General features: G+C 69.0%; 109 protein-coding genes (1 of these 109 only partly in view). 76 read left to right on the forward strand and 33 right to left on the reverse strand.

From position 1 onward, the window contains the following. Together ACZYYX_RS26375 and ACZYYX_RS26380 are read right to left on the reverse strand one after the other, a co-directional pair. Positions 1-623, reverse strand: a 623-nt coding sequence (locus ACZYYX_RS26375) for a DUF222 domain-containing protein (protein ID WP_463817784.1), incomplete at its 3' end; no start/stop codon positions are given. Positions 624-660: 37 nt separating this feature from the next. Further along, positions 661-1866 carry a serine hydrolase domain-containing protein gene (locus ACZYYX_RS26380; RefSeq protein ID WP_463817785.1) on the reverse strand — a complete coding sequence of 402 codons (1206 nt, stop codon included), beginning with the start codon at positions 1864-1866 and terminating at the stop codon, positions 661-663. Between the two features lie 113 nt (positions 1867-1979). On the opposite strand from ACZYYX_RS26380, the gene pyrR reads away from it, so the two are divergent. From pyrR to metK, 12 genes are all read left to right on the forward strand, one after another. Beyond that, the gene (gene pyrR / locus ACZYYX_RS26385) at positions 1980-2549 is read left to right on the forward strand and encodes a bifunctional pyr operon transcriptional regulator/uracil phosphoribosyltransferase PyrR (protein ID WP_463817786.1); all 570 of its coding nucleotides are present in this window, start codon (positions 1980-1982) and stop codon (positions 2547-2549) included. Further along, positions 2546-3493, forward strand: a complete 948-nt coding sequence (locus ACZYYX_RS26390; protein WP_463817787.1) for an aspartate carbamoyltransferase catalytic subunit — start codon at positions 2546-2548, stop codon at positions 3491-3493. The genes pyrR and ACZYYX_RS26390 overlap by 4 nt, the downstream gene beginning before the upstream one ends. Next, a complete protein-coding gene (locus ACZYYX_RS26395; protein WP_463817788.1) occupies positions 3490-4773 on the forward strand; it encodes a dihydroorotase in 1284 nt (427 codons plus the stop codon). The genes ACZYYX_RS26390 and ACZYYX_RS26395 overlap by 4 nt, the downstream gene beginning before the upstream one ends. Beyond that, entirely contained in the window at positions 4770-5273 is a 504-nt protein-coding gene (locus tag ACZYYX_RS26400; protein ID WP_463817789.1) for a PH-like domain-containing protein, read from the forward strand. Before ACZYYX_RS26395 ends, ACZYYX_RS26400 begins: the two co-directional genes overlap by 4 nt. Beyond that, positions 5270-6424: a glutamine-hydrolyzing carbamoyl-phosphate synthase small subunit gene (gene carA, locus ACZYYX_RS26405; protein ID WP_463817790.1), complete on the forward strand. Its 1155-nt coding sequence runs from the start codon at positions 5270-5272 to the stop codon at positions 6422-6424. The genes ACZYYX_RS26400 and carA overlap by 4 nt, the downstream gene beginning before the upstream one ends. After that, on the forward strand, positions 6425-9763 hold the full coding sequence (gene carB, locus ACZYYX_RS26410) for a carbamoyl-phosphate synthase large subunit (RefSeq protein WP_463817791.1): 3339 nt from the start codon (positions 6425-6427) through the stop codon (positions 9761-9763). It begins immediately after the preceding gene. A gap of 3 nt (positions 9764-9766) precedes the next feature. Further along, on the forward strand, positions 9767-10582 hold the full coding sequence (gene pyrF, locus ACZYYX_RS26415) for an orotidine-5'-phosphate decarboxylase (RefSeq protein ID WP_463817792.1): 816 nt from the start codon (positions 9767-9769) through the stop codon (positions 10580-10582). 367 nt (positions 10583-10949) lie between these two features. Then, a complete protein-coding gene (gene mihF / locus ACZYYX_RS26420; RefSeq protein ID WP_003932123.1) occupies positions 10950-11267 on the forward strand; it encodes an integration host factor, actinobacterial type in 318 nt (105 codons plus the stop codon). A 9-nt stretch (positions 11268-11276) separates the two neighbouring features. Further along, a complete protein-coding gene (gene gmk / locus ACZYYX_RS26425) occupies positions 11277-11888 on the forward strand; it encodes a guanylate kinase (RefSeq protein ID WP_463817793.1) in 612 nt (203 codons plus the stop codon). Between the two features lie 44 nt (positions 11889-11932). Further along, the gene (rpoZ, locus tag ACZYYX_RS26430; RefSeq protein WP_463817794.1) at positions 11933-12247 is read left to right on the forward strand and encodes a DNA-directed RNA polymerase subunit omega; all 315 of its coding nucleotides are present in this window, start codon (positions 11933-11935) and stop codon (positions 12245-12247) included. A gap of 18 nt (positions 12248-12265) precedes the next feature. Then, positions 12266-13510, forward strand: a complete 1245-nt coding sequence (gene coaBC / locus ACZYYX_RS26435; RefSeq protein WP_463817795.1) for a bifunctional phosphopantothenoylcysteine decarboxylase/phosphopantothenate--cysteine ligase CoaBC — start codon at positions 12266-12268, stop codon at positions 13508-13510. A 133-nt stretch (positions 13511-13643) separates the two neighbouring features. Further along, positions 13644-14852, forward strand: a complete 1209-nt coding sequence (gene metK, locus ACZYYX_RS26440) for a methionine adenosyltransferase (protein WP_463817796.1) — start codon at positions 13644-13646, stop codon at positions 14850-14852. Positions 14853-14856: 4 nt separating this feature from the next. Here metK and ACZYYX_RS26445 read toward each other — a convergent pair whose 3' ends face one another. Both ACZYYX_RS26445 and ACZYYX_RS26450 read right to left on the reverse strand, forming a co-directional pair. Then, a complete protein-coding gene (locus ACZYYX_RS26445; protein ID WP_463817797.1) occupies positions 14857-15300 on the reverse strand; it encodes a hypothetical protein in 444 nt (147 codons plus the stop codon). Between the two features lie 91 nt (positions 15301-15391). Continuing rightward, positions 15392-16309, reverse strand: coding sequence for an alpha/beta hydrolase (locus ACZYYX_RS26450; protein ID WP_463817798.1), 918 nt, complete (start codon positions 16307-16309; stop codon positions 15392-15394). A gap of 62 nt (positions 16310-16371) precedes the next feature. Between ACZYYX_RS26450 and ACZYYX_RS26455 the strand changes: the two genes are divergently transcribed. The 9 genes from ACZYYX_RS26455 (at position 16372) to ACZYYX_RS26495 (ending at position 25850) form a co-directional block, all read left to right on the forward strand. Beyond that, positions 16372-17064, forward strand: a complete 693-nt coding sequence (locus tag ACZYYX_RS26455; protein WP_463818038.1) for a lysoplasmalogenase — start codon at positions 16372-16374, stop codon at positions 17062-17064. A gap of 50 nt (positions 17065-17114) precedes the next feature. Further along, positions 17115-19061, forward strand: coding sequence for a primosomal protein N' (locus tag ACZYYX_RS26460; RefSeq protein WP_463818039.1), 1947 nt, complete (start codon positions 17115-17117; stop codon positions 19059-19061). 5 nt (positions 19062-19066) lie between these two features. Continuing rightward, positions 19067-20893, forward strand: coding sequence for a DUF2207 domain-containing protein (locus ACZYYX_RS26465; protein WP_463817800.1), 1827 nt, complete (start codon positions 19067-19069; stop codon positions 20891-20893). Next, positions 20887-21423 (forward strand): LemA family protein, encoded by a 537-nt coding sequence (locus ACZYYX_RS26470; RefSeq protein ID WP_463817801.1) that lies wholly within the window; start codon positions 20887-20889, stop codon positions 21421-21423. The genes ACZYYX_RS26465 and ACZYYX_RS26470 overlap by 7 nt, the downstream gene beginning before the upstream one ends. A 20-nt stretch (positions 21424-21443) precedes the next feature. Then, positions 21444-22370, forward strand: coding sequence for a methionyl-tRNA formyltransferase (gene fmt / locus ACZYYX_RS26475; protein WP_463817802.1), 927 nt, complete (start codon positions 21444-21446; stop codon positions 22368-22370). Further along, a complete protein-coding gene (locus tag ACZYYX_RS26480; RefSeq protein WP_463817803.1) occupies positions 22367-23788 on the forward strand; it encodes an RsmB/NOP family class I SAM-dependent RNA methyltransferase in 1422 nt (473 codons plus the stop codon). The genes fmt and ACZYYX_RS26480 overlap by 4 nt, the downstream gene beginning before the upstream one ends. 5 nt (positions 23789-23793) lie before the next feature. Beyond that, a complete protein-coding gene (rpe, locus tag ACZYYX_RS26485) occupies positions 23794-24489 on the forward strand; it encodes a ribulose-phosphate 3-epimerase (protein WP_463817804.1) in 696 nt (231 codons plus the stop codon). After that, the gene (gene ribD / locus ACZYYX_RS26490) at positions 24486-25487 is read left to right on the forward strand and encodes a bifunctional diaminohydroxyphosphoribosylaminopyrimidine deaminase/5-amino-6-(5-phosphoribosylamino)uracil reductase RibD (RefSeq protein WP_463817805.1); all 1002 of its coding nucleotides are present in this window, start codon (positions 24486-24488) and stop codon (positions 25485-25487) included. The genes rpe and ribD overlap by 4 nt, the downstream gene beginning before the upstream one ends. A 177-nt stretch (positions 25488-25664) precedes the next feature. Beyond that, the gene (locus tag ACZYYX_RS26495) at positions 25665-25850 is read left to right on the forward strand and encodes a hypothetical protein (protein ID WP_463817806.1); all 186 of its coding nucleotides are present in this window, start codon (positions 25665-25667) and stop codon (positions 25848-25850) included. Here ACZYYX_RS26495 and ACZYYX_RS26500 read toward each other — a convergent pair. Together ACZYYX_RS26500 and ACZYYX_RS26505 are read right to left on the reverse strand one after the other, a co-directional pair. Beyond that, positions 25817-27400, reverse strand: coding sequence for an MFS transporter (locus ACZYYX_RS26500; RefSeq protein ID WP_463817807.1), 1584 nt, complete (start codon positions 27398-27400; stop codon positions 25817-25819). The genes ACZYYX_RS26495 and ACZYYX_RS26500 overlap by 34 nt on opposite strands. Continuing rightward, entirely contained in the window at positions 27400-28104 is a 705-nt protein-coding gene (locus tag ACZYYX_RS26505; protein WP_463817808.1) for an LppX_LprAFG lipoprotein, read from the reverse strand. Before ACZYYX_RS26505 ends, ACZYYX_RS26500 begins: the two co-directional genes overlap by 1 nt. A gap of 61 nt (positions 28105-28165) precedes the next feature. Between ACZYYX_RS26505 and ACZYYX_RS26510 the strand changes: the two genes are divergently transcribed. Next, the gene (locus tag ACZYYX_RS26510) at positions 28166-28777 is read left to right on the forward strand and encodes a riboflavin synthase (protein WP_463817809.1); all 612 of its coding nucleotides are present in this window, start codon (positions 28166-28168) and stop codon (positions 28775-28777) included. Here the strand turns inward: ACZYYX_RS26510 and ACZYYX_RS26515 are convergent, their stop codons facing one another. Further along, positions 28778-29470 (reverse strand): DJ-1/PfpI family protein, encoded by a 693-nt coding sequence (locus ACZYYX_RS26515; protein WP_463817810.1) that lies wholly within the window; start codon positions 29468-29470, stop codon positions 28778-28780. A 111-nt stretch (positions 29471-29581) separates the two neighbouring features. On the opposite strand from ACZYYX_RS26515, the gene ACZYYX_RS26520 reads away from it, so the two are divergent. Genes ACZYYX_RS26520 through ACZYYX_RS26530 form a run of 3 tightly spaced genes read left to right on the forward strand, consistent with a single transcriptional unit; the run spans position 29582 to position 31814 of the window. Continuing rightward, complete coding sequence (locus ACZYYX_RS26520; RefSeq protein ID WP_463817811.1) at positions 29582-30853, forward strand: bifunctional 3,4-dihydroxy-2-butanone-4-phosphate synthase/GTP cyclohydrolase II; 1272 nt, start codon at positions 29582-29584, stop codon at positions 30851-30853. Then, a complete protein-coding gene (gene ribH / locus ACZYYX_RS26525) occupies positions 30850-31332 on the forward strand; it encodes a 6,7-dimethyl-8-ribityllumazine synthase (protein WP_463817812.1) in 483 nt (160 codons plus the stop codon). Before ACZYYX_RS26520 ends, ribH begins: the two co-directional genes overlap by 4 nt. Then, positions 31329-31814: a PH domain-containing protein gene (locus ACZYYX_RS26530; protein ID WP_463817813.1), complete on the forward strand. Its 486-nt coding sequence runs from the start codon at positions 31329-31331 to the stop codon at positions 31812-31814. The genes ribH and ACZYYX_RS26530 overlap by 4 nt, the downstream gene beginning before the upstream one ends. Here ACZYYX_RS26530 and ACZYYX_RS26535 read toward each other — a convergent pair. Then, the gene (locus ACZYYX_RS26535; protein ID WP_463817814.1) at positions 31795-33708 is read right to left on the reverse strand and encodes a gamma-glutamyltransferase family protein; all 1914 of its coding nucleotides are present in this window, start codon (positions 33706-33708) and stop codon (positions 31795-31797) included. The genes ACZYYX_RS26530 and ACZYYX_RS26535 overlap by 20 nt on opposite strands. A gap of 58 nt (positions 33709-33766) precedes the next feature. Between ACZYYX_RS26535 and uvrC the strand changes: the two genes are divergently transcribed. From uvrC to whiA, 4 genes are read left to right on the forward strand one after another with little or no spacing between them, the layout of a single operon-like run. Continuing rightward, positions 33767-35887 carry an excinuclease ABC subunit UvrC gene (gene uvrC / locus ACZYYX_RS26540; RefSeq protein ID WP_463817815.1) on the forward strand — a complete coding sequence of 707 codons (2121 nt, stop codon included), beginning with the start codon at positions 33767-33769 and terminating at the stop codon, positions 35885-35887. Continuing rightward, a complete protein-coding gene (gene rapZ / locus ACZYYX_RS26545; protein ID WP_463817816.1) occupies positions 35884-36774 on the forward strand; it encodes an RNase adapter RapZ in 891 nt (296 codons plus the stop codon). Before uvrC ends, rapZ begins: the two co-directional genes overlap by 4 nt. After that, entirely contained in the window at positions 36771-37802 is a 1032-nt protein-coding gene (yvcK, locus tag ACZYYX_RS26550) for a uridine diphosphate-N-acetylglucosamine-binding protein YvcK (protein WP_463817817.1), read from the forward strand. Before rapZ ends, yvcK begins: the two co-directional genes overlap by 4 nt. Then, a complete protein-coding gene (gene whiA / locus ACZYYX_RS26555) occupies positions 37799-38776 on the forward strand; it encodes a DNA-binding protein WhiA (protein ID WP_463818040.1) in 978 nt (325 codons plus the stop codon). Before yvcK ends, whiA begins: the two co-directional genes overlap by 4 nt. Positions 38777-38778: 2 nt before the next feature. Here whiA and ACZYYX_RS26560 read toward each other — a convergent pair whose 3' ends face one another. Further along, positions 38779-39423 (reverse strand): hypothetical protein, encoded by a 645-nt coding sequence (locus ACZYYX_RS26560; RefSeq protein ID WP_463817818.1) that lies wholly within the window; start codon positions 39421-39423, stop codon positions 38779-38781. Beyond that, positions 39420-40664 (reverse strand): threonine/serine exporter family protein, encoded by a 1245-nt coding sequence (locus ACZYYX_RS26565; RefSeq protein WP_463817819.1) that lies wholly within the window; start codon positions 40662-40664, stop codon positions 39420-39422. Before ACZYYX_RS26565 ends, ACZYYX_RS26560 begins: the two co-directional genes overlap by 4 nt. 32 nt (positions 40665-40696) lie before the next feature. Between ACZYYX_RS26565 and ACZYYX_RS26570 the strand changes: the two genes are divergently transcribed. The 5 genes from ACZYYX_RS26570 (at position 40697) to secG (ending at position 44822) form a co-directional block, all read left to right on the forward strand. Continuing rightward, the gene (locus ACZYYX_RS26570; protein ID WP_463817820.1) at positions 40697-41320 is read left to right on the forward strand and encodes an ABC transporter substrate-binding protein; all 624 of its coding nucleotides are present in this window, start codon (positions 40697-40699) and stop codon (positions 41318-41320) included. A 118-nt stretch (positions 41321-41438) separates the two neighbouring features. After that, positions 41439-42461 carry a type I glyceraldehyde-3-phosphate dehydrogenase gene (gene gap, locus ACZYYX_RS26575; protein ID WP_463817821.1) on the forward strand — a complete coding sequence of 341 codons (1023 nt, stop codon included), beginning with the start codon at positions 41439-41441 and terminating at the stop codon, positions 42459-42461. Positions 42462-42465: 4 nt separating this feature from the next. Then, complete coding sequence (locus ACZYYX_RS26580; RefSeq protein ID WP_463817822.1) at positions 42466-43677, forward strand: phosphoglycerate kinase; 1212 nt, start codon at positions 42466-42468, stop codon at positions 43675-43677. Position 43678: 1 nt separating this feature from the next. Then, the gene (gene tpiA, locus ACZYYX_RS26585) at positions 43679-44464 is read left to right on the forward strand and encodes a triose-phosphate isomerase (RefSeq protein ID WP_463817823.1); all 786 of its coding nucleotides are present in this window, start codon (positions 43679-43681) and stop codon (positions 44462-44464) included. Between the two features lie 124 nt (positions 44465-44588). Further along, positions 44589-44822: a preprotein translocase subunit SecG gene (secG, locus tag ACZYYX_RS26590; protein WP_046361928.1), complete on the forward strand. Its 234-nt coding sequence runs from the start codon at positions 44589-44591 to the stop codon at positions 44820-44822. Here the strand turns inward: secG and ACZYYX_RS26595 are convergent. Continuing rightward, positions 44819-46084: a flavin monoamine oxidase family protein gene (locus ACZYYX_RS26595; RefSeq protein WP_463817824.1), complete on the reverse strand. Its 1266-nt coding sequence runs from the start codon at positions 46082-46084 to the stop codon at positions 44819-44821. The two genes, secG and ACZYYX_RS26595, sit on opposite strands and share 4 nt — an antisense overlap. 60 nt (positions 46085-46144) lie before the next feature. Between ACZYYX_RS26595 and ppc the strand changes: the two genes are divergently transcribed. After that, on the forward strand, positions 46145-48949 hold the full coding sequence (ppc, locus tag ACZYYX_RS26600) for a phosphoenolpyruvate carboxylase (RefSeq protein ID WP_463817825.1): 2805 nt from the start codon (positions 46145-46147) through the stop codon (positions 48947-48949). Positions 48950-49023: 74 nt separating this feature from the next. On the opposite strand, the gene ACZYYX_RS26605 is transcribed toward ppc, so the two are convergent. Together ACZYYX_RS26605 and ACZYYX_RS26610 are read right to left on the reverse strand one after the other, a co-directional pair. Further along, positions 49024-50331, reverse strand: coding sequence for a DUF2252 domain-containing protein (locus ACZYYX_RS26605; RefSeq protein WP_463817826.1), 1308 nt, complete (start codon positions 50329-50331; stop codon positions 49024-49026). Beyond that, positions 50331-50705, reverse strand: coding sequence for an ATPase (locus tag ACZYYX_RS26610; protein WP_463817827.1), 375 nt, complete (start codon positions 50703-50705; stop codon positions 50331-50333). Before ACZYYX_RS26610 ends, ACZYYX_RS26605 begins: the two co-directional genes overlap by 1 nt. Positions 50706-50754: 49 nt before the next feature. Here ACZYYX_RS26610 and ACZYYX_RS26615 point away from each other — a divergent pair, with 49 nt between their 5' ends. Genes ACZYYX_RS26615 through ACZYYX_RS26625 form a run of 3 tightly spaced genes read left to right on the forward strand, consistent with a single transcriptional unit; the run spans position 50755 to position 53565 of the window. After that, complete coding sequence (locus tag ACZYYX_RS26615; RefSeq protein ID WP_463817828.1) at positions 50755-51501, forward strand: (Fe-S)-binding protein; 747 nt, start codon at positions 50755-50757, stop codon at positions 51499-51501. After that, on the forward strand, positions 51498-52952 hold the full coding sequence (locus ACZYYX_RS26620; RefSeq protein ID WP_463817829.1) for a lactate utilization protein B: 1455 nt from the start codon (positions 51498-51500) through the stop codon (positions 52950-52952). The genes ACZYYX_RS26615 and ACZYYX_RS26620 overlap by 4 nt, the downstream gene beginning before the upstream one ends. Beyond that, entirely contained in the window at positions 52942-53565 is a 624-nt protein-coding gene (locus ACZYYX_RS26625) for a LutC/YkgG family protein (RefSeq protein WP_463817830.1), read from the forward strand. The genes ACZYYX_RS26620 and ACZYYX_RS26625 overlap by 11 nt, the downstream gene beginning before the upstream one ends. Before the next feature lie 10 nt (positions 53566-53575). Here the strand turns inward: ACZYYX_RS26625 and pgl are convergent, their stop codons facing one another. Genes pgl through tkt form a run of 5 tightly spaced genes read right to left on the reverse strand, consistent with a single transcriptional unit; the run spans position 53576 to position 59980 of the window. Continuing rightward, the gene (gene pgl / locus ACZYYX_RS26630; RefSeq protein ID WP_463817831.1) at positions 53576-54307 is read right to left on the reverse strand and encodes a 6-phosphogluconolactonase; all 732 of its coding nucleotides are present in this window, start codon (positions 54305-54307) and stop codon (positions 53576-53578) included. Continuing rightward, complete coding sequence (gene opcA, locus ACZYYX_RS26635; protein ID WP_463817832.1) at positions 54304-55215, reverse strand: glucose-6-phosphate dehydrogenase assembly protein OpcA; 912 nt, start codon at positions 55213-55215, stop codon at positions 54304-54306. The genes pgl and opcA overlap by 4 nt, the downstream gene beginning before the upstream one ends. Continuing rightward, a complete protein-coding gene (zwf, locus tag ACZYYX_RS26640) occupies positions 55212-56693 on the reverse strand; it encodes a glucose-6-phosphate dehydrogenase (RefSeq protein WP_463818041.1) in 1482 nt (493 codons plus the stop codon). Before zwf ends, opcA begins: the two co-directional genes overlap by 4 nt. Before the next feature lie 53 nt (positions 56694-56746). Next, positions 56747-57862: a transaldolase gene (gene tal, locus ACZYYX_RS26645; protein ID WP_463817833.1), complete on the reverse strand. Its 1116-nt coding sequence runs from the start codon at positions 57860-57862 to the stop codon at positions 56747-56749. Between the two features lie 24 nt (positions 57863-57886). After that, complete coding sequence (gene tkt, locus ACZYYX_RS26650) at positions 57887-59980, reverse strand: transketolase (protein ID WP_463817834.1); 2094 nt, start codon at positions 59978-59980, stop codon at positions 57887-57889. A gap of 195 nt (positions 59981-60175) precedes the next feature. Here tkt and ACZYYX_RS26655 point away from each other — a divergent pair, with 195 nt between their 5' ends. Then, positions 60176-61114, forward strand: coding sequence for a heme o synthase (locus tag ACZYYX_RS26655; protein WP_463818042.1), 939 nt, complete (start codon positions 60176-60178; stop codon positions 61112-61114). On the opposite strand, the gene ACZYYX_RS26660 is transcribed toward ACZYYX_RS26655, so the two are convergent. Next, a complete protein-coding gene (locus ACZYYX_RS26660; protein ID WP_463817835.1) occupies positions 61111-62097 on the reverse strand; it encodes a quinone oxidoreductase family protein in 987 nt (328 codons plus the stop codon). The two genes, ACZYYX_RS26655 and ACZYYX_RS26660, sit on opposite strands and share 4 nt — an antisense overlap. Positions 62098-62116: 19 nt before the next feature. Here ACZYYX_RS26660 and ACZYYX_RS26665 point away from each other — a divergent pair, with 19 nt between their 5' ends. Further along, positions 62117-63070, forward strand: coding sequence for an ATP-grasp domain-containing protein (locus ACZYYX_RS26665; RefSeq protein WP_463818043.1), 954 nt, complete (start codon positions 62117-62119; stop codon positions 63068-63070). On the opposite strand, the gene ACZYYX_RS26670 is transcribed toward ACZYYX_RS26665, so the two are convergent. Continuing rightward, complete coding sequence (locus ACZYYX_RS26670) at positions 63005-63976, reverse strand: COX15/CtaA family protein (RefSeq protein ID WP_463817836.1); 972 nt, start codon at positions 63974-63976, stop codon at positions 63005-63007. The genes ACZYYX_RS26665 and ACZYYX_RS26670 overlap by 66 nt on opposite strands. Positions 63977-63997: 21 nt before the next feature. Further along, entirely contained in the window at positions 63998-64585 is a 588-nt protein-coding gene (locus ACZYYX_RS26675) for a TetR/AcrR family transcriptional regulator (RefSeq protein WP_463817837.1), read from the reverse strand. A 95-nt stretch (positions 64586-64680) separates the two neighbouring features. On the opposite strand from ACZYYX_RS26675, the gene ACZYYX_RS26680 reads away from it, so the two are divergent. Next, entirely contained in the window at positions 64681-65376 is a 696-nt protein-coding gene (locus tag ACZYYX_RS26680) for a hypothetical protein (RefSeq protein WP_463817838.1), read from the forward strand. Here ACZYYX_RS26680 and ACZYYX_RS26685 read toward each other — a convergent pair. Genes ACZYYX_RS26685 through mptB form a run of 3 tightly spaced genes read right to left on the reverse strand, consistent with a single transcriptional unit; the run spans position 65290 to position 68689 of the window. Further along, positions 65290-66084: an ABC transporter permease gene (locus ACZYYX_RS26685; protein ID WP_463818044.1), complete on the reverse strand. Its 795-nt coding sequence runs from the start codon at positions 66082-66084 to the stop codon at positions 65290-65292. The two genes, ACZYYX_RS26680 and ACZYYX_RS26685, sit on opposite strands and share 87 nt — an antisense overlap. A 5-nt stretch (positions 66085-66089) precedes the next feature. Beyond that, positions 66090-67025 carry an ABC transporter ATP-binding protein gene (locus ACZYYX_RS26690; protein ID WP_463817839.1) on the reverse strand — a complete coding sequence of 312 codons (936 nt, stop codon included), beginning with the start codon at positions 67023-67025 and terminating at the stop codon, positions 66090-66092. Next, positions 67022-68689 (reverse strand): polyprenol phosphomannose-dependent alpha 1,6 mannosyltransferase MptB, encoded by a 1668-nt coding sequence (gene mptB / locus ACZYYX_RS26695; RefSeq protein WP_463817840.1) that lies wholly within the window; start codon positions 68687-68689, stop codon positions 67022-67024. The genes ACZYYX_RS26690 and mptB overlap by 4 nt, the downstream gene beginning before the upstream one ends. A 48-nt stretch (positions 68690-68737) precedes the next feature. Here mptB and ACZYYX_RS26700 point away from each other — a divergent pair, with 48 nt between their 5' ends. From ACZYYX_RS26700 to ACZYYX_RS26730, 7 genes are read left to right on the forward strand one after another with little or no spacing between them, the layout of a single operon-like run. Continuing rightward, positions 68738-69574: a helix-turn-helix transcriptional regulator gene (locus ACZYYX_RS26700; protein WP_463817841.1), complete on the forward strand. Its 837-nt coding sequence runs from the start codon at positions 68738-68740 to the stop codon at positions 69572-69574. Next, complete coding sequence (gene sufB, locus ACZYYX_RS26705) at positions 69571-71010, forward strand: Fe-S cluster assembly protein SufB (protein ID WP_463817842.1); 1440 nt, start codon at positions 69571-69573, stop codon at positions 71008-71010. The genes ACZYYX_RS26700 and sufB overlap by 4 nt, the downstream gene beginning before the upstream one ends. After that, on the forward strand, positions 71010-72179 hold the full coding sequence (gene sufD / locus ACZYYX_RS26710) for a Fe-S cluster assembly protein SufD (protein WP_463817843.1): 1170 nt from the start codon (positions 71010-71012) through the stop codon (positions 72177-72179). Before sufB ends, sufD begins: the two co-directional genes overlap by 1 nt. A gap of 2 nt (positions 72180-72181) precedes the next feature. Next, entirely contained in the window at positions 72182-72976 is a 795-nt protein-coding gene (sufC, locus tag ACZYYX_RS26715) for a Fe-S cluster assembly ATPase SufC (RefSeq protein WP_463817844.1), read from the forward strand. 2 nt (positions 72977-72978) lie between these two features. Then, on the forward strand, positions 72979-74232 hold the full coding sequence (locus tag ACZYYX_RS26720) for a cysteine desulfurase (RefSeq protein ID WP_463817845.1): 1254 nt from the start codon (positions 72979-72981) through the stop codon (positions 74230-74232). After that, on the forward strand, positions 74229-74696 hold the full coding sequence (gene sufU, locus ACZYYX_RS26725) for a Fe-S cluster assembly sulfur transfer protein SufU (RefSeq protein WP_463817846.1): 468 nt from the start codon (positions 74229-74231) through the stop codon (positions 74694-74696). The genes ACZYYX_RS26720 and sufU overlap by 4 nt, the downstream gene beginning before the upstream one ends. Next, a complete protein-coding gene (locus ACZYYX_RS26730) occupies positions 74696-75043 on the forward strand; it encodes a metal-sulfur cluster assembly factor (protein WP_463817847.1) in 348 nt (115 codons plus the stop codon). The genes sufU and ACZYYX_RS26730 overlap by 1 nt, the downstream gene beginning before the upstream one ends. Here ACZYYX_RS26730 and ACZYYX_RS26735 read toward each other — a convergent pair whose 3' ends face one another. Next, positions 75044-75718 carry a haloacid dehalogenase type II gene (locus tag ACZYYX_RS26735; protein ID WP_463817848.1) on the reverse strand — a complete coding sequence of 225 codons (675 nt, stop codon included), beginning with the start codon at positions 75716-75718 and terminating at the stop codon, positions 75044-75046. 629 nt (positions 75719-76347) lie between these two features. Between ACZYYX_RS26735 and ACZYYX_RS26740 the strand changes: the two genes are divergently transcribed. The 5 genes from ACZYYX_RS26740 to ACZYYX_RS26760 all read left to right on the forward strand — a co-directional run bounded on the left by ACZYYX_RS26740 (position 76348) and on the right by ACZYYX_RS26760 (position 81087). Further along, positions 76348-77868, forward strand: coding sequence for a glycoside hydrolase family 16 protein (locus tag ACZYYX_RS26740; protein ID WP_463817849.1), 1521 nt, complete (start codon positions 76348-76350; stop codon positions 77866-77868). A gap of 40 nt (positions 77869-77908) precedes the next feature. Next, positions 77909-78271, forward strand: coding sequence for a thioredoxin (trxA, locus tag ACZYYX_RS26745; protein WP_463817850.1), 363 nt, complete (start codon positions 77909-77911; stop codon positions 78269-78271). A 32-nt stretch (positions 78272-78303) separates the two neighbouring features. Further along, positions 78304-79116, forward strand: coding sequence for an enoyl-CoA hydratase (locus ACZYYX_RS26750; protein ID WP_463817851.1), 813 nt, complete (start codon positions 78304-78306; stop codon positions 79114-79116). A gap of 91 nt (positions 79117-79207) precedes the next feature. Continuing rightward, a complete protein-coding gene (locus ACZYYX_RS26755; protein WP_463817852.1) occupies positions 79208-80836 on the forward strand; it encodes an ABC-F family ATP-binding cassette domain-containing protein in 1629 nt (542 codons plus the stop codon). A 62-nt stretch (positions 80837-80898) separates the two neighbouring features. After that, on the forward strand, positions 80899-81087 hold the full coding sequence (locus ACZYYX_RS26760) for a helix-turn-helix domain-containing protein (protein ID WP_463817853.1): 189 nt from the start codon (positions 80899-80901) through the stop codon (positions 81085-81087). Position 81088: 1 nt separating this feature from the next. Here ACZYYX_RS26760 and ACZYYX_RS26765 read toward each other — a convergent pair whose 3' ends face one another. Both ACZYYX_RS26765 and ACZYYX_RS26770 read right to left on the reverse strand, forming a co-directional pair. Further along, the gene (locus ACZYYX_RS26765) at positions 81089-81664 is read right to left on the reverse strand and encodes a TetR/AcrR family transcriptional regulator (protein WP_463817854.1); all 576 of its coding nucleotides are present in this window, start codon (positions 81662-81664) and stop codon (positions 81089-81091) included. Positions 81665-81681: 17 nt separating this feature from the next. After that, positions 81682-84495: an aconitate hydratase gene (locus tag ACZYYX_RS26770; protein WP_463817855.1), complete on the reverse strand. Its 2814-nt coding sequence runs from the start codon at positions 84493-84495 to the stop codon at positions 81682-81684. 167 nt (positions 84496-84662) lie between these two features. Here ACZYYX_RS26770 and ACZYYX_RS26775 point away from each other — a divergent pair, with 167 nt between their 5' ends. From ACZYYX_RS26775 to ACZYYX_RS26820, 10 genes are all read left to right on the forward strand, one after another. Then, entirely contained in the window at positions 84663-85202 is a 540-nt protein-coding gene (locus tag ACZYYX_RS26775; RefSeq protein ID WP_463817856.1) for an Rv1476 family membrane protein, read from the forward strand. Between the two features lie 184 nt (positions 85203-85386). After that, on the forward strand, positions 85387-86796 hold the full coding sequence (gene ripA, locus ACZYYX_RS26780; RefSeq protein WP_463817857.1) for an NlpC/P60 family peptidoglycan endopeptidase RipA: 1410 nt from the start codon (positions 85387-85389) through the stop codon (positions 86794-86796). Continuing rightward, complete coding sequence (gene ripB, locus ACZYYX_RS26785) at positions 86796-87482, forward strand: NlpC/P60 family peptidoglycan endopeptidase RipB (protein WP_463818045.1); 687 nt, start codon at positions 86796-86798, stop codon at positions 87480-87482. The genes ripA and ripB overlap by 1 nt, the downstream gene beginning before the upstream one ends. Positions 87483-87625: 143 nt before the next feature. After that, on the forward strand, positions 87626-88783 hold the full coding sequence (gene moxR1, locus ACZYYX_RS26790) for a chaperone MoxR1 (protein ID WP_463817858.1): 1158 nt from the start codon (positions 87626-87628) through the stop codon (positions 88781-88783). Between the two features lie 4 nt (positions 88784-88787). Further along, the gene (locus tag ACZYYX_RS26795) at positions 88788-89762 is read left to right on the forward strand and encodes a DUF58 domain-containing protein (RefSeq protein WP_463817859.1); all 975 of its coding nucleotides are present in this window, start codon (positions 88788-88790) and stop codon (positions 89760-89762) included. A gap of 34 nt (positions 89763-89796) precedes the next feature. After that, entirely contained in the window at positions 89797-90804 is a 1008-nt protein-coding gene (locus tag ACZYYX_RS26800) for a VWA domain-containing protein (protein WP_463817860.1), read from the forward strand. Further along, on the forward strand, positions 90801-91811 hold the full coding sequence (locus tag ACZYYX_RS26805; protein WP_463817861.1) for a VWA domain-containing protein: 1011 nt from the start codon (positions 90801-90803) through the stop codon (positions 91809-91811). Before ACZYYX_RS26800 ends, ACZYYX_RS26805 begins: the two co-directional genes overlap by 4 nt. A 76-nt stretch (positions 91812-91887) precedes the next feature. Then, the gene (fabG1, locus tag ACZYYX_RS26810; RefSeq protein ID WP_463817862.1) at positions 91888-92667 is read left to right on the forward strand and encodes a 3-oxoacyl-ACP reductase FabG1; all 780 of its coding nucleotides are present in this window, start codon (positions 91888-91890) and stop codon (positions 92665-92667) included. Positions 92668-92708: 41 nt separating this feature from the next. Beyond that, positions 92709-93518, forward strand: coding sequence for an NADH-dependent enoyl-ACP reductase InhA (gene inhA, locus ACZYYX_RS26815; protein WP_463817863.1), 810 nt, complete (start codon positions 92709-92711; stop codon positions 93516-93518). A gap of 97 nt (positions 93519-93615) precedes the next feature. Beyond that, entirely contained in the window at positions 93616-94578 is a 963-nt protein-coding gene (locus ACZYYX_RS26820; RefSeq protein ID WP_463818046.1) for a ferrochelatase, read from the forward strand. Here ACZYYX_RS26820 and ACZYYX_RS26825 read toward each other — a convergent pair. Continuing rightward, positions 94575-95432 carry a hypothetical protein gene (locus tag ACZYYX_RS26825; protein WP_463817864.1) on the reverse strand — a complete coding sequence of 286 codons (858 nt, stop codon included), beginning with the start codon at positions 95430-95432 and terminating at the stop codon, positions 94575-94577. The genes ACZYYX_RS26820 and ACZYYX_RS26825 overlap by 4 nt on opposite strands. A 59-nt stretch (positions 95433-95491) precedes the next feature. Here ACZYYX_RS26825 and ACZYYX_RS26830 point away from each other — a divergent pair, with 59 nt between their 5' ends. Genes ACZYYX_RS26830 through ACZYYX_RS26840 form a run of 3 tightly spaced genes read left to right on the forward strand, consistent with a single transcriptional unit; the run spans position 95492 to position 97541 of the window. Further along, positions 95492-95926, forward strand: a complete 435-nt coding sequence (locus tag ACZYYX_RS26830; RefSeq protein ID WP_463817865.1) for an NfeD family protein — start codon at positions 95492-95494, stop codon at positions 95924-95926. Positions 95927-95940: 14 nt separating this feature from the next. Further along, positions 95941-97158, forward strand: coding sequence for an SPFH domain-containing protein (locus tag ACZYYX_RS26835; RefSeq protein ID WP_463817866.1), 1218 nt, complete (start codon positions 95941-95943; stop codon positions 97156-97158). A gap of 50 nt (positions 97159-97208) precedes the next feature. Continuing rightward, positions 97209-97541 carry a DoxX family protein gene (locus tag ACZYYX_RS26840; protein ID WP_463818047.1) on the forward strand — a complete coding sequence of 111 codons (333 nt, stop codon included), beginning with the start codon at positions 97209-97211 and terminating at the stop codon, positions 97539-97541. Here ACZYYX_RS26840 and ACZYYX_RS26845 read toward each other — a convergent pair. Then, on the reverse strand, positions 97426-98199 hold the full coding sequence (locus tag ACZYYX_RS26845; RefSeq protein ID WP_463817867.1) for a TVP38/TMEM64 family protein: 774 nt from the start codon (positions 98197-98199) through the stop codon (positions 97426-97428). The genes ACZYYX_RS26840 and ACZYYX_RS26845 overlap by 116 nt on opposite strands. Positions 98200-98268: 69 nt before the next feature. On the opposite strand from ACZYYX_RS26845, the gene mutA reads away from it, so the two are divergent. From mutA to lipL, 4 genes are read left to right on the forward strand one after another with little or no spacing between them, the layout of a single operon-like run. After that, positions 98269-100125 carry a methylmalonyl-CoA mutase small subunit gene (gene mutA, locus ACZYYX_RS26850; RefSeq protein ID WP_463817868.1) on the forward strand — a complete coding sequence of 619 codons (1857 nt, stop codon included), beginning with the start codon at positions 98269-98271 and terminating at the stop codon, positions 100123-100125. Position 100126: 1 nt separating this feature from the next. Beyond that, on the forward strand, positions 100127-102385 hold the full coding sequence (scpA, locus tag ACZYYX_RS26855) for a methylmalonyl-CoA mutase (RefSeq protein WP_463817870.1): 2259 nt from the start codon (positions 100127-100129) through the stop codon (positions 102383-102385). Further along, positions 102386-103372, forward strand: coding sequence for a methylmalonyl Co-A mutase-associated GTPase MeaB (gene meaB / locus ACZYYX_RS26860; RefSeq protein ID WP_463817871.1), 987 nt, complete (start codon positions 102386-102388; stop codon positions 103370-103372). A gap of 59 nt (positions 103373-103431) precedes the next feature. Next, the gene (gene lipL, locus ACZYYX_RS26865; RefSeq protein WP_463817872.1) at positions 103432-104700 is read left to right on the forward strand and encodes an esterase/beta-lactamase LipL; all 1269 of its coding nucleotides are present in this window, start codon (positions 103432-103434) and stop codon (positions 104698-104700) included. A 216-nt stretch (positions 104701-104916) separates the two neighbouring features. On the opposite strand, the gene ACZYYX_RS26870 is transcribed toward lipL, so the two are convergent. Continuing rightward, positions 104917-105651 (reverse strand): hypothetical protein, encoded by a 735-nt coding sequence (locus ACZYYX_RS26870; protein ID WP_463817873.1) that lies wholly within the window; start codon positions 105649-105651, stop codon positions 104917-104919. Between the two features lie 12 nt (positions 105652-105663). Then, positions 105664-106044, reverse strand: a complete 381-nt coding sequence (locus ACZYYX_RS26875) for an XRE family transcriptional regulator (RefSeq protein ID WP_463817874.1) — start codon at positions 106042-106044, stop codon at positions 105664-105666. A gap of 136 nt (positions 106045-106180) precedes the next feature. Here ACZYYX_RS26875 and ACZYYX_RS26880 point away from each other — a divergent pair, with 136 nt between their 5' ends. Together ACZYYX_RS26880 and ileS are read left to right on the forward strand one after the other, a co-directional pair. Next, positions 106181-106777: a hypothetical protein gene (locus ACZYYX_RS26880; RefSeq protein ID WP_463817875.1), complete on the forward strand. Its 597-nt coding sequence runs from the start codon at positions 106181-106183 to the stop codon at positions 106775-106777. Between the two features lie 219 nt (positions 106778-106996). Then, positions 106997-110122, forward strand: a complete 3126-nt coding sequence (gene ileS, locus ACZYYX_RS26885; protein WP_463817876.1) for an isoleucine--tRNA ligase — start codon at positions 106997-106999, stop codon at positions 110120-110122. Between the two features lie 4 nt (positions 110123-110126). Here the strand turns inward: ileS and ACZYYX_RS26890 are convergent, their stop codons facing one another. Then, positions 110127-110333, reverse strand: a complete 207-nt coding sequence (locus ACZYYX_RS26890) for an RNA-binding S4 domain-containing protein (RefSeq protein WP_463817877.1) — start codon at positions 110331-110333, stop codon at positions 110127-110129. Positions 110334-110365: 32 nt separating this feature from the next. Between ACZYYX_RS26890 and ACZYYX_RS26895 the strand changes: the two genes are divergently transcribed. After that, the gene (locus ACZYYX_RS26895) at positions 110366-111751 is read left to right on the forward strand and encodes a DNA polymerase IV (protein ID WP_463817878.1); all 1386 of its coding nucleotides are present in this window, start codon (positions 110366-110368) and stop codon (positions 111749-111751) included. On the opposite strand, the gene ACZYYX_RS26900 is transcribed toward ACZYYX_RS26895, so the two are convergent. Then, complete coding sequence (locus ACZYYX_RS26900; protein WP_463817879.1) at positions 111716-112609, reverse strand: asparaginase; 894 nt, start codon at positions 112607-112609, stop codon at positions 111716-111718. The two genes, ACZYYX_RS26895 and ACZYYX_RS26900, sit on opposite strands and share 36 nt — an antisense overlap. A gap of 42 nt (positions 112610-112651) precedes the next feature. Here ACZYYX_RS26900 and lspA point away from each other — a divergent pair, with 42 nt between their 5' ends. The 3 genes in view from lspA to rarD are tightly spaced (at most 20 nt apart) and all read left to right on the forward strand, a layout consistent with a single transcriptional unit that may run on beyond the window. Further along, a complete protein-coding gene (gene lspA, locus ACZYYX_RS26905; RefSeq protein WP_463817881.1) occupies positions 112652-113233 on the forward strand; it encodes a signal peptidase II in 582 nt (193 codons plus the stop codon). A gap of 20 nt (positions 113234-113253) precedes the next feature. Then, a complete protein-coding gene (locus ACZYYX_RS26910) occupies positions 113254-114168 on the forward strand; it encodes an RluA family pseudouridine synthase (protein ID WP_463817882.1) in 915 nt (304 codons plus the stop codon). Then, positions 114165-114651 carry the 5' portion of an EamA family transporter RarD gene (gene rarD, locus ACZYYX_RS26915; RefSeq protein ID WP_463817883.1) on the forward strand. It continues 404 nt past the right edge of the window, so only the first 487 of its 891 coding nucleotides appear in the window; it begins with the start codon at positions 114165-114167; its stop codon lies beyond the right edge, outside the window. The genes ACZYYX_RS26910 and rarD overlap by 4 nt, the downstream gene beginning before the upstream one ends.

Raw genomic sequence — 114651 nt, forward strand, 5'->3', positions numbered from 1 at the left:
GCCTCGCGTCGCAACGCTGCGTACACCCCGATGCCTTGGGACAGCGGCAGCACCGCGGTCAGATACACCATCCCGTTCGGGGCCGGCCGGGTCGACACCGAGGCGCTCTGGGCGGCGCGTTCTTTGCGTTGCACCACCGCAGCAGCATCCAGGCGGGCGGCGATCGCGGCCGCGGCGGCCTCGATCCGGGCATTGCCCAACCCGACCAAGCTCTGCTGGTCGGCGCACAGTTCGGCATCCAAGGCACGCCGGTCCTCGACGGTCAGGCAGGCCGACTGCTTCACGATCAGGGTGGCCCGCCACTCGGTCAACACCCCGGCCTCCAGCGCGGCCAGGGTGTGGGGCATCTCCTCGACCAACGCCCGAGCGAACCCGAGATGTTGACCACCGCGGGCCGGGGAATCCAAGCGCGCCAACGCAACCTCCGAGGCCAATCCGCGCCCGCGCTTCCGCACCGGCATCCCGGACGCGGTCTCAGCGGCGCGCCGCTTGGACGCCCATAACGCGGTGGCGCGGGCCTGCACCGCGGCAGCCTCGGCTTTGAGTCGTTCGCAGTGGGCGACAACCTCGCGCAGCTCAACCTCCGAGGCCGACCCGTCGATATCGAACACCTGTGCGAACATGACGTCGACGCTACAACGCGCCACCGACAACCCGCACCTACAGGTCGAACGCCTCGTAGGTCCGTCGCACGAACTTCGGTTGGGCGCTCGCGAGTTTGGCCAGCGAGGTGTTGCCCGCGACGGCGGCGGCAGCGTCGGTCGTCAGGCTCGGCAGGTTCTGGATCAGATAGATCAGGATCGCGTCGGCCGTCGGGTCGGCCTGCCACCACGTGCCGTACGCGCCGGGCCACGAGAACGTGCCTACCCCGCCCGGCCCGAAGAGCTGCCGCGACTTCGCCGGATCGGTCACCACCGACAGGTTCAGGCCGAATCCGCGCCCGATCCAGAACGGTGCGCCGAGGAAATCATGGCGCTTCTGTTCCTCGGTCAGGCGATCGGTGCGCATCAATCGCACCGATTCCTCGGACAGCACGCGCACGCCGTCCATGGTCCCGCCCGCCAGAAGCATCCGCGCGAACGCCAGGTAGTCGTCGACCGTCGACCACAACCCCGCGCCGCCCTGGCAGAACGGCGGATCCATGATCGGCGCGGGCCCCATCACGTCGTGGCGCAGCGTGTTGTCAGGATTCAACTGATACATCGTCGCCGCCCGCCGTCGTCCCGCCGGCCCCACGTGAAACGCGGTGTCCGACATGCCCAGTGGCTCGAGGATGCGTTCGGTGAGCACCTGGGGTAGCGGTTTGCCCACCAGGCGGGACAGTGCGATCCCGAGGACGTCGGTGGCGTGGCTGTAGGTCAGGCGCTCGCCCGGTTGGTGCACCAGCGGCAGCGCCGCCAGCTCGGCCAACCATCGGTCCTGATCCTGCCGGGCGGGCAGCTTGCGGTAGGCGTCCGCCAGCGGACCCCGGATCGAGAACATGTACGCCAGCCCACTGCGGTGCGTCATCAGGTCCTCGATCGTGATCGGCCGCTGGGCCGGCACGGTCCGATCGAGTGGACCGCTGGGATCGGCGAGCACACGCATGTCGGCCATCTCGGGCAGCCACGTCGCCACCCGATCGGTCAAGGAGAGCACACCCTCCTCGATCAGCGTCATCGCCGCGGCCACCGTCACCGGTTTTGTCATCGACGCGATACGGAAGAGGGTGTCGCGCTGCATCGGCAGCTTGGCATCGACGTCGCGGTAGCCCAGTTCGTTGACCTGCAGGACCTGGCCTGCCCGCCACACGAGGGTGACAGCTCCGGCCAGCAGCCCTGCGTCGATCGCCTCGACGATGGAGGTCTGATTGCGGTCGAGGTTCATCGCGCCAGAGTAGGTCAGCGGTGCCGATGGCAGCGCACAGTGATAGCCTTGCCGCGATTTGACCGTCCTTTAACGACCGTCCCGTGAGGCGGAGAAGGAGGTCCGGGTTACACGTGGCTGCCACCAGTGACCGGGAGCTGATGTCCGCGGCGGACGTGAGTAGAACGATCGCCCGCATCGCCCACCAGATCATCGAGAAGACCGCGCTGGACGCGCCTGACGCGCCGCGGGTCATCCTTCTCGGGATCCCCACCCGCGGCGTGACGCTCGCCACGCGATTGGCCTCCAACATCGCCGAATTCAGCGATACCGAGGTCGCGCACGGCGCTCTCGACACCACGCTCTACCGCGACGACCTCATGTCGAAGCCGCCCCGGCCGCTGGCTCCGACGTCGATCCCGCAGGGCGGCATCGACGGCGCGCTGGTGATCCTGGTCGACGACGTGCTCTACACCGGCCGGTCCGTGCGCTCAGCCCTCGACGCGCTGCGCGACCTCGGTCGGCCCCGCGCCGTGCAGCTCGCCGTGCTGGTCGACCGCGGGCATCGCGAACTACCGATCCGCGCCGACTACGTCGGCAAGAACGTCCCGACGTCGCGCAGCGAGAACGTCAAGGTGCGGCTCACCGAAAACGACGGAGCCGACGGGGTTTCCATCGCACCGCAGGGAGGTCCGCAACGGTGAAACACCTTCTGACGGCGGCAGACCTGAGCCGTGACGAGGCCACCGCGATCCTCGATGACGCCGACCGGTTCCGCGAGGCGCTGCTCGGGCGCGAGGTCAAGAAATTGCCGACGCTGCGCGGCCGCACGATCATCACGATGTTCTACGAGAACTCCACCCGCACGCGGGTGTCGTTCGAGGTCGCCGGCAAGTGGATGAGTGCCGACGTGATCAATGTCAGCGCATCGGGATCGTCGGTGGCCAAGGGGGAGTCGCTGCGCGACACCGCCCTGACGTTGCGTGCGGCCGGAGCGGATGCCCTGATCGTGCGCCATCCCGCGTCCGGTGCCGCCCAACAACTCGCCGCGTGGACGCTCGACGAGACCGGCGGACCCAGCGTCATCAACGCCGGTGACGGCACCCACGAGCACCCCACGCAGGCGCTGCTCGACGCGCTGACCATTCGGCAGCGACTCGGGTCCGTCGACGGCAAGCGTGTCGTGATCGTCGGCGACGTCCTGCACAGCCGGGTCGCCCGCTCCAACGTCGCGCTGCTGCACACCCTCGGTGCCGAGGTCGTGCTCGTCGCACCGCCGACGCTGCTGCCCGTGGGTGTCGCCGACTGGCCCGTCACCGTCTCGCACGAGCTCGACGCCGAGCTCCCACTCGCCGACGCGGTGCTGATGCTGCGGGTGCAGGCCGAGCGGATGAACGGCGGCTTCTTCCCGTCGTCGCGGGAGTACTCGGTGCGCTACGGACTGTCGGAGAAGCGGCAGGCGCAACTCGCCGAGCACGCCGTCGTCCTGCATCCCGGCCCGATGCTGCGCGGCATGGAGATCGCGCATTCGGTTGCCGACTCGTCGCAATCGGCTGTGCTGCAACAGGTGTCCAACGGTGTGCATGTGCGGATGGCGGTGCTGTTCCACCTGCTCGTCGGTACCGAAGTGGAGGCGATCAGCGCATGAAGGTCCTGATCAAAGGCGTGCTCCTCTACGGCGAGGGTGATCCGGTCGACGTGCTCGTCGACGACGGTCAGATCGCGGAGATCGGGACCGGCCTCACTGCCGATGACGTCATCGACGCTCCGGGGCAGATTCTGCTGCCCGGCTTCGTCGATCTGCACACCCATCTGCGCGAACCCGGCCGCGAGTACGCCGAGGACATCGAAACCGGTTCGGCTGCAGCAGCATTGGGTGGCTACACCGCGGTGTTCGCGATGGCCAACACCGATCCGGTGGCCGACTCCGCAGTCGTCACCGACCACGTGTGGCACCGCGGTCAGCAGGTCGGTCTGGTCGACGTGCACCCCGTCGGTGCGATCACGGTCGGGCTGAAAGGCAAGCAGCTCACCGAGATGGGGCTGATGGCCGCCGGGGTCGGCCGGGTCAGGATGTTCTCCGACGACGGCAGCTGCGTCGACGATCCGTTGGTGATGCGCCGGGCGCTCGAGTACGCCTCCGGGCTGGGCGTGTTGATCGCCCAGCATGCCGAGGAGCCGCGGCTGACGGTCGGTGCGGTCGCCCACGAAGGCCCCACCGCCGCGCTGCTCGGCCTGGCCGGATGGCCGCGCGCAGCCGAGGAATCCATCGTGGCCCGCGACGCGCTGCTCGCCCGCGACGCCGGCGCCCGCGTGCACATCTGCCACGCCTCCACGGCCGGCACCGTGGAGCTCATCCGCTGGGCCAAGGAGCAGGGCATCGCGATCACCGCGGAGGTCACCCCGCACCACCTCCTGCTCGACGATTCGCGGCTGTCCTCCTACGACGGCCGTAACCGGGTCAACCCGCCGCTGCGTGAGGCAGCCGATGCTGTCGCGTTGCGCCAGGCACTCGCCGACGGTGTGATCGACTGTGTCGCAACCGATCACGCGCCCCACGCCGAGCACGAGAAGATGTGCGAGTTCGCGCACGCCCGGCCCGGCATGCTGGGGCTGCAGACCGCGTTGTCGGTCGTCGTCGAGACGATGGTGCGGCCCGGCCTACTGACCTGGCGCGACGTCGCCCGGGTGATGAGCGAGGCGCCCGCACGCATCGTCGGCCTGCCCGATCAGGGCCGTCCGCTGGAGGTGGGGGAGCCTGCGAACCTCACCATCGTCGATCCGGACGCGCAGTGGACGGTCACCGGCGCCGCATTGGCCAGCCGTTCGGACAACACCCCGTACGAGTCCATGGAGCTGCCCGCCGTCGTCACGGCCACACTGCTGCGCGGCACCGTCACCGCCCGCGACGGGAAGGCGGGCGCATGAACACCGAAACGCTCGTGGCCTCGCTGATCATGGCCGCGATCCTGGCCCTGCTGATCGCTGTTCTGATCGGCGCGATGTTGCGCGGATGGCGCCGCCGCGCCGAGCGGCAGGCCGAACTCCTCGGCACGCTGCCGCAGCTCCCCGACAGCGTCGGAGCGGCGACCGTCTCACCCACCAAGGGGCTCTACATCGGTTCCACACTGGTCCCGAACTGGAACGACCGGGTGGCCGCCGCCGACCTCGGCTTCCGCGCCAAGGCCGTGCTGACCCGCTATCCCGAGGGAATCATGATGCAGCGCACCGGCGCTGGACCGATCTGGATTCCCGACGAGATGATCACCGACATCCGCGCCGAGAAGAGTCTGGCCGGCAAAGCGCTGACCCACGACGGCATCCTGGCGATCCGCTGGCGACTGCCCACCGGGGTGGAGATCGACACCGGTTTCCGCGCCGACAACCGGCGCGACTACTCGAAATGGCTTCCCGAGGAGGTGGCATGACGGCGAACGTGGCCGTGCTCGTGCTCGAAGACGGCCGGGTCTTCACCGGCACACCATTCGGCGCGGAGGGCGAGACCCTGGGCGAGGCGGTGTTCTCCACCGGCATGTCCGGATACCAGGAGACGCTGACCGACCCCAGCTATCACCGCCAGATCGTGGTCGCCACGGCGCCGCAGATCGGCAACACCGGCTGGAACGACGAGGACAGCGAGAGCCGCGGCGACAAGATCTGGGTCGCGGGATACGCGGTGCGTGACCCGTCGCCGCGCGCCTCGAACTGGCGAGCCACCGGCACGCTCGACGATGAACTGCGTCGCCAGAACGTGGTCGGCATCGCGGGCATCGACACCCGCGCCGTGGTACGTCACCTGCGCAGCCGCGGCTCGATGAAAGCCGGGGTGTTCTCCGGAGCCGCGCTGGCGGCGACATCGGGCTCCGGGAGCGCTCTCGCCGACACCGAGGAGCTGCTCGCCCGGGTGCGCGGCCAGGCGTCGATGCTCGGCGCCGATCTGGCCGGCGAGGTCAGCACCGGTGACCGCTATGTCGTGGAACCGGTTGGCACGCAACGATTCACGGTGGTGGCACTCGATCTGGGCATCAAGACGAACACCCCCCGCAACTTCTCCGAACGCGGCATCCGCACCCATGTGCTGCCGTCGTCGGCCGATTTCGCCCAGATCGCCGACCTGCGCCCCGACGGGGTGTTCCTGTCCAACGGCCCGGGCGACCCGGCCACCGCGGACCACGTCGTGGAAGTCACCAAGCAGGTGATCGACGCCGGCACACCGCTGTTCGGGATCTGCTTCGGCAACCAGATCCTGGGCCGGGCGCTGGGCCGGGGCACCTACAAGATGACCTTCGGGCATCGAGGCATCAACATCCCGGTGATGGACCACGCCACCGGCCGTGTGTCGATCACCGCGCAGAACCACGGCTTCGCCCTCGAGGGGGAGGCCGGCGAAGAATTCGACACGCCGTTCGGCACCGCGGTGGTCACGCACACCTGCGCCAACGACGGTGTGGTCGAAGGGGTGGCGCTCGCCAACGGGCGGGCGTTCTCCGTGCAGTACCACCCGGAGGCCGCCGCAGGCCCCCGCGATGCGAACTACCTGTTCGACCAGTTCATCGACTTGATGGCGGGAGAGAAATAGATGCCGCGCCGTACCGACCTCCAGCACATCCTGGTCATCGGGTCCGGACCGATCCTCATCGGGCAGGCCGCCGAGTTCGACTACTCGGGCACGCAGGCGTGCCGCGTGCTGCGCTCCGAGGGGCTGCAGGTCACGCTGATCAACTCCAACCCGGCGACGATCATGACCGACCCGGAGTACGCCGACCACACCTACATCGAGCCCATCACCGCCGAGTTCGTCGAGAAGGTGATCGCCCAGCAGGCCGAGCGCGGCAACAAGATCGACGCGTTGCTCGCCACCCTCGGTGGCCAGACCGCGCTGAACACCGCGGTGAAGCTGTACGAGAGCGGGACCCTCGAGCGCTACGACGTGGAGATGATCGGTGCCGACTTCGACGCCATCCAGCGCGGCGAGGATCGGCAGAAGTTCAAGGACATCGTGGCCAAGGTCGGTGGTGAATCCGCCCGCAGCCGTGTCTGTTTCACGATGGATGAGGTGCGCGAGACCGTAGCGGACCTCGGATTGCCCGTGGTGGTGCGGCCCAGCTTCACGATGGGCGGTCTGGGCTCGGGCATGGCGTACTCGGCCGAGGACGTCGAGCGGATGGCCGGTGACGGCCTGGCCGCGTCGCCGTCGGCGAACGTGCTGATCGAGGAATCGATCTACGGCTGGAAGGAATACGAGCTCGAGCTGATGCGCGACCACCACGACAACGTCGTGGTGGTGTGCTCGATCGAGAACTTCGACCCGATGGGCGTACACACCGGGGACTCGGTGACTGTCGCGCCGGCGATGACGCTGACCGACCGCGAGTACCAGACCATGCGCACCCTGGGCATCGAGATCCTGCGCGAGGTCGGCGTCGACACCGGCGGCTGCAACATCCAGTTCGCGGTCAACCCCAGAGACGGCAGGCTCATCGTCATCGAGATGAACCCGCGGGTGTCCCGGTCGAGTGCGCTGGCGTCGAAGGCCACCGGGTTCCCGATCGCCAAGATCGCCGCCAAGCTCGCCATCGGCTACACCCTCGACGAGATCGTCAACGACATCACCAAGGAGACGCCGGCCTGCTTCGAGCCGACGCTCGACTACGTCGTCGTCAAGGCGCCCCGCTTCGCGTTCGAGAAGTTCCCCGGCGCCGACGGCACGCTGACCACCACGATGAAATCGGTGGGCGAGGCGATGTCGTTGGGCCGCAACTTCGTCGAGGCCCTCGGCAAGGTGATGCGGTCGCTGGAGACCACCAAGCTCGGCTTCTGGACCGGCCCCGACGATGACGGCGACGTCGACGAGGTGCTGGAGCGCCTGCGGACTCCCACCGACGGGCGGCTCTACGACATCGAATACGCGCTGCGGCTGGGCGCCAGCGTCGAGCAGGTCGCCGAAGCCTCCGGGGTCGACCCCTGGTTCGTCGACCAGATCAGCGGATTGGTGGAGCTGCGCGCCGAGATCATCGACGCGCCGGTGCTCGGCGAGGAACTGCTGCGGCGCAGCAAGCACAACGGTCTCTCCGACCGCCAGATCGCCGCGCTGCGACCGGAATTGGCGGGCGAGGTGGGGGTGCGCGCGCTGCGCCGCCGCCTCGGCATCCATCCGGTCTACAAGACCGTCGACACCTGCGCCGCGGAGTTCGAGGCCAAGACGCCGTACCACTACAGCAGTTACGAACTCGATCCCGCCGCGGAAAGTGAGGTCGCGCCGCAGGCCGAGAAGCCCAAGGTGCTGATCCTCGGCTCGGGCCCCAACCGCATCGGGCAGGGCATCGAGTTCGACTACAGCTGCGTGCACGCCGCGACCACGTTGAGCGAGGCCGGGTTCGAGACGGTCATGATCAACTGCAATCCCGAGACCGTCTCCACCGACTACGACACGGCCGACCGGCTCTACTTCGAGCCGCTCACGTTCGAGGACGTCCTCGAGGTCTACTTCGCCGAGCAGTACTCAGGGCGCGGCGGTCCCGGAGTCGTCGGCGTCATCGTGCAACTCGGAGGGCAGACCCCGCTGGGATTGGCGGAGCGCCTCGAGAAGGCCGGGGTGCCGATCGTGGGCACCCTGCCCGAGGCCATCGATCTGGCCGAGGACCGCGGCCGCTTCGGCGAGGTCCTCACCAACGCCGGCCTGCCCGCACCGCGCTTCGGCATGGCGACCAGCTTCGAGCAGGCGCGCCGCATCGCCGCCGAGATCGGCTACCCGGTGCTGGTTCGGCCGTCCTACGTGCTCGGCGGCCGCGGCATGGAGATCGTCTACGACGAGGACACGCTCGAGGGGTACATCACCCGGGCCACCCAGCTCTCACCCGAGCACCCGGTGCTGGTGGACCGCTTCCTCGAAGACGCCATCGAGATCGACGTCGACGCATTGTGCGACGGCACCGAGGTCTACATCGGCGGCATCATGGAGCACATCGAAGAGGCCGGCATCCACTCGGGCGACTCCGCCTGTGCGCTGCCGCCGGTGACCTTGGGCCGCAGCGACATCGACGCCGTCCGGCGCGCCACCGAGGCGATCGCCTTCGGCGTCGGGGTGGTCGGCCTGCTCAACGTGCAGTACGCCCTCAAAGACGACGTGCTCTACGTGCTGGAGGCCAACCCGCGCGCCAGCCGGACCGTGCCGTTCGTCTCCAAGGCCACCGCAGTGCCGCTCGCCAAGGCCTGCGCGCGAATCATGCTGGGCGCCACGATCGCCGGGTTGCGCGAGGAGGGCCTGCTCGTTGCCGAGGGCGACGGCGGCACAGTGCCGCGCAACGCCCCGGTCGCGGTGAAGGAAGCCGTCCTACCTTTCCATCGGTTCCGCAAGCACGACGGCAGCCAGATCGACTCGCTCCTCGGCCCGGAGATGAAGTCCACCGGCGAGGTGATGGGCATCGCGCACGACTTCGGCAGTTCGTTCGCCAAGAGCCAGACCGCGGCCTACGGTTCGCTACCCGCGAGTGGCACCGTGTTCGTGTCCGTGGCCAACCGCGACAAGCGGTCCCTGGTGTTCCCGGTGAAGCGTCTCGCTGATCTCGGCTTTCACATCCTGGCCACCGAGGGCACGGCGGAGATGTTGCGGCGCAACGGGATTCCGTGTGACGAGGTGCGCAAGCACTTCGAGGAGCCGAGCCCGGACCGACCCGCGGTGTCCGCCGTGGAGGCGATCAAGGCGGGCGACGTACAGATGGTGATCAACACCCCGTACGGCAACTCCGGTCCGCGCATCGACGGATACGAGATCCGCTCGGCTGCCGTGGCGATGAACATCCCCTGCGTGACAACGGTGCAGGGCGCGTCGGCGGCCGTGCAGGGCATCGAGGCCAGTCTCCGCGGCGGTATCGGCGTGATGTCGCTGCAGGAACTGCACAGCGCGCTGGGGTCCTGACCGGTGAGCGGGTTCGGTGACCGGCTGTCCGACGCGATGGCCAGCCGCGGCCCGCTGTGTCCTGGCATCGACCCGCACCCCGAACTGCTTCGGGCGTGGGGCCTGAGCACCGACGCCGACGGCTTGGCCCGGTTCAGCGACATCTGCGTGGCAGCGTTCGCCGGCTTCGCGGTGGTCAAGCCGCAGGTGGCGTTCTTCGAGGCCTACGGGTCGGCCGGTTTCGCTGTGCTCGAGCGCACGATCACCGCGCTGCGCGCAGAGGGTGTGCTGGTGCTGGCTGACGCGAAACGGGGTGACATCGGGTCGACGATGGCGGCCTACGCCGCCGCCTGGGCCGGGGATTCGCCGCTCGCCGCCGACGCCGTGACGGCCTCGCCCTACCTGGGATTCGGATCGCTGCAGCCGCTGCTCGACACTGCCCTTGCTCACGGCCGGGGTGTGTTCGTGCTCGCGGCCACCTCCAACCCCGAGGGGGCGTCGGTGCAGCGCGCGGACGCCGGGGGACGCACGGTCGCGCAGTCGATCGTCGACGCTGCCGCCGCGGTGAACGCCGGCGCGGGGGCAGGGTCTGTCGGTGTGGTCGTCGGCGCGACGCTGGCCGAGCCGCCGGATGTGAGCGCCCTGGGCGGACCCGTGCTGGTGCCCGGCGTCGGCGCCCAGGGCGGCCGCCCCGAGGCGCTGGCGGGCCTGGGAGGGGCTCGGCCGGGGCAGCTGCTGCCCGCGGTCTCCCGCGAGGTGCTGCGGGCCGGTCCGGACCCGTCGGCGGTGCGCGCCGCGGCGGAACGCATGCGCGACGCGGTCGCTCACCTGCAGGGCTGAGCGGGGCTGCTGCGACACGCCCGACAGCGACTGACCAGGGAAAATTTCTCGGCACACCCTCCTGTGGCGGGTGTGACAACCGAGCTCCGGACGGGCAGCGACGGCCGACATCGCGGAGTACGAGGAAAACAGCCGATACGCAGGGGTTTCCGCTCAGGTGGGCGATTCCGGCAAGCGCGCGCCGAGCCGCCACGCCGATCCCGCCGCGCAGCCCGTTGCGCCCTACACGCTGGGCTTTTGGTCCCAGAACTCGGGGGTGGGGTTAGCTTTCGTCAGCCCGCGTGGGTACGGTCGTCCACGCTGGCTGGTTCGCGATCCACCACGACCAGTCGAGAGAAAAACAGATGGTGACGATACGGAGGAACCCGTGGCCCTTCCCCAGTTGACCGACGAACAGCGCGCGGCAGCGTTGGAGAAGGCTGCTGCCGCACGTCGAGCGCGTGCCGAACTCAAGGATCGGCTCAAGCGCGGCGGCACCAACCTCAAGCAGGTCCTTAAGGACGCCGAGACCGACGAGGTCTTGGGCAAGATGAAGGTCTCCGCTCTGCTGGAGGCCCTGCCCAAGGTCGGCAAGGTCAAGGCGCAGGAGATCATGACCGAGCTCGAGATCGCCCCGACCCGCAGGCTGCGTGGCCTGGGCGATCGCCAGCGCAAGGCCCTGCTGGAAAAGTTCGACTTCTCGTAAGGGAGGTCGGTGAGCGAAGGCGGGGGGCCGGATACGCACCCACGGGCTCCGGTCCTGGTGCTGTCCGGCCCGTCTGCCGTCGGCAAGTCCACCGTGGTGCGATGCCTGCGGGACCGCGTCGCTGACCTGTACTTCAGCGTCTCGGTGACCACCCGGGCGCCGCGGCCGGGTGAGATTGACGGCATCGACTACTCGTTCGTCTCGCCCGAACAGTTCCAACGTCTCATCGACGACGGTGAGCTGCTGGAATGGGCGGAGATCCATGGCGGCCTGCACCGCTCCGGCACGCCGGCCGCGCCGGTCCGCGCCGCCACCGCCGAGGGGCGGCCCGTGCTCATCGAGGTCGATCTCGCCGGGGCGCGGGCGGTCAAGGCCGCCATGCCGGAGGCGCTCAGCGTGTTTCTCGCCCCACCCAGCTGGGAGGCGCTGGAGCACAGATTGACCGGCCGCGGCACCGAGAGCGCCGAGGTGATGGCCCGCCGACTGGCGACGGCCCGCACCGAATTGGCGGCTCAGGGGGACTTCGACGAGGTCGTCGTCAACACGGAAGTGGAATCCGCGTGCGCTGCGTTGGTATCCTTGCTGGTGGCCCGCACACCGGTGCGGCCCGATAAGTCTTGACCAGACTCCAATTTCTCTATTCGAATCGCCAGGAGACTTTTTTCGTGAGCACCCCGCACGCCGACACGCGGCTGGCACCCGTGGACCTCGATCCGTCCGCCGCCACCGCCTACGACACGCCGTTGGGCATCACCAACCCGCCCATCGACGAGTTGCTGGATCGCGCGTCGAGCAAGTACGCGCTGGTGATCTACGCCGCCAAACGTGCACGTCAGATCAACGATTACTACAACCAGCTGGGTGACGGGATCCTCGAGTACGTCGGTCCGCTCGTCGAGCCCGGTCTTCAGGAGAAGCCTCTCTCGATCGCGATGCGCGAGATCCACGAGGACCTGCTCGAGCACACCGAGGGCGAGTAGAAGCGGCTGCGGCCAGCCATGGCCGATCGCAAGCGGATCATTGTCGGCGTCGCCGGCGGCATCGCCGCCTACAAGGCGGCGACCGTGGTCCGTCAGCTCACCGAGGCCGGCCACTCCGTGCGGGTGGTACCCACCGAATCGGCGCTCAAGTTCGTCGGCGCGGCCACGTTCGAGGCGTTGTCGGGTAACCCCGTCCACACAGGCGTCTTCGACGATGTCCACGAGGTCCCGCACGTCCGCATCGGCCAGGGCGCCGACCTCGTCGTCGTCGCACCGGCCACGGCTGACCTTCTCGCCAGAGCCACCGTCGGACGCGCGGACGACCTGCTCACCGCCACTCTGCTGACCGCGCGATGTCCGGTGCTCTACGCACCCGCGATGCACACCGAGATGTGGTTCCACCCGGCGACGGTCGAGAACGTCGCGACCCTGCGGCGCCGCGGTTCAGTGGTGATGGAACCCGCGTCGGGCCGGCTCACCGGCGCCGACACCGGTCCGGGCCGCTTACCCGAGGCCGAAGAGATCAGCACCCTGGCTCAGCTGCTGCTGGTGCGCTCCGACGCGCTGCCCTACGACATGGCCGGGGTGAAGGTGCTGGTCACCGCCGGCGGCACCCGCGAACCCATCGATCCCGTCCGGTTCATCGGCAACCGCAGCTCCGGAAAGCAGGGCTATGCGCTGGCCCGGGTGATGGCGCAACGCGGCGCCGACGTGACGTTGATCGCCGGTCACACCGCCGGGCTGATCGATCCGGCCGGCGTGCACGTCGAGCACGTCGGGTCGGCCACCCAGCTCCGCGACGCCGTGTCCAAGCACGCCGCGGCCGCGAACGTGTTGGTGATGGCTGCCGCGGTCGCCGATTTCCGGCCCGCCAACCCAGTGCTCACCAAGATCAAGAAGGGCCCGGCCGGCGAGGGCGAGCCGACCATCGAGCTGGTCCGTAACGACGACGTGCTCGCCGCCGCGGTGCGTTCGCGGGCCGACGGCCAGCTGCCGAACATGCGGGCCATCGTCGGATTTGCCGCGGAAACGGGCGACGCCAACGGCGACGTGCTGTTCCACGCGCGCGCCAAGCTCGCCCGCAAAGGGTGCGATCTGCTCGTCGTCAATGCCGTGGGGGAGAACCGGGCATTCGAGGTCGACAACAACGACGGTTGGCTGCTGTCCTCCGACGGCACGGAGGCCGCACTGGAGCACGGTTCGAAGACCGTGATGGCGAGCCGTATTGTGGACGCGATCGCCGGCTTCCTGCAGAACGGGTGAGCGGCGAACGACAGACTGTGAATGACACGACAAAGGCGTGCGCGTAAAGGTTGCGCGCCGCAGGGGGACACGCTTGGGTGCTAGAGGCGCCGCCGTGTGCCGACACAGACAGTGGAAGTGAAAGGGATCGCACGTGAGTGATGCTCGGCTGTTTACCAGTGAGTCGGTGACCGAGGGGCACCCGGACAAGATCTGCGACGCGATCAGCGATTCGGTGCTCGACGCACTGCTGGCCGGCGATCCGAAGTCCCGTGTCGCAGTCGAGACCCTGGTCACGACCGGTCAGGTGCACGTGGTGGGCGAGGTGACGACCACGGCCAAGGAGGCGTTCGCCGACATCACCAACACCGTGCGCGCCCGCATCCTCGACATCGGCTACGACCATTCCGACAAGGGCTTCGACGGGCTGACCTGTGGCGTGAACATCGGGATCGGCGCGCAGTCGCCCGACATCGCGCAGGGTGTGGACACCGCTCACGAGACCCGCGTCGAAGGTGCTGCCGACCCGCTGGACTCCCAGGGCGCCGGTGACCAGGGCCTGATGTTCGGCTACGCGATCGCCGACACGCCGGAGCTGATGCCGCTGCCGATCGCGCTGGCGCACCGCCTCTCGCGCAAGCTCACCGAGGTCCGCAAGAACGGCACGCTGGACTACCTGCGTCCCGACGGCAAGACCCAGGTCACGGTGCAGTACGACGGCACCACCCCGGTGCGCCTGGACACGGTGGTGCTGTCGACTCAGCACGCCGACGGCATCGATCTGGACAGCCAACTGGCCCCGGAGATCAAGCAGCACGTCATCGACGCGGTGCTGACCGAACTCGGCCACGAGACGCTGGACACATCGAATCCGCGCATCCTGGTCAACCCGACCGGCAAGTTCGTCCTCGGCGGTCCCATGGGCGACGCCGGCCTGACCGGCCGCAAGATCATCGTCGACACCTACGGCGGCTGGGCCCGCCACGGTGGCGGCGCCTTCTCCGGCAAGGACCCGTCCAAGGTGGACCGCTCGGCCGCCTACGCGATGCGCTGGGTCGCCAAGAACGTCGTCGCCGCCGGCCTGGCCGAGCGTGTCGAGGTGCAGATCGCCTATGCGATCGGCAAGGCCGCCCCGGTGGGCCTGTTCGTCGAGACCTTCGGCTCCGAGACCGTTGACCCGGTGAAGATCGAGAAGGCCATCGGTGAGGTGTTCGACCTGCGTCCCGGCGCGATCGTCCGCGACCTCGACCTGCTGCGGCCGATCTACGCGCCGACGGCGGCCTACGGCCACTTCGGCCGCACCGACATCGATCTGCCGTGGGAGCAGCTGAACAAGGTCGACGACCTGAAGGCTGCTGTCTAGGCGGCTAGTGCTGCACTGATCCCGGCGGCAGGTCGACCCCGATCTCGTCGCAGATCGGCGGGATGATGATCAGCGACCCGCGTGGGCTGCAGAACGGCGTGCCGGGAGGTAGCGGAGGCGGGGGCGGCGGCGGAGCCACCGGCGGTGGCGGCGCGATCTGCTGCGGCGGCCCTGACCACGGGTACAGCACGCTGGGCACGTCGACGATGCCGTACGAGTTCCAGTACCAGTCGTGGCAGACGTTCCAATCCCAGCTGAGCACCTGGCCGCCCGGGATCGCAGGATCGCCGGGGCACCAGTGGGTGCACGTCTGGCCCTGGGGGCAGTTGCCGCCCTGGTAGCTGGGTCCCTGGGCGGACGACGTGCCGGCGCCCAGCGTCGTCGCCGCGGTGAGTGCGAGAGCGGCGCCGGCCAGCGCCGATCCGGTGATGCGTGTGAATCGCTTCATCAGGCGATCTCTCCGTTCCGTGCACCACCTGCTGTGGTGTCCATTGCGGAGAAATTAGCGATCGAGCGCGGCTACCGATCCCAACAACGAGCTAGTGCAGCGCGGCCCGTAGCGCGTCGAGCGCCCTGTCGGTGGCCTCGGTCGCCGCAGGCACGACGCCGTAGTAGCCGAGGAATCCGTGGACCAGCGTGTCGGCGTGGTCCAACTGGGCGTCCACCCCGGCGGCGGTGAGCAGCTCGGCGTAGCGAGCGCCGTCGTCACGCAACGGATCGTGGCCGGCGATGACGATGTGGGCGGGCGCCACACCGGTGAGGTATCCGACGGCCGGGACCAGCGTCGCGGGTGGTTGCGTCAGGTCGGTGTCGCCCACGTACCAGCGGGTGAACGCCTTGCACTCGGCCAAGCCGAGGATGGGCGCCTCGGCGTTCTCGGTGAACGACGGCAACGACGTGTCGAACGTCGTCGACGGGTACCACAGCAGCTGCAGGCGCAGCGTGATGCCGGCGTCGCGGGCCTGCTGGGCGGCGACGGCGGCCAGGTTGCCGCCGGCCGAATCACCGGCGACGGCGAGGCGGGTGGCGTCGCCGCCGATCTCGTCGGCGTGCGCGGCCACCCACTGCGTCGTCGCCCACACGTCCTCCACGGCCGCCGGATACGGGTGCTCGGGCGCCAGCCGGTAGTCGACCGACACCACGAGCGCCTCGGCGCGCACGGCGTGCAGCCGTGCCGCTGCGTCGTAGGTGTCGAGGTCGCCCACCGACCATCCGCCGCCGTGGATGAAGATCACCACAGGCGGCATCGCGGCCTCGGTCGGTGGCCGGTAGATGCGGACGGGGACCGGACCGGCCGGGCCTGTGACGGTGTGCTCGGTCGCCGTCACCTCAGGGAACACCGGCACCCGCGGCAGCTCGGCGAAACGCTGCCGCGCGAGCTCCGGCCCGCCGTCGGTGGTCAGTCGGAACGGCACCGCGTCGAGCACCTTCGTCAGTACGGGATCGAGGTCAGCCATGGCCCACACGCTAGCGTCCGCCGTTTTAGTAGGTTCTGCCTGTGACGACGAGTCGGCGCCGGATGGCCATCTGGGGAGCCGCTGCCGTGGTGGCCGTGGCCTACGGGGTGTTCCTGATCGTCACCGCGACGCAGGTACCCGGGGGCGCCGAGCTCACCGGGCGGTTCACTGCCCAGCCCGCGGTCAAAGCCCTCGCTGCGGTCCTGCTCGCCGGCGCCGCGCTCACGCACCCGATCGCGCGGGAGCGACGCTGGCTGGTGGGTGCGCTGCTGTTCTCGGCCGCCGGTGACTTCCTGCTCGCGATGCCGTGGTGGCAGCCGTCATTCGTGCTGGGGTTGGGCGCGTTCCTGGTGGCGCATGTGTGTTTTCTGGTCACGTTGTGGCCGCTGATGCGGGCCACGCCGGTCCGGCTGGTGGCGGCGGGGCTGACCGTGGTCGCGTGCGTGGGGCTGCTGGTGTGGTTCTGGCCGCGGCTGGTGGCCGACGGGATGGCCGTCCCTGTGACCGCCTACATCGCGGTGCTGGGCGCGATGGTGTGCACGGCGCTGCTCGCCGACCTGCCGACGCCCTGGACGGCACTCGGAGCGGTCTGCTTCGCGGTGTCCGACGCGATGATCGGCATCGGCCGGTTCGTCCTGGACGACGAGACGCTGGCGGTGCCGGTCTGGTGGGTCTACGCCGCCTCGCTGCTGCTGATCAGCGCGGGCGTGCTGTTCGGTCGGTCGTCCGAGCCCTCTGCTAGACCTGCGGGGTGACCGTAGGACGGCAGGCAGCCGAGCACGAACCCATCGCGCGGGTGCTGCCGATGCTCACGGTGCCGCACCTGGACCGCGACTTCGACTACCTGGTCGCCGCCGAGATGTCCGACGACGCCCAACCCGGGGTTCGCGTCAAGGTCCGTTTCAACGGCCGACTGGTCGACGCGTTCGTGCTGGAACGCCGGTCGGAGACCGACCACGCCGGCCGGCTCGGCTGGCTGGAGAAGGTGGTGTCCTCGCAACCGGTGCTCACGCACGACGTGCGCCGGCTCGTCGACGCCGTCGCCGCCCGGTACGCAGGCACCCGCGCCGACGTGCTGCGGCTGGCGATCCCGCCGCGGCACGCCACGGTCGAGAAGAAGCCGCCGGTGCCGCTCGGCCCGTTCGTAGCCGCGGACATCGACGCCGCGGCATGGTCGGCCTACAGCGGGGGAGCACAGTTCATCGCCGCGCTGCGGGACGGCCGCGCCGCCCGCGCGGTCTGGCAGGCGCTGCCGGGCGACGCCTGGCCGGCACGGCTGGCAGAGGCCGCGGCGGTGACCGTGCACGCGGGCCGGTCGGTACTCGCTGTGGTTCCCGACCAGCGCGATGTCGACCGGCTCTCGGCGGCGTGCACCGAGCTCGTGGAGCCCTCCCGGGTGGTCGCGCTGTCGGCAGGGCTGGGGCCCTCCGAGCGATATCGCAGGTGGCTCGCGGTCCTGCGCGGTGACGCCCGGGTCGTCATCGGCACCCGCAGCGCGGTGTTCGCCCCGGTCGCCGACCTCGGTCTGGTGCTGATGTGGGACGACGGCGACGACTCGCTCGCCGAACCCCGCGCCCCGTATCCGCACGCCCGCGAGGTCGCGATGCTGCGTGCCCACCAGCTGCGCTGCGCCGCGGTGATCGGTGGTCATGCCCGCACCGCCGAGGCGCAGGCGCTGGTCCGCAGCGGCTGGGCCCACGACCTGACAGCACCGCGGCAGACGGTCCGCGCGTGCGCGCCCCGGGTGATCGCGCTGGAGGACAGCGCCTACGCCCAAGAACGCGACGCCGCCGCACGGACCGCGCGGCTGCCGTCGGTGGCGCTCGACGCCGCGCGCAAAGCGATCACGGCGGGCGCCCCGGTACTCGTGCAGGTGCCTCGGCGCGGGTACGTGCCCGCGCTGTCGTGCGCGCGCTGTCGCACCGTCGCCCGCTGCAGGCACTGCACCGGACCGCTGTCGCTGGCCAGCCGCGAGGCGGCAGGCGTGGTCTGTCGGTGGTGCGGCCGCGAGGAACTGGCGCTGCGCTGCGCCCGGTGCGGCTCGGACGCCGTCCGCGCGGTGGTCGTCGGCGCCCGGCGCACCGCGGAGGAGCTCGGCCGGGCGTTCCCTGGCGTTGCCGTCGTCACTTCCGGCGGGGAGGCGGTGGTCGAGTCCGTGCCGCAGCGCGCGGCGCTGGTGGTCGCCACGCCGGGGGTGGAACCCGTCGCAGACGGCGGGTACGGGGCGGCGCTGCTGCTCGACAGCTGGGCGCTGCTCGGCCGTCAGGACCTGCGTGCCGCCGAGGACACGCTACGGCGCTGGATGTCGGCCTCGGCTCTGGTTCGCCGCCGTGAGGACGGGGGAACGGTGGTGGTCGTCGCCGAATCGGCGATCCCGACCGTGCAGGCGCTCATCCGCTGGGATCCCGTCGGCCACGCCGACGACGAACTCGAGGCGCGCGCCGAGGTCGGGCTTCCGCCCTCGGTGCACATGGCCGCCGTCGACGGCACCGCCGACGCCGTGCACGCGCTGCTCGACGATACGGCCCTGCCGGAAGGCACCGATCTGCTCGGGCCGGTCGACCTGCCAGTGGGCGTGCGCCGCCCGCCCGGCGTCGCGCCCGAGCACCCGGTGATCCGCATGCTGGCGCGAGCGGCGCGGGCCGACGGCCTCGCCCTGGCCGCGGCCTTGCGCAAAGCCACCGCCGTGCACAGCGCCCGCCACGACCATGAGCCGGTGCGTATCCAGATCGACCCGTTGCACATAGGGTGATGCCCATGTCCGTCAGGCGGCTGGCCAAGGCGTCGATCCCGCTGCTGCTCATCGCATTCGGACTGTTGTGGCCGTTGCTGTTCACCGGCGGAGGCTCCGACGGGCCGCCGCCCGAGGACCCCGTGGTGATCAGCGACTTCCGGATGTCCGCCACCGTGGACGCGGCCGGGGACATGACCGCGGTCGAGACCATCACCGCGCAGGTCTACACCACCGACCGTCACGGCATTTTCCGCTACTGGGATGTGGCCAACCGCAACGATTCTCACGTCCGTCAGCCACCGGAGATCACCTCGATCCAGTTGGACGGCGCGCCGGTGCCCTACCAGATGATGTGGGAGGACGGGAGACGCTTCCGGGTCGCCAAGATCGGTGATCCGGACCGCACACTGTCCGACGGTGGTCACGTCTTCGAGATCGCCTACCGCATCCGCGGCGTCCTGGATCCCGGCTCCGCCGGCGCCGACCGCGTGTTCGCCCAGACCGCGGGCGCGCCTGCCGACTCATCGTCGGTGTTCTTCTGGAACGTCATCGCCCCGTCGTGGAACAACCGCATCGACCGCGCGCAGATCTCCGTGACGCTGCCGGGCGCAGTCGGGGCGGTGCAGTGCTCGGTCGGCTCCGGCGTCGGACGGGCGTGCGACGACCTGCGCGCGGCAGGGGACACCGTGGTCGCCTCGGCGTCGGATCTGCCGCCCCGCACGCCGGTCACCCTGCGCGCGGGGGTGGACGTGCCGACGCCGGCCCGCACCACCTTGCCGTGGCCGTACACGTGGGACCGCATCCTCGGGCAGTCGGTGACCGTCGTGCTGTGGCTGCTCGGTGTCACCGTCGCCTTCGGCGCGGGGGCAGCTCTGTGGCTGCGCAGTGTGATCGAGCCGCCGCCGGGCTTCCCGCTGCAGTACGCGCCGCCGCCGGGCCTGGGACCGGTGCAGGTCGAGTACATCCGCACCGAGACGGTACCCAAGAACGGGCTGACCGCGACGCTGTTCTACCTCGCCGAGCGCAAACTCATCACGATGGAACAGCTCGGCGACAAGGAATGGAAGCTGCGCAGCATCGCCCGGCCGGGCCAGTGGTCGGGCCTGGATCCGGTCAGCCTGGCGGTCGCCTCCCGGCTCAAGCTGATGAACGCGGGCAGCGAGTTCTCGGCCAAGAAGACCGCGACGTCGGGTCAGAAGCTGAGCAAAGCCAAGGAGGACATGACCAAGGCCGTGCAGGCGTGGGCGCGCGACGGCGGGCTGCTGGTGCCACGCAGGAAGGAACTGTGGCTGCGCGCGGCCAACGCGCTCGCGTTCCTGCTGATGATCTGCGGGTTCTTCCGCTGGGGGTTCCCGATCACGCTGTGGGCGTTGCCCTTCGCGGTGTTCTTCCTGCTGACCGCGGTGTCGTGGCGGGACGGGGTCGGGTCGCGGCGGACCGCGGCGGGGCGCGAACTGTGGTCCCGGGCCGGCGGATTCCACCGCGTGCTCGCGACGGACTCGGCGGAGACCCGCTTCGACTTCTCAGCCCGGCGTGATCTCTACACCGCCTACGTTCCGTTCGCGGTGGCCGGCGGGGTCGCCGCGGCTTGGGCTGCGAAGTATCAGACATCGATGAACACCGCAGCGCCACAACCAGATTGGTATGTCACGACGAGCCCGTCGACCTCCTGGGCGGCGGCGAGCAGTTCCGGCGGTGCGAACTTCGACAGTTTCGAATCGGCGCTGTCCTCGTCGATCGGCGCGTACACGGCCTCGCAGTCGTCGTCCTCGTCGTCGTCGTCGAGCGGCGGTGGCTTCAGCGGCGGGGGTGGCGGTGGGGGCGGCGGCGGAGGAGGAGGGTCATGGTGAGCGTCGTGCTGGCCATCGTGTTGGTGCTGGTCCTGCTGATCGGCGCTGGCTATGTGGCCGGCTACAACAAGATCCGGTCGGCCGACGTGCGTGTCGCGGAGGCACTCGCAGGCATCGACGTCGAACTGACCCGGCGGGCGGCGTTGATTCCCAGCCTCGTGCACACCGTGGCGACCTTCGCCGCGCACGAGAAGGACGTCCTGGATCGCGTCACCGATGCGCGCGAGGCGCTCACCTCGGCAACGGCAGGTCGCTCGGTGGCACAACGCAGCGCCGCCGAGCGGCAACTCGACGCGGCGTTGACGCCGCTGATGACCCTCGGGCAGAGCTCACCGCAACTGAGTTCGTCCGCCAACTTCCTCGACCTGCAACGCAACCTCGCCGACACCGAGGACAAGCTCGCGTTCGCGCGCCAGTACTACAACGACTCGGTCGCTGGCCTCAATCGGTTGCTCGGCACCATTCCGTGGATGTTCGTCGCACCGCTGAGCGGGGTCAGCGAGAAGGAGTACTACCAGATGGCCCGATAGTCGCTTCCTAGACTGACCCGGTGCGTCTCGTGTTCGCCGGCACCCCGCAGCCGGCCCTTCCGTCCCTGCGTCGCCTCCTCTCGTCGCCCCGGCACGAGGTGATCGCTGTCCTGACGCGCCCCGATGCCGCGGCCGGCCGGCGCGGCACCCCGACCCCGTCGCCGGTGGCGCAGCTGGCCCTCGATGCCGGCATCCCGGTGCTGCGCCCCGCACGCCCCAACTCACCGGAGTTCGTCGCCGAACTCGCCGACCTTGCACCGGAGTGCTGCGCCGTGGTGGCCTACGGCGCCCTGCTCGGCGACGCCCTGCTCGATGTGCCCGCGCGCGGCTGGGTCAACCTGCATTTCTCGCTGCTGCCCGCGTGGCGCGGTGCAGCGCCGGTGCAGGCCGCGATCGCCGCCGGGGACACCGTGACGGGGGCGACCACGTTCCAGATCGAGCCGAGCCTGGATTCGGGCCCGGTGTACGGCGTCGTCACCGAGACGATCACCCCGCGCGACACCGCGGGCGACCTTCTCGCGCGCCTGGCGGACTCGGGCGCCGGCCTGCTGGAGGCCACGATGGACGGGATCGCCGACGGCACGCTCACCGCGGTGCCACAGCCGACCGAGGGCATCAGCGTCGCCCCGAAGATCACCGTCGACGACGCTCGGGTGCGGTGGGACCTGCCCGCCCACGTGGTGGAGCGGCGGGTCCGCGCCGTCACCCCGAACCCGGGGGCGTGGACGATGGTCGGCGAGCAGCGCGTCAAGATCGGGCCCGTGACGGTCGCGGACCGCAGTGATCTGCACCCGGGCCAACTCGGCGTCGAGAAGAAGCGAGTGCTGGTGGGTACCGCCACCGACGCCGTGGAACTGCAGACGGTGCAACCGCCCGGCAAGAAACCGATGAACGCCGCCGACTGGGCCCGCGGTGCGCGCCTCGACGAGATCGGATCGCTCCTATGACGCGCCCGCAACGACCCCGACACCCCGAACGGCCTCACAAGCCCCGGCGCCCCCAGCGCCGCACCCCGCTGGACCCGGCCCGCCGGGCCGCGTTCGACGTGCTGCGCGCGGTGTCCGAGCGTGACGCATACGCGAACCTCGCCCTGCCCGCGATGCTGCGCGAGCGCGGAATCACCGGCCGCGACGCCGCATTCGCCACTGAACTGACCTACGGTGCCTGCCGCGCGCAAGGGCTGCTCGACGCGATCATCAGCGCAGCGGCGGGCCGCCCGGTCGACCACATCGACCCCGTGCTGCTCGACCTGCTCCGGCTGGGCGCGTACCAGATCCTGCGGACCCGGGTCGAAGACCACGCCGCGGTGTCGACGACGGTGGAGCAGGCGGGCATCGAATTCGACACGGCGCGAGCAGGTTTCGTCAACGGCGTGCTGCGCACCATCACCCGCCGCGACGAGGCGTCGTGGGTGGCGGAGCTGGCCCCGCCTGCCGCCACCGATCCGATCGGCCACCTGGCCTTCGTGCACGCGCATCCGCGCTGGGTCGCGCAGGCTTTCGCCGACGCACTGGGTGCCCGCGCCCACGAGCTGGCTGCGCTGCTGGCCAGCGACGACGCCCGCCCGGCGGTCCATCTGGTGGCCCGTCCGGGCGAAATCACCGGCGCCGAGCTGGCCGAGGAGGTCGGCGGTGCCGTCGGCCAGTTCTCGCCCTACGCCGTGTATCTCACCGAGGGCGACCCCGGTGCACTCGCCGCGGTCCGCGACGGCCGCGCGCTCGTTCAGGACGAGGGCAGCCAGCTGGTCGCTCGCGCGCTGACGCTGGCCGAACTCGACGGGCCCGACGGTGGCCGGTGGCTGGACCTGTGCTCCGGGCCCGGCGGCAAGACCGCGCTGCTGGCCGGGCTGGGCCGGCCCGCCGGTGTCGCGGTCACGGCGGTGGAGCCCACGCCGCGCCGTGCCGATTTGGTCGAGCAGAACACCGCGGGCCTGCCCGTCGAGGTGCTCCGGGTCGACGGGCGTGATCCCGGCCTGACACCGGGCTTCGACCGCGTGCTCGTCGATGCTCCCTGCACCGGGCTGGGCGCTCTGCGTCGCCGACCCGAAGCGCGGTGGCGCCGCCAACCCGGTGACGTGGCGCCGCTGGCCAAACTCCAGCGTGAGCTGCTGGCGTCGGCGATCCGGTTGACCCGCCCCGGCGGCGTCGTGCTGTACGCGACGTGCTCGCCGCACCTGGCCGAGACCACCGGCGTGGTGGCCGACGCGCTGCGCCGCCAGCCCGTCGAAGCGCTGGACACCCGAGAGCTGTTCGCCCCGGCCACCGACACCGGCGATTCCCTGTCGGTGCAACTCTGGCCGCACCGGCACGGAACCGACGCGATGTTCGCCGCCGCCCTTCGCGTCACCGGGGCCCCGATAGGCTGACCCCCATGCCCGGACAGTCCACCCGCACCGCCCCGATGATCGCGCCGTCGATCCTGGCCGCCGACTTCGCCCGGCTCGCCGACGAAGTGGCCACCGTCGAGGGTGCCGACTGGCTGCACGTCGACGTGATGGACAACCACTTCGTGCCCAATCTCACCCTGGGCCTGCCCGTCGTCGAGTCGCTGCTGAAGGTCACCGACATCCCGATGGACTGCCACCTGATGATCGACGACCCTGGCCGCTGGGCACCGCCCTACGCCGAAGCGGGTGCCCACAACGTGACGTTCCACGCGGAGGCCACCGACGATCCCCGCGCCGTGGCCCGCGACATCCGCGCTGCGGGTGCGAAAGCCGGCCTGGCCATCAAGCCGGGCACACCGGTCGATCCCTACCTGGAGATCCTGCGTGATTTCGACACGCTGCTGGTGATGTCGGTGGAACCCGGGTTCGGGGGGCAGAAGTTCATCGCCGAGGTGCTGGCCAAGGTGGGAATCGTGCGCCGGCTCGTCGACTCCGGGGAATTGACCGTGCTCGTGGAGATCGACGGCGGGATCAACGACGACACGATCGAGGCGGCAGCCGAGGCCGGGGTGGACTGCTTCGTCGCGGGATCGGCCGTCTACAGCGCCGAGGACCCGGCGCGCGCCGTGACGGCGCTACGCGCCAAGGCCGCCGCGGCCGCGAGCCACTTCGCACCGTGAACCTCGACGCCGCGATGGCTGCGGCTGTCGAGCAGGCCGAAAAGGTCAAGGGCACAACGTATCCCAACCCTCCGGTCGGGGCGGTGATCCTCGACGCCGACGGTGAGATCGCCGGCGTGGGCGCGACCGAGCCGCCGGGTGGCCCCCACGCCGAGGTGTTGGCGCTGCGCCGCGCGGGGGAGCGGGCCGTCGGCGGGACCGCGGTGGTGACACTCGAGCCGTGCAACCACGTCGGGCGCACCCCGCCGTGTGTGGACGCGCTTCTCGCTGCCCGTGTCGCGAAGGTCGTGTTCGCTGTCGCGGATCCGAATCCCGTCGCGGCGGGTGGGGCCGCCCGGCTGACGCGCGCGAGCGTCACCGTGACCGCGGGAGTCGGCGCCGACGCAGTGTCGGGCGGCCCGCTGCGTGAGTGGCTGCACAAGCAACGCACCGGAATGCCGCATGTGACATGGAAATTCGCGACGAGCGTGGACGGGCGCAGTGCGGCGGCCGATGGCACGAGCCGGTGGATCACCGGCGAAGCGGCCCGCGCCGACGTGCATCGACGACGCGCGATCGCCGATGCGATCGTGGTGGGCACCGGTACGGTGTTCGCCGACGATCCCGCGTTGACCGCCCGCCGCCCCGACGGCAGCCTCACCGACCACCAGCCGCTGCGGGTGGTGGTCGGCATGCGTGAGATCTCTCCTGACGCAACGGTTCTCAACGATGACTCGCGCACGATGGTGATCCGTACCCGCGATCCGCACGAAGTGATCCAGGCGCTGTCGGACCGCACCGATGTGCTGGTGGAGGGCGGCCCGACCCTGGCCGGAGCATTCCTGCGGGCCGGCGTGATCGATCGCATCCTCGCCTATGTCGCGCCGATCCTGCTCGGCGGACCGATCACCGCCGTCGACGACGTCGGTGTGGCGAACATCGGGCAGGCCCATCGGTGGCGCTACGACGGCGTGCATCCGGTCGGCCCCGACGTGCTACTCAGCCTGGTCCGGGCCTGAAATTCACCGTTATCGAATCGTGACCTATTGTCCATCAAGGGTTTCCGTAACCGCCGTCACGCGACGCGCGCGATGTTCTGCGGGCCCGACCTGGCGGATCCCTCGGTAGACTGACGGGGAATATCGCGCTTTCACCGACGAGTTGCGCATGGTGAGCACGAACAAAGGACATAGAGCATGACTGCACTGCAGGACTGGCTCAGCTACAGCCCGGTCACCCCGGATTCGATCAAAACGGTGATCCGCGATGCCTGGCGGGGGCTGACCATGGACGACACTGCCGACGACACCCGCCACATCGACGACGTCGTCGATTTCCCCGCCGAGCCTCAGCTGATGGGCCGCGGGCTCGAGCGCTGCTGAGGCCCGGGCTCGAGATCCGGCTCGTCGGCCCGCTCATCGCGGGCGCTGATCAACAATCCCAGTAGGGCTCCGACGACACACACCACAGCGGTGATCGTGAAGATCTCGCCGTACTGCAGCACATAGGCTTCCCGCGTCGCCTGGAGTTGGCGACGGCCCTGCTCGAGGAGCATTTGGCCGGGTGACACCCCGGTGGGCGCGGGGAGCGCGGCCAGGCGCTCCTGGAAGTACTGGTTGAAGCGGTAGAGCCCCCACGCCGACAGCGACGCGATGCCGATCAGCATGCCGACCATCCGCGCCACGACCACCGCGGCCGACGCGATGCCGTGCTGCGCCGCGGGCACCACCCGCAGGGTGGCCGAGGTCAGCGGGCCGATCACGAGCCCGAGGCCGATACCGGCGATCACGAGGTCGGTGTCGAAGGTCGGCAGCTGTACGAACCCGAGGTCGTGGTGGGCGCTCAGCACGTCGACCGTCCACTTCGAGACCAGCCAGTACCCGGCCCCGGCGATGAGCAGCCCGACGAACGCGACGATCCGATCGCCCACCTTCGTGGCGATCCATCCGCCCACCAGCGCGCCGACGGGCAGTGCGCCGAGGAACCAGACCAGCAGGAAGACCGCCTCCTGCTGTTCTTTGCCCAGCACACCCTGGGCGAACAGCTCGATGTTGACCAGCGTGACCATGAGTGCGGCGCCCGCACACAGCGACGAGCCCAGACCCGCCAGGAAGGGCCTGAACCGCACTCCAGCGGGGTCGATCAGCCGGGTGGTGGCGAACCTCTCCCAGGCGAAGAACGCGGCTGCCACGACCGCTGCCGCGATCAGCACGGGAAGCCCATAGCTCGGCAACACCTGCTTGCCGTCCGGAGCCTGGTTGTAGAGCCCGATCACGGCGAGTCCGAGAGCGAGGGCGAGCAGCAACCCGCCCACGACATCGACCTTCTCCTTCACCCGATCCTTGTCCGCGGCCGGCAGGCTGAAATGGATCATCACCATCGCGACCGCGGCCAGCGGCACGTTCACCCAGAACACGGCCTGCCAGTGGCTGAACGCGGCCACCAGGGCCACGCCGTAGAGGGGGCCGAGCACGCTGCCCAGCTCCTGGGCCGCACCGACGCCGCCGAGAACCGCGGCGCGGTTGCGGCTGGCCCACAGATCTGCGGCCAGTGCCAACGTCACGGGCAGCAGAGCCCCGCTGGCGGCGCCCTGGATGGCGCGGCCGATCACCATCATCGTCAGATCAGTCGACAGCGCGGTGATGACCGAACCGACGGCGAAGCCAGCCAGACTCACCTGGAGCAGCAGCTTGCGGCCGAACCGGTCCGAGGCCCGGCCCAGAAGCGGCATCGCCGCGATGTAGCCCAGCAGATAGCCGGTGATGATCGGGGTGACGCGCTGTATCTGGTTGATGGCGATACCGACGTCGGCCATGATGTCGCGGATCACCGAGACGACGACGTAGGTGTCGAGCGCTCCCAGCAGGACCGCGAGGCCACCAGCGGCGATCGCGACACTGCGGCTTGCCGCAGGGGCAGGTGTGCTGTGCATCACACCGCCGGTTTGTCGACCGTCACCGGCTCACCCCACTTCGACAGCGTCATCGTCACGCTGTTCCCGGGGGTGGGTTCCAGGCGGGCCTGCATCAGCTCGTGATTGCCGTCCTCGGCGACCCACGCGGTGCCTGGCACGGGACCCTTGGCGGCGATCTGCGGCGCGATCTTGTTGACCGCATCGGCCCGCACGTTGCCGGTGATGCGGACCGTCTTGACGCCTTCGATCGTCTCGCGGCCCTCGGACTTCGCGTCGGAGAAATTCGCCAGCACGTTGGCCAGACCACTGTCGGGGCTCAGGATCGCGGCGACGTCGTAGATGTCGGCGGCAGGCCCGAAGTTCGAGAGGCTGCCACCAGCGGTGATCGCGGCGTACAGGTCGCCGTCGGACACCACGAACTGGACTCCCTCGAGCTTCTGGCCCAGGAACACGATGTCAGCAGTTCCCTTGGCGGCCACCGCCGGCTTCTGGGTCAGATCACCCTCGAGGGACTCCACCGGCAACTCCGCGATCTGCCCCTGCACAGCGAGCTTCAGATGCGCGCTGGTCTGGGCTTTCGTGGTGTCGGCGGACTCCCGCAGCAACGTGGTGGCGTCCGGCAGGTCGGTCCCGGAATCCTGGGACGACGAGCCGGAGCACCCCGCGATGAGGGTGACGACAGCGAAGAGGGCGGCGACGAGCGCCAAGAGGCGGGTCTGCATGCCTGCATCGTAGAGGGTGCGGCGGAGGGGGACCGTCCGCCGGTGGGCATAGGCTGGACAGGTGTTCACCGGAATCGTCGAAGAACTGGGTGAGATCGTCGGTCGGGAAAACCTCGGCGACGCCGCACGTTTGGTCATTCGTGGCCCGATCGTGACTTCAGATGCCGGACACGGGGATTCGATCGCCGTGAACGGGGTTTGTCTCACGGTGGTCGACGTGCTGGCCGACGGCTCCTTCTCTGCCGACGTGATGGCCGAGACGTTGAACAGATCGAGCCTCAGCGGCGCTGATGTCGGCACCCGGGTGAACCTCGAGCGCGCGGCAGCGGTTAACAGCCGGCTAGGCGGCCACATCGTGCAGGGCCACGTCGACGGCACCGGTCACATCGTGTCCCGCACGCCGTCGGAACACTGGACGGTGGTCCGCATCGGGCTGCCGGAGGCGCTGTCGCGCTACATCGTCGAGAAGGGCTCCGTCACCGTCGACGGGGTGTCGCTGACGGTGTCGGGGCTGGGCCCCGACTGGTTCGAGGTGTCGCTGATCCCCACCACGCTCGACCTGACGACGCTGGGGAAGGCCGAGGTGGGGGCCCCGGTCAACCTCGAGGTGGACGTCATCGCGAAGTACGTCGAACGGTTGATGGCCGCCAAAGAGGCCTCTGACAGCGACTGATCAGGCCCACTCGGCCGCTATCCGCCGGGCCGTAGCGATCCGGTCCTGGCGCATGGCGGCCATCCGATCGGTGACGGTGTGCAGCACCGCCTCGGGTGCGGTGTCCGGTGAGCCCGCGGTGAACGGCGGTTCGGGCGCATACTGCATGGTCAGCTGCGTAGCCTGCGCCTCGTCGACGCCCCGCAGCTTGGCGGCCACGACGAGGGCGGCGTCGATGCCGGCAGTGACACCGGCCGCGAACACGAATGTGTCGTCGATCACCACTCGCTCGGCGCGTGGAATCGCCCCGAAGACCGGCAGCACGTCCATCGACGCCCAGTGCGTGGTCGCCCGGCGGCCGCGCAGCAGTCCCGCGGCGCCGAGCAGCAACGCACCGGTGCACACCGACAGCACGCACCGGGCACCGGCTGCCTGGTCGCGCAACCAGGCCATCAGCCGCTCGTCCGCCATCACGGCCTGCTGCCCAGGCCCGCCCGGCACGAGCAGCACGTCGAGCTGAGGTGCGTCCTCGATCACGGCGTCGGGCAGCAGCCGCAGGCCGCGGTAGTCACGAACCGGTTGACCGGTGAGCCCGTACGTGGTGAACGTCACATTCGTCAACGACGCGAGGACCTCGTACGGGCCTGTGAGGTCGATCTGGTCCATGTCGTCGAAGACAACAGCTCCGATGGTGAGTGCGTCGGTGGGGGCCATGACAGGGAGTATCGCGGGCTGGCTCAGGCGGGCAATAATGCGGTCTGCCGCGTGGTTCATACTGAACGGGACATACGTGGTTCTCGTGCGGGAACCGGCAAGGTGGTGAGGATGACGAGGCTGGATTCGGTCGAGCGGGCGGTGGCCGATATCGCCGCAGGCAAGGCCGTCGTCGTCATCGACGACGAAGACCGCGAGAACGAAGGCGATCTGATCTTCGCCGCCGAGAAGGCCACTCCTGAGCTGGTGGCCTTCATGGTGCGCTACACCTCCGGATACCTGTGTGTGCCCCTCGACGGGGAGATCTGCGACCGGCTGGGCCTGCTGCCGATGTACGCGGTCAACCAGGACAAGCACGGCACCGCCTACACCGTCACCGTCGACGCGAAACACGGTGTGGGTACCGGCATCTCGGCATCCGATCGGGCGACGACCATGCGCTTGCTCGCCGACCCGACCGCGGTGGCCGACGACTTCACCAAGCCCGGGCACGTCGTCCCGTTGCGCGCCAAGGATGGCGGGGTGCTTCGTCGCCCCGGCCACACCGAGGCCGCCGTCGACCTCGCCCGACTGGCCGGCCTGCAACCGGCCGGCACGATCTGCGAGATCGTCAGCCAGAAGGACGAGGGCGCGATGGCCCAGACCGACGAGCTGCGGATCTTCGCCGACGAACACGACCTCGCGCTGATCTCGATCGCCGACCTGATCGAGTGGCGCCGCAAGCACGAGAAGCACGTCCAGCGGGTCGCCGAGGCCCGCATCCCGACCCGGCACGGTGAGTTCCGGGCCGTCGGCTACACCAGCGTCTATGAAGAGGTCGAGCACGTCGCCCTGGTCAGGGGCGATATTGCCGGTCCTCACGAGGACGGACACGACGTTCTGGTCCGCGTGCACTCGGAGTGCCTGACCGGTGACGTGTTCGGTTCGCGACGTTGCGATTGCGGGCCACAGCTCGACGCCGCGCTGGCCATGGTGGCGCGAGAGGGCCGCGGCGTGGTGCTCTACATGCGTGGCCACGAGGGCCGCGGCATCGGGCTGATGCACAAGCTGCAGGCCTACCAGCTGCAGGACGCCGGCGACGACACCGTCGACGCCAACCTGAAGCTCGGTCTGCCTGCCGACGCCCGCGACTACGGCACCGGCGCGCAGATCCTCGTCGACCTCGGCGTGCGCTCGATGCGCCTGCTGACCAACAACCCTGCCAAGCGCGTCGGCCTCGACGGCTACGGCCTGCACATCATCGAGCGGGTGCCGCTTCCGGTGCGGGCCAACTCCGAGAACATCCGCTACCTGATGACCAAGCGGGACCGGATGGGCCATGACCTCGTCGGGCTCGAGGATTACGACGAGGTGCTCCCCGGCGACATCGGCGGCACGAAATGAGTCCTGCCGCAGGCGTGCCCGACATGCCGGAGCTGGACGCGTCGGGGTTGTCCCTGGCGATCGTCGCGAGCACCTGGCACGAGACCATCTGCGATGCGTTGCTCGAAGGCGCTCGCCGCACCGCCGCGGAGGCCGGTGTCATCGATCCGACCGTGACGCGGGTGCTCGGCGCGATCGAGATCCCCGTCGTCGCGCAGGCGTTGGCCAGAACCCATGACGCCGTCGTCGCGCTCGGCGTCGTGATCCGCGGGGAGACACCGCATTTCGACTACGTGTGCGATGCCGTCACTCAGGGTTTGACGCGGGTGTCGCTGGATGAGTCGACTCCGGTGGCCAACGGCGTGCTCACCACCAACACCGAACACCAGGCCCTCGACCGGGCCGGGTTGCCCGAATCGGCCGAGGACAAGGGCGCCCAGGCTGCCGCCGCCGCGCTGTCGACGGCGTTGACGCTGCGCCGGCTCGCTTCGCCGTCATGAGCGCCGATGATCGGGGCGTCCCGGAGTGGGATGTTGAGGTCAAGCCGCACCTGACCCCGAGATTCGCCTACGCCGCCGCTGTCGTGATCGTCGCGGCCCACGTGATCGTGGGGGTGCTCCTCAAGGTCGGGACCACCGGGGTGATCTTCCAGACTGCCGACCAGGTCGCGATCGCGGCGCTCGGGGTGGTGTTCGGAGCCCTGGTCTGCCTGTTCGCGCGGCCGCGACTGCGCGTCGGGGCCGCCGGTGTCGCGGTGCGAAACCTGTTGGGCTACCGCGTGTTCGACTGGAGCGTGGTGCGCGGTTTGTCATTCCATCCGGGTGCGCGCTGGGCTCGGCTGGACCTGCCCGACGACGAATACGTGGCGGTGATGGCGATCCAGGCCGTGGACAAAGCGCGTGCCGTCGATGCGATGGACCGCGTTCGCGCGGCGATGGAGCGCTACCAGGGAGCTGACGGGGTCAACCGGCGTCACCCATGACCGCGCCCTCCCGGCGCGGATCGGCTCCGCCCACCCACCCGGGCCCGGCGCGCACGATCGCCGAGAGCCCGCTGGACTGATCGGCGAGGTCGACCTGGTGGCCCAGCTTCCTCAGGCCCGTCACCAACGGATCGCCCCTGCCGTCGTCGGCGATGTCGATGACCGGGTGCTCGCCACCGACGTTGGTGGTGGGGGAATTCGCGGCCCCGAAGTCGACCATCGAGACGGCCTGCTGCGGGTCCAGGCCCCAATCCAGCATTCCGACAAGTGTTTTCACGACGAACTGGATGATGGTCGAACCGCCCGGTGAGCCGGCCACCGCGTACAGCGGACCCCGCTGCCCACTCGGGTCGGTGTCGAACACCAAAGTGGGAGCCATCGTGCTGCGTGGCCGTTTGCCCGGCTCCACCCGGTTGGCGATGGGTTCGCCGTCGGGACCGACCGGTTCGGCGGAGAAGTCGGTGAGCTGGTTGTTCAACACGAAACCATCGACCATGTGGAACGAGCCGAAGGCCGACTCGACGGTCGTCGTCAGCGAGGCGGCATTGCCCTGTGCGTCGACCACACTGATGTGGCTGGTGCCGTGTTCGGGGACGGGCGGGACCGGTGCCGTCTGCAGCCCGAACTCGCCCGGCTTGGCCGTGCCCATCGTGCGGTCGGGGGAGACGAGCGCCGCCCGGCCGGCGAGGTAGTCGGCAGCCAGTAGCGTGTCCGGGGAACCCCCTGGCAACGCCACAAAGTCGGTGTCGGCGACGTAGCGGTCGCGGTCGGCGTAGGCGAGCCGCTCGGCCTCGGCGATCAGGTGCACGCCCTGCACGGTGGGGCGTCCGCCGTTGGCATCGAGATCGGTGGGCCGGTGCGCAGCCACGTCGAAATGCGAGAGGACGCCGAGCGTCTCGGCCACGGCGATACCGCCCGACGACGGCGGGGGCATGCCGCAGATCTGCTTGCCGCGGTACGGCGTACACAGCGGTTGGCGGATCTTGGTGCGGTACCCGGCCAGGTCGTCGGTCGTCATCAGGCTCGGGGTGCGCCCGCCCGTGGTGTCGGAGGCCGCGGCCACGATGTCCTCGGCGATGGGGCCGGTGTAGAGCGCTGCCGGATCGACCGCGACCGCGCCGAGTGTCTTCGCATACGCCGGATTGGTCAGCCGGCTCGTCACCGACCGCGGGGAGCCGTCGGGCTCGAGAAAATACTCGGCGGAGGCGGGGTCTGTCCGCAGCTTCGGAGCGGCGTCGGCGATGGCGGCCGCCAGCCGCGGACTGATTTCGAACCCGTCGTCGGCGAGCCGGACCGCGGGACCGAACAGGTCCCGCCACGCTGTGCGTCCGTGCTGGGCGTGCACGTCGGCCAGCATGCGCACGATGCCGGGCACCCCGATCGAGCGGCCCGAGGCACGCGCATCGGGTTTCGGCGCGGTCCTGTCGGTGTCGGAGACCCAGCGCAAGTAGTTCTCGGTGGCTGCGGCCGGGGCGATCTCACGGCCGTCGTAGGCCTGTACCGATTTCGCGGACGCGTCGTAGTACAGCAGGAAGCCGCCGCCACCGATGCCCGAGGACTGGGGTTCGACGAGTCCGAGCACGGCCTGTGCGGTGACCAGCGCGTCGGCCGCGGTGCCGCCGTCGCGGAGGACCTCGCAGGCGGCCTGGGTGGCCAGAGGGTTGGCGGTGGCGACCGCGTAGTGGCCGGTGCGCACGGGAGTCATGTCGGTGCGGTAGCCGGTCGCGGTCTCCGGCGCCGTCTCGTCGCGGCTGCCCTTCTGCTTGCTCTGCGGGGTGCCGTTGGTCACGATGGCGCATGGGCCTGCGGGCGCGGCCGGCGTCGTGGTGTCGGTGCAACCGGCACAGACCAGCACGGCAGCCGTCAACACTCCCAGTGCCCGGGTCCAGGTCACGGTCCGCACCGCCACCTACTCGCTCTACCCCGTCGGGGCGTCGCAGTAACCTGGGTCCGTGCCGGATCCCGCGACATACCGACCTGCTCCCGGGTCGATCCCCGTGGAACCGGGGGTCTACCGGTTCCGCGATTCACATCGTCGGGTCATCTACGTCGGTAAAGCCAAGAGCTTGCGCAGCCGGCTCAACTCGTACTTCGCCGATCTGTCGGGGTTGGCGCCGCGCACGCGGCAGATGGTGACGACCGCGGCGAGCGTCGAGTGGACGGTGGTCACCACCGAAGTGGAGGCGCTGCAGCTCGAATACAACTGGATCAAGGAATTCGATCCGCGGTTCAACATCCGCTACCGCGACGACAAGTCCTATCCGGTGCTCGCCGTCACGCTCAACGAGGAGTATCCCCGGCTCAAGGTGTATCGCGGTCCGCGGCGCAAAGGTGTCCGGTACTTCGGGCCGTATTCCCATGCATGGGCGATCCGGGAGACCCTCGACCTGCTCACGCGGGTGTTCCCGGCGCGCACGTGTTCGAACGGAGTGTTCAAGCGGCACAGTCAGATCGGCCGGCCCTGCCTGCTCGGCTACATCGACAAATGCTCCGCCCCGTGCGTCGGACGGGTCAGCGCCGACGAACACCGCCAGATCGTCGGTGACTTCTGCGACTTCCTCGCCGGCAAGACCGATCGGCTGATCCGCGAGATGGAACAGCAGATGAACGCCGCCGCCGAAGCGCTGGACTTCGAACGCGCCGCCCGGCTGCGCGACAACATCGGGGCGATGCGCCGGGCGATGGAGAAGCAGGCCGTCGTGTTCGGGGACGGCACCGACGCCGACGTGGTCGCGTTCGCCGACGACGAGCTCGAAGCCGCCGTGCAAGTGTTCCACGTGCGGGGCGGCCGGGTGCGCGGCCAACGCGGGTGGGTGATCGAAAAGTCGGGCGAGCCTGGGGAATCCACGCTCGAGTACCTGGTCGAGCAGTTCCTCACGCAGTTCTACGGCGACCAGGCCGCGCTCGGTGGCGCCGCCGACGAGGGCGGTGACGAGGCCACCAATCCGGTGCCCAAGGAGGTGCTGGTGCCGGTCCTGCCCGAGACCGCCCCTGAACTGGAGACGTGGCTGTGCCAGCTGCGCGGGTCACGCGTATCGCTGCGGGTCGCTCAGCGCGGTGACAAACGCGCGCTGGCCGAGACCGTGCAGCGCAACGCCGAGCAGGCGCTGAACCAGCACAAGCTCAAACGCGCCGGGGACTTCACCGCGAGAAGTGCTGCGCTGCAGAGTATTCAAGACGCTCTGGGGCTCGAGGATGCGCCGCTGCGCATCGAGTGCGTCGACATCAGTCATGTGCAGGGCACCGACGTGGTGGCCTCGCTGGTGGTCTTCGAGGACGGGCTGCCGCGCAAGTCCGACTACCGGCACTACGCGATTCGCGAGGCCGCCGGGGACGGGCGCTCCGACGACGTCGCCTCGATCGCCGAGGTCACGCGTCGGCGGTTCCACCGCCACCTGCGCGACACCCAGCAGCCCGGCGATCTCCTCGCAGAGGGGCGCTCCCGCCGTTTCGCCTACCCGCCCAACCTGTTCGTCGTCGACGGCGGCGCCCCCCAGGTCAACGCCGCCGCGGCCGTGCTCGAGGAGCTCGGCGTCACCGACGTGGCCGTGATCGGGCTGGCGAAGAGGCTGGAAGAGGTGTGGGTGCCGTCGGAGGCGGATCCGGTGATCATGCCTCGCAACAGCGACGGGCTGTATCTTCTGCAGCGGGTCCGCGACGAGGCGCACCGGTTCGCGATCAGCTACCACCGCAGCAAGCGGTCGAAGCGGATGACGGCCTCGGCGTTGGATTCGGTGAGGGGACTGGGGGAGCACCGGCGCAAGGCACTGGTGACGCACTTCGGTTCGCTGGCGCGGCTGCGTCAGGCGTCGGTGGAGGAGATCACGACCGTGCCCGGCATCGGCGTCGCCACCGCGACTGCCGTGCTGGAGGCGCTGGGGGTGACGGCGGGCGAGCAGCAGGACACCGAACGCGACACCGAACGCGCCGCCGAACACGCCGCCGAACACGACACCGAAGATCACGCCGAACCTGACACTGAGCACGACGCGGGAACAGACACTGAACATGACACCGAACACGAGGCGGGGGCGCCGGGTATCGACCATGATCGAAGCACGGTGACGGGATGACAGAAGCGGGCATGCACAGCGAATCGGCGGGAATCGACGTGGTCCTGGTGACCGGCCTGTCGGGCGCCGGTCGCGGCACCGCGGCCAAGGTCCTCGAGGACCTGGGTTGGTATGTGGCCGACAACCTGCCGCCGGAGTTGATCGCGCGGATGGTCGACCTCGGGCTGGCCGCGGGTTCGCGGATCACGCAGCTCGCCGTGGTGATGGATGTGCGATCGCGCGGCTTCACCGGTGACCTGGCCGGGGTGCGCAGCGAGTTGGCGGCACGGAACATCACCCCCCGAGTGGTGTTCCTGGAAGCGTCCGACGACATGCTGGTGCGCCGCTACGAGCAGAATCGGCGCAGCCACCCCCTGCAGGGCAATCAGACCCTGGCCGAGGGGATCGCGGCCGAGCGCGCGCTGCTCGCCCCGGTGCGGGCAGCCGCCGATCTCGTCATCGACACGTCGTCGCTGTCGGTGCACGGCCTGCGGGAGAGCATCGAGCGCGCGTTCGCCGCCGAAACCGTCGCCAACACCAACGTCACCGTCGAATCGTTCGGGTACAAGTACGGGCTGCCCATGGACGCCGACACCGTGATGGACGTGCGATTCCTGCCCAACCCCCACTGGATCGACGAGCTGCGCCCGCACACCGGGCAGCACCCCGAGGTTCGTGACTACGTCCTCGGCCAACCCGGTGCCGTGGACTTCATCGACTCCTACCATCACCTGTTGGACGTCGTCATCGACGGATACCGGCGGGAGGGGAAGCGCTACATGACCGTGGCCATCGGCTGCACCGGGGGGAAACACCGCAGCGTCGCGATGGCGGAGGCCCTGGCCGACCGGCTCCAGGACGCGGCGCTGACGGTGCGTGTCCTGCACCGGGACTTGGGGCGCGAATGAGTGTGCGCATCGTCGCCCTGGGCGGTGGGCACGGGCTGTATGCGACCCTCTCTGCGGCGCGGCGTCTGACCCCTCATGTCACCGCGATCGTGACGGTGGCCGACGACGGCGGATCGTCGGGCCGGTTGCGCAGCGAACTGGACATCGTGCCGCCGGGTGATCTCCGAATGGCGTTGGCGGCGTTGGCATCTGATAGTCCACACGGTCGGCTGTGGGCCACCATCATCCAGCACCGCTTCGGGGGCAGCGGGGCGCTGGCCGGGCATCCCATCGGCAATCTGATGCTCGCCGGCCTCAACGAGGTGCTCGCCGATCCGGTGGCCGCACTCGACGAACTGGGACGCATCCTGGGCGTGAAAGGCCGGGTGCTGCCGATGTGCCCGATGGGTCTGAGCATCGAGGCCGACGTCGTCGGCCTGGAGTCCGACCCGCGGGTCAGCCGCGCGATCCGCGGGCAGGTCGCGATCGCGACGACGGTCGGGAAGGTGCGCCGTGTGCGGCTCCTGCCGGGCGATCCGCCGGCCACCCGTCAGGCCGTCGACGCGATCCTGGATGCCGACCTCGTGGTACTCGGGCCGGGATCGTGGTTCACCAGCGTGATCCCGCACGTCCTCGTGCCCCAGCTGGTGGCCGCTCTGCAGAGCACCACCGCGCGGCGCGCCCTGGTGCTCAACCTCGTCGCCGAGCCCGGCGAGACGTCCGGCTTCTCCGTCGAGCGGCACATCCACGTGCTGGCGCAGCATGCGCCGACCTTCACGGTCAACGACATCATCGTCGATTCGTCGCGGGTGCCCAGCGAGCTCGAGCGCGACCAGTTGCGCCGCACCGCGACCATGCTCGAGGCCCGCGTCGAGTTCGCTGACGTGTGCCGACCTGGTACACCTTTACATGACCCGGCGAGGTTGGCGGCGGCGCTGGAGGGCGTGTTGCAACGGGGCGCACCAGGAGGCACCGCAGCTACCGGCACACCGCAGACGGTGCCCACGCCGACAGTGAACCGACCGAGAGGTGACGACCCGTGGCGATGACAGCCGAGGTCAAAGACGAGCTCAGCAGGCTCGTGGTGAATTCGGTCAGCGCTCGACGCGCCGAGGTGGCCGCGCTGTTGCGGTTCGCCGGCGGCCTGCACATCGTGTCGGGGCGCGTCGTCGTGGAGGCCGAGGTGGATCTCGGCATCATCGCGCGCCGACTGCGCAAGGACATCTACGACCTGTACGGCTACCACGCCGTGGTGCACGTGCTCTCGGCCAGCGGTATCCGCAAGAGCACCCGCTACGTGGTGCGCGTCGCCAAGGACGGTGAGGCGCTGGCGCGCCAGACCGGGTTGCTGGATCTGCGTGGCCGTCCGGTGCGCGGCCTGCCAGCGCAGGTGGTCGGCGGAAGCGTGGCCGACGCCGAAGCCGCTTGGCGCGGAGCGTTTCTCGCTCACGGCTCGCTGACCGAACCGGGTCGGTCCTCGGCCCTGGAGGTGAGCTGCCCCGGCCCCGAAGCGGCTCTGGCGCTCGTCGGTGCGGCCCGCAGGCTGGGCGTGAGCGCCAAGGCGCGCGAGGTGCGGGGCAGCGACCGGGTGGTGGTCCGTGACGGCGAAGCCATCGGAGCGTTGCTGACCCGGATGGGCGCCCAGGACACGCGACTGACGTGGGAGGAGCGCCGCATGCGCCGCGAGGTGCGCGCGACGGCCAACCGGCTCGCCAACTTCGACGACGCGAACCTGCGCCGGTCCGCACGCGCCGCGGTGGCCGCGGCCGCGCGGGTCGAGCGCGCGCTGGAGATCCTGGGCGACAGCGTGCCCGACCACCTGGCCGCGGCCGGCAGCCTGCGCGTCGCGCACCGGCAGGCGTCGTTGGAGGAGCTCGGCCGCCTCGCCGACCCGCCGATGACCAAAGATGCTGTGGCCGGGCGTATTCGGCGGCTGCTGTCGATGGCAGACCGCAAAGCGAAGATCGACGGCATCCCGGACACCGAATCGGCCGTCACGCCGGATCTGCTCGAAGACGCCTGAATCTAGCGCTCGAGCAGGTGCTCGAGTGACTCCCGGTCGATCGCATCGAACTCGTGGTCCTCGACATGCATGTAGTGGCGCACCCGGTTGACGAAGTCGTTGATCGAGGCGTTGAACGCGTCGGTGGCCGCGTTGCGCTGCTCCAGTGACAGCGCACTGGCGATCTCCTGCGCGAACGCGGTGTAGATGACGCGTTGGGCGCTGTCGGCGATGTCGCTGGGCGCCACCAACCGCAGCTCGGTCAACAATGTGATCGCGCGCTTGACGTCGTCTTCGAGCACCCCGGTGGCGCGCACCACCCGGAACAGGACAGCCAGCCGATCCATGGTCTCCGGGATCGACGGGTCGGACTCGCGGGCCAGCGCGAGGAACTCGTCGCGGTCGGTGGTGCGGGCCAGCCGGCGGGTCATCTCGGCCCACTCCGCGGAGAGCTGCCTGAGTCCGTTGCTCGCCACCGAGATCTCCGTCATCGCGGCGACGAACCGGATCGTCGTATCCCGCAGCAGGTCGAACCGTTGCCGTTCCTCTTCGAGCACACTCTGCCGCTCGTGGGTCTTCTTCGCCGTCCAGTAGGTCGCGATCCCGCCCACCATGGTGCCGAGCAGGCTGGCTGAGGCGGTGATCGCCGGGATCACCCAATCGGTCATGGACGGCAGTATCGCGCTCGCCGCCCGAATGCGGCGGGCAACTGGCGACACGCGCTCCACACCAGAAGCCCTGCCTGGATGCCGAGGGCGATGGAGATCATCGAGATCACCGTGACCCCGACGGCGTCGGAGCTGTCGTCGCCGATCAACTCGGTGACGCCGATGAACCCCAGCGAGCCGGGCACCAGCAGCCAGAACCCGGGCAACAGCAGCGTCGCCGCCGACGGCGTGTTGGGCCGGCGCGCCACGAACAGCGCGCACAGCGCCAGCGCCAGTCCACCGCCGAAGCCGCTGGCGTAACTGCCCAGCGTCACGTTGCCGACCAGCTGGCCGGCATAGGAGACGAACAGGATCAGCAGCATCCAGCCCATGAAGCGGGTCGGCGGACCGTGGTAGAGGAATAGGCCGACGGCGTAGAGCGCGCAGCCCAGCCACGGCGCCCACGGCCCGAAGCGGTCCACCACCGCGACGCTGAGTTCACTTGCGGTGAGGCCGACCACCTGGGCGGCGATCAGGATGCCGAAAGCCAACTGCGCCAAGCGCATTGCGCCGGCGATCAGGCGGGCCGAGCCCGAGACCATGTCGCGGGTGCTGAGTTCGATGACCGCCAGCGTGATCGCCGTGCCGGGCAGGAACATCACCAGCGCGGGAGCCAGCGCCCGCAGACTGCCCTCGCCCAGGTGCAGCGCGCGCCCGAGCGTGAACGAGCACAGCGCCACGGTGAACGCGGCGAGCACCGGAAGCAGCTGGGTCAGCGGCGCGTTGCGACGGGCCAGGACGCCCGCCACCCCGACACCGAACCCGAACAGCGTGGCCGCGCCGAGCGCGACCAGATTGGGCTGCAGGATGAGGGCGAACGCCGCGCTCTGAAGCGTGTACCCGACCACGAACGCCCACGCGCCGAAGCGGGAGCCCATCGCCTCGATCCGGGCCAGTTCGGCGAGGCCGTCGGCCGGGCTGATCTCGCCGCGGCGGGCCTGCCCGACGAGTGCGGCCAGCGGGAAGGTCTGGTCGAAGCGCACCTCGACCTCGGCGCTGCTCATCTCCAGCGAGTCGCCGCCACTCAATTGAATGTGGTTGGGCAGCACCAGCATCTCGCCCTCGACACCGTAACTCTCCGCGCAGGTGACCAGCGTCGTGCGCACCGTCCCGATCGGGTAGCCGGCGGCGATCATCGCCGCACCCAGTCGCGCGAGGAACAGCGTCGGGGTTGCCCGTTGGGTTGTCGCTTCGTCTCCCACCGGCCGCACAGTAAACCCCCTACGGTGGGGCCATGGGCACTTTGCGGGTCGGGCTCGTCGGGCCGTACCCACCGTTCGTCGGCGGAGGCGACGGTCTGGATGTCGACCTGGCCGAGGCGCTGGGGACCGGGCTCGGCGACGACGTCGTCGTCGCATCAGTCGGCGACGTGGCCGAGGGGATGGACCGGCTGCGGGCCGGCGCCCACGACGTGTTGCTGGGTGGGTTGACCGTCACCGCCGAGCGCGACGTCGCGTTTCTACCCCCCTACGTCATCAGCGGGCAGGGGCTCGTGGTCAACACCCGCAGGCTGCCCCGTGTCCGGTCGGCGGCCGACCTCGGCGGGCTGACGGTGCGCCGCGACGACCGCGGCAGACTCGACGCCGCTGTCGCCGACCTGGCCTCCGGCGCCTGCGACGCACTGCTGGAGCTGGCGCCGGTGCTGGGCGAACTGGTGCGCGATGTGCCCGACGTCGAGGTGGTCGAACGCGGGCTGTCGGTGGACGAGATCGCAATCGCCGTCGCCGCAGGAAACACCGCGCTGATGGCGCGCGTGCAGATGGCGCAAGCCGCGCTGGAGGAGGACGGGACTTTGCAGCGGCTGCGCCGGAAGTGGCTCGGCAATCCCTACGTCGATCAGGCCGCGGCGATGCGGTAGGGCGGTCGCGGGGCAACCGCGCGCTGCGTGTACCGCACGCACTAGGCTGGCCCCGAGTACTTGAACGATTACGAACACTGCAACGACTGTGAGCAGTTCGACCGAGTAGGAGACTGACGTGACGATCCGGGTAGGCGTGAACGGTTTCGGCCGTATCGGGCGCAACTTCTTCCGCGCACTCGACGCGCAGAAGCAGGCGGGCAAGAACACCGACATCGAGATCATCGCGGTCAACGACCTCACCGACAACGCGTCGCTGGCCCACCTGCTGAAGTTCGATTCGATTCTCGGCCGGCTGCCCTACGAGGTGAGCCTCGAAGGTGACGACACCATCGTCGTCGGCGACACCAAGATCAAGGCGCTCGAGGTCAAGGAAGGCCCGGCCGCCCTGCCCTGGGGCGATCTGGGTGTGGACGTCGTCGTCGAGTCCACCGGCATCTTCACCGCCCGCGCGAAGGCGCAGGGCCACCTCGACGCCGGCGCCAAGAAGGTCATCATCTCGGCACCCGCCAGCGACGAGGACATCACGATCGTGCTCGGCGTCAACGACGACAAGTACGACGGCAGCCAGAACATCATCTCCAACGCCTCCTGCACCACGAACTGCCTCGGCCCGCTGGCCAAGGTGCTCAACGACGAGTTCGGCATCGTCAAGGGCCTCATGACCACGGTGCACGCCTACACCCAGGATCAGAACCTGCAGGACGGCCCGCACAAAGATCTGCGCCGTGCCCGCGCGGCCGCGCTGAACATCGTGCCCACGTCGACCGGCGCCGCGAAGGCGATCGGCCTGGTGCTGCCCGAACTGAAGGGCAAGCTCGACGGCTACGCGTTGCGCGTGCCGATCCCGACGGGGTCGTGCACCGACCTGACCGCGGAGCTGGCGAAGGCGGCGTCGGCCGACGAGATCAACGCGGCCATGAAAGCCGCCGCCGACGGACCGCTCAAGGGCATCCTCAAGTACTACGACGCACCGATCGTCTCGAGTGACATCGTCACCGATCCGCACAGCTCAATCTTCGATGCCGGTCTGACCAAGGTGATCGACAACCAGGCCAAGGTCGTCTCCTGGTACGACAACGAGTGGGGCTACTCGAACCGCCTGGTCGACCTGGTCGGCCTGGTCGGCAAGTCTCTCTAGCACGATGGGAATCAAGTCCCTCGAAGACCTGCTCGCAGAGGGAGTGTCGGGTAGGGGCGTGCTCGTGCGCTCCGACCTGAACGTCCCCCTCGACGGCGACGCGATCACCGATCCCGGCCGCATCATCGCGTCGGTGCCGACGCTGAAGGCACTCAGCGACGCCGGTGCGAAGGTCGTCGTGACGGCGCACCTGGGCCGGCCCAAAGGTGAACCGGATCCGAAGTTCTCGCTGAAGCCGGTGGCCGCGGCACTGGCCGACAAGCTCGGTCGCCACGTCCAACTCGCTGGCGATGTCGTCGGCAGTGACGCGCTGGCGCGCGCCGAAGGCCTGACCGACGGCGACATCCTGCTGCTGGAGAACATCCGCTTCGACGCGCGGGAGACCAGCAAGGACGACGCCGAGCGCGGCAAGCTCGCCAAGGCACTCGTCGAGCTGGTCGGTGAGGACGGCGCGTTCGTCAGTGACGGTTTCGGTGTGGTGCACCGTAAGCAGGCGTCGGTGTACGACGTCGCCGCGCTGCTCCCGCATTACGCCGGCGCGCTGGTCGACACCGAAATCAAGGTGCTCGCGCAGCTCACCGACTCCACGCAGCGGCCCTACGCCGTCGTGTTGGGCGGGTCGAAGGTGTCGGACAAGCTGGCCGTGATCGAGAACCTCGCCACCAAGGCCGACAGCCTGATCATCGGCGGCGGAATGTGCTTCACCTTCCTTGCCGCACAAGGGCTTTCGGTCGGCAGCTCGCTGCTCGAGGAGAGCATGATCGAGACCTGCCGCAAGCTGCTCGACGACTACGGCGACGTGCTGCACCTGCCGGTGGACATCGTCGTGGCGGAGAAGTTCGCGGCCGATTCGCCGGCCGAGACGGTGGCGGCCGACAAGATCCCCGACGGCAAGATGGGCCTGGACATCGGCCCGGAGTCGGTGAAGCGCTTCTCAGCGCTGCTGTCGAACGCCAAGACGATCTTCTGGAACGGCCCGATGGGAGTGTTCGAGTTCCCGGCGTTCGCGGCCGGCACCAAGGGGGTGGCCGAGGCCATCATCGGAGCCACCGGCAAGGGCGCGTTCAGTGTGGTCGGCGGCGGGGACTCGGCCGCCGCGGTGCGTCAGCTGGGGTTGCCGGACGACGGTTTCTCGCACATTTCCACCGGTGGCGGCGCGTCGCTGGAATACCTTGAGGGCAAGCAACTGCCCGGCATCGAAGTCCTGGAGACCTGATATGGCACGTAAGCCGCTGATCGCCGGCAACTGGAAGATGAACCTGAACCACTTCGAGGCGATCGCGCTGGTGCAGAAGATCGCATTCTCGTTGCCGGACAAGTACTTCGACCGTGTCGACGTGACCGTGATCCCGCCGTTCACCGACCTGCGCAGCGTGCAGACGCTCGTCGACGGCGACAAGCTGCGGCTCACTTACGGGGCGCAGGACGTCTCGCAGCACGACTCGGGCGCCTACACCGGTGAGGTCAGCGGGGCGTTCCTGGCCAAGCTGGGGTGTTCTTTCGCCGTCGTCGGGCACTCGGAGCGCCGCACCTATCACCACGAGGACGACGCGTTGGTGGCCGCCAAGGCTGCGGCCGCGCTCAAGCACGGGCTGACTCCGATCGTCTGCATCGGTGAGCCGCTCGAGGTGCGCGAGGCGGGCGATCACGTCGAGTTCAACGTGACGTCGCTGCGCGGCTCGCTGGCCGGGCTGTCGGCCGAGCAGATCAGCGGCACCGTCATCGCCTACGAACCGGTGTGGGCGATCGGCACGGGCCGGGTGGCCAGTGCCGCCGATGCGCAGGAGGTGTGTGCCGCCATCCGTAAGGAGCTGGGGGAGCTCGCCTCGGCGGAGATCGCGGCGGGGGTGCGTGTGCTCTACGGCGGCTCGGTGAACGCCAAGAACATCGGCGAGCTCATCGGGCAGGGCGATGTCGACGGCGCGCTGGTCGGTGGGACCTCACTCGACGGCGAGCAGTTCGCCACGCTCTCGGCGATCGCGGCCGGCGGCCCCCTGCCCTGACATGAACACCGCCCAAACCGACGTTTGGGCGCATTCTTTCGAGACCCGCACGCCATTTCGTCGATCTCGGCACGGCCGGGGCGTGATTGGCTGCCGGCGATCGGCGCCCTGTAGTCTGGCGGCCATGGAATTGGCCCTGCAGATCATCCTGGTCGTGACCAGCGTGCTGGTCGTGCTCTTGGTTCTGCTGCACCGCGCCAAGGGTGGCGGTCTGTCCAGCCTCTTCGGTGGCGGCGTCCAATCCAGCCTCTCGGGCTCAACCGTGGTCGAGAAGAACCTGGACCGGTTGACGCTGTTCATCACCGGCATCTGGGTGGTCTCGATCATCGGCATGGCGCTGCAGATCAAGTACAGCTAAACCAGCGCGCGCAACACACCTTCGGCTGCCCGCCGCCCGCTCACCAACGCTCCCTGAATCGACGCGGTGTCGCGGTAATCGCCGCACACCCACAGCCCCGACCCATCGCGCACCGGCTTGCGCGCCACCAGCGGCGGCAGCTGGGGCGGCAGGGCGTCGGGAACCACATGCCGGATCACCGGCTGCCACTCCGCTCCCGGGACCCCCAGGATCGTGGCCGCGTGCGCACGCATCTGTGCCTCCGTCGGCTCCGGATGTCCGGGACCGAGTAGAGCTGACGCGGCGACGAGGTGCCGGCTCGCCGGCGCATAGCTGGGCGCCGCCGCGCTGATGACCGCGGTGTTCACCACCGGCCCGGTCGTGCCGGACCTGCCGTCCACCCACAGCATGGGCGGACCGTGCCACGGCTGGTCGGTGGCCCACCAGTCGGTGACGACACCGTGCATCGCGGCGGGCGTGCCGCTGACCCACTGAGCGGCCTGGGGCGCGGCGGTCGCGACCACCACCTCACGGGCCTTCACCCGACTCCCGTCCTCGGCCCGCACCTGCCACCCGGAGCCGGCCCGCGTGATCTCGACGACCCGGCGGTGCAGGACCACGCGCTCACCCAGCGGGGCGGCAAGCTGGCGGGGCAGCGCCGCCATGCCCCCGGCCGGGAGCGCCGGCACGCCGAGCGCGAAGGTACGCACCAGCAGCAGCGCGAACGCGTTCGACGTCGACCCGGAGTCCTCGAGCACAACCCCAGACAGGAACCGGTCGATCACCCGCCGCAGTTCGCCCGAGACGCCGCTGCGGTCCAGCGCGGCCACCAGCGACATGTCGCCGCCCTTTTTGAGGTGCCCCGGCCGCAGCGCACCGTGGGCCCAGCGTGTCAGGGCCACCACATCGCGCGGCGCCACCGCGCGTCCTGCCAGCATGGCCGGCACGCGCGCCGGCGACCGCAGCGGATGGGCCAACACCACGTCACCGCGTTCGCGGCGCACCCCGACCCCGGCGCCGAACGGCTGCAGCTGCAGTGCGGCGACGTCGACGCAGCGGTCCAGTTCCGGGTAGGTGGGATTGAGCACCTGGAAGCCACGGTCGCAACGGAAGCCGTCGACGACGTCGGTCCGGATCCGGCCCCCGACGTCGTCGGCGGCCTCCCACACAGCCACCTCGCGCCCGGCGTCGGCGAGCACCGACGCACACCGCAAGCCGGCCAGACCCGCACCGATGACGACGACCTCGGCTTCCGTGACCGCGACGGCTTCGGGGACGCTCATCCAGCCACGCTACCGTGGCTCGCCGTGCGCCCCCCTGTTGCTGCGTCGATACTGGGCACCATGCCGCCGACAGCCGACAGCCTGCTCGAACCCATCGGAGCCGTCCAACGCACCCAGGTGGGCCGCGAGGCGACCGAGCCGATGCGGGAGGACATCCGCCTGCTGGGCGCGATCCTCGGCGACACCGTGCGTGAACAGAACGGCGACGAGACCTTCGGCCTCATCGAGCAGGCCCGGGTCGAGTCGTTCCGGGTGCGCCGCTCCGAGATCGACCGCTCGGAGCTCGCGCAACTGTTCGACGGTATCGACGCCCGCCAGGCGATCCCGGTGATCCGCGCCTTCACCCATTTCGCGTTGCTGGCCAACGTCGCCGAGGACATACACCGCGAGCGCCGCCGGGCGCTCCACGAAGCCGCCGGTGAACCACCCCAGCCCAGCAGCCTGGCCGCCACCTACCTCAAGCTCGAGGACGCCGATCTCGACGCGAAGGAGGTGGCCGACGCGCTCGAGGGTGCGCTGGTCGCCCCGGTCATCACCGCGCATCCCACCGAGACGCGGCGCCGCACGGTGTTCGACACCCAGCACCGCATCACCGAATTGATGCGGATGCGGCTGCGCGGACACACCCACACCGAGGACGGCCGCGACATCGAGAGGGAGCTGCGCCGCCACATCCTCACGCTGTGGCAGACCGCGCTGATCCGGCTGTCGCGCCTGAAGATCTCCGACGAGATCGAAACCGGGTTGCGCTACTACCCGGCGGCGTTCCTGGACGTCATCCCGCGCGTCAACGCCGAGGTGCGGGCCGCGCTGCAGAGCCGCTGGCCCGAGACCGACGTGCTCGCCGAACCGATCCTGCGTCCGGGATCGTGGATCGGCGGGGACCGCGACGGCAACCCCAACGTCACCGCCGAGATCGTCCGGATGGCCACGGGCAGTGCAGCTTTCACCGCCTTCACGCACTACTTCGCCGAGCTCACCGCACTCGAACAGGAACTGTCGATGTCGGTCCGGCTCGTCCATGTCAGCGAGGAACTGGCCGCTCTGGCCGATGCGTGCACCGAGCCGGCTCGCGCCGACGAGCCCTACCGGCGCGCGCTGCGCGTCGTGCACGCGCGGTTGACCGCCACCGCCGGCCAGATCCTGGACCGCCAACCCGAACACCAACTCGACTTCGGCATGACGCCGTATGACACCCCCGCCGAGTTGTCCGCCGACCTCGACACCATCGACGCATCGCTGCGGGGCAACGGCAGCTCGGTGCTCGCCGACGACCGCCTGTCCCGACTGCGAGAAGCAGTGCATGTCTTCGGTTTTCACCTCAGCGGACTCGACATGCGGCAGAACTCCGACATGCACGAGGAGGTGGTCGCCGAGCTGCTGGCCTGGGCCGGCGTCCACTCCGACTACGCGTCGCTGAGCGAAGACGAGCGGGTCGAGCTGCTCGCCGCCGAACTCGCCACCCGCCGCCCGCTGATCGGCCCGGGTGCGCAACTCTCCGAGCTGGCGCGCAAGGAGCTCGACATCGTCATCGCCGCCGCACGGGCGGTGCGCGTGTTCGGGCCTGCGGCGGTGCCCAACTACATCATCTCGATGTGCCAGTCCGTGTCGGACATGCTCGAAGCGGCGCTACTCCTCAAAGAAGCTGGGCTGCTGGATGTTTCCGGTGAGCACGTCTATGCACCGGTCGGCATCGTACCGCTGTTCGAAACGATCGACGACCTGCAGCGCGGCTCGGCGATCCTGCAGGCGGCCCTGGATCTTCCGCTCTACCGCGCCGTCGTGGCCGCCCGTGGCGACAGCCAGGAGGTGATGCTCGGGTACTCCGATTCGAACAAGGACGGCGGGTACCTCGCCGCGAACTGGGCGCTGTACCGGGCCGAGCTGGATCTCGTCGAGACGTCCCGCGCCGCCGGAATCCGGTTGCGGCTCTTTCACGGTCGCGGCGGCACCGTCGGCCGTGGTGGTGGCCCGAGCTACGACGCGATCCTGGCGCAGCCGCCCGGCGCGGTGAATGGGTCGCTGCGGATCACCGAGCAGGGCGAGGTCATCGGTGCGAAATACGCCGAACCTCGCATTGCCCACCGCAACTTGGAGACGCTGCTGGCGGCCACGCTGGAGGCCACGCTGCTCGACGTGGAAGGCCTCGGCGACGAAGCGGAACCGGCCTACGCCGTCCTCGACGACCTGGCTGCCCGCGCGCAGCGCGCGTACGCCGAATTGGTCCACGAGACACCGGGTTTCGTCGACTACTTCAAGGCCTCGACGCCGGTCAGCGAGATCGGCGCGCTGAACATCGGCAGCAGGCCGACCTCGCGCAAACCCACCACGTCGATCTCCGACCTGCGGGCGATCCCGTGGGTGCTGGCCTGGAGCCAGTCGCGGGTCATGCTGCCGGGCTGGTACGGCACCGGCACCGCGTTCGAGGACTACATCGGCGACGGCCCCGACAGCGACGCGCGGCTGGAGGTGCTGCAGGACCTCTACCGGAGGTGGCCGTTCTTCGCGACGGTGCTGTCGAACATGGCGCAGGTGCTGGCCAAGTCGGACCTGGGGCTGGCCGCGCGCTACGCCGAGCTGGTCGACGACGCCGAGCTGCGGCACCGGGTGTTCGACAAGATCGTCGACGAGCACGCCCGCACCATCCGGATGCACAAGCTCATCACCGGCCAGGACGATCTACTGGCCGACAACCCGGCGCTGGCGCGGTCGGTGTTCAACCGCTTCCCGTACCTGGAGCCGCTGAACCACCTGCAGGTCGAGCTTCTGCGTCGCTACCGCTCGGGGGACGAGGACGAGCTGGTGCAGCGCGGCATCCTGCTCACGATGAGCGGGCTCGCCACGGCGCTCCGCAACAGCGGCTGAATCGTTGCTGCCGCAACAGCGGTTGAATCGTTGCTGCCGCAACAGCGGCTGAATCGTTGCTGCCGCAACAGCGGCTAGGTCGCCGTCACCCCCGGGATACGCCCCTCGCGGAACGCCTCCACGAAATGCCGGTGGTCCTCCCGGGCGACGGCGGCGTACTCCAGACCGAACGCGACGATGTCGGCGACGAACTCGTCTTCGTGGTCGCCGATCGCGGCGACGATCGCCTCCTCGGTCTGGAACTGCACCAGCGTCTGATCGCTGTCGGAATCGCTGACGCAGTGCACCTTGGCGACCGCCTGGCCGAGTTGCGTGACGACCTCGGTCAGCTCATCGGGCTCGGTCAGCTCCGTCCAGTCCAGATCGGCCTCATACGGCGAGATCTCGCTCACCACGAATCCGACCCCGTCGATGTCGGTGTAGCCCAGCAGGGGATCTGCGTGTGCCTGGAGGGCACGTTGCGAGACGGCGGTCCGGTGCCCGTGGTGCTGGAAGTAGCCGTGGACCTCCGCGTCGTCGACGACCCGGCTCGGCGCCGCGACGTTGCCCTGCTTCAGCGACAGCACGACGTCGTTGTCCAGCGCCTGGTTGAAGCCCTCGATGAGGATCGTGTAGGCGGGCAGTCCGGCGCTGCCGATCCCGAATCCGGAGTTGGCGGTCACGTCCTTGACGTCGTAGGCGATGCCGCGGAAGCGTTGCGCCTCCGGGATCGTCTCGAGATAGCGGTGGAAAGCCTCGATGACCGTCTCGCGTTCCTCGCCGTCGAGGCGCCGCGCACCGGGCCGCTCCCGCAGCCGGCGGTCGCACTCGTCGACGACGGTGATGCGGTCGAGCATTTCGGAGCGGGTGGATAGCCGCGCCGATTGCAATGCCGAGAGCACCGCGCCGCGAGCGGTGTCCAGGTTCAGCGAGAACGAGGCATCGTCGTCGGTCTCGGTGAACCAGCGGACCTGCTTCACGTAGGCCTGCGCGAACGCCGCGATCAACGACGAGATCTGCTCGTCCGACAGTGCCTTCTGCCAGCACATCAGCGCGAGACTGGCGGCGAATCGCTGCACGTCCCAGGTGAAGTGCCCGACGAACGCCTCGTCGAAGTCGTTGACGTCGAAGATCAGCACGCCGGCGCCGTCCATGTAGGTGCCGAAGTTCTGGGCGTGCAGATCGCCCTGGATCCACACCCGGCCGGTGCGCTCGTCGGCCCACCGGTCCTCACGTCCCGCGACGTCGGCGTAGAACACGCACGCGCTGCCCCGGAAGAATGCGAACGGATCGGCGGCCATCTTGCGGAACTTCGTGCGGAACGCGTCGGGGTCGGCGCTCATCAGGTCGGCGAACGCGTCCACCAGTGTGTCGACGATCCGCGACTCCCTTTCGTCAGGCATCAGCCGATCCCGGCGCCGCGCCTGAGCCGGCCCATCACCCCGCGCACGACCTGGTCGGTGACGGCCAGCGGGGCGACCAGCGATTCGCCCACCCCGACGATCCGCTCGACGCGGGTGACGATGCCCTCCAAGCGGTCGACCACCGCGATCAAGCGCGGGGCCAGTTCGTCGATGTTGCTGATCGTGTCGTTGAATCGGGCCAGGGTGGCATCCAGGTTGCCGGTGGATTTGTCCAGGTCCTCCAGCGTCTCGCTCAATCCCTCCAGGATGGTGTCGACCTGCTCGACGGTGACGTCGGCGTTGAGCGCGGCCTGCGCGAGCTTGCGGATCCGCTCCGATCCGGTGCGCACGGGTTTGCCGCTTCGATCTGCCATGTCGGCCAGTATGACCCGCCCGGTCGGATACGGTGGTCAAGATGTCCGTATGAGCGTTCGGGTGGCGCTGTTCGCCGCCTGCTACAACGACCTGATGTGGCCGGAGACGCCGAAAGCCGTTGTCCGGCTTCTGCGCCGCCTCGGCTGCGACGTCGAGTTCCCGCGCGACCAGACGTGCTGCGGGCAGATGTTCACCAACACCGGGTACGCCGCGGAGGCGGTGCCCGCTGTCCGGGCGTTCACCACGGCGTTCGGAGGCTACGACGCTGTCGTCGCTCCCTCCGGATCCTGCGTGGGGTCGGTGCGTCATCAGCACCGAGACGTCGCGGCGCGTTCGGGCGACGACGACCTGGCGGCCCTGGTGGCCGACGTGTCTCCGAAGGTCTACGAGCTCTCCGAGTTCCTGGTCGACGTGCTCGGTGTCACCGACGTGGGGGCGTACTTCCCGCACCGCGTCACGTACCACCCGACGTGTCACTCCCTGCGGATGCTGCGGGTCGGCGACCGGCCGCGACGGCTCCTCGAGGCGGTGCGTGGCATCGAGCTGGTCGAGCTGGCCCAGGCCGACCAGTGCTGCGGATTCGGTGGCACGTTCGCGATGAAGAACGCCGACACCTCGATCGCGATGGGCTCGGACAAGGCCCGCGCCGTCCGCAACACCGGTGCCGAAGTGCTTGTCGCCGGCGATAATTCGTGTCTGGCGCACATCGGCGGACTGCTGTCGCGCCAGCGCGCGGGTGTGCGGGTCCTGCACCTGGCGGAGGTACTCGCGAGTACAGAGGAGCGCCCCGCATGAGTTCGTTTCTCGGCCTGCCTGCCTTTCCCGTCGCTGCTCGTGCCGCGCTGGGCGATACCGTGTTGCGCCGCAACCTCGCTCACGCGACCGGCACCATCCGGGCCAAGCGGGCCGCCGTCGTGGAGGAGCTCTCCGACTGGGAGTCTCTGCGACTCGCCGCGGCCGCCATCAAGGACGCTGCACTGCACCGTCTCGACGAGCATCTCGAGGCCTTCGAGGCGAACGCGGCGGCGGCCGGGGCCACGGTGCACTGGGCGCGCGACGCGGCGGAGGCCAACCGCATCGTCGTCGATCTCGTCCGTGCCCAGGGTGCCACCGAGGTGGTCAAGGTCAAATCCATGGCAACCCAGGAAATCGAGCTGAACGAGGCGCTGGCCGAGGCCGGGATCGACGCCTGGGAAACCGATCTGGCCGAACTCATCGTGCAACTCGGCGACGACTGGCCCAGCCACATTCTGGTTCCGGCGATCCACCGCAACCGCGCCGAGGTCCGCGAAATCTTCCTGCGCGAGATGGGCCGCGTGGGCCGGCCCGCCCCGCCGGATCTGACCGACGAGCCGCGCCGCCTCGCCGAGGCGGCACGGCTGCACCTGCGGGAGAAGTTCCTGCGCGCCCGCGTGGCCGTCTCCGGCGCGAACTTCGCGATCGCCGACACCGGCAGCCTCGTGGTGGTCGAGTCCGAAGGCAACGGGCGGATGTGCCTCACCCTGCCCGAGACGCTGATCTCGGTGGTCGGCATCGAGAAGGTGCTGCCGTCGTGGCGCGATCTGGAGGTGATGCTGCAGGTGCTACCGCGTAGCAGCACCGGTGAGCGGGAGAACCCTTACACGTCGGTGTGGACCGGAACCGCCGACGGGGACGGTCCGCGCACCGTCCACATCGTGCTGCTCGACAACGGCCGCACCGACGTTCTGGCCGACCCGGCCGGCCGCGACGCTCTTCGCTGCATCCGCTGCTCGGCGTGCCTCAACGTCTGCCCGGTCTACGAGCGCACCGGCGGACACGCGTACGGCTCGGTGTACCCGGGACCCATCGGTGCCGTGCTGACCCCGCAGCTGCGCGGGACCGGCAGCGCAGTGGACAAATCGCTGCCGTACGCCTCGAGCCTGTGCGGTGCCTGCTTCGACGTGTGCCCGGTGCGCATCGACATCCCGTCGATGCTGGTGCACTTGCGCACCCGGATCGTCGACGAACACCGTGGCGGCGTGCCCTCGCCCGAACAGGCCGCGATGACGGCGGCGAGCTGGCTGATGGCCGACCATCGGCATCTGGAAGCGTTTGCCACCGCCACCGGACTCGGGGGAAAGATGTTGCGCAGCAGGATGTTCGGCGGCAAGGACCGGTTGACGGCGCTGCCGTGGCCGGCGAGTGCTTGGTCCGGTGCCCGTGACGCGCCGGTGCCACCGACCGAGTCGTTCCGGGCGTGGTGGGAGCGCACGGGTGGGGAGTGACGCGCGGGCCGAGATCCTCGGCCGTATCCGTGCCGCGCTGTCGGATCGGCCGACGCCGGCCGACGTCCCGTGGCGCTACGGCGCCGACGTCGGTACGGGGGAGCAGGATCTGGTGGAGCGCTTCTGCGACAGGGTGGCCGACTATCGGGCGCAGGTCGAGCCCGTCCCCGAAGCCGGTGCAGCGCACGCGATCGCCGCGGCTCTGGGCGATGCGCGCACCGTGATCGCCGACGGTGCGGTCCAGGCGGCCTGGCCGGATGCCGCGCCGTGGGTGTCCGACACCGGGCGCAGCGCAACCGAACTCGACGACGTCGACGCCGTGGTCACCACAGCGACGGTGGCGATCGCGAACACCGGCACGCTCGTCTTGGACCATGGCCCCGGCCAGGGCAGGCGGGCGCTGAGCTTGGTGCCCGACCGGCATGTGTGTCTGGTGCGCGTCTCGCAGATCGTCGACGACGTACCGAACGCCGTCGCGCGGCTCGTGGAACTAGGCGTCCACACTCGACCGCTGACGTGGATCAGCGGGCCGAGCGCCACCAGCGACATCGAACTGAACCGCGTGGAGGGCGTGCACGGCCCGCGGACGCTGCACGTGATCGTCCTCGTCTAGATCGTGCAGGCTAGAGCTTGCTGGCCGCATCCTCGTCGAGCAGCCATACCGTGGCCTCTCGACCGATGGCGCCTGCCGCGGGCAGGTCGACGGGTGCCGCGCCGCCGAGCGCAGCGGCCACCGCCTCGGCCTTGCCCTCGCCGGACACCACCAGCCACACCTCACGTGACCGCTGAATCGCGGGCAGCGTCAGCGTGATTCGGCGCGGCGGGGGTTTGGGGGAGTCCGGCACACCGACCACCATGCGCTCGGTCTCCTTGACCGCGTCGGTGTCGGGGAACAGTGAATTCACGTGCCCCTCAGGTCCCATGCCGAGCAGGTGTACGTCGAATTCGTTCTCGGGTGCGACGAACGTCTCGTTCAGCAATTGCTCATAGCCTGCCGCCGCCGCGTCGAGGTCGTCGCCGAACTCGCCGTCGCTGGCGGCCATCGCGTGCACATTGACCGCAGGAATGTCGACGTCATCCAACAACGCTTCGCGCGCTTGCTTGTCGTTGCGCTCGTCGTCGTCAGCGGTGACGAACCGCTCGTCGCCCCAGTAGACGTGCACCTTCGACCAGTCGATCTCGCCGCTGCGCTGCTTGACCCGCTCGAGCATCCCGATGCCGGTGCCGCCGCCTGTCAGCACCACGCTGGCCTTCCCTCGGGCCGCGACGGCCGCGGTGATCGCGTCCACCAGACGGTCCCCGGCGGCCTTCACCAATGCGTCTTTGTCGGGGTGGCGCTCCACGGTCGGGTTCACACGTACTGCACTTTCTCGATGCCCTGCAGGGCTTCGTGGTAGATCTCGTCGGCGTCCAGGCGGCGCATGTCCTCGGCGAGACACTCGCGGGTTTCCCTGCGCGCCAACGGGACCAGTGCCTCGGGCGCAGACGTACGGGTGAGCTTCGCCGTGACGCCGTCCTGGGGACGGCTCAGCGTGATCGTCTCGCTGTCGCGGACCAGCTCCACCTTCAACTCACCGACGGCGCGGCGCACCGGACCGTCGATGCGGTGCGCCAGCCACCCCGCTAGCACGTCGAGCGCTGGTTCCGTCGCCAACCCGGACACCAGCGCTGAGGTGATCGGCTCGTGCGGCGGTAGATCCACCGCCGACGTCAGCAGCGCCCGCCAGTACGTGATGCGGCTCCAGGCCAGGTCGGTGTCGCCCGGGGTGTAACCCTTGAGGCGGCCCTTGATCGAGCCCAGCGGATCGGTGCCGTTGGTGGCATCGGTGATGCGGCGCAACGCTAGCTTGCCCAGCGGATCCTGGGCGGGAACATCAGGTGCGACATCCGGCCACCACGTCACCACGGGGGTGTCGGGCAACAGGAACGGCATCACGACGCTGCTGGCGTGGTTGGCCAGTGGCCCGGAGAGCCGAAGGCACACCACCTCGTTCGCGCCCGCGTCCCGCCCGACGCGCACTTGCGCGTCGAGCCGAGCCTTCTCGGCCAGGCGGTCACCGGGTGCGACGACGACGACGCGGCAGGGATGCTCGCGGCTCGCGGCGTTGGCCGCTTCGATCGACTCCTCGAGCAGTGCCTCGGTGGTGGGAGCGATGACCAGGGTCAGCACTCGACCGAGCGTGATAGCCCCGCCCTCTTCGCGCAGCGCGATGATCTTCTTGTTGATGACGTCGGTGGTGGTGTCCGGCAGGTCGAGGATCATGGCCGTCTCCATTCCCGGCCGGTGCGCCGCAACATCTCGAAGGCGGAGTCAGGTCCCCACCCGCCCGCCTCGTACGGGTCCGGTTTGCCATGCGATGCCCAGTATTCGAGCGCGGGATCCAGGATGCGCCAGGCCAATTCGACCTCCTGGTTGACCGGGAACAGTGACGGCTCACCGAGCAGCACGTCGAGGATCAGCCGTTCGTAGGCCTCCGGGGATTCCTCGGCGAACGCCGACCCGTAGGAGAAGTCCATGCTGACGTCGCGGACTTCCATCATGTTGCCCGGCACCTTGGACCCGAAGCGCAGCGTGATGCCCTCGTCCGGCTGGACCCGGATCACCAGCGCGTTCTGCCCCAGCTCCTCGGTCATGGTGGCGTCGAACGGAAGGTGCGGTGCCCGCTTGAAGATCAGCGCGATCTCGGTGACCCTGCGGCCCAACCGCTTTCCGGTCCGCAGATAGAACGGCACACCGGCCCAGCGTCGGGTGTCCACGTCGACGGTGATCGCGGCGAACGTCTCGGTGGTCGACGTCGTGGAGAAGCCTTCCTCCTCCAGCAGCCCGACCACGCGCTCGCCACCCTGCCACCCCGCGGTGTACTGACCGCGCGAGGAGGTCTCGTCGAGAGGCTCCGCCAGTCTGCTCGCGGAGAGCACCTTGATCTTCTCGGCCTGCAGCTCGTCGGGGGAGAAGCTGACGGGCTCTTCCATCGCGGTCAGAGCGAGCAGCTGCAGCAGGTGGTTCTGGATCACGTCACGGGCGGCGCCGACACCGTCGTAGTAGCCGCCGCGCCCGCCCAGGCCGATGTCCTCGGCCATCGTGATCTGCACGCTGTCCACGTAGTGCGAGTTCCACACCGGCTCGAACAGTTCGTTGGCGAACCGCAGCGCCAGGATGTTCTGGACTGTCTCCTTGCCCAGGTAGTGGTCGATGCGGAACACCGACGACTCCGGGAACACGTTGTTGACGATCGCGTTGAGGTCCTCGGCGCTCTTCAGGTCGTGACCGAAGGGCTTTTCGATGACCACCCGGCTCCAGCTGCCCTCCGGCTTCTTCGCCAGACCCGTCCTCGACAGTTGCTCGAGGACCTGCGGGAAGGCCTTCGGCGGAATCGACAGGTAGAAGGCATGATTGCCGCCGGTGCCGCGTTCCGCGTCGAGCTTGCCCAGCGTCTCGGCCAGATTCTCGAACGCCTTCTCGTCGTCGAAAGTGCCCTGCACGAAGCGGACCCCTTCGGACAACCGGTCCCACACCTCCTGGCGGAACGGGGTGCGGGCGTGCTGCTTGACCGCATCGAGGACGACCTGCGAGAAGTCCTGGTCCGCCCAGTCCCGGCGCGCGAAGCCGACCAAGGCGAACGACGGTGGCAGCAGCCCCCGGTTGGCCAGGTCGTAGATCGCCGGCATCAGCTTCTTGCGCGCGAGATCGCCGGTGACGCCGAAGATCACGACGCAGCACGGGCCCGCGATACGGGGCATGCGCTTGTCGCGCTTGTCCCGCAGGGGGTTCTGCCAATCGGCCACGGCTGGGGTCACTTCTTGTCGTCGAGCTGGCCCTGCGTGGCTTCGAGCAACTCCTGCCACGACTTCTCGAACTTCTCGACGCCTTCGTTCTCGAGCACCAGGAACACATCGGTGAGGTCGATGCCCACGCCTGTCAGCGCGTCGAAGACGTCCTGCGACTCCGCGCCCTTGCCGGTGATCGTGTCGCCGGTGACCACGCCGTGGTCGGCGACGGCGTCCATCGTCTTCTCCGGCATGGTGTTGACGGTGTTCGGGGCGACCAGCTCGGTGACGTACAGCGTGTCGGAGTAGTCGGGGTTCTTCACCCCGGTCGACGCCCACAGCGGCCGCTGCACGCGCGCGCCGGCACCCTTGAGCTTCTCGAACCGCTCACCGCCGAGGAACACCTCTTCATAGGCGGCGTAGGCCAGCCGGGCATTGGCGACGCCGGCTTTGCCGCGCAGCCCCAGCGCCTCGTCGGAGCCGATGTCTTCGAGCCGCTTGTCGATCTCACTGTCGACGCGGGAGACGAAGAACGATGCCACCGAGTGAATGCGGGACAGATCGTGGCCCGCCTCCTTGGCCTTCTCGAGGCCCTGCAGGTAGGCGTCCATCACCAGGCGGTAGCGCTCGACGGAGAAGATCAGCGTCACGTTCACCGAAATGCCCTCGGCCAGAACGGAAGCGATCGCGGGGACGCCGGCCTCGGTGGCGGGGATCTTGATCAGCAGGTTGGGCCGGTCGACGATCTTCCACAGCTCGATCGCCTGCAGGATCGTCTTGTCCGTGTCGTGGGCCAGGCGCGGGTCCACCTCGATCGACACCCGTCCGTCGACACCGTCGGACTGCTCGTAGATCTTGGCGAACACGTCGCATGCGTTGCGCACGTCGTCGGTGGTGACGGTCCGGATGGTCGCGTCGACGTCGGCGCCGCGCTCGGCGAGTTCTCTGATCTGGTCGTCGTAGGCGTCACCCTTGGACAGGGCCGCCTGGAAGATCGACGGGTTGGTGGTCACCCCCACCACGGACTTCGTGTCGATCAGCGACTGGAGGTTGCCGGTCTGCAACCGCTCACGGGACAGATCGTCGAGCCATACGGAAACACCCGCGGCGGACAGGGCCGCCAAATTCTCGTTCTGGGTCATGTCAATTCCTTGATTGTTGGCTGGCTAGTTCGCAATGCTGCGTTCCGCGGCGGCCACCACTGCCTCTGCAGTGAAACCGAATTCGCGGAACAGCGTCTTGTCGTCGGCCGACTCACCGAAGTGCTCGATCGAGATGATCTCGCCGGTGTCGCCGACGATCTTGTACCAACTCTGCGCCACCGCGGCTTCGATGGCCACACGCGCCGAGACCTGAGGCGGCAGCACGCTGTCGCGGTATTCCTTGGGCTGCGATTCGAACCACTCCAGGCACGGCATCGACACGACGTAGGCGTTGATGTTCTTGTCGCGCAACGCTTTCTGCGCTTCGACCGCGATCTGCAGTTCGGAGCCCGTCGCGATCAGGATGACGTCGGCGTCTTGGGCGGGGGAGCCGCCACCGAGCACGTAACCGCCCCGGGCGACGCCCTCGGCGTCGGTGCCCTCCAGCACGGGGATGCCCTGGCGGGTCAGGATGAAACCGACAGGGCCGCTGCCGTTACCACGGGCGAGGATGCTCTTCCACGCGTACGCCGTCTCGTTCGGGTCACCCGGGCGCACCACCGACAGGTTCGGGATGGCCCGCAGCGCCGCCAGATGCTCGATGGGCTGATGGGTGGGCCCGTCCTCACCCAAGCCGATCGAATCGTGGGTCCAGATGTAGATGGTGTCGATGTCCATCAGCGAGGCCAACCGCACCGCAGGCCGCATGTAATCGGAGAACTGCAGGAACGTCCCGCCGAACGCCCGTGTCGGGCCGTGCAGGACGATGCCCGACAGGATCGAGCCCATCGCGTGCTCGCGGATGCCGAAGTGCAGCACCCGGCCATACCAGTCGGCCTCGAAGTCCGAGGTCGAGATCGACGGCGGGCCGAACGACTTCACGCCCTTGATGGTCGTGTTGTTGCTGCCCGCCAGGTCGGCCGAGCCGCCCCACAGTTCGGGCAGCTTCGGTGCGACGTCGTTGAGCACCTGACCGAAGGCGGCGCGGGTGGCGACGGCCTTGGAGCCGGGCTCCCAGTACGTGATGTCGGAATCCCAGCCCTCCGGCAGTTCCTCGGCGGTGAGGCGGTCGAGCAGCTTCTTGCGCTCGGGTTCGCGCTCCGCCCACGCGTCGAAGCCGGGCTGCCATTTCTCGTGTGCCTCGCGGCCGCGCTCGACCAGCTTGCGGGTGTGCTCGAAGACCTCGTCGCTGACCTCGAAGGTCTTGTCCGGGTCGAACCCGAGGACCTTCTTGGTGGCGGCGACTTCGTCGTCGCCGAGCGCCGAGCCGTGCACCCCGCCGGTGTTCATCTTGTTCGGCGCCGGATAGCCGATGATCGTGCGCAACGCGATGAACGACGGCTTGTCGGTGACCTTCTTGGCTTCGGCGATGGCCTGCTCGATACCGACGACGTTCTCGCCGCCCTCGACCTCCTGCACATGCCACCCGTAGGCGCGGTAGCGCGCGGCGACGTCCTCGCTCAGGGCGATGTTGGTGTCGTGCTCGATGGAGATCTGGTTCTTGTCGTAGAACACGATCAGGTTGCCGAGCTGCTGGGTGCCGGCCAGCGACGATGCCTCGCTGGTGACGCCCTCTTCGATGTCGCCGTCGGAGGCGATGACGTAGATGTAGTGGTCGAACGGGCTTTCACCGGCCGGGGCGTCGGGATCGAACAGCCCGCGCTCGTAGCGCGACGCCATCGCCATACCGACCGCCGAGGCCAGGCCCTGTCCCAGCGGGCCGGTCGTGATCTCGACACCCTTGGTGTGCCGGAACTCCGGATGGCCGGGCGTCTTGGACTTGTACGTCCGCAGTGCCTCGATGTCGGACAGTTCGAGCCCGAACCCGCCCAGGTAGAGCTGGATGTAGAGCGTGAGGCTGGAATGTCCGCACGACAGCACGAACCGGTCGCGGCCCAGCCAGTGCACGTCGCTGGGGTCGTGGCGCATCTGGCGTTGGAACAGCGTGTAGGCCAGGGGTGCCAGACTCATCGCCGTTCCGGGGTGGCCGTTGCCCACCTTCTGGACGGCGTCGGCGGCCAGCACGCGGACGGTGTCCACGGCGCGGGAGTCCAGCTCGGTCCAGTCGTCGGGATGGTTCGGGCGGGTCAGCGAAGAGATATCTTCGAGCGTGGTCACGAGGCGCACTCCTTGGACTTGGTGGGGCGTGTCGATCCGCACCAACCACCCTAGTGCTCACCGACGCCGGGACGCAGGGGTGATACCCGCCGTACCGGGAACCACCCGTAACCACCCCGCGAATTTCGGTGACGGCCCCCCGCGGTCTACCATCGCCTGTAGTAGACGCGGCGTGAAGGAGTTGGTTGGGTGAGGATCCGCGAAGGCGACCTCGTCGGGGATTCGGCCGACGCCACGCCGCACGGGTTCCGTACCACTCTGCTCGGCTATCTGGCGCTGACCAAGCCGCGCGTCATCGAGCTGCTGCTCGTCACGACGATCCCGGCGATGCTGTTGGCCCATCGCGGCAGCGTCGATCCGCTGCTGATCCTCAACACGATGTTCGGTGGCCTGCTGGCGGCCGCGGGCGCCAACACGCTGAACTGCGTCGCCGATGCAGACATCGACAAGGTGATGAAGCGCACCGAGCGCCGGCCGCTCGCGCGCGCGACCGTGCCGCGCGCCCATGCGCTGGTGTTCGGCCTGGCGCTGTCGGTCGGTTCGTTCTTCTGGCTGTGGTGGACCACCAACATGCTCTCGGCGCATCTGGCCGGCGCCACCATCGCGTTCTACGTGCTGGTCTACACGCTGCTGCTCAAGCGGCGCACCTCGCAGAACGTCGTGTGGGGCGGGGCCGCCGGCTGCATGCCGGTGATGATCGGCTGGTCGGCGGTGACCGGCACGATCAGCTGGCCGGCGATCGTGATGTTCCTGATCATCTTCTTCTGGACGCCGCCGCACACCTGGGCGCTCGCCATGCGCTACAAAGAGGACTACAAGGCGGCCGGCGTGCCGATGCTGCCCGTGGTCGCGACCGAGATCCAGGTCACCAGGCAGATCCTCGTCTACACGTGGCTGACCGTGATCGCGACGTTGGCGCTGGCGCTGGCGACCGGCTGGCTGTACGCCTCGGTGGCCATTCTGGCCGGCACGTGGTTCCTGGTGATGGCCCACCAGCTCTACGCCGGGGTGCGCCGCGGTGAGCCCGTCAAGCCACTACGGCTGTTCCTGCAGTCCAACAACTACCTCGCGGTGGTGTTCTGCGCGCTGGCCGTCGACTCGGCGCTGGACCTTCCGACGCTGCTGTCCCGCTAGGGGATCAGCACCACCGATCCCACGGTCTTGCGTCCCTGCAGATCGCGATGGGCCTGCTCGGCGTCGCGCAGCGCATAGCGGTTGCTCACGGTGACGGTGAGCGTGCCGTCTGCGATCGCGGTGAGCAGTTCGCCTGCGCGCCACGAGAATTCATCGGCGGTGCGGGTGTGGTGCGCGAGGTTGGGCCGCGTCAGGAACACCGAACCCGCGGCGTTGAGGCGCTGCGGATCGAACGGCGGCACCGGTCCGCTCGCCGCGCCGAACAGAGCCAGCGTGCCGCGCACCGCCAGGCTGGCCAAGCTGGCCTCGAACGTCGAGGCGCCCACCCCGTCGTAGACGGCTTCGACGCCGTTGCCGTCGGTCAACTCCCGGATGCGCGCACCGAACGCGGCGGAGCCCCCGTCCTGCTGGCTGGGGTAGTCCAGCACCTCGACCGCGCCGGCTCGCCGGGACAGCTCGGCCTTGTCGGGCGTGGACACGGTCGTGATCACCGACGTCGCCATGCTGCTGGCCCACTGCGTCAGGATCAGCCCGACGCCGCCGGCACCGGCATGCACCAGCACGGTGTCGCCCTGCTGAATCGGATAGGTGGACTTGATCAGGTAGTGCGCCGTCATGCCCTTCAACAGCGACGAGGCGGCCACATCGGGCGCCACGCCCTCGGGCACGTAGGCGACGAAATCGGCGGGCGCAAGGCAGTAGTCGGCGTAGGCGCCCAGGGCTTGCGCAGTCACCACGCGGTCGCCGACGTTGAGCGCGGCGACATCGTCGCCGACGGCCTCGATCGTGCCGCACACCTCGGTGCCGACGACGAACGGCAGCTCCCGCGGATACAACCCCGACCGGAAGTAGGTGTCGATGAAGTTCACGCCGATCGCCTCGGCCTTGATCAGCACCTGATCGGGTCCCGGTACGGGCTGCGACTTCTCGACGTAGGACAGAACTTCCGGCCCGCCGGTCTCGGCGACTTCGATCGCGTACATAGGTGACATCATGCCCGTCATGAAGCTCGCCCGCCCCGAGGTGTTCCACCCGCGCATCGTGTTCGCGGGATGCCCCGTACTGCCCGACGGCGACGGCGACGACGCCGGGTTGATCGGGGCGCTGCGGACCCGCGGCCTGCACGCCCGGTGGTTGTCCTGGGACGACCCGGCGACGCTCGAAGCGGACGTGGTGATCCTGCGCGCGACGTGGGACTACACCGAGCGGCTCGCCGAGTTCCTGGCGTGGGCGCGGCGGGTGCCCACGCTCCTCAACGGGCCCGACGTGGTGGCCTGGAGCGCCGACGAGCGCTACCTGGCCGACCTGGCCGCAGCCGGCGTCGCGACGGTGCCCACCGCGTTCTTCGCGCCGGGGGAGCAGGTGACCATCCCGCCCGGCGAGGTCGTGATCAAACCGTCGGTCGGCGCCGGCTCGGTGGGGGCGATGCGATTCCTCGACAGCGATGCCGCGTTGGGACACGCGGCAGCACTGCACGCCGACGGACGAACGGTGATGGTGCAGCCCTACGACGCGCGGGTGGTCGACGGCGAGACCGCGCTGGTGTTCCTGCGCGGCGAACCGTCGCACGCGTTCACCAAGGGGCCGATGCTGCCCGCGCCGGGGCGAGGGCCGCTTCTCGACCCGTCCGGCACCTACGCGGAGGAGAGCCTGCGGAGCGCGGACCCCGATGGCGAGCTGTGGGACGTCGGCCGCGCCGCGCTCGCCGCCGCGGCGGCGCACCTCGGCATCGGGGTGACCGACCTGCTCTACGCGCGCGTCGACGTGCTCGGCGGAGCCGACGCTCCGGCGCTGCTGGAACTGGAGTTGGTCGAACCGTCACTGGGGTGGCGCCAGCTCGACGACTCGACCCGGGAACGGCAGCAGCGCAGATTCGCCGTGGCGGTCGAGTCAGCTCTTGACGAGCGCGGCCTGGGTCCCTTCGCGAAGGGTTCGTTCGCTCAGCGCCGCCCATAGCGCGGCCGTCGCCGCGGTGCACGCCGCTGCCCCGGCCACGTGGAAGGCCACCAGGACCTCGGGCACCCCGGTCGCGAACTGCACCGCGCCGAGCAGCCCCTGCGCGGCGACCAGTGCGACGAGCACGCGCAGCCGCCGCATCACCGGCGGGGCGGCCTGCGTCGCGACCAACCCGAAGCCCAGCCCGACAACCAACGCCAGATAGGCCACCAGCAACGACGAATGCAGGTGCACGAGCGTGGTGATCTCGACCTCGAGCCGCGGCACCGGGCGGTCGATGCTCTTGTCGCCGGCGTGGGGGCCCGCCCCGGTGACCATCGTGCCGGTGATCAGCACCGCGGACAGCGTCACAGCGCTCAGCGCGGTCAGCCGCCGCAGCGCTCGGGGTGCGCGTTCCCGCGTCTCACCGGTATCGGGCTGGCCGATCTTGACGTACAGCAGGACCGAGAGCCACACCATCAGCATCGACGCGAGCAGGTGCACCGCGACCGTCCACCACAGCAGGCCGGTCAGCACGGTGATGCCGCCGATCACGGCCTGCAGCACCGTCGACGCCGGCATCAGCCAGGCATAGATCAGAACCCCACGACGCCGCCGGGCGCGGGTCACCACGATGACGGCCGCGGCCGCGGTGAGCACGACGAGGAACGTGATCAGCCGGTTGCCGAACTCGACGGCCTGATGGATGACCGGAACCTCGGCGTGCGGGACGGGGGTGAAGCTGCCGGGAAAGCACTGCGGCCACGTCGGGCAGCCGAGCCCCGACGCGGTGACGCGGACGATCGCGCCGGTCACCGCGATGCCGCCCTGGGTCAGGATGACCGCGGCGGCGACGATGCGCTGCACGCGCAGGCTCGGTTCGGGCAGGAGATCGACGAGCCGCACGAAGAGTCGGGCGACGGGCACGCTGTCGATGGTAGAGCCCTCTTAACTACGGACCGTAGTAGGGGCGGTGAGTGGCACCAGGACCTCGTCGACCAGGGTGAGCACCAGCTCGTCGTCGATCGGATCGCCGGTGATCAGCAGGTGGTGCCACAGCACGCTCTGGCCGAGTTCGCGAACAACTGCGATCGGAATGTCGGCGCGCACGTCGCCGCGCTCGATGCCACGGTTCAGCAGAGCTGTCACGTCGGCTTTACGGCTGCCGATGATGTCGGCATGGAACGTCTCGGCCAGTTCCGGGTCCGCGGCCACCGCCATCACGATCGAGCGCATCAGCGGCCCTTGCGGGCCGGCGAACAGCTCCGCCCAGCCGCGCAGGACGGCCAGCATGTCGGTGCGGAAACTGCCGGTGTCCTCGGTGGGTATCGATGCCGACGCGACCTCGATGAGCGTGTCGCGCAGCAACGCGCGCCGGTCGGTCCAGCGCCGGTAGAGCACCGGTTTGCTGGTGTGGGCAGCGGCGGCGACCGCCTCCATCGTGACGCCGTCAGGCCCGTGTGTACTCAGCAGGTCCATGACAGCCGACTTGATGGCGGAGTCCAGTTCGGCGCCGCGTCGACGTGTGGTGGGCATGATCACACTCGATTCCTTGAGAAACGCTTGCGTATCTTATGTCGCGATCGTACCGTTCTCGGTAAGAAACGCAAACGTATCTTGTGAGGACGGACATGTACCACCCGACACTTCCCGTGCTGTATCCGCTGCGACCGGTCGAGACCGCATCAGTGCGGGTGACCGACTGCGCCCACGGCCGTCGTCGAGTCACGATCGACCACCGGCCGCTCGCCCGGGTCACTCCGGAGATGCTGCTCGACTGGTTCACCCACCTCGACGGCACCATGCGCTACGGCGGACGGACGGTCGACCGCTACCTCGCCTGGCATCCGACCGACCACATCCGATGGGAGCTGTGGCGTCCGGCCCCCGGCGGCGGGGCGGGCGAAGGAGCGCGATTCCACATCGTCGAAGCATTCGGCGGCGATCCGACCTTCGGCGTCGACGTCATCGACCGGGTCGAAAAGCTCGATGTCACCGGTATCCGGTTGGTGCAGCGGCTCGCCGGGGTGCCGATCTTCGCGCTCGAGCACACGTGGTCGGCGGGCATCGACGGCACCCACTACGTATCCGTGATGGACATCGGCGCACGCAGCGCCCTGATGGCGCCGGTCAACGCGGTTCTGCGACGCCGGTTCCCGCCGGAGATGGTGACGGCGTGGATTCGGCACAACATCGAGGAGGTGGGGCAGCTGGAGTACCTGCTGCTACAGCTGGCGAGCTCAGGTGAAGCGGAACCAGCGCAGCGCGCACAGGCCGGCGGCGGTGCCCCAGATCGCCAGCACGGCGAGGCCGAACCAGTCGACTGACAGCGTCATCGCCCGCGTCAGCGCCTCGGTCAGCGCACCCGACGGCGTCAACCTCGCGATCCACTGCACCGCCTTCGGCACGATGCCCCCCTCGGTGCCGCCCTCCACGGTCAGGGCGCCCACGCCGGCGAACACGAACCACATCAGATTCGCCACCGCGAGGACGATCTCCGCGCGCAGGGTGCCGCCGAGCAGCAGCCCCAGCGCGGCGAACACCGCGGTGCCCAGGGCGATGATCACCGCACCGAGCGCGAGGCCCGCCGCCGCGGGCCGCCATCCCAGACCGATGCCGATCGCGCCCAGCAGGATCGACTGCAGGAACACCACCGTCACCACGGCCAGCGACTTACCGGCGATGATGCCCCACACCGGCAACGCGGTGGCGCCGAGCCGCTTCAGTGCGCCGTAGCGCCGGTCGAAGGCAACCGCGATCGCCTGCCCGGTGAACGCGGTCGAGATGACCGCCAGCGCCATGATCGCCGGGGTGAACGTCGCGGCGCGCTCAGGACCGAACGAGCCCAGCGGCAGCAGCGTCAGTCCGACCAGCAGCGTGATCGGGATGAACATCGTCAGCAGCAGCTGCTCGCCGTTGCGCAGCAGCAGTCGCAGTTCCAACCCGTACTGCGCGGCCAGCATCCGCGGGACCGGCGCGGGCCGCGGATCGGGGGAGAAGGTGCCGTCGGCGAAGCGATTCGGTGTGCTCTTCAAGGTGCTCACTGCCGTAACTCCCGCCCGGTGACGTCGAGGAACACGTCCTCGAGGCTGCGTTGCTCCACACGCATGTCGGTCGCGAGAACGTCGAGGCGGGCGCACCACGCGGTGACGGTCGCCAGCACCTGCGGATCGATACGACCCTCCACGAGGTACTCCCCGGGAGACGGCTCGGTGGCGCGATAGCTCTCGGGCAGCGCCGCGATCAACAGCGAGAGATCCAGCATCCGCGGCGCCCGGAACCGCAGCTGATTCTCGGCGCCACTGCGCATCAACTCGGCGGGCGTGCCACTGGCCACGGCCTGCCCCCGGTCGATGATCAGGATGTGGTCGGCCAGTTCCTCGGCCTCGGTGAGCTGATGGGTGGTCAGCACCACGGTCACGCCGTCGCGTCGCAGCGCGTCGATCAGTTCCCACACCACCAGGCGCGCATGCGCATCCATGCCCGCCGTCGGCTCGTCGAGAAACACCAGCTCGGGCCGGCCGACCACCGCGCACGCCAGCGCGAGCCGCTGCTGCTGGCCGCCGGAAAGCCGTCGGTAGGTGGTCCGCGCGGAATCGGTCAGGCCCAGGGTGTCCAGCAACCATGCCGGATCCAACGGGTTGGCTGCGTAGGAGGCGACCAGGGCGAGCATCTCGCCGGCACGCGCGGCCGGATAGGCGCCGCCGCCCTGGAGCATGACCCCGGTTCGTGCGCGCACCTCGGCGTTGTCGGCCACCGGGTCGAGGCCGAGGATCTCGATGCTGCCGGCGTCGGGGCGGACGAAGCCTTCGCACATCTCGACCGTCGTCGTCTTGCCGGCGCCGTTGGGGCCGAGCAGCGCGAAGATCTCCGAGGCGCCCACCTCGAGGTCCAGGCCGGATACGGCCACGGTGTCGCCGTACCGCTTCGTCACGCCACGCAGCCGCACGGGCGCGCTACCGGAACGGGAGGTCACGGAGATTCAGCGTAGGCGTCGGTCTTGTCGGCCGTGCCCACCGGCTCGTCGAGACGCCCTGTCGCGGCCTCCGGCACCGCCCGCCACGGCAGCCACCGGTACGTCAGCGTGATCAGCGCCAGCACGATCACGGTGCTGGCCACCGTCGCCAGCACGATCTGGAACAGCGCGAACCGATCGCCGTTCGCCGTGGGGCCGAAGATCCCCACGATGAGGGTCACGGCGATGACCGCGGAGCGGAAACCCGGCCTGGTGGCCCAGGCAGCCAGCGGGATGATCGCCCACAGCAGGTACCACGGTTGCACCACGGGGAACAGCAGGACGGTGACGCCGAGCGCCACCCCGAGCCCCCCGACCGGATGCAGGCGGTTGCGCAGCACGGCGAACAAGAGCCAGGTGACGATCACGGCGATCAGCGTCACGCCGATCGCGCGGGTCAGCGCGAGGACCGCGGTCGTGTGATCGCCGAGTCCCAGCAGGATGCCGACCTGACCGGTGCCCAACGCCAGCAGCGTCGGCGGCGACATCCAGCTGCGCACCACGTTCGCGGTGCCCAGGGTGAACAGCCAGCCGAAGCCCAGGCCGCTGGCCCAGCCGATCAGCGCCATCACGGCAAGGGACACCGCACCGAGAGCGCTGCCCGCCGCGAGGAACGCCTTGACCGTGCCGCCCCACCGCGCGGCCAGCGCCATCGCGACGAAGCCGAGCGCCAACAGTCCCGGCAGCTTCACCTGAGATGACATCGTGATCAGTACCGTGCCGGCCAGCAGCATGCCGGGGGCGTACCAGCGATGCCCGGCGGCGGTGCCCAGCGCTGAACCCCCCGACAGAGCGGAGATACCGCGTAGCGCGAACTCGGTACCGGCCAGCATCAACCCGAGCATCAGCGCCTCGTTGTGGATGCCGGCGACCAGGTGCATGAACAACAGCGGGTTGGTCGCGCCCAGCCACAGCGCACTCACCTCGGCGACACCGCAGCGGCGAGCCAGCCGGGGCGTGGCCCACACGATCAGGCCGACGCCGAGCAGGACCATCAGCCGGTGGAACAGCACCGCCTCGACGATGTTCTCTCCCGTGATCCGGGAGATGCCGCGGCCGATCCACAGGAACAGCGGTCCGTAGGGCGCGGGTGTCTCACGCCAGAGGCTGGGCACCGACAGCGTGAAGACGTGATCGAGGCCCAGACCCGGGGCGGGTCCGACCCGGTAAGGGTCGCTGCCCTGCAGGGAGATCTCACTCTGCGCGAGGTAAGAGTAGACATCCTTGCTGTACATCGGTGGGGCGATCAGCAACGGCAGCGCCCACAGCAGCAGTGTGCGGTCCACCTGGCTGCGGGTCATGCGGCGCTTGCCCAGCGCGAAGCGGCCCAGCATCAGCCAGGCCAGGGCCATCATGACCGCGCCGGTGGTGGTCATGGTCAGCGAGACCGTCTGAATGCGAGACGGCAGGTTGAGAAGGCGCACCCCGAAGGTGGGGTCCTGCACGACGGGCCGCGCACCGGCGCCGAGCGCGCCGATCGCCATCAGTACGGTGCCGGTCGCGCCGAACAGCCGAGTGCGGTGCAGGGCGACCAGTTCGGCGGGGTCGAGGGGGATGCCGACGGTCCGCTCATCGCCGTGGAGACCGGCGAGCGAGGTGCTGAGCGAATGTCGGCGGGCTGCCACCCAGGCAGCGTAGCGGGCTGCTATTCCCGGTTTGGCCGCCCAGACGGTGTGACAAGTATGACGGTTCCGATAAGGGTGGCCTTGGTGGACCCGGTCAGGCAATTGCGTCACACTGGTGTTGTGAAAATCCGTTCGGAGGGCACCGTCGTGCCAGTCGATGGGTCGGCCGTGCCGTCTTTCTCGGCGCCGTCCCCGTCGGCCGACGGTGACACCAGGACGGCGATCGTGCGTCTGCTGCTGGAGTCGGGTTCGACGACGGCGAGCAGTATCGGCGAGCGCTTGGGACTGTCGACGGCCGGAGTGCGCCGTCATCTCGACGCGCTGATCGAGGCAGGGGACGCTCAGGCCAAGTCGGCCGCGGCATGGCAGCAGGAGGGCCGGGGTCGGCCCGCCAAGCGCTACCAGTTGACCGCGGCGGGGCGCGCGAAGCTCGAGCACACCTACGACGATCTGGCGTCGGCGGCCATGCGGGCGCTGCGGGAGATCGGCGGAGACGACGCCGTGCACACGTTCGCCCGTCGGCGCATCGACACCATCCTGTCCGACGTCGCGCCCGCGGCGTCCGAGCGTGCCGAAGACGTCGAGGCCGCCGCAGACCGCGTCGCCGATGCGTTGAGCCGAGCGGGCTACGCGACGACGACCACGCAGGTCCGCGGTCCGCTGGGTGGGGTGCAGATCTGCCAGCACCACTGCCCGGTGTCTCACGTCGCCGAGGAGTTCCCCGAACTCTGCGAGGCCGAACAGGAGGCGATGTCCGAGGTGCTGGGCACTCACGTCCAGCGGCTCGCCACCATCGTCAACGGGGATTGTGCCTGCACCACCCACGTTCCGGCGCACAGCCCGCGCCGGAGCCCGTCAGCTAGCAAAAGGAGTGTGTCGCAATGACACTCACACCGGAGGTCAAGCCAGAAGCGCTGACCCAGGAGGAGACCATCGCGTCCCTGGGCAAGTACGGCTACGGCTGGTCCGACTCCGACGTCGCCGGCGCCAGCGCCCAGCGCGGGCTGTCCGAGGCCGTGGTGCGCGACATCTCGTCGAAGAAGAGCGAGCCGGAGTGGATGCTCGACGTCCGTCTCAAGGCGCTGCGCACCTTCGACAAGAAGCCCATGCCGAACTGGGGGTCCAACCTCGAGGGCATCGATTTCGACAACATCAAGTACTTCGTGCGCTCCAGCGAGAAGCAGGCCGCCACGTGGGACGACCTGCCCGCGGACATCAAGAACACCTACGACAAGCTCGGCATCCCGGAAGCCGAGAAGCAGCGCCTGGTCTCAGGTGTGGCGGCCCAGTACGAGTCCGAGGTCGTCTACCACTCGATCCGTGAGGACCTCGAGGCCCAAGGCGTCATCTTCCTCGACACCGACTCCGGTCTGCGTGAGCATCCCGAGCTGTTCCGCGAATACTTCGGCACCGTGATCCCGGCCGGGGACAACAAGTTCTCCGCGCTCAACACCGCGGTGTGGTCCGGCGGGTCGTTCATCTACGTCCCCAAGGGTGTGCACGTCGACATCCCGCTGCAGGCCTACTTCCGGATCAACACCGAGAACATGGGGCAGTTCGAGCGCACGCTGATCATCGTCGACGAGGACGCCTACGTGCACTACGTCGAAGGCTGCACCGCGCCGATCTACAAGAGCGACTCGCTGCACAGCGCGGTCGTCGAGATCATCGTCAAGCCCGGCGGGCGGTGCCGCTACACGACGATCCAGAACTGGTCGAACAACGTCTTCAACCTGGTCACCAAGCGGGCCCGGGCCGAGGCCGGCGCGACGATGGAGTGGGTCGACGGCAACATCGGCTCCAAGGTGACGATGAAGTACCCCGCGGTCTGGATGACCGGTGAGCACGCCAAGGGCGAGGTGCTCTCGGTCGCGTTCGCCGGCGAGGGCCAGCACCAGGACACCGGCGCCAAGATGCTGCACCTGGCGCCGAACACGTCGTCCAACATCGTGTCCAAGTCCGTCGCCCGCGGCGGTGGCCGCGCGTCCTACCGCGGCCTGGTTCAGGTCAACAAGGGCGCCCACGGTTCGCGCTCGAGCGTGAAATGCGATGCGCTGCTGGTCGACACGATCAGCCGCTCCGACACCTACCCCTACGTCGACATCCGCGAGGACGACGTCACGATGGGCCACGAGGCCACCGTGTCGAAGGTCAGCGAGGATCAGATGTTCTACCTGATGAGCCGCGGGCTGACCGAGGACGAGGCGATGGCAATGGTGGTGCGCGGGTTCGTCGAGCCCATCGCCAAGGAGCTCCCGATGGAGTACGCACTCGAGCTCAACCGGCTGATCGAGCTGCAGATGGAAGGCGCGGTCGGCTAGTGGGACAGGCAAATCTGACGGCGGCCCTCGAGGGCGCCAACAAAGGCGAGCTGTTCACATCGTTCGACGTCGACGCCTTCGAGGTGCCCGGCGGCCGCGACGAGATCTGGCGCTTCACCCCGCTGAAGCGGCTGCGCGGCCTGCACGACGGGTCGGCCGCCGCCACCGCAGAAGCCACCGTCGACGTGGCCCCGTCCGGTGACGTGCGCGTCGAGCGCATCCCGCGCACCGACGATCGGCTCGGCCAGGCCGGTGTGCCGGCAGATCGGGTTGCGGCGCAGGCCTATTCGAGCTTCGAGACCGCGACGCTGATCGACGTGCCCGCGCAGGCCGTCATCGCCGACCCGGTCGAGGTGACGATCACCGGCCCCGGCGAGGGGGCAACCGCCTACGGGCACATCCAGATCCGCGTCGGCGAGCTGGCCGAGGCGGTTGTGGTGATCGACCACCGTGGCAGCGGAACCTATGCCGACAACATCGAGTTCGTGGTCGGCGACGGCGCGACGCTGCGTGTGGTCTCGATCGCGGACTGGGCCGACGACGCGGTGCACGTCAGCACACACCACGCCACACTGGGCCGCGACGCGGTGCTGCGGCACGCGGCGATCACCCTGGGTGGCGACGTGGTCCGGTTGACCGGCCGGGTGCGCTACACGGCGCCCGGCGGCGACGCCGAGCTGCTCGGTCTGTACTTCGCCGACGACGGCCAGCACTTCGAATCCCGGCTGCTGGTCGACCACGCACAGCCGAACTGCCGCTCCAACGTGATGTACAAGGGTGCACTGCAAGGGGATCCGGCCTCGCGGCGGCCCGACACCCACACCGTGTGGGTGGGCGATGTGCTGATCCGCGCCGAGGCTGCCGGCACCGACACCTTCGAGGTGAACCGCAACCTGGTGCTCACCGACGGCGCGCGTGCCGACTCGGTGCCCAACCTGGAGATCGAGACCGGCGAGATCGTCGGCGCCGGACACGCCAGCGCCACCGGTCGATTCGACGACGAGCAACTGTTCTACCTGCGCGCCCGAGGTATCCCGGAGCAGCAGGCCCGCCGGCTGGTGGTCCGCGGCTTCTTCAACGAGATCATCAACAAGATCTCCGTCCCCGCCGTGCGGGAGCGCCTGACCGACGCCATCGAACGCGAACTAGCGATTACCGAGAGAAGTTGACCATGACCACACTGGACATCAAAGATCTGCACGTCTCGGTGAACACCCCCGACGGCGAAGAGATCCCGATCCTCAAGGGCGTCGACCTGACCGTGAAGTCGGGGGAGACCCACGCGGTGATGGGCCCCAACGGGTCCGGCAAGTCGACGCTGTCCTACGCGATCGCGGGGCACCCGAAGTACACCGTCACGGGAGGCTCCATCACGCTCGACGGCGAGGACGTGCTCGAAATGAGCGTCGACGAACGCGCCCGCGCCGGCCTGTTCCTGGCCATGCAGTACCCCGTCGAGGTGCCGGGGGTGTCGATGTCGAACTTCCTGCGCACCGCCGCGACCGCGGTACGGGGCGAGGCCCCCAAGCTGCGGCACTGGGTCAAAGAGGTCAAGGGCGCGATGACCGATCTCGGCATCGACCCGTCCTTCGGCGAGCGCAGCGTCAACGAGGGCTTCTCGGGTGGCGAGAAGAAGCGCCACGAGATCCTGCAGCTCGGTCTGCTCAAGCCGAAGATCGCAATCCTCGACGAGACCGATTCGGGTCTGGACGTGGACGCGCTGCGCGTGGTCAGCGAGGGTGTGAACCGCTACGCCGAGGCCGAGAACGGCGGCGTGTTGCTGATCACCCACTACACGCGGATTCTGCGCTACATCCAGCCGCAGTTCGTGCACGTGTTCGTCGCCGGCCGCATCGTCGAGTCGGGCGGTCCCGAACTCGCCGACGAGCTGGAAACCAACGGCTACGAACGCTTCTCCCCCGCAAGCGGGAGGGACCCCCACCAGGCTGTGACCGCGGGAGCCTGATCATGACGGCTGCGCGGGTGCTCGATGCGGCCGAAGTGGCCAGAGTCCGAGCAGATTTCCCTATCCTGTCGCGGGTGATGCGCGGCGGCCATCAGCTCGCCTACCTCGATTCCGGGGCGACGTCGCAGAAGCCGCTGGTGGTGCTCGACGCCGAGCGGGAGTTCCTGCTCACCTCCAACGGGGCGGTGCACCGGGGCGCCCACCAGTTGATGGAGGAGGCGACCGACGCCTACGAGCAGGGTCGCGAGGACATCGCGGCCTTCGTCGGCGCTGACACCGACGAGCTCGTGTTCACCAAGAACGCCACCGAGGCCATCAACGTGGTGGCGTACGCGCTGGGGGACAGGCGGTTCGAGCGGGCCGTCGGTCCGGGCGACGTCATCGTCACCACCGAACTCGAGCACCACGCGAACCTGGTGCCCTGGCAGGAGCTTGCACAGCGCACGGGCGCGACACTGCGCTGGTACGGGGTCACCGACGACGGCCGGATCGACCTCGACTCGCTCGTTCTCGACGAGCGCGTGAAAATCGTTGCCTTCAGCCATCATTCGAACGTCACCGGCGCCGTCGCGCCGGTCGATGAGTTGGTGGCCCGCGCCCGTGCGGTGGGCGCACTGGTGCTGCTGGACGCCTGCCAGTCGGTACCGCACCAACCGGTCGACCTGCACGGTCTCGATGTCGATTTCGCGGCGTTCTCCGGCCACAAGATGCTCGGGCCCACCGGCATCGGCGTGCTGTACGGCAAGCGTTCCCTGCTCGACGCGATGCCGCCGGTGCTCACCGGCGGTTCGATGATCGAGACGGTCACGATGGAGGCCACGACGTTCGCGCCCGCGCCTCAGCGCTTCGAGGCGGGCACCCCGATGACCTCGCAGGTGGTCGGCCTCGCCGCGGCCGCCCGCTACCTCGACGGGCTCGGGATGCCGGCCGTCGAGGAGCACGAGCGCGATCTCGTGGCGGCGGCGCTGGCCGGGCTGGCAGAGATCGACGGCGTGCGGGTGATCGGTCCGACCGCGATGACCGACCGCGGCTCGCCGGTGTCCTTCGTGGTCGACGGCGTGCACGCCCATGACGTCGGCCAGGTGCTCGACGACGACGGCGTCGCCGTGCGCGTGGGTCATCACTGCGCGTGGCCGCTGCACCGCCGGTTCGGGATCGCGGCGACGGCGCGTGCCTCGTTCGCGGTCTACAACACCGTCGACGAGGTGGACCGGCTGGTCGCGGGCGTCCGCCGAGCCGTGGAGTTCTTTGCGTGAGGCTCGAGCAGATCTACCAGGAAGTGATCCTGGACCACTACAAACACCCGCACCACCGCGGCCTGCGGGAGCCCTTCGCCGCCGAGGTGCACCACGTCAATCCGACCTGTGGTGACGAGGTGACGCTGCGCGTGGCCCTGTCCGAGGACGGGGAGACCGTCACCGACATCTCCTACGACGGGCAGGGCTGCTCGATCAGCCAGGCCTCGACGTCGGTGTTGACCGATCAGGTGATCGGCCAGACACTCGGGGATGCCCTCAAGACCGTGGCGGCGTTCTCGGAGATGGTGTCCTCGCGGGGCACGATCGACGGAGACGAGGACGTGCTGGGTGACGGCGTCGCGTTCGCCGGCGTCGCCAAGTACCCGGCACGGGTGAAGTGCGCGCTGCTGGGATGGACGGCGTTCAAAGCAGCGTTGGCGCAGGCACACGGGCCCGATGAGACTTCTGTGGAGGAGAACTGATGACCGAGACAGCATCACCGAACGAGGAACTGCTCGCCGACATCGAGGAGGCGATGCGTGACGTCGTCGACCCCGAACTCGGCATCAACGTCGTCGACCTCGGCCTGGTCTACGGCGTCGACGTCGCCAAGGAAGAGGGCGGGGACGTCGCGCTGATCGACATGACGCTGACCTCGGCGGCATGCCCCCTCACCGACGTGATCGAAGACCAGTCCCGCACGGCCCTCATCGGCGCCGGGCTGGTCAACGAGCTGCGCATCAACTGGGTGTGGAACCCGCCGTGGGGACCGGACAAGATCACCGAGGACGGCCGCGAGCAGCTGCGCGCCCTCGGCTTCACGGTCTGATCAGTCGAGCAGGCGGGACAGCTCCCGTAGGTCCGCGGCGACGACCGTCGGCTGCGCCAGGTCCGGGACCGGCAGGACGGCGTTGCCCGGCCGGGTCAGGAACGCTCCCTGCATGCCGGCGCTCTGCGCGCCCATCGTGTCCCAGACGTGCGCGGCGACCATCATGCAGTCAGCGGGCGCGACGCCCAGCTCCGCGGCGACCTGCGTGTACAACCGCGTGGCAGGTTTGAACGTGCGGTAGGTGTCGACGCTGAACTGCCGCTCGACCACATCGCCGAGCCCCGCCCGCTCCAACGGTGTCGGCGCCCCGCACACCGGGGGCGAGTTGGTCAGCGTCACGAGTCGGTAGCCGCGATCGCGCAGGTCGGCCAAGCCGTCGGCAACGTCTGCGTGCGCGGGCATCGAGCGGAACCCGTCGGCGAGCCGCAGCCAGTGCTGCTCGGAGATCGGCACGCCGCGGATCTCGCCGACCATGTGCAGTACGCCGCGGGCCAGGGTGAAGAAGTCGGTGTAGCTGCCGGCCAGCGTCGCGGTCATCGAATACAGGAGCAGCTGACCGAACCACTCCCGCAGCACCTGTCCGTCGCCGAACACCTCGTCGAAGAACGGCTGCACCGACTCGATGTCGAGCAGGGTCTCGTTCACGTCGAAGATCAGCACCCGGGCAGACGTCACGAGTCCCATCATCCTGCTCTCATCCCCGCCGGCGGGATGTAACGCTCGGGTGCCGGTACGACTTCGCCAATCCCGAGTACCGCTGATCGTGGGGTTCATCGGGGTCGTCTCAGGATGCTTTGGACCCCCGTGGTGCGGCTGTGCGCAGTCGCGTCGATCGTCTACCTCGCGGGCGCTGCCGGCGCAGTTCCGGTGGTGGCCGTTACACCGCGGCGCTGCTGCGCCGGGCCGATCGATCGGTGGGCATGACGCCGGCGTCGTGACCCGCTGTTCTTGCCGTCGCCGATGCGGCTATGGCGCCATTGGCCCATGGCACCGCGCCGACCATGGACATCCGCGGATCGGTGACCATCGAGCGAATTCTCATAGCTACGCTGCAAATGCATTTCCACGAATGTCCCGGTGTCCGGTGGATATGACGATCCAGGTTGCGCGGAAAAATTAACGAGAAAGCCAGAGACTTCTGCGACCGTGTGTATAACGTTTGCTGGACACGGGGATTCCACTCTCAGAGGCGCTCTGAACTGGTGTTGATTACAGGTCTGTTGTTCGCTGCTGGTCACTGAATTCGCGTGTTGATTTTGCTTCGCCTTTCGTCAACCGCCTCATCAAGGGAAATGGATTCGGTGATGCAATCAACCCAGCGCACGGGAACGCCGGCCCTCAACGGCAAACACTTTCTGGCGGGCGGCATCGTCGCGGCCGGGCTAATGGCGGCCGGAGTGGCCGGGGCGGGTGCCGCCGCTGCGGCGCCGGACGACTCCGGATCGGCCGCCACCAGCCCGGCCGCGACGCACTCCGTCACGGCGCCGGACGCGGCGACATCGGGCGCGGAGACCACACCGTCACGGCGGACTCCACGCGGACAGACCCGTGACTCCGACGAGCACCCGACGGCCGCACCCCAGCGCCGGATCAACCGGCCGCGGGCCGACAGGGACGAGACGGCAGGGGAGGACACCCGCCCGCAGCGGCGCGATCGTACCGGCCGGGCTGAGCGTGAGGTGTCCGCCGAAGACGCGCGGCCGACCCGCAGGGCGACGTCGTCGACCCCGGAGCCGGCCCCCGAAACCAGCGAGGTCACCGTCGCCCCCACGGCGCTCACGGCGTCCCGCACCGCCGCCGTCACGTCGGCGAGCAGCACCACCCCCGATGCCACGCTGCTCGCCGCGGCGACCAGCACCCGGGTGACCGTCGGGTCCATGATCGTCGACTCGCTCTACTCGAAGGGCATCCGCAGCAAGCGGATGGGGACCGACTGGCTCGACATCCCCGTGTCGGCAGCGAAGGCGCAGCGCTGGCTGGTGCGCCGCCAGGACATCTACCGCGATGTTCTCAACAGCCAGCCGACCCCACCGCCGGTCGGTCAGCCCGGAACCTCGCAGCCGCGCCTTCTGTGGGAGTCGAACTTCAGCAGCCGGGAGGAAGCGCTGAAGTACTGGAGCTTCCAGACCGGGCGATGGGGACAGTCCGCCGGCGAGAACCAGTACTACACCGACGGGAACAACATGACCGTCGACGCCGACGGGAACCTGGTCATCCAGGTGCGCCGGGAGCGCACACCCGACGGGCTGGGGGCACCCTACAACTACACGTCGGCGCGCGTCGTCACCTACGGCAAGCAGTCGATCGGCGTCGGCACCCGCGTCGAGGCCCGCATCCAGGTGCCGCCGGATTCGGGCCTGCTGCCGGCCTTCTGGACCGTGGGCCTGGAGCCCGGCCACGAGTTCGACTGGCCGCGCCAGGGTGAGATCGACATCATGGAGATCCCGGGCTTCGGGACGCCGGCCTCGCGGCGCACCTGGACCGGCAACATCCACGGCCCGGCCCAGGGCAACAACGGCGTCGACGTGAAGATGGACAACATCGACGCAGACCTCGGCGTCGACCTGTCGGCCGGGTTCCACACCTACGGCATGGACTGGTACGCCGACCGCATCATCTGGCGCGTCGACGGGGTCGAGGTGGGACAGGTGACCAAGGCGGACTACGAGGCGCGCGGCGGGAACTGGACCCCGTTCTCCGGGGAGTGGGACCACTACCTGATCCTCAACGTCGCCGTGGGCAACCCCTGGACCGGCGATCCGAGCGCATCGGTGCCGATGAACGCCGAGATGAAGGTCGACTGGGTCCGGGCCTACCAACTCTGACGCGGGGAACACAGGTCCATTTCCCGACGTTGACGTCAACATGGCCACGAAAGACATCACCGCCGAAGAGTTCAACACCACCATCACCGAGAACGAGATCGTCCTGGTCGATTTCTGGGCGTCCTGGTGCGGGCCGTGTCGCGCCTTCGCGCCGACGTTCAAGGCATCGTCGGAGAAGCATCCCGACGTGGTGTACGCCAAGGTCGACACCGAGGCCGAGCAGCAGTTGGCGGCCGCCGCCGACATCCGCTCGATCCCCACGCTGATGGCCTTCAAGAAGGGCAAGCTGGTGTTCAACCAGGCCGGCGCGCTGCCGCCCGCCGCGCTGGAAGACCTCGTCCAGAAGGTCAAGGAATTCGACATCGACGCCGCGATGGCCTCGCAGGACGACAGCCAGGCCTGATCCGGCTCGGGCTCGCCGGATAGCCTGCTGGCGTGCCTCCGTTCGTTCTCGTCGACACGCCCCGCCCGCACGTCGCGCTCGTGACGCTGAACCGCCCGGAGCGGATGAACTCGATGGCGTTCGACGTCATGGTTCCGCTGAAGGCGGCGCTCGACGAACTCACCCACGACAACGACATCCGCGCCGTCGTCCTCACCGGTGCCGGGCGCGGGTTCTCCTCGGGGGCGGACCACAAATCGGCCGGCTCGGTTCCGCACGTCGACGGGCTCACCCGGCCCGGCTTCGGCCTTCGGTCGATGGAACTGCTCGACGACGTGATCCTGGGCATGCGCAAGCTGCACCAGCCGGTGATCGCGGCGGTCAACGGTGCCGCGATCGGCGGCGGCCTCTGCCTCGCACTCGCCGCCGACATCCGCGTGGCCTCCACTGAGGCGTACTTCCGGGCGGCGGGCATCAACAACGGACTGACCGCCAGCGAGCTCGGCCTGAGCTACCTGTTGCCGCGGGCCATCGGGTCGTCGCGCGCCTTCGAGATCATGCTGACCGGCCGCGATGTCAACGCCGAGGAGGCCGAGCGGATCGGTCTGGTGTCCCGGCAGGTGGCCCCCGAGGACCTGCTCGACACCTGCTTCGACATCGCCGAGCGCATCGCCGCGTTCTCCCGGCCGGGAACCGAGCTGACCAAACGCACGCTGTGGAGCGGGCTCGACGCCGGCTCGCTGGAGGCCCACATGCAGGCCGAAGGCCTCGGTCAGCTCTACATCCGTCTGCTGACCAGCAACTTCGAGGAAGCCGTCGCGGCGCGCAAGGAGAACCGCGCGGCCGTGTTCACCGACGACAAGTAATCGATTGGCGGCGGGGCCGCTGGTGCCATTAGCCTTGTAGCAGTCTCGGCAGGGGTTTCGCCCTGCCCATTTCACATTCAGGAGCATCAGCGTGATCACCGCAACGGACCTCGAGGTCCGCGCCGGAGCGCGCACGCTGCTCGCCATCGAGGGATCGGCTCTGCGCGTGCAGCCGGGCGACCGCATCGGGCTGGTCGGCCGCAACGGGGCGGGCAAGACCACCACGATGCGCATCCTGGCCGGCGAAGGTGAGCCCTACGCCGGGACGGTCACCCGCACCGGCGAGATCGGCTACCTGCCCCAGGACCCCAAAGAGGGGGATCTCGACCAGCTGGCCCGCGACCGGGTGCTTTCCGCGCGAGGCCTGGACACGCTGCTCTCGGACCTGGAGAAGCAACAGGCATTGATGGCCGAGGTCGCCGACGACGCTGCGCGCGACAAGGCGGTGCGCCGGTACGGAGAACTCGAGGAGCGTTTCGCCGCGCTCGGCGGATACGCCGCCGAGAGTGAGGCGGGCCGGATCTGCGCCAGCCTCGGTCTGCCCGACCGCGTGCTGACCCAGCCGCTGCGCACCCTCTCCGGCGGCCAGCGACGCCGCGTCGAGCTGGCGCGGATCCTGTTCGCCGCCTCCGACACCGGCTCCGGATCGGCGACCACGCTGCTCCTCGACGAACCCACCAACCACCTCGACGCCGACTCGATCACGTGGCTGCGCTCCTTTCTGCAGAACCATGCGGGCGGTCTCGTCGTGATCAGCCACGACGTCGACCTGCTCGCCGATGTGGTCAACCGGGTCTGGTTCCTCGACGCCGTGCGCGGCGAGGCCGACGTCTACAACATGGGCTGGCAGAAGTACCTCGACGCCCGCGCCACCGACGAGCAGCGCCGGCGCCGCGAACGCGCCAACGCCGAGAAGAAGGCCAGCGCGTTGCGCGCCCAGGCCGCCAAGATGGGTGCCAAGGCCACCAAGGCCGTTGCCGCACAGAACATGCTGAAGCGGGCCGACCGGATGTTGGCCGCCCTCGACGAGGAACGCGTGGCCGACAAGGTGGCCCGCATCAAGTTCCCGACGCCCGCGCCGTGCGGCAAGACGCCACTGATCGCCAAGGGATTGACCAAGACCTACGGGTCGCTGGAGATCTTCACGGGACTGGACCTCGCCATCGACCGCGGATCGCGCGTCGTCGTGCTCGGGCTCAACGGCGCCGGCAAGACCACGCTGCTGCGGCTTCTGGCGGGGGTGGAGAAGGCCGACGCGGGAGGGTTGGAACCGGGGCACGGGCTCAAGATCGGCTACTTCGCCCAGGAGCACGACACGCTCGACAACATGACCTCGGTGTGGGAGAACATCCGCCACGCCGCGCCGGACACCGGCGAGCAGGATCTACGCGGGCTGCTCGGCGCATTCATGTTCACCGGCCCGCAACTCGACCAGCCGGCCGGCACGCTGTCCGGCGGTGAGAAGACCCGGCTGGCGCTGGCCGGCCTCGTCGCCTCCACCGCCAACGTCCTGCTGCTCGACGAGCCGACCAACAACCTCGACCCCGCGTCGCGTGAGCAGGTGCTCGACGCGCTGCGCAGCTACGAGGGCTCGGTGGTGCTGGTGACGCACGATCCTGGGGCCGCCGAAGCGCTGGATCCGCAGCGGGTGCTGCTCCTGCCCGACGGGACCGAGGACTTCTGGTCCGACGATTACAAGGAACTCATCGAGCTCGCCTGATCGTCAGGTTCAAGGCCCTCGACCAGGGGTATGCGTGTGCTGCACATCACTGGAGGGCGTCGATGAAAAAGAACGTGCAGGACAGGGATCAGCTCATCAACGAGCTGCGCAGCGCCTATGAGGGCGGAGCCAGCATCCGGACCCTGGTGGCCTCCACCGGCCACTCGTACGGTTCGGTCCACAGCATGCTCCGCGAAGCGGGCGCCACGATGCGTAGCCGGGGCGGACCCAACCACCGCGGCAGGCGCTGAGCTAGGACGGGGCGGCCTGCTGGCGCACCGAGGCCTCGACGACGTCGAGTACGGCTCCGAGGCGTTGCGGATCGTCACCGGAGGCCAATCGCGCCACCAGACCGTCGAGCACCAGCTCCAGATAGGTGCGCAACACCTCACCGGGCACGTCGTCACGCAGCCGGCCCGCCTGCTTCTGACGGCGCAACCGTTCTGTGGTCGCCACGGACAGTTCCGCGGACCGCTCCGCCCACCCGCGGCTGAACGCCGGATCGTTACGCAATTTGCGGGCAATCTCCAACCGCGTTGCCAGCCAATCGAATTGGTCGGGTGCGGCCAGCATGTCGCGCATCACCTGGATCAAGCCCTCGCGCGCCGCCACCTCGGCCATCCGCTCCGCGTCCTCACGCGCCAGTTCGAAGAACAGCGTGTCCTTGTCGCGGAAGTGGTGGAAGATGGCGCCGCGCGAGAGCCCGATCGTCTGCTCGAGCCGCCGCACCGTCGCTCTGTCGTAGCCGTATTCGGCGAAGCACCGGCGGGCGCCGTCGAGGATCTGGCGACGGCGCGCCGCCAGATGATCGTCGGTCACCCTCGGCATCGGTTACGGCTTCGGTTCTACGACTTCAGCATGTTGCGCAGCACGTACTGCAGGATGCCGCCGTTGCGGTAGTAGTCCGCCTCGCCGGGGGTGTCGATGCGCACCACCGCGTCGAACTCAATGGCCTCACCGCCGTCCTTCGTCGCAGTGACGTGCACCGTCTTGGGCGTCTTGCCCTCGTTGAGTTCCTCGATCCCGGTGAAGTCGAAGGTCTCTGTGCCGTCGAGCTTCAGCGACGCCGCCGACTCACCCTCGGGGAACTGCAGCGGGATCACGCCCATGCCGATCAGGTTCGAGCGGTGGATGCGCTCGAACGACTCGGCAATGACCGCACGCACACCCAACAGACGCGTGCCCTTGGCTGCCCAGTCGCGCGAGCTGCCGGAGCCGTACTCCTTGCCGCCGAGCACCACGAGCGGGATGTCCTGCTCGGCGTAGTTCTGCGCGGCGTCGTAGATGAACGCCTGCTCGCCGCCCTTGGTGAAGTCACGCGTGTAGCCGCCCGACACGTCGTCGAGGAGCTGGTTGCGCAACCGGATGTTGGCGAACGTCCCGCGGATCATCACCTCGTGGTTGCCACGGCGCGAGCCGTAGGAGTTGTAGTCCTTCTTGTCGACTCCGTGGGCATCGAGGTACTGCGCGGCCGGGGTGCCGGGCTTGATGCTGCCGGCGGGCGAGATGTGGTCGGTGGTCACCGAATCACCGAGCAGCGCAAGGACTCTCGCGCCGTGGATGTCGGTGACCGGCTCCGGCTCGGCGGGCATACCGTCGAAGTACGGGGGCTTGCGCACGTACGTCGAATCCTGGTCCCACTCGAACGTGTCGCCACTGGGGGTGGGCAGGTTGCGCCACCGCTCGTCGCCCTTGAAGACATCGGAGTAGTTCTTGACGAACATCTCGGTGTTGATCGCTTCGGCGATGGTGTCGCTGATGTCCTTCTGGCTGGGCCAGATGTCCTTGAGGAACACGTCGTTGCCGTCGGTGTCCTTGCCCAGGGGTTCGCTGTCGAAGTCGAAGTCCATGCTGCCCGCGAGCGCGTAGGCGATGACCAGCGGCGGGGAGGCCAGGTAGTTCATCTTCACGTCGGGATTGATGCGGCCCTCGAAGTTGCGGTTGCCCGACAGCACCGCGGTCACCGACAGGTCGTTGTCGTTGATCGCCTTGCTGATCTCCTCGGGCAGCGGCCCGCTGTTGCCGATGCAGGTGGTGCAGCCGTAGCCCACAAGGAAGAAGCCCAGCTTCTCCAGGTACGGCCACAGCCCGGCCTTGTCGTAGTAGTCGGTGACCACCTGGGAGCCCGGGGCCATGGTGGTCTTCACCCACGGCTTGCTGGTCAGGCCCTTGTCGACGGCGTTGCGGGCCAGCAGTGCCGCGCCGATCATCACCTCGGGGTTGGAGGTGTTGGTGCACGAGGTGATGGCCGCGATGACGACGGCGCCGTGATCGAGCACGCAGTCGCCGCGCTCCTCGGAGCGCACCGTGATCGGGTTGGTCGGTCGGCCTTCGGCACCGTTGGCGGCCGATGGCGTCACGTCGACGGCGTCTTCCTCGGCGAACGACAGCGACACCGGGTCGCTGCCGGGGAACGTCTCCTCGACGGCCTCGTCGACGTTGGAATGCGCGGGGCTGTTGCCGTTCTCGACGTAGTTGTGGATGTCCTTGCGGAACGCCGACTTCGCGTCGTCGAGCGCGATGCGGTCCTGCGGGCGCTTCGGGCCGGCGATCGAGGGCACCACGTCGGCAAGGTCGAGTTCAAGGTATTCGGAGAATTTCGGCTCGCGGCTCGGGTCGTGCCACATGCCCTGCGCCTTGGCGTAGGCCTCCACCAGGGCGAGCTGCTGATCGCTGCGGCCGGTCATCCGCAGGTAGTCGATCGTCACGTCGTCGATCGGGAAAATGGCTGCGGTGGAACCGAATTCGGGGCTCATGTTGCCCAGCGTGGCGCGGTTGGCCAGCGGAACCTCGGCCACGCCCTCGCCGTAGAACTCGACGAACTTGCCGACCACGCCGTGCTTGCGCAGCATCTCGGTGACGGTGAGCACCACGTCGGTGGCGGTCACGCCGGGGCGGCGCTCGCCGGTCAGCTTGAAGCCGACGACGCGGGGGATGAGCATCGACACGGGCTGGCCCAGCATCGCGGCCTCGGCCTCGATGCCGCCGACGCCCCAGCCGAGCACGCCCAGGCCGTTCTCCATCGTGGTGTGGCTGTCGGTGCCCACACAGGTGTCCGGATAGGCCACCCCGTCACGCTCCATCACGACGCTGGCCAGGTACTCGATGTTGACCTGGTGCACGATGCCGGTGCCGGGCGGCACGACCTTGAAGTCGTCGAAGGCGCCCTGGCCCCAACGCAGGAACTGGTAGCGCTCGCCGTTGCGCTCGTATTCGATCTCGACGTTGCGCTCGAATGCATTTGCCGTACCGAACAGGTCGGCGATGACGGAGTGGTCGATCACCAGGTCGGCCGGGGCCAGCGGGTTGACCTTCTGGGGATCACCCCCGAGGTCGCCGACGGCCTCGCGCATGGTGGCCAGGTCGACGATGCAGGGCACGCCGGTGAAGTCCTGCATGATGACCCGCGCTGGGGTGAATTGGATCTCGATGCTCGGATCAGCGGACGGATCCCACTTCGCGATCGCCTCGATGTGATCCTTGGTGATGTTGGTGCCGTCCTCGGTGCGCAGCAGGTTCTCCGCGAGCACTTTGAGGCTGTAGGGAAGTTTCTCGGTGCCCGGCACCGCGTCCAGACGGTAGATCTCGTAGCTGCTGTCCCCGACCTTGAGCGTGTCCTCGGCTCCGAACGAGTTCACGGATGAATTCTTGCTGCTCACATCAACTCCCGGCTTGAATCATCGCCGCGACGGGCTGTGTCGGCGGCGCTTGTCACCCTAACAGTACGCTTGTCCTGTATGGAACCCCAGGGTGGCCTCCATCCTTGTCGCCGACGGCGCGGCACGCCACCCGCGGAACCGGGCCCACGGTCGGCTACGGTGCTCGTGTGACCGGACCGCAGGTGATTCCGTTCCTGCCGGCGTACATCCCGCCGTCGATCGACATGGACCGCGTACAGGCCGACGTCTCCGACGACGGCATCAGCGTGCCGCCCGCCGATCAGGCCGAGGTGCCCGCACTGCGCGACATCGTCGCGCAGGCCCAGCAGCAGGGGATCGACCTCAAGGTCGTCGTCATCGCCGAGAACCCGCCCATCGACACACCGCTGCGCGACATCGCGACCGAGGTCGGCGCCGCGAACCCGGGATCGACCGTGCTGGCGCTCAGTCCGTCGTTTGCCGGGACCTACAGCACCAGCTTCGATCGCGCCACGCTGGAAGCGGGCCAAGACATCGCCCGCACCGGGGATCCCGTCCAATCGACGAAGAATTTCGTGGGTGAGTTGACGACCCCGCACTTTCCGTGGACTGCATTCACGATTGTGCTTGTTTTTCTTGTGCTGATCGGTGCTGTCGCGACACGTGCGCTCCAGAAATTGAGCAAACGGTCGACCAGCTCCGAGGCAGCCTTCACCAGCGTCGATTAGGGAATTGCCGCACGCTGCGCGAATGCAAACATCACCGTTTGATAACGGCAATTGCAATTACATTGTTGTAATTCGTGACTAAAGTTTCTTTAGCGTCAGATGTGACGTACGGTGCAATCGGTGCCTGTAGTTGCAGTTGTGCAAGATGTGACTTCTGCGCGAAGCCTGAGGAGACCAGAGTCGAATGAGACGCCCCCTTGCCGGCGCGCCCGCCACCCGGTTGTGCGCCGTATCGCTCGCGTTCGGCATGGTGCTCACCACACCGCAGCTGGCGCTCGCGACGCCCGGCGACAACCTGGCTGAGCTGGTGACCGAGGTCGCCAACGTCAACCAGCAGCTGCAGGATCTCGGCGCGGCCATCCAGAGCCAGCAGGAAAGCGTCAACAAGGCGATCCTCGATGTGCAGACGGCCAGGGACAACGCCTCGGCGGCGCAGCGCGACGTCGACGCCACCGCGCAGAGCGTCAAGGACGCCGACGCGGCGATCTCCGCGGCCCAGAACCGGTTCGACCAGTTCGCGGCCGCGATGTACGTGCACGGCCCGTCGAGTTCGTACCTGACGGCCAAGGATCCGATCGACATCCTCGGTACGGCGGCCACCGGCCAGGCTCTGTCGCTCTCGACCCAGAAGGTGATGTCCGATCTGTCGCGCGCCCGCACCGAGCAGGTGAACCGGGAGTCGACCGCCCGGCTGACCAAGCAGCAGGCCGACGACGCGGTCAAGGCCGCCGAGCAGAGCCAGCAGACCGCTGTCCAGGCGCTGACCAACGCCCAGCAGACGTTCAAGTCCCAGCAGGCCGACCTCGACCGGCTCACCGCCGAACGTGCCGAAGCTCAGACCAAACTGCAGGCGGCACAAGCACTTTCCGCGCCGGCCACGCCGACCGGACGGTCCGGTGGGGCCGCCGCGCCGGCAGGCCCGGGCGCCAAGCCCGCCCCGTCGGGCATCAATCCCGACTGGGACGCCGATCCGAGCACCGGTAACCGCAACACCGCCTGGGACATGACGCTGCCCCAGATCCCGAGCGCCTTCGTCAGCGGCGACCCGGTCCAGATCATCAACGCCGTCCTCAAGATCATCACCACCTCGCTGCAGGTGACCCAGGACCTGGGGCGAAAGTTCCTGCAGAGCATCGGGTTGCTGCCCACGCCGACGGGGATCACCAACGGCGCGATTCCCGTCGTCTATGGCCGGCAGGCCACCGAGTACGTCATCAAGCGGGGCATGTCGCAGATGGGCGTGCCCTACTCGTGGGGCGGCGGAAACGCCTCGGGCCCCAGCCGCGGCATCGACTCCGGCGCGGGCACGGTCGGCTTCGACTGCTCGGGCCTGATGCTCTACATGTTCGCCGGTGTGGGCATCAAGCTCGACCACTACACGGGATCGCAGTACAACGCCGGCCGCAAGGTGCCGTCGTCGCAGATGCGCCGCGGCGACATGATCTTCTACGGTCCGAACGCCAGCCAGCACGTCGCGATGTACCTCGGTGACGGTCAGATGCTCGAGGCGCCCTACACCGGGTCGGTGGTCAAGATCTCGCCGGTGCGCACCAGCGGAATGACGCCCTACGTCACGCGAATGATCGAGTGGTGATCGTCCTGCGCCGCCTTCTCCTCGCACTGACCGTCGCGGTCGCAGTGCTGATCGGTGTCGCCAGCCCGGCTGCGGCGCAACCCGAGGCCGGCCAGTGGGATCCGACGCTGCCCAAGATCCTCAGCGCCGGCGCCCCAGGTGACCCGTTGGCGATCGCCAATGCGTCGCTGGCCGCCACCGCGCAGGCCACTCAGGTCACGATGAACCTCGGGCACAAGTTCCTGCAGAGCCTCGGCCTGGCGCCGGCCGACCCGACCAGCGTGGCGCCCGGTGTGGTGCGCGGTCCCGCCGCGATCGAGTACGCGATCCGGCGCGGCGGCAGCCAGATGGGCGTGCCCTACTCGTGGGGCGGCGGGAAGCCCACCGGGCCCACGCGGGGCATCGAGTCCGGAGCCAACACCGTCGGCTTCGACTGCTCCGGGCTGACCCAGTTCGCCTACGCCGGGGTCGGGGTGCTCATCCCCAAGTACTCGGGCGACCAGTACGACACCGGTCGCAAGGTGCCCATCTCCCAAGCCAAGCGCGGCGACCTGCTGTTCTGGGGACCCGGCGGCAGCCAGCACGTCGCCATGTACCTCGGCGGGGGCAGGATGCTCGAGGCATCAGGAAGCGCCGGCAAGGTCACCGTGAGCCCGGTGCGCACCTCGGGTCTGCAGCCGTACGCGGCACGCATCATCGAATCCTGAGTAGCGGCTGAGTTAATTCGGGCGGCGTCGACGGATTCAGACCCGCCTGGAATAGTTGACAGCGGGTGCCGCGCGAAAAGACGCGAAAAGTACTGCGCGCGCCGCACAGACCAGCAGGTACTGCGCATGTGGAAGGAATATTGATGACCTCACCGAGTGGGCCGCCGCAGGGCTCTGGAGGATTCCCCGGACAAGCCCCCAGCCCCGGCTACTCCGCGGGTGCGCACGCCGCGCCCGCCCCGTCGGCACCCGCGCAGACCAACGGTGGCCTGCAGAGCGAGGTGCACACCCTGGAACGGGCGATCTTCGAGGTCAAGCGCATCATCGTCGGCCAGGACCAGCTCGTCGAACGCATGCTCGTCGGTCTGCTGGCCAAGGGGCATGTGCTCCTCGAGGGTGTGCCCGGCGTCGCCAAGACCCTCGCCGTCGAGACGTTCGCCAAGGTCGTCGGCGGCACGTTCGCGCGCATCCAGTTCACCCCCGACCTGGTCCCCACCGACATCGTCGGTACCCGCATCTACCGCGTGGGCAAAGAGGAGTTCGACATCGAGCTCGGCCCGGTGGTGGTCAACTTCCTGCTCGCCGACGAGATCAACCGCGCGCCGGCCAAGGTGCAGTCCGCGCTGCTCGAGATCATGGCCGAGCGCAAGATCTCCATCGGCGGCAAGACCTTCCCGCTGCCCAGCCCCTTCCTGGTCATGGCGACCCAGAACCCGATCGAGCAGGAGGGCGTGTACCAGCTGCCGGAAGCACAGCGCGACCGGTTCCTGTTCAAGCTCAACGTGGACTACCCCTCCCCGGAGGAGGAGCGCGAGATCATCTACCGGATGGGCGTCAAGCCCCCGGAGCCCAAGACGATCCTCAACACCGGCGACCTGCTTCGCCTCCAAGAGGTCGCAGCCAACAACTTCGTCCACCACGCGCTCGTCGACTACGTCGTCCGCATCGTCACCGCCACGCGCGAGCCGGAGAAGTTCGGGATGCCCGACGCCAAGGCGTGGATCGCCTACGGCGCCTCCCCGCGTGCATCGCTGGGCATCATCGCGGCGTCGCGGGCACTGGCCCTGGTCCGCGGTCGCGACTACGTGATCCCGCAGGACGTCGTCGAGGTGATCCCGGATGTTCTGCGGCACCGCCTCGTGCTCACCTACGACGCACTGGCCGACGAGATCTCCGCTGAGACCGTCGTCAACCGCATTCTGCAGACGGTGGCGCTGCCGCAGGTCAACGCCATCCCGCAGCAGGGCCATGCGGTGCCGCCGGTGGTTCCGGCCGCGGCGGCCGCGGCGAACGGCCGCTGACCTGGTGGCTTCTTCTTCGCCTTCGGGGTCATCCGGCCCCGCCCCTGGCCGGACCGTCGACCTGCCGTCGTTGCAGCGTGGGGAGATCCGCGACCCGGCGCTGACGGCTGCGCTGCGCAAGCTCGAACTCACGGTGCGCCGCAAGCTCGACGGCGTGCTGCACGGCGACCATCTGGGTCTGTTGCCCGGTCCCGGTTCCGAGCCGGGGGAGTCCCGGATGTATCAGCCGGGCGACGACGTGCGGCGTATGGACTGGTCGGTGACGGCCCGGACGACGCACCCGCACGTGCGCCAGATGATCGCCGACCGCGAACTCGAGACGTGGCTGGTCGTCGACGTCTCGGCCAGCCTGGATTTCGGCACCACCGGATGCGAGAAGCGGGACCTGGCGGTCGCCGCAGCGGCGTCCATCGCGTTCCTCAACAGCGGTGGTGGTAACCGGCTGGGCGCGATCATCAGCAACGGCGACACCGTGCGCCGGGTCCCCGCTCTGTCCGGCCGCATGCACGAGCAGGAGTTGCTGCGCGCGATCGCGACCACGCCGCGTGCTCCGGTCGGGGTGCGCGGTGATCTCGCCGCCGCGATCGATGCCCTGCGCCGCCCCGAGCGCCGCCGCGGCATGGCTGTGATCATCAGCGACTTTCTCGGCCCCATCAACTGGATGCGCCCGCTGCGGGCCATCGCGGGGCGCCACGAGGTGCTCGGCGTGGAGATCCTCGACCCGCGCGATGTCGAGCTCCCGCCCGTCGGGGACGTCATCCTGCAGGACGCCGAGACGGGCCGGACCCGCGAGTTCACCATCGACGAACAGCTCCGCGCCGATTTCGAGAGGGCTGCCGCGGCACACCGCGCCGACGTCGCCCGCACGCTACGCCGGTGCGATGCGCCGCTGCTGAGCCTGCGCACCGACCGCGACTGGATCGCCGACGTGGTGCGGTTCGTCGCGAGTCGGCGCCGCGGCGCGCTCGCGGCGCGGTGAGCCCGAGCCGAGACGACCCGGAGACCCGCCTCGCATGACTCTGCCCCTGCTCGGTCCGATCTCGCTGTCGGGATTCAAGCACCCCTGGTTCTTCCTGTTCCTGATCGCGGTCGCGGCGCTCGTCGCGTTCTACGTGATCGTCCAGCGTCGGCGCCAACGCCGGATGTTGCGGTTCGCGAACATGGAACTGCTCGAGGCCGTGGCCCCGGTCAAGCCGCGGCGCTGGCGGCATCTGCCCGCGATCCTGCTGGTGCTCGCGCTGCTGTCGTTGACCACCGCGATGGCCGCGCCGACGCACGACGTGCGGATTCCCCGTAACCGCGCGGTCGTCATGCTGGTGATCGACGTGTCGCAGTCGATGCGGGCCACCGACGTGGCGCCGAGTCGGCTGCTGGCTGCCCAGGAGGCTGCCAAGCAGTTCGCCGACCAGCTCACCCCCGGCATCAATCTCGGCTTGATCGCCTACGCCGGCACGGCGACGGTACTGGTGTCTCCGACCGTCAACCGGGAGGCGGCCAAGAGCGCGATCGACCGGCTGCAACTGGCAGACAGGACTGCCACCGGCGAGGGCATCTTCACCGCGCTGCAGGCCATCGCTACCGTCGGCGCGGTGCTGGGCGGCGGCGACGGTCCGCCGCCGGCGCGGATCGTGCTGATGTCGGACGGCAAGGAGACGGTGCCGTCCAATCCCGACGCCCCGAAGGGCGCCTACACCGCGGCTCGCACCGCCAAGGACCAGGGCGTCCCGATCTCGACGGTGTCGTTCGGTACGCCGTACGGCTACGTCGAGATCAACGACCAACGGCAACCCGTTCCGGTCGACGACGAGATGCTGGCCAAGATCGGTGAACTCTCCGGGGGCGACTCCTACACCGCCTCCACGCTGGAGCAGCTCAAGGGCGTGTTCTCCAACCTCCAGGAACAGATCGGCTACGAGACCGTCAAGGGCGACGCCAGTGTGGGTTGGCTGCGGATCGGGGCCCTGGTCCTTGCCGGTGCGGCGCTGGCTTCTCTGCTGCTGAATCGGAGGCTGCCCGGATGACCCTTCCCCTGCTGGGCCCCTTGTCGCTGACGGGATTTCAGCATCTCTGGTGGTTGGCGCTGTTCCTGGTCGTCGCTCTTGCGCTTGCCGGGCTGTACATCATGGTGCAGATCTCGACCCGCAAGCGGCTGCAGAGATTCGCGAACACCGACCTGCTCGACAGCGTGTCTGTCCGGCGGCTCGGTCGTCGACGTCACGTGGCGCCCGCGCTGATGGCCGTCGCGCTGCTGGTGTTCGCGATCGCGCTGGCAGGTCCCACCCAGGACGAGCGGATCCCGCGGAACCGGGCGGTCGTGATGCTGGTGATCGACGTGTCCCAGTCGATGATGGCCAAAGACGTCGAGCCCTCCCGGCTGGCGGCCGCGCAGGCGGCGTCGAAGAAGTTCGTCGACGAGCTCACTCCTGGCATCAACCTCGGCGTGATCTCCTACGCGGGCACGGCGACGGTGCTGGTCTCGCCGACCACGAACCGGGACGCGAGCAAGCGGGCGATCGACAGCCTGCAGGTGGCCGACCGGACCGCGACGGGTGAGGCGATCCTGACGGGGCTGACCGCGATCAACACCGTCGGCGCGGTGATCGGCGGCGGGGACGAACCGCCGCCTGCGCACATCGTGCTGTTCTCCGACGGTAAGGAGACGGTGCCCGCGAACCCCGACAACCCGAAGGGCGCGTACACCGCTGCCCGCGCCTCGAAGGATCAGGGCGTGCCGATCTCGACGATCGCGTTCGGCACACCCACCGGGTCGGTCGAGGTCAACGGCGAGCGTGTCGATGTCCCCGTCGACGACGCGATGCTCAAGAAGATCGCCGAACTCGCCGGCGGCGAGGCATACACCGCCTCCAACCTCGCCGAGCTGAACACGGTCTACACCACGCTGCAGTCGCAGATCGGCTACGAGACCACCCGTGGTGACGCCTCCGCCGGCTGGCTGCGGCTGGGCACGGTGTTGGTCGCCGCCGCCGCTCTGTGCGCGCTGCTCGTCAACCGCAGAATGCCTCTCTGACAGCGGTGCCGATTTCTGGGTGGAGTCGGCCAGGCATTAAGTTGACGGTCATGGCGAGCACTCGAGGAGCGAACAGGTGAGCGACACTCCCACCCAGAACGGCTCTGAGAACGGCTCTGAAAACGGCACTGAGAACGGCCGTCCCGCTTTCGTCTCCCGCTCGGTCCTCGTGACCGGTGGCAACCGGGGGATCGGCCTGGCGATCGCGCAGCGCCTGGCCGCCGATGGGCACAAGGTCGCGGTCACGCACCGGGGATCCGGCGCACCCGAGGGCCTGTTCGGCGTCGAATGCGACGTCACCGACAGCGCGGCCGTGGACCGGGCGTTCGCGGAGGTCGAAGCGCATCAGGGTGCGGTCGAGGTGCTGGTGTCCAATGCCGGCATCTCCAAGGACGCGTTCCTGATGCGGATGACCGAGGAACGGTTCACCGAGGTCATCGACGCGAATCTGACCGGCGCGTTCCGGGTGGTGCAGCGCGCGTCGCGCAGCATGCAGCGCAACCGTTTCGGCCGCATCATCTTCATCGGCTCGGTGTCGGGCATGTGGGGCATCGGCAACCAGGCCAACTACGCGGCCGCCAAAGCCGGGCTGATCGGCATGGCCCGGTCGATCTCGCGGGAGCTCTCCAAAGCAGGGGTGACGGCCAACGTCGTCGCACCCGGCTTCATCGACACCGACATGACACGTGCGCTCGACGATCGCATCCAGAAGGGCGCCCTGGAGTTCGTCCCGGCCAAACGGATCGGCACCGCCGCCGAGGTCGCCGGCGCCGTCAGCTTCCTGGCGTCCGAGGACGCGAGCTACATCGCCGGCGCGGTGATCCCCGTCGACGGCGGCATGGGCATGGGCCACTAGAACAGAAGGCCACGAGAACAGAAGTAGGGAAGGACTCCACAATGACCGGTCTTCTTGCAGGCAAGCGGATCCTCGTCACCGGCATCATCACCGACAGCTCGATCGCGTTCTACATCGCCAAGGTCGCCCAGGAGGCCGGCGCGGAACTCGTGCTCACCGGCTTCGACAGGATGAAGCTGATCCGCCGCATCGCCGACCGGCTGCCGAACCCGGCGCCGCTGATCGAGCTCGACGTGCAGAACCAGGAGCACCTCGACACGCTCGCCGACCGGATCACCGCCGAGATCGGTGAGGGCAACACGATCGACGGGGTGGTGCACTCGATCGGCTTCATGCCGCAGACCGGCATGGGCATCAACCCGTTCTTCGACGCGCCCTACGAGGACGTCGCCAAGGGCATCCACATCTCCGCCTATTCCTACGCCTCGCTCGCCAAGGCCGTGCTGCCGATCATGACCCCCGGCGGCGGCATCGTCGGCATGGACTTCGACCCGACGCGGGCGATGCCTGCCTACAACTGGATGACGGTCGCCAAGAGCGCGCTCGAATCGGTGAACCGTTTCGTCGCCCGCGAGGCAGGCAAGGTCGGCGTCCGTTCCAATCTCGTTGCCGCCGGCCCGATCCGGACGCTGGCCATGAGCGCGATCGTCGGCGGTGCGCTCGGCGAGGAGGCCGGCGCGCAGATGCAGCTGCTCGAGCAGGGCTGGGACCAGCGGGCCCCACTGGGCTGGAACATGAAGGACCCGACGCCGGTCGCCAAGACCGTGTGCGCGCTGCTGTCGGATTGGTTGCCGGCGACGACGGGGACGATCATCTTCGCCGACGGCGGGGCGAGCACCCAGCTGCTGTGACGAGCGCTTGCGCGAGGAACCGGTCAACGTGAGCACGCATCCCTTCGACGCACTGCTGCTGCTGTCCTTCGGCGGACCCGAGGGTCCCGAGCAGGTGATGCCGTTCCTGGAGAACGTCACCCGGGGCCGCGGCATCCCGCGCGAGCGGCTGGCCAGCGTCGCCGAGCACTATCTGCATTTCGGCGGCGTGTCTCCGATCAACGGCATCAACCGCGATCTGATCACCTCGATCGAGGCCGAGCTGGCCCGTCGCGGCACGGACATTCCGGTCTACTTCGGCAACCGCAACTGGGACCCGTTCGTCGAGGACACCGTTGCGCACATGCGCGACAACGGGATTCGTCGTGCCGCGGTGTTCTCCACGTCGGCGTGGGGTGGCTACTCCGGGTGCACGCAGTACCAGGAGGACATCGCCCGCGCCCGTGCCGCCGCAGGCCCGGAAGCCCCGCAGCTGACCAAACTGCGTCAGTACTTCGACCATCCGCTGCTGGTCGAGATGTTCGCCGACGCGATCCGAGACGCCGCCGCGACGCTGCCCGAGGAGCTGCGCGCCGAGGCGCGCCTCGTGTTCACGGCGCACTCGATTCCGCTGCGTGCGGCCAACCGGTGCGGCCCGGACCTCTACGAGCGTCAGGTCGGTTACACGTCCCGGCTGGTCGCGGCCGCCGCCGGCTACGCCGATTTCGATCAGGTGTGGCAGTCGCGGTCGGGCCCGCCGCAGGTGCCGTGGCTGGAACCCGATGTCGGTGACCACCTCGACACCCTCGCCGAGGCGGGCACGAAGGCCGTGATCGTCTGCCCTGTCGGCTTCGTGGCCGACCACATCGAGGTCGTGTGGGATCTCGACAGCGAACTGGCTGAGCAGGCCGAGGCGGCCGGGATCGCGTTGGCGCGCGCCACGACTCCCAACAGCAGTCCGCGGTTCGCGCGCCTGGCTGTGGATCTGATGGACGAACTGGTTCGCGAGTTGCCTGCGGCGCGCGTCGACGGACCGGATCCGGTGCCGGGCTACGGGTGCAGCGTCAACGGCGCACTGTGCACCCCGTACTGCAGCTCCTAGGGGCGCCAGGCCGACTGCAGGATCGCGTCGACGGCGGCCAGTCGCGCCGAGCGGACCACCGCGGTCAGCGGACGCAGCGCATCAGTGGCCAATTGCACCTCAGACGAGCTCTGCCCGATGGGCAGCAGCCCCGAGCTGACGGTGATGATCGCGTCGACGTGCGCCGCGTTCTCCAGCACCCGCACCGCCCGCTCGGGCGCGTGGTCGGGAATGCGGTGCGCGCGTGTGGATTCGAGTACCTGTTCGACGAGCCGGCGCGGATCGGCGACATCGGCGCCCGTCGCCCCGGCCCGCAGGGCGACCAGGGCGTCGGCGGCCGACCGGACGGCGTCGCGCAGACCGTACTCGGCCTCACCGAGGTCGGTGTGCGCGTTCACCGGCGCGGAGTCCAGCGAGTAGACCGTCCAGGACAGGCCGCAGAGCTCCAGCTCGACCTCGTCCTCGTCGACGGGATCTGGGTACTCGTCGGGGTATTCGAAGTCAGGCACCACTCCGATCGCAGCCCGGGCATCCCCGACGATGATGGCCTCGCCGGCAGAGATGGCGTCGCGGCCGAACTGACTGCCCGGCGGGAGGCCCCGGACGTCACCGGGTACCGGCAGGGCGAGTGTGATCGCCGGCTGCGCGCTCGCCGGTCGGGCCACCATCCGCATCGTCTGCAGCAGCGACATCACGCCGGCGTTGTCCAGATCAGGCCACGGGAGCCCGGTCCGGTCCGCGGCGACGGAGTCGTAGGCCGTGACCGAATGTGATTGCGTCCATTGGGATAACGCATCCAACACGTCGTCGGGCGCGGCGACTCCGGCCAGCCAGGAGTTGGCCCATACCGAAAGCGTTGCACTGGGACACCACATGATGGCTGCAGTGTAGTTGTTAGCCGCTTTTCGAGCCGGTCGCACGTTAGGCTTTCATCATGCCCGTACCGCTGATCTGGCTGATCGCAGCGCTGGCGCTGGCTGGCGCCGAGGCGCTGACGGGTGATCTGTTCTTGTTGATGCTCAGCGGTGGGGCGCTGGCGGCCGCGGGGTCGAGTTGGCTGTTGGACTGGCCGGTGTGGGCCGACGGGCTGGTGTTCCTCGTGGTGTCGGTGCTGCTGCTCGTCGGGGTGCGCCCGGCGCTGCGCCGGCGTCTGAACTCCGGCACGGGGCTGCCCGAACCGGTGAAGGCCCTGGAGGGCAAGAGCGCGCTGGTGCTCGATCGCGTGGCCCGAGATGCCGGCCAGGTGAAGTTGGCCGGGGAGATCTGGACGGCGCGCCCGTACAACGAGAACGATGTCTATGAACCTGGCGACCAGGTGACCGTCGTGCACATCGACGGCGCCACCGCGGTCGTGTCCAAGATCGGTTGAGTGAGGAGTCCCCGGTGGAAGGTGCGGTGGCAGGCCTGGTCCTGCTCGGAGTGCTGGTGGTCTTCGCGATCATCATCGTCGCGAAGTCGGTGGCGCTGATTCCGCAGGCCGAGGCCGCGGTGATCGAACGGCTGGGCCGGTACAGCAAGACGGTGTCGGGACAGTTGACGTTGCTTCTGCCGTTCGTGGACAAGATCCGCGCCCGCGTGGACCTGCGGGAGCGGGTGGTGTCGTTCCCGCCGCAGCCGGTGATCACCGAGGACAACCTGACCGTCAACATCGACACGGTCGTCTACTTCCAGGTCACCAACCCCCAGGCAGCGGTCTACCAGATCAGCAACTACATCGTCGGCGTCGAACAGCTCACCACCACCACGCTGCGCAACGTCGTCGGTGGGATGACCCTCGAGCAGACGCTGACCTCGCGCGACTCGATCAACGGGCAGCTGCGCGGCGTCCTCGACGAGGCCACCGGCCGGTGGGGGCTGCGCGTCGCCCGGGTCGAACTGCGCAGCATCGATCCGCCGCCCTCCATTCAGGACTCGATGGAGAAGCAGATGCGCGCCGACCGGGAGAAGCGCGCGATGATCCTGACTGCCGAAGGCAATCGGGAAGCCTCGATCAAGCAGGCCGAAGGTCAGAAGCAGGCACAGATCCTGGCGGCCGAGGGTGCCAAACAGGCCGCGATCCTGGCCGCCGAGGCCGACCGTCAGTCCCGCATGCTGCGCGCGCAGGGTGAACGCGCCGCCCAGTACCTGCAGGCCCAGGGTCAGGCCAAGGCGATCGAGAAGACGTTCGCCGCGATCAAGGCGGGCCGGCCCACGCCCGAGCTGCTGGCGTACCAGTATCTGCAGACGCTTCCGCTGATGGCCAAGGGTGAGGCCAACAAAGTGTGGGTGGTGCCCAGCGACTTCGGTTCGGCGCTGCAGGGTTTCACCAAGCTGCTCGGCGCTCCCGGCGACGACGGCGTGTTCCGATACCAGCCCTCCCCGGTGGAGGACGGCCTGGCCAAGCCGGAGGACGACTCGGCCGAAGTGGCCGACTGGTTCAACACCCAGACCGATCCGGAGATCGCACAGGCGGTGGCCCAGGCGGTCGCCGAGGCGCGCACACCCGTCGCGGGCTCGCTCGGGTCCGGGCCGCAGTATCCGCCGCTGTCGCAACAGGCACAGCCACCGGCGACCGAATACACCCAGCCCGCAGCGCCGCGGCACGGCGCTCCTGAGCAGTGACCGTGGCATCGGTGCTGCATTCGCGGCGGGCCTATGCGGCGCTGGCCGCGATGCAGGCCGGCGACGCGGTGGCGTGCATCGGCCCGATCCCGCCTGTGCGGGCGGCGCTCGACGCCGTGGGTCTGCCCGAGAACGTGCGGCCGGTGCTGCCGGTGGTCAAGGCCGCATCCGCGGTCGGGTTGCTGTCGGTGTACCGGATCCCGGCGTTGGCGCGGCTGACCACCTTCATGTTGACGGTGTACTTCTCGCTGGCCGTCGGCGCCCACATCAGGGCAAAGGACTGGAGTCCGGGGCTGGTGGCGGCGTCGTCGCTGCTGGCGGTGTTCTCGGCGATGACGGTTCAGGGGCCGCCGCGCGCCGATGGGACCGCACCTCGTAGATGAGTCCGGCCACCCCGAGTGCGGCCGTGCACAGCGACACGACGAACAGCATGGGGCTGACGTTGCCGGTCAATGCGTCGCCGAGGATGACCACCGCCGCGGTGCCCGGCAGCAGGCCCACGATGGTCGACAGGGTGTAGGGCGCCAGCCGCACCGCCGAGGCGCCCGCCGCATAGTTCAGCACCGAGAACGGGACTGCGGGGATCATCCGCATCGCCATCACGGCGACCCAGCCGCGCTCGCGCAGCCGGGTGTCCAACGCGTCCACTTTCGGGTGGCTGACGAGCGTGCTGAGCTGCCAGCCCGCGGCGCGCACCAACAGCACAGCGAGGACCGCGCTCAGCGTGCTCGCCACGACGGCTAGCGGAATGCCCAGGTAGGGCCCGAACAGCAGGCCCGCTGCGAGGGTGAACGCCGTGCGGGGAAACGGGAACACGGTGACCACCATGTGCGCGGCCAGAAACGCCAGCGGGAACCAGGCGCCCAGCGACGTCGCCCAGTCGCGCAGCTGCACGGCGGTGGGCAGCGGTACCAGCACCACAACTGCGACGAGGATCACACCCGTGCAGACCATGGCCAGGAGGCGGGTCCGAGGCATTGTGCGCAGGGTGGCGAGCACGGTCGCCGGCACGGTGCGTAGCGCGCTGACGACGGGTTTCACGGCTTTCCACCCTACGGGTAGGGCCGTGATCACCTCTCGGCACCGACGTGAGGAACATCATTTAGCCTGATGGCTGTGCAGACAACGGGCGATGTCGACCGATGGCGTTCTGCGGTAGCGGGTGTTCTGGCCAAGGCCAGCCGCCGCGATCCGGCCGAGCTGGGTGCTGAGCCGGAGCGGTTGCTCGACTCCGACACCTATGAGGGTTTCGCGATTCGCCCGCTCTACACCGAAGCCGACGAGCTGGCTGAACCGGCGCTGCCGGGTCGCTGGCCCTTCGTCCGCGGCGGTGACGCCCTGCGTGACGTCAAATCGGGTTGGAAGGTCGCCGAGGCGTTCCCGGCCGAGATGTCGGGCGTCGAGCAGGTCAACGGTGCGATCCTGCTCGGACTGACCGAGGGCGTCAGCGCTCTGTCGCTGCGCGTGGGCGGCCAATCCGGTCGAGGCGCCATCGACCCCGCCGACCTGGCCGGCGTCCTCTCCGGTGTCTACCTGGACTTGGTGCCCGTCGTCGTCGAGCTGGCCGACGGCGAAGCCTACCGGCCGACTGCCGATGCGCTGCTCGGCATGCTGGCCGGCTTGGACGACGACCAGCGGTCCCGCCTGTCGGTGGATCTCGGCGGTGATCCGTTGACCGCGCCGCTGGCCGATCGCGCCGCGCCCACCCTGGCCGACGTGACCGCCGTCGCCGTGGCAGCTTCCCAGGATTTCGACGGGCACGTGCGCGCGGTCACCGTCGACGGAACGGTGCTGCATGACCTGGGCGCGAATGCCTCCTGGGAGCTCGCCGCCGCGATCGGCGCGGGTGTGGCGTACCTGCGGGCGTTGCTCGATGCCGGCCTGCCGGTCGCGACCGCGCTGCGCCAGATCGCGTTCCGGGTCGCCGCTGACGACGACCAGTTCATGACGATCGCCAAACTGCGTGCCGTGCGCCAACTCTGGGCCCGCGTGGCCGAGGTGGCGGGCGCGCCTGAGGCCGGTGCGGCGACGGTGCACGCGGTCACGTCGCTGCCGATGATGGCTCAGCGCGATCCCTGGGTGAACATGTTGCGCACCACGGTGGCGGCGTTCGGCGCCGGCGTCGGGGGAGCAGACACCGTTCTGGTGCATCCGTTCGACGTTTCGATCGACGGCGGATATCCCGGCACCGCGCGGACCTTCGCGCGGCGCATCGCCCGCAACACCCAGTTGCTCCTGCTCGAGGAATCCCATCTCGGGCGCGTGCTGGACCCGGCCGGCGGTTCGTGGTTCGTCGAGGACCTGACCCGCAGCGTCGCCGAGACGGCGTGGCGACACTTCCAAGAGATCGAAGCCGGCGGTGGTTTCGAAGCCGCACGCGAGCAGGTGCGCGCCCGCATCGCCGACGTCGCCCAGGACCGCAGTGTCGACATCGCCCATCGCCGCACAGCGGTGACCGGCGTCAACGAGTTCCCCAATCTCGCCGAAGTGCCGTTGCCGCAAGGTAATCCGTTGCCGACCGTGCATCGGTACGCCGCGGACTTCGAAGCGTTGCGTGATCGCTCCGATGCGTACCTGGCCAGCACCGGGGCTCGGCCCGCCGCGGTACTGCTGCCGCTGGGTCCGCTGGCCGAGCACAACATCCGCACCACGTTCGCGGCGAATCTGCTCGCCGCCGGCGGGATCGACGTGGTGAACCCCGGAACGGTCACGGCCGACGGCGTCGCGGCCGCGCTCTCCGCGGCGGGTTCGACCGATGTCGCGATCCTCTGTGGCACCGACGCCCGTTACGGGGAGGAGGTCGCGGCCGTGGTGGCAGCGGCCCGCGCCGCCGGGGTGCGTCACATCCTGATGGCAGGGCCGGAGAAGGCGGTCGCCGACGCCGACCCGAAGCCCGACGGCTACGTGACCGCGAAGATCGATGCGGTGTCCGTTCTTTCGGATCTGCTGACCCGATTGGGGGCATGACATGACCGCTACTGAGAAGCGCACCGAGCTTGGGAGTTTCGCCGACATCCCGCTGCACGCCGCCGGCGACTTCGCCGCATCGACGCGTGACGAGGTCGCAGAAGCCACTGTCGCGGCGGCCGAAGCGCACGGCTACACCGCCGAGCAGCTGGACTGGGCCACCCCCGAGGGTATCGACGTCAGACCCGTCTACATCGCCGCCGATCGCGAAGACGTCGCCGCGGCGGGCTACCCGCTGGGCAGCCTGCCGGGCCTGCCGCCGTTCGTGCGGGGGCCCTACCCGACGATGTACGTCAACCAGCCCTGGACCATCCGGCAGTACGCCGGGTTCTCCACCGCCGCCGAATCGAACGCGTTCTACCGCCGCAACCTCGCGGCAGGCCAGAAGGGCCTGTCGGTGGCCTTCGACCTGGCGACCCACCGCGGGTACGACTCCGACCACCCCCGGGTGGCCGGTGACGTCGGCATGGCCGGCGTGGCGATCGACTCCATCCTGGACATGCGGCAGCTCTTCGACGGCATCGACCTGGGGTCGGTGTCGGTGTCGATGACGATGAACGGTGCGGTGCTGCCGATCCTCGCCCTGTACGTGGTGGCCGCCGAGGAGCAGGGTGTGCCGCCGGAGAAGCTCGCCGGGACCATCCAGAACGACATCCTCAAAGAGTTCATGGTCCGCAACACCTACATCTATCCGCCGAAGCCCTCGATGCGCATCATCTCGGATATCTTCGGCTACGTCAGCGTGAAAATGCCCAAGTTCAACAGCATTTCGATCTCGGGCTATCACATCCAGGAAGCTGGGGCCACGGCCGATCTCGAGCTCGCGTACACGCTGGCCGACGGCGTCGAGTACCTCAAGGCCGGCCTCGACGCCGGGCTGGACATCGACAAGTTCGCGCCGCGGCTGTCCTTCTTCTGGGGCATCGGGATGAACTTCTTCATGGAGGTCGCCAAGCTGCGCGCCGGGCGGCTGCTGTGGAGCGAGCTGGTGGCCGAGTTCGGCGCGAAGAATCCGAAATCGCTGTCGCTGCGCACTCATTCGCAGACGTCCGGTTGGTCGCTGACCGCCCAGGATCCGTTCAACAACGTTGCCCGCACGTGCGTCGAGGCGATGGCCGCCACCCAGGGGCACACCCAGTCGCTGCACACCAACGCCCTCGACGAGGCGCTCGCGCTGCCCACCGACTTCTCGGCGCGTATCGCCCGCAACACCCAGCTGCTGCTGGCCCAGGAGTCCGGCACGACCCGCCCGATCGATCCCTGGGGCGGCTCGTACTACGTGGAGTGGCTGACCCATCAGCTCGCCGAGAAGGCTCGCGAGCACATTCGTGAGGTCGCCGAGCACGGCGGTATGGCCCAGGCGATCGACGAGGGCATCCCGAAACTGCGTATCGAGGAGGCCGCCGCGCGCACCCAGGCACGCATCGACTCCGGCCAGCAGACGGTGATCGGAGTCAATCGCTACCAGGTCGACGAGGATCACGAGATCGAGGTCCTCAAGGTCGAGAACAGCAGGGTTCGTGCCGAGCAGATCGCCAAGCTCGAGTCGTTGCGCGCCGAGCGTGACAATGCCGCCACGCAAGCCGCGCTCGACGAATTGTCACGTGCCGCAGCGGCGTCCGGCCGCGCCGGAGATGACGGCCTGGGTAACAACCTGCTGGCACTGGCGATCGACGCCGCGCGCGCCAAGGCGACAGTCGGTGAGATCTCCGACGCGTTGGAGAAGGTGTACGGACGGCACCAGGCCGAGATCCGGACGATCGCCGGCGTGTACCGGGACGAGGTGGGCATGGCCAGCAACGTCAGTAGCGCCACCGAACTGGTGGCGAAGTTCGCCGAGGCGGATGGCCGCAGGCCTCGCATCCTGGTCGCGAAGATGGGCCAGGACGGTCATGACCGCGGACAGAAGGTGATCGCGACGGCATTCGCCGACATCGGCTTCGACGTCGACGTCGGTTCGTTGTTCTCCACGCCGGAGGAGGTGGCGCGCCAGGCCGCCGACAACGACGTGCACGTGGTCGGGGTGTCGTCGCTGGCGGCGGGACATCTCACGCTGGTGCCCGCGCTGCGCGATGCGCTGGCCGAGGTCGGTAGGCCGGACATCATGATCGTCGTCGGCGGGGTCATTCCGCCAGGTGATTTCGAGGAGCTCTACCACGCCGGTGCCACGGCGATCTTCCCACCGGGCACCGTGATCGCCGACGCCGCGATCGGTCTGCTGAACAAGCTCGGCGAGCGCCTGGGCTACACGCTGAGCTAGATGAGCTCACCCGTCGAACTCGCTGCAGCGCTGCGCGGCGGTGACCGCTCCGCGCTCGCGCGGGCGATCACGCTGGTCGAGTCGACCCGCGCCGATCACCGGGAACGCGCCCAGGAGCTGCTGCTCGAGCTCATGCCCGAGGCGGGTAGCGCGCTACACGTCGGCATCACCGGGGTTCCCGGGGTGGGCAAGTCGACGACCATCGAAGCGCTCGGCATGTACCTGATCGAGCAGGGGCATCGGGTCGCGGTGCTGGCCGTCGACCCGTCGTCGACACGTACTGGGGGCTCGATCCTCGGCGACAAGACCCGCATGGCGCGCTTGGCGGTGCATCCGGACGCCTACATCCGTCCGTCGCCGACCTCGGGGACGCTCGGCGGGGTCGCCAAGGCCACCCGGGAGACCATCGTGCTGCTGGAGGCGGCGGGGTACGACGTGATCCTGGTGGAGACCGTCGGGGTCGGGCAGTCCGAGGTGACCGTCGCCAACATGGTGGACACGTTCGTGTTCCTGACGCTGGCGCGCACGGGGGATTCGCTGCAGGGCATCAAGAAGGGCGTCCTGGAGCTAGCCGACGTCGTCGTGGTGAACAAGGCAGACGGCGGACACGCTGTCGAGGCAAAGGCGGCAGCACGTGAGCTGGCCGGTGCGATCCGGTTGCTCTATCCCCGCGAGACGCTGTGGCGCCCGCCTGTGCTCACGATGAGCGCGCTGGAGGGCACCGGTCTCGAGGAGATGTGGGCGACGGTGCTGCGGCACCGGGACGTGCTGACCGACGCCGGAGAGTTCGACGCGCGGCGGCGTACCCAGCAGGTGGAATGGACGTGGTCGATGGTGCGCGACGCCGTCCTCGACCGAGTGTTGTCGCACCCCGAGGTCCGGGCTGGCCGCGCCGAGGTGGAGCGTGCGGTGCGCGACGGTGAGCTGACGCCGACGCTCGCTGCGCAGCAGATCCTGGACATCGCCGAGCGACCGGCAAATCGTTAGATTAACGAATCGGTAACTCCGCACCGCTTTGCCATACCGCGGAGTATGTTCGTTGCATTGTGACGAGCGGTGATTTCGGTGGGCGCGACGATGCGCTTCCCCACGGGGTGCAGGGGGCTGCAGACCCCGCCTTCTCGTGGGCGGTCAGGGCGTTCAAGCAGATGTTCCCGCATCGGCGCTTCGGCGGCGGCGCGCTGGCGGTCTATCTCAACGGCGAGCCCGTCGTGGACGTCTGGACCGGCTGGTCGGACCGCCGGGGCCGGCGGCATTGGACCGCCGATACGGCGCCCATGGTGTTCTCGGCGACCAAGGGTGTTGCTGCCACGGTCATCCACCGGCTCGCCGACCGCGGCCTCATCGATTACGACGCGCCGGTCTCGGAGTATTGGCGGGAGTTCGGCGCCAACGGCAAATCGAAGATCACGGTGCGCGATGCCATGCGCCACCGGGCAGGTCTGTCACATCTCAACGGGGCCGCAGGCAATGACCTGATGGACCACTTCGCGATGGAGGAACGGCTCGCCGCAGCGCCTGCCAGCTGGCTGAGGGGCCGACCGGCCTACCACGCGTTCACCTTCGGCTGGCTGCTGTCCGGGCTGGCGCGCTCGGTCACAGGAACCGGAATGCGGGAATTGATCCGCAGCGAGGTCGCGGCGCCTCTGAACACCGACGGGCTGCATCTCGGACGTCCGCCGGTGCAGGCGCCCACGCAGCCGGCCCGCATCATCGGCCCGCAGAGCAAACTCCAGAATCCGTTGTTCAACCTCGTCGCGCCGCATGTGGCGGCCTTGCCGATCTCGGCGGGCTTCGGGGCGATGTACTTCCCGGGCGTCAAGTCGTTCGTCCAGGGCGACACCCCGCTGCTCGACGGGGAGATCCCCGCGGCCAACGGTGTGGCCACCGCCCGCGCACTGGCGCGCATGTACGGTGCGATCGCCAACGAGGGGTGCATCGACGGCAAGCAGTTCCTGTCCCGCGAGACGGCGGCAGCACTGGTGGGCAGGCGGAGCCTGCGTCCCGATCACAGCCTCGTCATACCGCTGTCGTTCCATCTCGGGTATCACAGCCTTCCGCTGTTCGGCATTCTGCCGGGGTTCGGGCACGTCGGCCTGGGCGGCTCGCTCGGCTGGGCGGACCCGGAACGCGGGCTGGCCTTCGGCTTCGTACACAACCGGCTGCTGACCCCGTTGGTGGTCAGCGACCAGGCCGGTTTCGTGACCACAGCGGCGCTGATCCGGCGGGGTGCGGCGGTTGCCCGCAGCAGGGGATACCGGCCGGTGCCCGACTTCGGGGCGCCGTTCACCGACGTCACCGCCGCGGCTGTCTGAGCGCACCCCCGAGGGTGGCGACGCGGGTCAGTGCTGTTTGCTGAACACTGCAATCGCGGTCCACGCCGTCGCCGGGCTCCGGTGCGGAAGCGACTATTCCCCGTCCGATGCCCGCGTCATGGTATCGCCGTTTTCGCTCAGTGGATAGACGACGGGCCGGTGAGCCTCACCCCGGGATCGGTGCGCGCCACATTTGCCCGGATGCCCGGATGCCGCTCAGGTGCCGGCGCGGGTGAACCATTTCGTGCGGAGCCGCCACGAATGCGCCGAGGTCAGTGCGAAACCGGCGCCGCACGCACATGCGAAGACCCACACCAGCGTGCTGCCCTGGACGGTCTGCAGGGTGGGGATGAGCGCGGTCACGATGCGCACCACGCACGCGATGATGCCCATCGCGGAGGCGAACAGGTAGATGTTGGCGATGTGGCGGGATCGCGGATCCGTGCGCAGGATCAGCAGCGCGCGTGACCCGTAGGCGAGCAGATAGATGAGCATCCCGCACAGCAGGAGCCAGTACAGGTTCAGCCACAGGTCGGTCGGCACTTCGAAGAAGTCGGGTCGGTAGATGGTGGCACCGTTGCCGAGCCAGAACGCCGCCAGCAGCAGCGGGATGCACAGCGTCGCGGGCCGCTCGACGAACTGCTTGAACCTCTGGTGCATGGCGTGGTCGGTCTCGAGCCTGCCGAGCGTGTTGTAGACCACCGCCGAGGCGGCCACGATGTAGGCGTCGTGGCCGAGGTAGTCCTCCACGTTCCACTTACCGGTGAGTGAATACAGCCAGTGGCCTACGGTCTCGGATGCCCACGGCGACATCAACAGCACGGCGATGCCCTGAAGCGCGATGTTGAGTGTCGCGGCCAGTTCCCAGCGGCAGGACCACGTCACACGCCGAATCCACAAGCTCCACGCGATGCACAAGAGTGTGATCGCGATCAGGGTCGCCACGGCCATCGGAGGCTGTCTTTACAGAGGCGGGGCGTCGAGACGCGGCGTCAGCTCGGACAGCCGAGGTCGACGCTGCGTGGACGCGGGTGCCACGGTCTGTTGGGTCGCGACGGTCTGGCGGGTCGCCACCGCAGCGCGGGCCGACTCGACATAGGTGAATATCTCGTGCCGGGTCATGAGGCCGAATTGGATCTGGAGATCCGGGTAGCTGAGGTCGAACCGATCGGCGACGCGGCGGAGCTCTTCGGCGTTCGGGTAGTCGGCTTCCTTGATGCGCCGGTAATACGTGCTGCTGGATGTGCCGAGAGCGTCGTAGATGTCTTTCGCGTCGATCTCCCCGTCCAACAGGTAGTCGAGCAGGGCTTTGAGCTGTCTGCCGTTCTCGTCTGTCCGGGGCACGTGACCACTGTAAACCGAAGGCGGCTGACAAGGCAGCCCTGCGGGCAAACAGATCAGAGTTTTCTTAATTGACACGGCCGTCACAGTTTTGGGAGCAGTCTCCCAATTCTGGGACAACCGCGCTACGGTTAGCTGCATGGTCGCTCCCTTCCTGCCTGACGAGGTCAAGCACCCCTTGCTCGCTGCGGCGCCGATAGCGCTGGACGTCTTCGACCGGGCCCCGGCGCCCTCGGCGTCGTCCCAGCGCTGCACCCACTCGAGCGCTCCGTCGAGCGAACTCGCTGCCGAGCTCGACGGGGCAGCGCAGTGGCTCGGTGTGCGAGTGGAGGAAATCCTGCTCGCAGCCCTGGGGCGCACGTTCGGCCACACCCGGGGCGACGGTGCGATCGCGGTGGCACTCCGCAGCGCAGCGATGGCCCCTGTTCATCCGGTCACGCTGCTGTGCGCGGCGGGATGGCCGATGGGCCCGAGCGAGATGCTGCAGGGGGCGCACAACTCTCTGCTGCCTGGCGCCGGGCATCCGCACTCGCCCGCCGAGATCGCCCTGACGGTGGACGGGGCCGCGGCGGACACCGTCGCACTGCAGGTGGACATCCGCCGTATCGGCGACGCCCTGCAGGTCGACTGGACCTACGACGCGTGCCGCCTGGACGGCTACTCGGTCGAAGAGATGGCCGAGCAGTTCGGCCTCGCGCTGATCGAGATCACCTCCGACGCCGGCGCGCCGCTGTAACTGTCCCGGCTAGACTGGCGGCCAGCGGCATCGATCCGGCCATCACCGGGGAGCCTTCGGAAGAACGGCGCCCAGCGCCCAGTAGACCCGAACGGGTGGGCCCGTCACAGCCTGTGAATGAGCGGCGCACCACAGGGTGCGCAAGCGGGGTGGTACCGCGGCGCTCGCGCACCGCGCGACGTCGTCCCCGTGCCTGGTTTGTGGCACAGGAGACCGACGGTGAGCGCGTACCCCAAGCCGGCGAGTGGATCGCCGGATTTCCCGAGTCTGGAACTCGACGTCCTCGAATACTGGGACCGGGACGACACCTTCCGTGCCAGCATCGCCCGCCGCGACGGTGCGCAGGAGTACGTCTTCTACGACGGTCCGCCGTTCGCCAACGGTCTGCCGCACTACGGTCATCTGCTCACCGGCTACGTCAAAGACATCGTGCCGCGCTACCGCACGATGCGTGGATACAAGGTCGAGCGGCGATTCGGCTGGGACACCCACGGGCTGCCCGCCGAACTCGAGGTGCAGCGCCAGCTCGGCATCTCCAGCAAGGCTCAGATCGAAGAGCTCGGCATCGAGAAGTTCAACGAGGCGTGCCGGGCGTCGGTGCTCAAGTACACCGGCGAATGGCGCAGCTACGTCACCCGCCAAGCCCGCTGGGTGGACTTCGACAACGACTACAAGACCCTCGATCTGGGCTTCATGGAGTCGGTGCTGTGGGCGTTCAAGCAGCTGTGGGACAAGGGACTTGCCTACGAGGGCTACCGCGTGCTGCCGTACTGCTGGAACGACGAGACGCCGCTGTCGAGCCACGAGCTGCGGATGGACGACGACGTCTATCAGAGTCGGCAGGATCCGGCCCTGACCGTCGGCTTCCGCATCACAGGCGGACCCGTCCCTGATCTGGTGGGTGCGCACCTGCTGATCTGGACCACCACGCCGTGGACCCTCCCGTCGAACCAGGCCGTCGCGGTGAATCCCGAGGTGACCTACGTCGTCGTCGAGCATGACGGGCAGCGCTACGTGATCGCCGAGGCGCGCCTGGGCGCCTACGCGCGTGAGCTCGGTGACGAGCCGGCGGTGCTCGCCACCTACACCGGCCGCGACCTGCTCGACGTCACCTACGTTCCGCCGTTCCCGTACTTCATGGACTCTCCCAACGCGTTTCGCGTTCTGCCCGCCGAATTCGTGAGTACCGAGGACGGCACCGGCCTGGTGCACATGGCCCCGGCCTACGGCGAGGACGACATGACCACCGCCTCGGCGGGCGGGATCGAAGCCGTCACCCCGGTCGACGCGCGAGGACGCTTCGACGCCACCGTGCCCGACTACCAGGGGCAGCACGTCTTCGAGGCGAACCCGCACATCATCCGCGATCTGAAGAACGGCACCGGCCCCGCCGCGGTGGGCGGCGCGGTGTTGCTGCGTCACGACACCTACGAGCACTCCTACCCGCACTGCTGGCGCTGCCGGAATCCGCTGATCTACCGGGCGGTCTCGTCGTGGTTCATCAAGGTGACCGAGATCCGGGACCGGATGGTCGAGCTGAACCAGGAGATCACCTGGTATCCCGAGCACGTCAAGGACGGGCAGTTCGGCAAGTGGCTCTCCGGCGCCCGCGACTGGTCGATCTCCCGAAACCGCTACTGGGGCAGCCCGATTCCGGTGTGGAAGTCCGACGACCCGGCCTATCCTCGCGTCGACGTCTACGGCAGCCTCGACGAGCTCGAGCGCGATTTCGGAGTGCGCCCCGACAACCTGCACCGGCCCTACATCGACGACTTGACCCGGCCCAATCCCGACGACCCGACAGGTCGTTCGACGATGCGGCGCATCGAAGACGTCTTCGACGTGTGGTTCGATTCGGGCTCGATGCCTTACGGACAGGTGCACTACCCGTTCGAGAACCAGGACTGGTTCGAGTCGCACTTCCCGGGCGACTTCATCGTCGAGTACATCGGCCAGACCCGCGGCTGGTTCTACACGCTGCACGTGCTGGCCACCGCCCTGTTCGACCGGCCTGCGTTCCGCACGTGCGTCAGCCACGGCATCGTGCTCGGCAACGACGGCCAGAAGATGAGCAAGTCGCTGCGCAACTATCCCGACGTCACCGAGGTGTTCGACCGGGACGGCTCGGATGCGATGCGCTGGTTCCTGATGGCGTCGCCGATCCTGCGGGGAGGCAACCTCGTGGTCACCGAGCAGGGCATTCGTGAAGGGGTTCGGCAGGTCCTGCTCCCGCTGTGGAACGCGTACTCGTTCCTCGCGCTCTACGCCCCGCAGAAGGGCACGTGGCGAACCGACTCCACGCATGTGCTCGACCGCTACATCCTGGCCAAGCTCGCGGTGCTGCGCGACGAGCTCACGGTGAGCCTCGACGTCTGCGACATCTCGGTGGCGTGCGACCAGCTCCGCCAGTTCACCGAGGCCTTGACCAATTGGTATGTGCGGCGGTCGCGCTCGCGATTCTGGGAAGAAGACCGCGACGCCATCGACACGCTGCACACCGTGCTGGAGGTGACGTGCCGGCTGGCGGCGCCGCTGCTGCCCCTGGCCACCGAGCGGATCTGGCGCGACCTCACCGGCGAGCGGTCGGTGCACCTCACGGACTGGCCGGAGGCGGGCCTGCTGCCTGCCGACCCGCAGTTGGTCGCCGACATGGACCTGGTGCGCGAAGTCGCCTCGGTCGGGTCCTCGCTACGCAAGGCCAAGAAGCTGCGGGTGCGCCTGCCGCTGCCGAAACTGGTTGTCGCGGTCGACGATCCGCAGCGGCTGGCGGCCTATCGCGAGTTGCTCGCCGACGAGCTGAACGTCAAGGCGGTGGAGTTGACGGACGACATCGCCGCGCACGGCCGCTTCGAGCTCGCGGTCAACGCGCGGGCGGCGGGCCCCCGCATCGGCAAGGACGTGCAGGCAGCGATCAAGGCGGTCAAGGCGGGGGAGGGCGTACTCAACGCCGACGGCACCCTGACCGCCGGGCCCGCGGTGCTGCTGCCCGAGGAGTTCACCTCGCGGCTTGTCGCGGCCGATCCGGAGTGGACCGCCGCGCTGCCCGACGGCGCGGGCCTGGTGGTGCTCGACGGCACGCTCACCCCGGAACTGGAGGCCGAGGGCTGGGCGAAGGACCGCATTCGCGAGCTGCAGGAACTGCGCAAGACCTCGGGCCTCGACGTCTCCGACCGCATCAGGGTCGTGATGTCGGTGCCCGCCGACAAGGAGCAGTGGGCGCACGCGCACGCGGAGCTGATCGCCGGCGAGATCCTGGCCACGGACTTCTCGTTCGTCGGGACCGAGGCCTTGCCGGAGGGAGTGGCGATCGGCGACGGCGTGCGGGTCAGCCTCGCCAAGGTCTAAAGGGTCAGCCGACCCGTGCGCTCTGCCCGCCGAACGTGACCACGTCCCCGGGGCGCAGCTGGCGACCGCGGCGCGTCTCGACCGCGTCGTTGACCGAGACCAATCCGTCGGCGATCACACCCTTGGCGTCGGCGCCGGTGTCGATCAGGTTCGCCAGCTTCAGGAACTGGCCGAGGCGGATCGTCTCGTCGCGGATCGGTACGTCGTGCACATCGCCAACGCTAGCCGCCTACAGTCAGCGGTGTGGGCGCGCGATGGGTCCTGCACCTGGACATGGACGCGTTTTTCGCGTCGGTGGAGCAGCTGACGCGGCCCACGCTGCGCGGCCGGCCTGTACTCGTCGGCGGTCTCGGTGGGCGCGGGGTGGTGGCCGGTGCCAGCTACGAGTCGCGCCGGTTCGGCGCGCGGTCGGCGATGCCGATGCATCAGGCCCGCCGCCTCGTCGGCGCGGGCGCAGTGGTGCTGCCGCCCCGCGGGGTGGTCTACGGGCTGGCCAGTCGCCGGGTGTTCGACACAGTGCGGGCCAAAGTGCCTGTTCTGGAACAGCTTTCGTACGACGAAGCGTTCGGGGAACCGGTCGAGCTCGCGGGCGCCCGCGCCGCTGAGGTCGAGGCCTTCTGCCAGCGCTTGCGAGCCGACGTGCGCGAGGTGACCGGCCTGGTGGCCTCGGTGGGCGCCGGTTCCGGCAAGCAGATCGCCAAGATCGCGTCGGGCCTGGCCAAACCCGACGGCGTGCGGGTGGTGGACCGCGACGAGGAGGTGTCGCTGCTGGCCGGTCTGCCCGTGCGCAGGCTGTGGGGCATCGGCCCGGTGGCCGAGGACAGACTCCACCGGCTGGGCATCGACACCATCGGCGCGCTGGCCGCGCTCACCGAAGCCGAGGTGGCCGACGTGCTGGGCGCCACGATCGGGCCTGCGCTGCACCGGCTGGCGCGCGGTGTCGACGATCGGCCGGTGGCCGAGAACGCGCCTGCCAAGCAGATCAGTGCCGAGTCGACGTTCGCCGAAGACCTGATCACGCTGGCGCAGCTGCGGGAGGCAATCGGGCCGATCGGCGATCACGCGCACCGCCGGCTGGAGAAGGACGGCCGCGGCGCGCGCACCATCACGGTCAAGCTGAAGCGCTCGGACATGAGCACGCTCACCCGGTCGGCGACGCTGCCGTATGCCACCACCGAGGCTGCGACGCTGATCGGCACCGCGCGCAAGCTGCTGCTCGACCCGGTGGAGATCGGCCCGGTTCGCCTTGTCGGCGTGGGGTTTTCGGGCCTGACCGAGGTGCGGCAGGAACCGTTGTTCACGGACCCGGAGCTGGCGATGGAGGAGACCTCCGACGGCGGGGTGCCGGCCACCCTGTCCGACGTGGCGGCCGCCGCACCCGCGTGGCGGATCGGTGACGACGTGACCCACGCCGAGTACGGGCACGGCTGGGTTCAGGGAGCAGGGCACGGGGTGATGACCGTGCGCTTCGAGACCAGGGCGCACGGCCCCGGCATCGCCCGCACCTTCCGGGGCGACGACCCGGCGCTGGCGAGGGCCAACCCGGTGGACAGCCTCGACTGGCCGGACTTCGTGGCCCGGCTCGGCACCGAGTCAGCCCCAGCGGGCGAGGATGTCGGCGGCCGGTGAACCGGCGGCCAGTGCCCCCATCAGCAGCACCCGGGCCTGCGGCGGCCGCAGCGTCGGCACCAGCATCGCGCCTGCGGTGACCAGGTCGTGGCCAGGGCCGTAGCCGGCGTTGACCCGGCCGCCGGGCACCCGCGTCGCCACCGCCACCGCGACACCGTTCGCGCAGTGCCGCCGCACACCGTCGATCAGCGCGGTGCCCACGTTGCCCGCACCCATCGCCTCGATCACCACACCGCGCGCCCCGGCCGCCACGTACGCGTCGAGTGCGGCACTGTCCGCGCCGGGGTAGGCGACCACGATGTCGACCCGCGGCGCGTCGGCGGCGCGCAACGCCCCCAGGTAAGGGCGCACGTCCGGCGCACGCCCAGCGAAGCTCTGGTCGCTGTCGGTGCTCACCTTGGTCAGCCCGAGTGCCGCGAACACTTCGCCGGCGAACGCCACCACCACACCAGCGCCTCGCATCGCCGGATCGGCCGCCGCGGCCAGCGCCTGACGCAGGTTGGCGGGGCCGTCGGCGTCCGGGGCGTCGGCGCTGCGTTGGGCGCCGGTCAGCACCACGGGCGTGGCGCCGGAGTAGGTCAACGCCAGCCACAGCGCGGTCTCCTCGAGGGAATCGGTGCCGTGGGTGACGACGACGCCGTCGGCGGCCCGCGCCGCGTCGTGCACCGCGGCACCGATGACGTCCCAGTCGGCGGGAACCAGCTGTGAGCTGTCCTTGCGCATCGCCTCGACCACGTCGATGTCGGTGTCGATGTCGGTGGTCAGCTCGGCTCCGGAACGGGTGGGGCGTTTGACACCGTCGGCATCGGCACTGGTGGAGATGGTGCCGCCGGTGGCGATCACGACGAGGCGGGCCATGGCTGGATTCTTCCCCATCGCCTCTTTGCGATGATGGACGGCGTGACTGACGAATCCTCCAGCCCGGCCGAACCGGCGACCGGCGATGCCGCGCAACCGCCGGCGGCGGACGCACCCCCGCGCCGGCGGCTGCGCCTGCTCCTGGGGGTGGCCGCGGTCGTGCTGGTGGCCGACATCGTCACCAAGATCCTTGCCGTCGAGCTGCTGACTCCCGGACAGCCCGTCTCGATCATCGGCGACACCGTGACCTGGACGCTGGTCCGCAACTCGGGGGCAGCGTTCTCGATGGCGACCGGCTACACCTGGGTGCTGACGCTGGTGGCCACCGGTGTGGTGATCGGGATCATCTGGATGGGGCGTCGCCTCGTCTCACCGTGGTGGGCCCTCGGACTGGGCATGATCCTGGGCGGCGCGATGGGCAACCTGGTCGATCGGTTCTTCCGCTCGCCCGGGCCGCTGCGCGGCCACGTCGTCGATTTCCTGTCGGTCGGATGGTGGCCGGTGTTCAACGTCGCCGACCCGTCGGTGGTGGGCGGCGCCATCCTCCTGGTGGTTCTCTCGCTGTTCGGGTTCGACTTCGATACGACCGGCCGGCGCCGTGCCGGCGCTGACGGCGAGCAGTGAACACCGGGACCACACGCTCGATGCCGGTGCCGGAAGGCCTCGCGGGGATGCGTGTCGACGCGGGCCTCGCGCGGCTGCTGGGGCTGTCCCGGACGGCGGCTGCGACGCTGGCCGAAGAGGGCGGGGTGGAACTCGACGGCGCGCCCGCGGGAAAGTCCGACAAGCTCGTCGCCGGTGCGTGGCTCGAGGTGCGGCTGCCGGAGGCGCCCGCGCCCGTCGAGAACGTGCCGCAGGACATCGAGGGGATGGCGATCCTCTACTCCGATGACGACATCGTCGCCGTCGACAAGCCCCCCGGTGTGGCCGCGCACGCCACCGTCGGTTGGCACGGCCCCACGGTGCTCGGGGGATTGGCGGCCGCCGGATTCCGGATCAGCACCTCGGGCATCCACGAACGCCAGGGCATCGTGCACCGGCTCGACGTCGGCACGTCCGGGGTGATGGTGGTCGCGCTGTCCGAGCGCGCCTACACGGTGCTCAAGCGCGCGTTCAAGCAGCGCACCGTGGACAAGCGCTACCACGCGCTGGTACAGGGCCACCCCGATCCGTCCAGCGGCACGATCGATGCCCCGATCGGGCGGCACCGCGGTCACGACTGGAAGTTCGCGGTCGTCGAGGGTGGCCGCAACAGCGTCACCCACTACGACACGCTGGAAGCCCACCAGGCGGCCAGCCTGCTCGACATCCACCTCGAAACGGGCCGCACGCACCAGATCCGGGTGCACTTCGCGGCACTGCACCACCCGTGCTGCGGCGATCTGACCTACGGGGCCGACCCGACGCTGGCCGCCCGGCTCGGGCTGACCCGGCAGTGGCTGCACGCGCGCTCGCTGGCCTTCGCTCACCCGGCCGACGGCCGCCAGATCGAGATCACCAGCCCGTACCCCGCGGATCTGCAACACGCACTGGACGTCCTGCGCGGTTCCGGACGGTGAGATCGGGCCTGCTGTTCGGTGCCGGCGCCTACGGCATGTGGGGAGTGTTCCCCGCGTTCTTCCCGCTCCTCAAACCGGCCGGGGCGGTGGAGGTCCTCGCGCACCGCATCATCTGGAGCTTCCTGCTGATGGTGGTCGTGGTCGGCGCCGTGCGCCGGCTCGGCGATCTCCGGCAGATCACCGGTCGCGTGTGGCTGCTTCTGACCGCCGCGGCCGCGCTGATCTCGATGAACTGGCTGATCTACGTCTACGCGGTCAACAACGGTCACGTCGTTGACGCAGCACTCGGCTACTTCATCAACCCGCTGGTGTCGATCGCGCTGGGGATGATCATCTTCCGGGAACGTCTGAACCGCTGGCAGACGGGTGCATTGGCGATCGCGGTGGGTGCGGTCGTGGTGCTGACCGTCGAGGTCGGCTCCCCGCCGCTGGTGGGGCTCGGTCTCGCTGCGTCGTTCGGCCTCTACGGCGCGGTGAAGAAGC

This window comes from Mycobacterium sp. IDUB_1, assembly GCF_055419625.1.

Bases quoted from the DNA above. Each gene is read 5' to 3' on its own strand.
- ACZYYX_RS26450 (WP_463817798.1), bottom strand. From the start codon at position 16,309: ATGGCTGACCTCGATCCCGTACTGACGAAGGTGCTCGACGCGGTGCCG.
- meaB (WP_463817871.1), top strand. From the start codon at position 102,386: ATGAGCTCACCCGTCGAACTCGCTGCAGCGCTGCGCGGCGGTGACCGC.
- ACZYYX_RS26505 (WP_463817808.1), bottom strand. From the start codon at position 28,104: ATGCAGACCCGCCTCTTGGCGCTCGTCGCCGCCCTCTTCGCTGTCGTC.
- ACZYYX_RS26675 (WP_463817837.1), bottom strand. From the start codon at position 64,585: ATGCCCACCACACGTCGACGCGGCGCCGAACTGGACTCCGCCATCAAG.
- tal (WP_463817833.1), bottom strand. From the start codon at position 57,862: ATGACCCAGAACGAGAATTTGGCGGCCCTGTCCGCCGCGGGTGTTTCC.
- ACZYYX_RS26465 (WP_463817800.1), top strand. From the start codon at position 19,067: ATGTCCGTCAGGCGGCTGGCCAAGGCGTCGATCCCGCTGCTGCTCATC.
- ppc (WP_463817825.1), top strand. From the start codon at position 46,145: ATGCCGCCGACAGCCGACAGCCTGCTCGAACCCATCGGAGCCGTCCAA.
- inhA (WP_463817863.1), top strand. From the start codon at position 92,709: ATGACCGGTCTTCTTGCAGGCAAGCGGATCCTCGTCACCGGCATCATC.
- opcA (WP_463817832.1), bottom strand. From the start codon at position 55,215: ATGATCCTCGACCTGCCGGACACCACCACCGACGTCATCAACAAGAAG.
- ACZYYX_RS26380 (WP_463817785.1), bottom strand. From the start codon at position 1,866: ATGAACCTCGACCGCAATCAGACCTCCATCGTCGAGGCGATCGACGCA.
- ACZYYX_RS26615 (WP_463817828.1), top strand. From the start codon at position 50,755: ATGAGCGTTCGGGTGGCGCTGTTCGCCGCCTGCTACAACGACCTGATG.
- tpiA (WP_463817823.1), top strand. From the start codon at position 43,679: ATGGCACGTAAGCCGCTGATCGCCGGCAACTGGAAGATGAACCTGAAC.
- ACZYYX_RS26605 (WP_463817826.1), bottom strand. From the start codon at position 50,331: ATGCCTGACGAAAGGGAGTCGCGGATCGTCGACACACTGGTGGACGCG.
- ACZYYX_RS26445 (WP_463817797.1), bottom strand. From the start codon at position 15,300: ATGAAGCGATTCACACGCATCACCGGATCGGCGCTGGCCGGCGCCGCT.
- ACZYYX_RS26595 (WP_463817824.1), bottom strand. From the start codon at position 46,084: ATGAGCGTCCCCGAAGCCGTCGCGGTCACGGAAGCCGAGGTCGTCGTC.
- zwf (WP_463818041.1), bottom strand. From the start codon at position 56,693: ATGCCCCGTATCGCGGGCCCGTGCTGCGTCGTGATCTTCGGCGTCACC.
- ACZYYX_RS26830 (WP_463817865.1), top strand. From the start codon at position 95,492: ATGCCCGTACCGCTGATCTGGCTGATCGCAGCGCTGGCGCTGGCTGGC.
- ACZYYX_RS26610 (WP_463817827.1), bottom strand. From the start codon at position 50,705: ATGGCAGATCGAAGCGGCAAACCCGTGCGCACCGGATCGGAGCGGATC.
- ACZYYX_RS26870 (WP_463817873.1), bottom strand. From the start codon at position 105,651: ATGGCCGTGGCGACCCTGATCGCGATCACACTCTTGTGCATCGCGTGG.
- scpA (WP_463817870.1), top strand. From the start codon at position 100,127: ATGACCGCTACTGAGAAGCGCACCGAGCTTGGGAGTTTCGCCGACATC.
- ACZYYX_RS26460 (WP_463818039.1), top strand. From the start codon at position 17,115: ATGCTCACGGTGCCGCACCTGGACCGCGACTTCGACTACCTGGTCGCC.
- ACZYYX_RS26900 (WP_463817879.1), bottom strand. From the start codon at position 112,609: ATGGCCCGCCTCGTCGTGATCGCCACCGGCGGCACCATCTCCACCAGT.
- rpe (WP_463817804.1), top strand. From the start codon at position 23,794: ATGCCCGGACAGTCCACCCGCACCGCCCCGATGATCGCGCCGTCGATC.
- carA (WP_463817790.1), top strand. From the start codon at position 5,270: ATGACGGCGAACGTGGCCGTGCTCGTGCTCGAAGACGGCCGGGTCTTC.
- sufB (WP_463817842.1), top strand. From the start codon at position 69,571: ATGACACTCACACCGGAGGTCAAGCCAGAAGCGCTGACCCAGGAGGAG.
- ACZYYX_RS26825 (WP_463817864.1), bottom strand. From the start codon at position 95,432: ATGTGGTGTCCCAGTGCAACGCTTTCGGTATGGGCCAACTCCTGGCTG.
- ACZYYX_RS26730 (WP_463817847.1), top strand. From the start codon at position 74,696: ATGACCGAGACAGCATCACCGAACGAGGAACTGCTCGCCGACATCGAG.
- ACZYYX_RS26520 (WP_463817811.1), top strand. From the start codon at position 29,582: ATGACGAGGCTGGATTCGGTCGAGCGGGCGGTGGCCGATATCGCCGCA.
- ACZYYX_RS26530 (WP_463817813.1), top strand. From the start codon at position 31,329: ATGAGCGCCGATGATCGGGGCGTCCCGGAGTGGGATGTTGAGGTCAAG.
- ACZYYX_RS26840 (WP_463818047.1), top strand. From the start codon at position 97,209: ATGCAGGCCGGCGACGCGGTGGCGTGCATCGGCCCGATCCCGCCTGTG.
- ribH (WP_463817812.1), top strand. From the start codon at position 30,850: ATGAGTCCTGCCGCAGGCGTGCCCGACATGCCGGAGCTGGACGCGTCG.
- ACZYYX_RS26455 (WP_463818038.1), top strand. From the start codon at position 16,372: ATGGCCATCTGGGGAGCCGCTGCCGTGGTGGCCGTGGCCTACGGGGTG.
- ACZYYX_RS26515 (WP_463817810.1), bottom strand. From the start codon at position 29,470: ATGGCCCCCACCGACGCACTCACCATCGGAGCTGTTGTCTTCGACGAC.
- ACZYYX_RS26880 (WP_463817875.1), top strand. From the start codon at position 106,181: ATGGTCGCTCCCTTCCTGCCTGACGAGGTCAAGCACCCCTTGCTCGCT.
- whiA (WP_463818040.1), top strand. From the start codon at position 37,799: ATGACAGCCGAGGTCAAAGACGAGCTCAGCAGGCTCGTGGTGAATTCG.
- ACZYYX_RS26580 (WP_463817822.1), top strand. From the start codon at position 42,466: ATGGGAATCAAGTCCCTCGAAGACCTGCTCGCAGAGGGAGTGTCGGGT.
- ACZYYX_RS26400 (WP_463817789.1), top strand. From the start codon at position 4,770: ATGAACACCGAAACGCTCGTGGCCTCGCTGATCATGGCCGCGATCCTG.
- ACZYYX_RS26800 (WP_463817860.1), top strand. From the start codon at position 89,797: ATGACTCTGCCCCTGCTCGGTCCGATCTCGCTGTCGGGATTCAAGCAC.
- ACZYYX_RS26665 (WP_463818043.1), top strand. From the start codon at position 62,117: ATGAAGCTCGCCCGCCCCGAGGTGTTCCACCCGCGCATCGTGTTCGCG.
- ACZYYX_RS26740 (WP_463817849.1), top strand. From the start codon at position 76,348: ATGCAATCAACCCAGCGCACGGGAACGCCGGCCCTCAACGGCAAACAC.
- ACZYYX_RS26500 (WP_463817807.1), bottom strand. From the start codon at position 27,400: ATGCACAGCACACCTGCCCCTGCGGCAAGCCGCAGTGTCGCGATCGCC.
- carB (WP_463817791.1), top strand. From the start codon at position 6,425: ATGCCGCGCCGTACCGACCTCCAGCACATCCTGGTCATCGGGTCCGGA.
- moxR1 (WP_463817858.1), top strand. From the start codon at position 87,626: ATGACCTCACCGAGTGGGCCGCCGCAGGGCTCTGGAGGATTCCCCGGA.
- trxA (WP_463817850.1), top strand. From the start codon at position 77,909: ATGGCCACGAAAGACATCACCGCCGAAGAGTTCAACACCACCATCACC.
- ACZYYX_RS26470 (WP_463817801.1), top strand. From the start codon at position 20,887: ATGGTGAGCGTCGTGCTGGCCATCGTGTTGGTGCTGGTCCTGCTGATC.
- yvcK (WP_463817817.1), top strand. From the start codon at position 36,771: ATGAGTGTGCGCATCGTCGCCCTGGGCGGTGGGCACGGGCTGTATGCG.
- ACZYYX_RS26820 (WP_463818046.1), top strand. From the start codon at position 93,616: ATGCCGTTCCTGGAGAACGTCACCCGGGGCCGCGGCATCCCGCGCGAG.
- ACZYYX_RS26765 (WP_463817854.1), bottom strand. From the start codon at position 81,664: ATGCCGAGGGTGACCGACGATCATCTGGCGGCGCGCCGTCGCCAGATC.
- ACZYYX_RS26560 (WP_463817818.1), bottom strand. From the start codon at position 39,423: ATGACCGATTGGGTGATCCCGGCGATCACCGCCTCAGCCAGCCTGCTC.
- ACZYYX_RS26620 (WP_463817829.1), top strand. From the start codon at position 51,498: ATGAGTTCGTTTCTCGGCCTGCCTGCCTTTCCCGTCGCTGCTCGTGCC.
- ACZYYX_RS26720 (WP_463817845.1), top strand. From the start codon at position 72,979: ATGACGGCTGCGCGGGTGCTCGATGCGGCCGAAGTGGCCAGAGTCCGA.
- ACZYYX_RS26910 (WP_463817882.1), top strand. From the start codon at position 113,254: ATGCCGGTGCCGGAAGGCCTCGCGGGGATGCGTGTCGACGCGGGCCTC.
- ACZYYX_RS26395 (WP_463817788.1), top strand. From the start codon at position 3,490: ATGAAGGTCCTGATCAAAGGCGTGCTCCTCTACGGCGAGGGTGATCCG.
- rapZ (WP_463817816.1), top strand. From the start codon at position 35,884: ATGACAGAAGCGGGCATGCACAGCGAATCGGCGGGAATCGACGTGGTC.
- ACZYYX_RS26495 (WP_463817806.1), top strand. From the start codon at position 25,665: ATGACTGCACTGCAGGACTGGCTCAGCTACAGCCCGGTCACCCCGGAT.
- ripA (WP_463817857.1), top strand. From the start codon at position 85,387: ATGAGACGCCCCCTTGCCGGCGCGCCCGCCACCCGGTTGTGCGCCGTA.
- coaBC (WP_463817795.1), top strand. From the start codon at position 12,266: ATGGCCGATCGCAAGCGGATCATTGTCGGCGTCGCCGGCGGCATCGCC.
- sufC (WP_463817844.1), top strand. From the start codon at position 72,182: ATGACCACACTGGACATCAAAGATCTGCACGTCTCGGTGAACACCCCC.
- secG (WP_046361928.1), top strand. From the start codon at position 44,589: ATGGAATTGGCCCTGCAGATCATCCTGGTCGTGACCAGCGTGCTGGTC.
- ACZYYX_RS26680 (WP_463817838.1), top strand. From the start codon at position 64,681: ATGTACCACCCGACACTTCCCGTGCTGTATCCGCTGCGACCGGTCGAG.
- ACZYYX_RS26570 (WP_463817820.1), top strand. From the start codon at position 40,697: ATGGGCACTTTGCGGGTCGGGCTCGTCGGGCCGTACCCACCGTTCGTC.
- mutA (WP_463817868.1), top strand. From the start codon at position 98,269: ATGGCTGTGCAGACAACGGGCGATGTCGACCGATGGCGTTCTGCGGTA.
- ACZYYX_RS26480 (WP_463817803.1), top strand. From the start codon at position 22,367: ATGACGCGCCCGCAACGACCCCGACACCCCGAACGGCCTCACAAGCCC.
- ACZYYX_RS26760 (WP_463817853.1), top strand. From the start codon at position 80,899: ATGAAAAAGAACGTGCAGGACAGGGATCAGCTCATCAACGAGCTGCGC.
- ACZYYX_RS26660 (WP_463817835.1), bottom strand. From the start codon at position 62,097: ATGTACGCGATCGAAGTCGCCGAGACCGGCGGGCCGGAAGTTCTGTCC.
- ACZYYX_RS26805 (WP_463817861.1), top strand. From the start codon at position 90,801: ATGACCCTTCCCCTGCTGGGCCCCTTGTCGCTGACGGGATTTCAGCAT.